This window comes from Arthrobacter sp. P2b (assembly GCF_900168295.1).
In the GTDB taxonomy this organism is placed as follows: domain Bacteria; phylum Actinomycetota; class Actinomycetes; order Actinomycetales; family Micrococcaceae; genus Arthrobacter.
In genome coordinates this window covers 922,357-1,029,285 of sequence record NZ_FVZL01000001.1, presented here as the reverse complement: position 1 = coordinate 1,029,285, position 106,929 = coordinate 922,357, and the positions used below count along the sequence as shown (strand labels likewise).

Below are 106,929 nucleotides of genomic sequence, written 5' to 3'. Positions count from 1 at the left end.
CCACACCCGGCTGCCCGAAAACAGAAAACAACCGCAGAGCAACCCGGCGCCACACACCAGCGCCCCTCACCGGCCATCATGAAAAATCGAGGCTAGCCCTCGCGGTCGATCTGCAGGTAGCTGAGTCCGCTGAGGTCGAGCCAGAACTGGGTGGGAGTCTCCACCAAGCGCAACAGGACGCCCTCACAGGAACAGGAACTGCAGCGCACCACGATGCCCGGGGCGTCAGCGTAGACCTTTGCCTCCGCGAAGGCCCGGACCGCGCCGCAGTGCTTGCACTGTCCGATCGCCGCGACGATGTCGAAGCGGAACACTTCCCACAGGGGTCCTGCCGCCGCGTTTCCATCGAGATGAGGGATCGGGTTGTGCTCACTACCGGTGATGTCCCGGTCCTCAGGGCCCGGGTTCTCAGCTCCGTTGGAAGCATGTTTGCCGGTCACCGGGTTCCTCCCGTCCCGCCGAAGCGTTCGGTCTTGATCGAGGCGGCGGGATAGCCTCCTGGACCAGCCATTCTGCGACCGTTTCGACGAAGACCGTCTGGCCACAAATGAAGGTGTCGGGTGTAGGGTCCGCCGGCAGGATACTCGCAAGGAGCACCTCCGCCGTGAGCCGTTGAGGAGCGGCCGGCCAGCCCGGTGGCGCTTCGCGGGTGTAGACATAGCCGACGGTCAATTTCGGGGATTCCCGGCCTAAGGTGAGCAGTTCCTCGCGGTAGAAGCCCGCCTTGGGTGACTTGAGCGAATACAACAGCCGGAACTGGGACGCGTTTTCCGAGGCCTCATGCGCCCGGATCATGGACATCAGCGGCACGATGCCGGATCCGCCGGCGATCAGCTGCACCGGGTTTGTGTCCGTCGGACGCCAAACGAACCAGCCGCCGACAGGGCCACGGATCTCCAGCTGGTCGCCAATGGCAACATCCCTGACCAGATAGGGGGAGACCTGCTCAACCACCGGAGGCTTCGGCAGGCTCAACCACCGGGGGGTTCGACAGGCTCAACCACCGGGGGGTTCGATAAGCTTACCCATCGAGTTCGAGCGTGAACACCCACAGCATCACGCCCTCACCCGGGACGAACCAGTCCCGCTCCGGCGCCCGACGGAAGCCCAGCGACTCGTACAAACTGTGGGCGCGTTCCATGAATGTAGCGCTGGTGATGCTGATCGCCGCTATGCCAGGCAGCTGGCGGGCGTGCTCCACAATCTCCCGCACTACGGCGCGGCCTACGCCGCCGCCTTGGTGCGCCGGGTCCACCGCCAGCATCCGGAATTCCAGCTCCCCGTCCCGGGCGATTTCGCTGTAGGGCTGGCCGGCGAACGTCAGCGTCACCGCCGCCACCACCTTTCTTGCGGCCTCGGCCACCCAGACCTGCGCATGCTCGGCACGGTGCTCCACGTCCTCCAGCACTCCCATGTACGGATGGTCCGCGGCGAAGTGCCCTGCGCGCAGGTAGGCCTCGCACGTGATGCGTCGAACCTCCGGAAAGTCCGCCGATACCGCACGGCGGAACGTGACGTTCACCGGGCAGCCGCGGTCACGGCGGTCCGCTCGACGTAGTGGCCCAGCTGTGCCAAATCCGGCTGCGAGGACGAATCGCCCACGGCGTCTCCACCCACCTCGTTCGCCACCGCCAGAGCATGGGCATAGTCCAGCCCCTGCCGCAGCGCCAGGACCAGGGCAGCGCAAAACGCGTCCCCGGCACCCACGGTGTTCGCCACGGAAACTGCAATCGACGGCGCCTCGGCTACCTTCCGGGCTTGGTCGAACATCGCCGAGCCGTCCTTGCCGTACGTCACCGCCACCAGCTTCGCCTCCGCCAGCGCGGGAATCAGGGCGTACTCGCTCTCGTTGACGATCACCAGGTCGCACCGCTCCAGCAGCTCCGCCGGCAGGTCCATGGCCGGCGCCGCGTTCAGCACAAAGTACCCGGTGTGCAGCCGTGCTGCCTCCAGCACCACGGGCAAGCCGACCTCCAGCTGGCACAGCACAGTCTCGTCCCGGTCAAACTCCACCCCGTCCAGCGACAGGTTCGAATTGGCGCCCGGGCACACCACGATCTGGTTCTCGCCGTCACGGTCCACCACGATCAGGGCCGTCCCGGTCGGCTCCGGAAGGACGGCCACGTCAGCAGTGTCCACGCCGGCAACGGCCAGCGCGTCCAGCATCCGCTGCCCGTTCGCGTCGCTGCCCACGGCGCCGACCATCCGGGTGCTGCCGCCCAGGCGTGCAGCGGCCGCGGCCTGGTTGGCGCCCTTGCCGCCGGGCTGCTCGGACAGCACGGCGCCGCCGATGGTCTCGCCCGCGGTGGGAAGCCGCTCGGCGGTGGCGATCAGGTCCAGGTTGATGCTGCCGACGACGGTGACGGCAGGAAATCGAGTGCTCATGGGAAGTCCTAACGGGGGAGGGGCCGGAAGCGGCCGGATTGAGAAATAGTGTAGACCATGGTTGTACTTGTCCGTCATACATGGTTGTATAACAACTCACATCCCAAGCGCAGGACCAGCCTGCAGAACAAAGGAGTTTGATGTGAACACCCCAACCCCGGCGGCCGCCGCGCCTACCGCGGACGCCGCAGCCGCCGTCGTACTTCCCGACGAAACGAAACTCACCGGCCGCCGCGCCGCCCTGCTGATCTCCACCCTGCTGCTCGGAGTGCTGTCCTTCCAGCTCAACGCCAGCATGGTCACCCCTGCACTGCCGCAGATCGCCGCCGAGTTCGGCCAGGGTGCCGACAGCGCCGCCCCCGTCCAGTCCATGTTCTTCCTGGCCGGCGCCATCGCCGGGCCGGTGATCGGCCGGTGGAGCGACTTCATCGGCCGCCGCGCCGCCCTGCTCCTGGTCCTGGCGATCATGGGCGCCGGCACCATCCTCTGCATCACCGCGCCCACCCTGCCGCTGCTGGTCACCGGCCGGTTCCTGCAGGGCGTCTCCAGCGCCGTCTTCGCCCTCGCCTACATCGTGCTCAGCGAAAACCTGCACGCCAAGGTCTTCGGCACCTCCGTGGGCATCATCGCCGCCATCAACGGGGGAGTGGGCGGCGTGGACGGCTACGTGGGCGGACTCATGGCCGAGACCCTCGGCTTCCGGTCCATCTTCGTCGTCGTGCTGGTCCTCACCGCCATCGCCGCCGCCTGCATCATCAAAATCGTCCCCGCAGGACGACCGCAGGGCGTGCGCGGCGCCATGGACTGGTGGGGCGCCGGATCCCTGTCCGTGTTCCTAGTCTTCATCACCTACTTCGTCTCCGGCGGCTCGGCCGCCGGCTGGACCGCGCCCAGCACCCTGACCCTGCTGGCCGGCACTGTCGCGTCCTTCGCCGCCTTCTGGACGATCGAGAAACGCCGCAGCCACCCGCTGATCGCCGTCCACCACCTGCGCTCCCGCCAAGTCTGGCCGGTCATCGCCACCACCGTCCTCACCCTGGCCGGCATTTTCGCCATCATCAACTTCACCGTGGTGCTGCTCAGCCAGGACCCCGACGGCGGCTTCGGGCTCACCGCCTCCATCTCGGCGCTGCTGTTCCTCACCCCCGCCGCGCTGATTGGCGTGTTTGCCGCGCCTATGGCCGGCTGGCTGGCCGACCACCGCGGCTGGATCAAGACCCTCCGGTTCGGCACGGGGCTCAGCCTGGCCTGCGCCATCGCCGCCGCCACCTTCTCGGACAACCAGGCGGCGGTGCTGATCGCCGTCGCGGCCTTGGGCATCTTCTACAACGGCTTCTTCCTCACCGCCATCAACGGGCTCTCGGTGCTCCTCTCACCCAAGGAAGCCCCGGCCGCCCTGCCCGGCATCAACGGTGCCTCGTTCGGCATCGGGGCGAGCCTCGGCGTCGTCCTCGTGGCGCCTTTCGCCGCCCAGGCCACTGCCGCCGGGTACGCCACCGCCCTCTGGATCTCGGTGGCCATCACCACCGCCGCATTCATCGTCAGCCTCTTCGTCGCCGCCCCCAAGGGCGAGACCGTCTAACCCCTTTTACAGTAGGAGAACCACCATGACCACGCCCTCCCCGTTCTACCTGGACTGCGACACCGGCATTGACGACGCCCTTGCCCTGGCCTACCTGCTGGCCTCTCCTTTTGCTGACGTGGTTGGCATCGGGACCGTCAGCGGCAACGTCAGCGCCGCCGCCGGCGCCCGCAACACCCTGGACCTGCTGGCGCTCGCCGGCTCCGATCACGTGCCGGTGGCTCTTGGTGCGCACGACCCCCTCTTTGGCTCATTTGGGGGCGGGGCGCCGTGGGTGCACGGCGAAAACGGGATCGGAGGGGTAACGCTGACGACGGCGGCTGCTTCCGTTGTGTCCGAGAGCGCGGCTGAGATGCTGGTGCGGCTCGCTCGTACGTACCCTGGTTCTTTGAAGGTGCTCGCCATTGGGCCGCTGACGAACATCGCCGAGGCGCTCCGGCTGGAGCCTTCCCTGCCGTCTTTGGTTCATTCGGTGACGGTGATGGGCGGGGCGGCGCTGGCTCCGGGCAACATCACTCCGGTGGCTGAGGCCAACATCTTCAACGACCCCGAGGCCGCGGCCCTGGTGCTTGCCGCCGACTGGGACGTGACCCTGGTGCCGCTGGACGTGACCATGAACTCTGTCCTGGAGGAGACGCACCGGCAGCAGTTGCTGGCATCTTCTTCGCCGGTGCCGCAGGCGCTGGGGGAGATGCTGGGCTACTACTTCCGGTTCTACGAGGACATTTACGGCCGGCCGTGCTCCGCCATGCACGACCCCCTGGCGGCGGCGCTCGCTGTTGGCGCTGTTAAAGCCGCTGTGGCACCCGTGGTGCGTGCCGCCGTCGACACCTCTGACGGGCCCGGCCGCGGCCAGACCATCTGCGACCTCCGGGGGCTGTACGCAGGCTACCCTTCGGTGGCGGGCGCGCGGTGCCGCGTGGTGCTCTCGCTCAAGGAGGACTTCGCCCCGCACCTGGTGGAGACGCTGCTGACCTCGGCGACTGTAGCCGCCGACTAAGGAGGGGCCGGATTATTCTACTAGCGGAGGGCACTTCACCTTTGACCGGAACAGTGCATCGTTCCCTATTCGGTTCCGCTTAACCTTGCGGGGGCTGAGTCATCTAGTGAGGAGGGGCCCCACGCTTCACCCTCAGGCAGTGTCTCGTCGATCTCGTGCCACCGCTCCCATGCAGCCTGGCGTGTGATCCCAAGACAGGTTGCGATCTCCGTCCAGGACAGGCCCGCTTTGCGTGCGTACTTTACGGTCACGAGCTCCGTGTTGTCGCAGGTCTGTCGCACTTGCTGTATTGCCTTCAAGGTGGCGGCTATCTCCGCCTTCCAACTTTGTCGGCTCGACGTAGATGCACCAGTTGATCGAGGGCCCGTCATGGCCCGATGAATGGTCGGACCGCCACTATATCTCGCCATGGCACCAGCATGTCCGCGGCGTAGCTTCCCGTCAAGGTATCTTGACAGGAAGCTACGTAGCTTCCCGCCCTGGCAGTGGAGCCCTTAGCGCTTTACAAAGGTCCGTACCCCGAGACTCCAACCAGGAACGTCGGGCACGGCTCGCTGTAGAAGTCCACTTGAAAGGTCACGCTCTGTCCAGGTTCCAGGTCCGCGTCGGGCGAGGCGTACCCTACTTGACTGCCCAGCAGCGAGCCGTCCGCATTAAAGCAAGTGACGTGAACTCCGTAAGGTCCGTTCAGCTTGTTCGTGGACGCATTGGTTGCCTTCCCCGTGATCGCCGTCCCCATTGCGTTGGCTTGGTCGACCTTCAGGTCCTGAAAGTAGGGGTCACCTTTCAGCGGCGCTGACGCAACTGTGAATTCGAGCTTTGCCGTGACCGGCAGTTCTGCGTCAAAGAAGACGTAACCGAGGGAAACAGCACCGGCTGGCACGACCGCTGGGGAGAAGCCCTGGCTGCGGCCAGAGGCCAGGATTTTGCCGGTTTCATCCACGGCAGCGCCGGTGACCTCGACACTCGTGATTGTCTCATTGGTGCCATTGCGCACGGCCACGGGCAGGGTCACGAGCCCGGCGGCGTTTACCTTTATGGGGGCGGAGGCCACGACGTCGACCTTGCCTGCTCCCCCCGCCGGGAAGTCGGGGTTGGCATTTCCGGCGAGCCAGCCGGCCGCAATAGCGTCTGCCGTTGTTCCCATTTTCACTTCGGCCGCGGCCGACATTGTTGCCGGTGCTCCCGGTTCTGTGCTGCTGCCCGACGCGCTACCCCCGCCGGTTTGAGTGGGTGATGCGCCACATCCGCTGACCGCCAATGCCAGGAGTGCTGCCCCTACCGCAACTAACCGCTTATTCAATTTGTCCCCCTAAAGTGCTCGCTGCCGCTGTCTTCATCGACGGCGCACAGGATGTTCTGTACGGGTAATTAGTACACGAGGTGGACGCAAAGCGCGGCATCTGACTGTTCCATGACGAACCGCGAGCATCTGAGGCGGAATCACTTGAGCCTAACGCGTTCAACAACGTTTCGCTGCGCTTCTGCTTCCCGGCCACATGCCCGCGGATCCGCGCTTCATGCAGTCTCCTGCGGAGAGCCGCGCACGTCCCTACCGCTCGCGCCTCTATCATCGGATGTATGCGTAAACATCTAGTCGCCCTTGGGGTGGCGGCAACTATCCTGGTCGGCTGCTCGGCCCCTTCAACCCAGCCAGCAGCAAGCACGGCGGCGCCAGAAACCACTGCAGCATCGGCTGCACCCACGCCTACTCCGGTTCCCACTCAAGCCACTGACGCAACCGCAGTCGCTACGGAGCTCAAGGCCAAAATCTCGAGCATCACCGGGATCACCACAGTCACCGAGGAGCTCGACAGCAACAAGCTCCTCGGTAGGCCCAATCAGTACACCTCTGCAGCGTGGATAGCAGACGCTGGTGCAACCCCGGGTGAGACCGGCATCGACAGCGGCGCGGTGGTCGAGATGTTCGCCAACGAGGCCGACGCAACGGCGCGCTCCGAGTACATCCAAGGGATTTTGCAGAAGGCCGGACCTGCGTTCGGCACCGAGTGGCACCACCAGAAGGGCAACGTCCTCCTGCGGGTCAGTGGGGTCCTGAGTCCAAGCGTCAACGACCTGTACAAAGCTGGATTCGGTTCGTAACGACCTGCTGTCCAGATTCAGCTAAAAAGCCCTGCACGGTAAGCCGTGCAGGGCTTTTTAGCTCGTGCTGTTAGCGGAACTCAAGGTTTTGTCGGATTGAGGGTGTCGGCGGATGACCGTGTTGGGCGGGCCGCGCTGGCACCGTGGAACATCACGCTCCTGGCTGAGGCGAACATCTTCAACGACCCCGAGGCCGCCGCCCTGGTGCTGGCCGCCGACTGGGACGTGACCCTGGTGCCGCTGCGCCATGCACGATCCCCTCGCGGCGGCGCTCGCTGTTGGTGCTGTTAAGGCTGCCGTTGCACCCGTGGTGCGTGCCGCCGTCGACACCTCTGACGGGCCGGGCCGCGGCCAGACCATCTGCGACCTCCGCGGGCTGTATGCAGGCTACCCGCCGGTGACGGGCGCGCGGTGCTCTCGCTCGAGGAGGACTTCGCCCCGCACATGGTGGAGACGCTGCTGTCGGTGGTTGAGCCTGTCGAAACCGAGCCCGTCGAAACCACGACCGCGGCACTCGCGTCGTTTGCTGGGTTCATTGCCGCTAGCGGCGCTGGGCGACCAGCACGAAGGCGCACGATGCCAGCACGCCGGTAAGGGCGAAAATGAGCATCCCGGTGAAGGATCCTCCGCCTGACTGGATCAGTGCCCCGCTGACAATCGGGCCGATGGAGAAGCCGGTGCCGATCATCAGGTTGGTGGTGTTCATCAAGTGCCCGCCGCTGGAGAGGGAGGACAGCGTGGACAGCAGGTACGGCAGGATGAAGGTCCAGGCGAACTTGAAGATCACGGCGGCGATGGCGAAGCGGATCAGGGCCGGTGCGCCGAAGAGCAGCGCGATGCTGAGCGCCATGCCTGCGTAGCCCGCCACCAGGTAAAGCTTCCGGCGGGGTGTCTCACCGAGGGCAGTTGCAACGAGGGCCGACACGATCCCGGCAACAGTTGCCAGGGAAAGGACGAGGCTGGTGGCGGAAAGGTCGATCCCGGAGCCTGCCGGAATCTGGGCGATGAATGACCAGACTCCGCTGAGCGCGACGTAGAAGAGTAGTACAGCGGCCAGGCCTGCGGCTGCCCTGAGGACCGGAACGCGTTCAGGTGCCCCTGCCCGGGCGGAAACGGGGAGCGCGGCCCGCAGGGCTTCCCCGTCGATGCGTTTGACCACCAGGAGGCACAGCACGGCGAGCCCGGCAAGGGTCCAGTAGATCGCTGCAACTCCGGCTGACGCGAACAGTGCGGGGAAGACCGCCAGGATCAGGGCACCCATGGCCAACTGGAAGACGACGAATATCCCGAACGCGCGGCTGGGGTTGGAGGTCTTGCCGCTCAACGTCAGGATGATGACGGTGATGGAACCGGCCGCCAGGCTGGTCACCACCCGGGCGATCATCAGGAGGCCGAAGTCGTCCAGGAATCCCGAAACAAGGTTGCCGGCAATGACCACGGCTGTGAAGAGGTAGCTCGCAGTTCTCAGGTTCATGCGGCGGAGCCACAGGTAGGCCGGGACCGTTGCCAGGCTGAAGGCCCCCAACTCCAATGAGAAGAGCGTTCCCACCTGGACCGGGGTCAGGGCGAACTGCTCGATGAGTTTGCCCGCGATGACAGGGGCGATCAGCAGGACGGTATAGAGGACGGCACTGAAGACAGCGATGTACGTGTAGGTGCCCTTGTCCGAGGCGATGCTTGCCGGGGCGGCTTGTGCTGTGGATGTCATGGTCATGTCTTTCGGGCAGGACGAAGCGGCTGAGGCCGCCGTCGGCGGAAAAATAAAGGTGATGGTGCGTGCGGGCCTTGGATGTCCCGCGTGAATCGGCGCCTGTCAGGCGCGGAGCGTGGCGCTTCCCCTCGGACCGCTGGCCGCTCGTGCTGAGGCCTCGGCGTCGAAGACCTTGCGTCCGGCGAACCAGGTCTGGCGGGTTGTGATGTGCGGGATTTTTTCCAGGTCGATCTCATGAGGGTTGTCGCTCAGGACGATGAAATCTGCGGATTTTCCCGGTGCCAGCGAGCCGGTGACATCGTCCAGGCCTATGGCCTGGGCAGAGTTGGTGGTGTAGATGCTGATGGCTTCTGCCAGGGTGATGGCCTGTTCGGGCCAGAGGGTGCCGGGGAATTGTCCCGTTGGGTCCCTTCGGGTGACGAGGCCGTAGATTCCTTCCCAGGCATTGGGTGAAACGCTGACCGGCCAGTCCGAGCCGCCTGCGATGCGGGCGCCCGCGTCCAGCAGGGAGCGGTTGGGCTGCATTTTTGATGCCCTTTCCGCTGGGAGGACTGTGGCGATTGCGTCCGGGATGACGCCGGGGAACCACAGCGAGGGTGAGATGTCGGCGGTGACGTCCAGTTCGGCGAACCGGGGGATGTCCTGTTCATGGACGAACTGGCCGTGGGCGATGTGGTACTTCGGCTGGTGGTATCCGGCTGCACGGACCTTGGCGACGGTGTCGAGCACGAGCCGGACCGAAGCGTCACCGGTGCAGTGGATTTTCGCGGAGATTCCACGTTCAGCCGTGCTCATGAGCCAGTGCTCAAGTTCCGCAGCAGGCATGGTGGTGCCCCCGCAGTGGCACTCCGGGAAGCCGACGCCGGACAGGTACGGTTCGATAAACGCCGCAGTTCCGGCCGGCGGCACGCCGTCGAGGAAGATCTTGATGAAGTCCGGCCGGTGGTGTTCGGACCGCGACTCGTCGCGGTGGGCGATGATGCCCTCGCCCAGTGGAGTGGTGCCGAAGATGAAGTCATTCGCCTGCATGGAGGTGACCACCCACGCGAACAGTCCGCCGGAGTCGTCGAGCGCCTTCAGTGCCTGCAGCAGCTGGAGGGAGGCCGCGGCGTCCTGGAATCCCGTGATGCCGTAGGAGTGGAGGATTTCGATTCCCCGCGCTGCGGCCCGGGCCAGGTCCTGTGTGGAAAGGGGCTGAAGCCGCGCCAGGGTCTGCTCCACCAGGACGCCTCCGGCCTCGATAAGGACACCGGTGGCGCGCCCCGAGGCGTCCCGCATGATCTGGCCGCCCTCAGGATCGGGCGTGCCGTCGTCGATGCCGGCCAGTTCCAGGGCCCGGGAGTTTGCCCACCTGTTGTGTTTGCTGTCGTCCTTGAGGAGGGCGGGCCGTCCGCCGGTTGCGGCATCGAACCGGGCCAGGGCCTCCGCGGAATTGAGTTCGGAGAGCAGCCCCGAACCCCAGCTGCCCCCGACAATCCACCGGTCCGGGGCCAGCCGTTCGGCATACTCACTGACGGCGCTGAGGAGCTCATCCAGCGACTTGGTTGGGGCTTCGTTCAGCTCAAACAGGTCCATCTGCCCGGCGAGCATGTGGTGGTTGTGGACATCCAGCAGTCCCGGCATGACATAGGCGCCGTCGAGGTCGATGACGGTAGTGTCCGGGCCGGCTGCAGCCTCGGCATGCAGACCGAATGAATGCACCTTCCCGGCTTTGACGGCGAGCGACGTGACGTGCGGATGCTCCTTGTGCAGGGTGTCGATGACACCGTTGATCAGAAGCAGGTCAACTTGGTTGTTCATATCCTCGGCCCCTAACGGTGTGGTGGATCACAACATTAGGGCGCAGGCCATTTGATGTATTGATTTTCCGTGCACTGCTCTTGGAAATCCCGGCAGGGAGCGGCCTGCGTGCAACGACTCCGCCTCCTGTCCTGCGCTGGCCCTGCCGAAGCCGGCCCGCTTCAAGCTGCGGCAGGTTCTTCTGCCCGTGCCCAATGCCGCCGGAGCTCCTCGGCCAGGCGCTCAGGCTCCACCCGGTGCGGCGGATCCAAGTGGTGGCGCCGCGGGAACACCTCCAGGTGGAAATCGGGAAAGAAGACCCTGGCCAGCCGGGCCGCAATGTCTCCGTAGGCATCCGGGTGGCTCAGGCCGCCCAGGGCGAAGAACACCGGCTGGCTGAAGGCGGCCAGCCGCGACCTGTCCAGGTCATAGGTCTGGAATGCCTCCAAGAACGCGCGGATCCCCGCCGGCCGTTTGGCCATCCACGAGGGCTGGGGTCCCGGCGGTGGAGGAGGAAGGACGACGCCGGGCCTCACCTGCAGCTGCATGAAGGCCGGCATGAGCTGCTCGGCAGGAAGCGCACGCAGCTGCTCATATTCTTTTTGGTGTTGCCGGTATCCCGGGCTCCAGTCCCAGGTGCCGGCCCACGCAGGCTCCAGCAAAGCCAGGCTCTGCAGCCGCTCCGGATATTTGGTGGTGAACGCGAGTGCAGCGGCGCCACCACCGGAATAGCCAATCAGGTGGAACGTGTCCCAGTGGCGGGAGTCGGCCTCCCGCAGGACACCGTCCACTTCCGTGTCCAGGTTCCAGCCTGGAGGTGGATTGTCCTCGGCGTACAGCTCCAAGTCCTTGGCGACGGCGTCCACGCTGGACCCTAGAACCTCCAGCAGCTTGCCGTATGCGGCGTCAGCAGGCAGGACACCGCCCGGCAGCAGGATGACTCGAAATGGCGCCATAGAAGATACGTTTCCTTGTTGTAGCCCTGCGCGCAGTGAGTGAATACTAGCGATCGCGTATGGCTCCGTCTACCAGTTATGCCTTGCGGTGCGAATTACAGAGTCTCGGGAATCGGGCGTCCCGGGAAGAGTGTCGAGTACTGCTTCCGGTACATCCTGCGCCCGATGAGACGGTAGGCAAGCCGGACCGGCGCGGGGATCTCCTTGAACAGTTCCTTCCGGTCCGCCGGCGGGTTTGTGGCCAGCACCATCCCGAGGTAGCCCACCAGGAACTTGTTGCTGACCTGGCTGCTCCCGTGTTCCGCGGCTGCCTTCAGTTCCTCTTGGGTCATCACGCGGTCGACGGCGGGCATCACCTCGGTGACCTCACGCCGCAGGTGCACGTTGAGGACGGAGGACAGCTCCTCGTAGCGCTCGGCAAGTTCATTGCCGCTTTCCGCGTCCGCCGTTGCCATCCACCGCAGGCGGATGGGCTCGATGTCCTCCAACCGCTGGGTGACTTGACGGTGCTGCTCAAGCATCTGCCCCACATGCAAGGCGCACGCCGGTGCCCTTTCCTTCAGCTGCGGGTACATGAGCTCGTCCTCGCCCTCATGATGGATGTGGAGCAGTTTGTCGAAATTCCCCAGCACTTCGCCCACGTAGGATGCGCGGGCAGTATCGCCAGGGGCGGCGGAACGAACCAGGCCAGGCGCCTCGTCGTATGCCCACAGGAAGACGCGGTGGATACGCCTCATGGACGCCGACCCTGTGCACAGGACCGGCCCCGGTGGCACGGGGGCGGCGGCCTCGCCGGGCTGCATGGTGAAGAAGTCGGTCATGGGTAGCCCCTTACGGTCGTCATCCGAGACCGGGACCTCTCCCCGCCAGCATCGTAACGACTGCCCATATGCCGCACAATGCAATGCCCTCCCTCCGATGGGATTAGGTAGGGGAGTTTGCCGGTTTCCCCTACCCAGCCGGGCGCCGGTTGGAGCAAGATGACCCTCATGAAAAAGATCTTTGGTGCCGGTTTCGCGGCGGCAGTGCTGGCGTTTGGGGCAATTAACTCGGCAGTCGCGGGGCACGCTGCGCCTGATCCGTCCCATGTCCAAGGGCAAATCATGGTCAAGTTCCGTGACAAGGCTGGTGCCGCCGGTGCACTGCGCCAGCATGGCCTCAACGAGGGTCCTGCTATCGGGGACACCGGCGCACACCTCATCAAAGTGCCGGCCGGGAAGGAGCTTCAGCTCATCGAGGCGCTGAGCCGGAACCCGGTAGTGGAGTATGCAGAACCGGACCATGCGGTTACTGCCGCCACGGCTGATGAATATTTCCCGCGCCAGTATGCGCTGCAAAACACGGGCCAGCCCTATACCAACACCAAAGGCGATCTGAAGATAGCGGGGGGCAAAGCGGATGCTGATGTGGACGCCGTCGAAGCGTGGGGCGTCACCACCGGCCTCACCACCGGCGGCGGCATCAAGGTTGCCGTGCTTGATTCCGGCGTGGCCAACGACAACCCGGACATCCATCCGAAAGTTGTTGCGCACGCTAACTTCACCAACGGGGAAACCGGCGACGACAACTACGGCCACGGTACCCATGTCTCCGGCATTGTTGCCGCCACCAAAGACAACACCATCGGCGTGGCCGGCACGTGCCCTGGGTGCACCATCCTGGACGGCAAGGTGCTGAACGACAGCGGGGTGGGATCGTCGTCAAGCCTTGCCAGCGGGATCGACTGGGCCATGAACAACGGTGCCAAGGTCATCAACATGAGCCTGGGCGTGCGATCCTCGCGCACCCTGGAAGCGGCCATTAACAACGCCTGGAACAAGGGGGCCGTGCTGGTGGCCGCAGCAGGCAACGGCGGTAACCAGACCAAGATTTATCCAGGCGCATACCCCAATGTCATTGCCGTTGCCGCAACGGACAATGCCGATGTTAAAGCCTCTCTCTCAACCTACGGGGCCAGTTGGGTGGATATCGCGGCGCCCGGAGTCAACGTTTACTCCACCTTCCCGAACCACACCTTCGTCTTGGGGACGCAGAACAGCCGCTCACTGGGGTATGACGTGGGGAACGGCACGTCCATGTCATCCGCCATCGTCGCCGGCGTTGCCGCAATGGTTTGGAGTTCGCATCCTGAGGTCGACCAAAAAGCTATCCGGACCTACGTTGAATCAACTGCCGACACGATCGCCGGCACCGGCACTTACTGGGCAAATGGCAGAGTCAATGCTTGCAAAGCTGTCGGCGGCAAGTGCTCATAGCACCACTGCCATGCTTACTACTTAAGTAGTAAATTGGGTTCATGCACGGCACAAGCCCAGGCCTGCCGCACCTCGACCACGTAACCCATCGCTGGGTCGACGTGAAGGGCTTGCACATGCATATCGCGGAGGCCGGAAGCGGGGACCCGCTGCTCCTGCTTCACGGCTTCCCGCAGCACTGGTGGCAGTGGCGCGGCCTCATTCCCCGCCTGGCCGAGCACTACCGCGTCATTGCCGTGGACCAGCGCGGTTTCGGCTGGACCGACGCTCCCGCGCATGGCTACACCGCCAGCAAGCTTGTAGAGGATGTCGTCCAGCTCATGGCTACGCTGGACATCTCGCGGGCGCGGTTCCTGACGCACGACTGGGGCGCCATCGTCGGCCAGCTCATTGCCATGGAACGGCCGGACCTGGTGGAGGCACTTGTTGTCACGGGTGCCCCCGACGTCCACATCAGGCCAACTGCCCGGATCGTGGGGCTGGTCCCAAAGCTCTGGCACGCGTTCGTGTTGGCGATCCCGGTCGTCGGTCCGCGCCTGCAGCGGAACAGGAGGTTCATGCGCCACCTTTTCAAAGCCTTCGAGCCGGAAGGCGGAGTGTCCGAGGAGGACATCAGGCTCTACCAGGCCCGGATGGAACAGCCCGAGCGAACTAGGGCAGGATCATCCCTTTATCGGGGCACCATCCTGCCGGCGTTCCTTGCAATCATTTTCGGGGCGTACGCCAAGCGAAGCTTCACAGTACCCACGCTGGTTCTCATCGGCGCCATGGAGCCGTCCCGGGACTTGCAGGAGATGGGACACAGGCCGGGGCGCGGGGGCAACGTCACCGCTGAGATCATTCCGGGGGAGGGCCACTTCCTCATCGATCACCAGCCGGATCTGATCGCCGACAGAGCTCTCAGGTTCTTTGCGCAGAACTGAACTGCACGGACGAAACTTCTGCGGCCTCAGGACTGCAGCGACTGCATCACGGACAGGTGCCCCGCCCGGGCGGCGATGAGGCACTTGGCCAGGTAGAAGGGCTGGTTGCCGTACCGAACGTACTGGGTGAGGACCAGCACCGGATCGGACGGGCGCAGGTCCAGCAGCTTCGCGCGGCTGGGTCCCACCTGGCTGAGGCTGATCTGGCACTCGCCCGGCCCGGGCAACCGGCCCAGCTGGTTGTTGAGCGCGGCAAGCAAGGTGGCGCCGCCGTCGTCCTTTATGTCCAGGGTGGCGGCGGCGTCCTTGCCGAGGCTGACGGGCTGGGCGGAAATGTTTTCCTGCAGGTGGGCGATCGCCTCGCCGTCGCGGATCAGGACCGATTCCCACAGCCAGCAGTCGGTGCCGGGCTCGACGCCGACGCCGGGGGCGGCGAACTCGGACGCTGGTTGGCGCACCACCTGGATGCGCTTGACCTCGAGCTGCTGGCCGGGGCTGCCGAGGACTTCCTCGAAGGGGCGGATGCGTTCGATGCCGATGCGGGGGAGCGTGTCCGAGACGAAGCGCCCGACGCCGCGCCTCGCCCTGATGAGGCCGTCCTCCTCGAGCAGCATGAGGGCTTCGCGGACCACCGTGCGGCTGACTTTCATGTCCGTTCCGAGTTCGGTTTCGGTCGGGATCATGGAGCCGGGCGTGAGGAGGCCGTTGCGGATGGCCTCGGCGATCCGGGAATACACCGCGACGCGGAGGGGTGAGCCGGGCTGGGCGGCCACCGGCTGGGACAGGAACCGGGCGGCGTCCTGGTGCACGTTATGCCTCGCTTTGTGGGTCTTGGGATTTCCAGCCTACCGGTGTGACGGGTTTGTTAGACAACAGTCAGGCGGCTGCGGCGGGGCTACGCCTATGCCTGACGTACCAGAGGATCCAGATGACGAGGAAGGCGATAACCAGAGCGTAGCCGCCGCCTTCTGTGATGATCCCCGTACCTGCCTCAAGGACGTCTGCCCACCCTGAAGCGCCAGCAATGACAGACGTCAGCTGAAAGGATCCGACGGCGAAGGCGGCACCCACCGCGATTGCCGTTACCACCGTGTTGTAGCGGTTCCTTCCGGCCGGCCGCCACGATGCCGAACTGTAGGCGGCGCTCATGAAGCAGCCGTTGAGGGAGTCGAGCAGGACCATGCCGGCAGCGAAAAGAACCGGCAGCAACATGGCGGCGTAGGGGTTCGCCATCAGCAGGCCTCCCGCCGCAATCACCAGGAAGGCGACCTCAAGGGTGGTGTCCAGGCCCAAGCCAAAGAGCGCGCCCACAACAAACATTCCGCGGGGCCTCTCCACAAGCCGCGATGTTCTCGCCAGCACGAGGCTAATGGGTGTTCTGATTGCTGGTGCTGCTGCTCTGTCCTGGCCGGCACCGCCCTGCGTCAGGCCGCGCTTCCTGAAGGCAACAATCAGCACATTGAGGTTGGCGAAGCCGATGGCGTAGAGGAAAAGCCCTGCCACAAGGGCGCCGGTCGGCCCAAACACCTGAAGGACCGCCGATTCCCCGCCTGGTGCCGCGACGAAGCTGTGTAATCCCAGCATCATCAGCGCGGACAACACAAAAACCAATGAGCAGTGGCCGAGCGAGAACCAGAAACCGACGGATGCCGAGGGGCGGCCCTGTGCAACGAGTTTTCGCGTCACCCCGTCGATCGCCGCGATGTGGTCCACATCGAAGGCGTGGCGCAGTCCGAGCAGGTAGGCCGTGAGTCCGAGCCCTGCCAAGGTAAGTCCTTCACCTGGCACACCGGGCAGTGGGGAGGGAGCGAACAGGATGATGCCGCCCCATCCAACCACGTGCAGGAAGACAATGAAAGCCGCTTTTCCGGACTGGCAGTGCGGCACATGTAGCTGTTGAGACAGCCCAAGCCGATGACTCAGCGCCGCCTGCACCAGCATCGCCCGGCTCCTCTACCGGGGCGGGGTGAGGTTGTAGCGGGAAATGATGTCGGGTAGCCAGGGGGCCTCGGCGAATTGGAGGCCGAAGTCGGCGGCCAGCTTTTCGATGAGTTCGGCATCTGGGGGACCGGCTTCGAGGTGGTCGGCGAGGCCCCAGAAAAAGTGTTCAAAACCGGCGGGGCTGATGATCTCGATCATGCGGGCCGCTACTTTGCCGGCATTCCACATGGTGTGCAGCTCATTACGGGGTTTGGTGATGTAGCCGCCTGCGCCCAAAACGGCCTGCCGCTCACCGGACCGGAATCCAATTTCGCCTTCGAGGACTATGGAGTACTCATCCTCGCGTGTGTGGATGTGGGGAGGCACCAAAGCCCCCACGGGGAAGGGGTGCTCCACAATGGAAAGCTGTTCGTGCGTGTCTGCACCGAAGAGTTTAAATACAACGCCGATGGTTCCCAGCGGTGCTTCGCGTCCCTGCCCGGGCTCCACGACAGTCAGCCGTGGAGCCTCATCTTGTTCCATGACCGTTTCCTTCCATAGTTGACAGGTCCAGTTTCGATATACACTGGTGTATATCGAATTATCCGCAGGGCAAAGGACAGAGTCAATACTTTGAGTGAACACGAGCGTTCAGCCAAAGGCCGGCAGTATCAGATGCGCAAACGCGCGGAACAGATGGACGGCACGCGCCAGCGCATTGTCGAGGCGACCTCCCACCTCCACGCCACCGTCGGCCCTGCGCGGACCACCATTGCCGGGATTGCTGAGAAGGCGGGAGTGACCCGGCTGACCGTTTACAAGCACTTCCCGGATGAGGTTGACCTCTACAACGCCTGCTCGACCCATTGGCGGTCCAACCAACAGCTTCCGGACCCGGCGGCATGGTCGAAGGTCAGCGATCCCTACGAACGCCTGCGCCTCGGCCTGTCGGATACCTATCGTTTCTATCGGGAGGGCGCAGACATGCTCGAGCGGCTCTACCGGGACAAGGACGTCCTGCCGGAAGGCCTGCAGCAGAGTCTCCAGGAACGCGACGGCTACTTCAGGGACGTGCTTCTAGAGCCGTTTTCCGACCGCCGGGACGACGCGACCCTGCGGGCCCTTATCGGCCACGCTGTCTCTTTCTGGACCTGGCACTCTCTATGCAGCCAAAACGGCCTTGCGGAGGATGCGGCAGTGGAAGCGATGGTAGCGCTCGCAGGGGCGGCTCCCGTGGGATAGCGGCAACCGCTGTTGTACGCGGCAAGGTGGCGCCGCCGTCGTACGGATCTTAGGTACCCCCAATATCTGCGCAGGGTGTAGACCGCTGCCCGGCCGTGGCGTACGTTACCGACACCTCGGATGCTCCGCTGCTCGCTGGGGGTTAGTCGGATCCTTCGCCTGACGGCCTGCGACGGGACTCGTGAGGCTATACGTTCGGAACGATCGAGAGGAAATGATCAATAAAACGAACATTTCATGCAATCCAACGAATGTTCGATTAAAACGAACATCAAGATCGAGCTGCAACGATGAACGGCCCAGAGAGGGCTTCCTCGTCCTGCACCGGCAGTTTCAGCACAAGAGGCGTGGCGACATAGACGATCAACGGTCGCCGCGGAGGTCGTCCAGGATGTCGGCGGTGCTGCATTCCGTGACGATGCGCGGCAACGTCCGGAAGTCAACAGGGCCGGCTGCAGATGGCCGCACCTGACCGGCCTGGAGCAGACGTTCGAACGGCGAAGCCGAGGGCGGAATCAAAGTAGCCGCGATTTCCCCGTTGTTGGTGACGTGGATGGTTTCCCCGTTTTTTACGCGCTCAAGAACCTTGCTGCTCTGGTTGCGCAGTTTGCGATGCGGGATTGTCGTCACGGTTGCCTCCGTAGCAAGTTTAGCGAGCAGGCCGGAGCAGGAAGTAGCGTGCGCCCTGAAAGCCATCGACAGCCGTACCTCACGTCCCTTCAGGCAGGAGGTTGGCCATGAGCGTCCTGGCGACGAACCGGCCGAACCGGTCATTGCTCCAGCCGCGCTTGAGCACAAGGTTCTCAAACAACTCGGCGGAGGTGCAGGTGAACATTACGTCGGCCACCTCCGCTTCTGTTACGTCTGTCCGCAGGAAGCCCCTGCCGAGGACCTGCCGCGCATTGTGCAGCATCCGGCGGTACCGCGCGTCATCCACGTCGCGCAGGAGTGCTGTCATGTCCTGGTCCCCGCTCGCGGCGGCGTCCCGGATCAACAGGAAAACCGGGGCCGCCAGCGGGCTGACCTCGGCTGCGAGCTGGCCCAGCTGGTCCATGAGTTCCCCGGCGTGCAGGACCGACAACTGCGCGCGGTCTGACCGTTCCTCAGCGGCGGGACCGCCCGCACCCAGCAGGCTCTGTTCGTATATTGCCCGCACCAGTCCGGGCTTTCCGCCGAAGCCCTTGTAGACGGACTCCGGGGAGACGCCGGCGGCCCGGGCGATGGAGGCAATGGTGGTCCGGCCGTATCCGCCCGCCAGGAAGAGCTGGCGGGACTGCGCGAGCACCTCTTTCCTGGACGCCTCGGCGGCCTCGCGGCGGCGCCGGGCATCATAGGGGCGGCGGCGCGGAGCCCGGCGGTGCAATTCATTGACCTCAGGTTCCACCGGGCATAAGCTCCTTACATCGGTTCATTCCAGTGAACTGTATCGAATTTAGCGTACCAGCCTCTCCGCCTTCCACGACGGATAAAACAAGGAGCAGATCATGGACGCAGCAGGAGCCGGAATCCTTCCCGAGGGCCCAGTGAGGCGCGTTGTAGCCGCCGCCAACCGTCACGACCTGGACGGTGTCGTGGCGCAGTTCGCGGCGGACTACGAGAACACAACCCCCGTTCACCCCGCCCGGAGCTTCAAGGGCTCGGCCCAGGTACGAAGGAACTGGGCCGCACTATTCGCCGGGCTGCCTGACCTGCGCCTCACGGTCCACGACACTGCTGTAGGCACCGACGGCAAAGTGTGGATGGAGTGGAGCAACCGCGGGACGCGGCCTGATGGAACGGTGTCCGCCTCTGCGGGGGTCGCCATCTTTACCGTCCGCAACGACGTCATCACCGCAGCGCACTTCTACCTTGAGCCGGTCGAGCATGAGTCCGGGGACGTCAATGCCGCGGTCCGAATGGCCGTCCATGGGGCAGCAGCGGGGGAGACGGAGGGGTCATGATTCTTGTTGCCGGCGGCACAGGCCGCCTCGGCCGCGCACTGATACCCATGCTCACGGGCGCCGGCCACCGCGTCCGCATCATGGCACGCGGCGTTTCCTCGTCGTTCCCGCAGTTAGCGGGCGACGGCGTCGAGCACCTGCGCGGGGACCTCGCCTCTGAGGCGGACTGCCGGAAAGCAGTGGCAGGCTGCACCGCGGCCGTGTTTGCGGCGTCGGGATTCGGCCTCAAGGACTCCGACCCCCGCGCGGTGGACCGCGACGGCGCCATCAGGCTTATCCACGCGGCGGCCGCTGCCGGAGTCCAGCACATGGTCATGATGTCCATGCACGGTGCCGCCCCCGATGGGCCCATCGAATTTCTGCGCTGCAAGGCTGCGGCGGAGGACTCCCTGCGCAGCTCCGGTATGGAATGGACCGTCATCCGGATCGGCCTGCTACTGGAACAGCGCCTTGCAAACGTCACTGCCCCGCTGGAATCCAAAGGCAAGGTGCTGGTGTTCGGCTCGGGGTCTGCCCCGGTTACTTTTACAACTGTCCAGGACGCCGCAGCCCTCGCCCTCCGTGCCCTGTCCGACCCGGCGCTGCGGAACCGGGTCATCGAATGGGGCTCGGAGACGACTACGGGCATGGAGTTGGCTGAGGCTGTCCTGGAACGGGCCGGCCATGGATCTGTCCAGCGGATCCCGCTCGCGGCCGAGCGGTTTCTGTCCGTCGCGGCCAGGCCGTTCTCACCGTTTCTTGCACGCGTTGCCGGGGCCGGGATCTGGGAGGAAACCGGAGCTGCCGCCTTCGACCCGGAGCCGACGCGCGCAGAGTTCCCGGACATTCCCGTCACCGGCCTGAGGCACGCCCTCTCGGCGATGCCGGTTCCGGGAGAGAAGTAGCAGATTCGGGAGAGAAACCACTCATTGCCCACCACCTTTTGCCGACCGGGCCCAGGCCCGGGAACGCCGACAGGTTTTTAGGCATTTGTTGCGGTGGGAAGGCCCCGTCGGCAGCCTGCGCTGTCGACGGGGCGCCGGGCTACTCCACCGCGAGCTCCCCAAGTTTTGACCATCCGTCCACCTTGACGTTGACGATGTCCGGAGTCCGGGCCAGGTACGCCGGCAGTTCAGCCGTCGCCCTTTTGAAATGCTCCGACTGCACGTGCTCGCCTCCGGCCTCGTCATCGCGGAACGCCTCGATCAGGAGGTACGTGTTGGGGTCGGCTAGGGAGCGGGCCCACTCGAAGAAGAGGCAGCCCTCTTCGGCGTTCGTTTTGTCAGTAAAGTCCCGGGAAATCTCCGGCCACGCGTCGACGTGCTCCGGCTTCACCGGGAATTTGGCGGTAATAAAGATCATCAGTTTTCCTCTATCTAAAAGCTTCGTCCGGGCTGGGCACAGCGGGCATCAGGGAACCAGGATGGCGCGGCCGCGGACGTTGCCGGCGTCGAGGTCGCTGATGGCCTGCTGGAAATCGTCCAGCTTGTACTTCTGGGTGTGCAGCGTTACCTCGCCGCGGGCCGCGAGCGCCATGAGGTCCTGCAGGTCGTTGTAGGAACCGACGAGGTTGCCGATGATGTTGATCTCGGAGGAAATGACGTCGATGGTTGGCACGCAGATGTCCTCGCCGTAGCCCACCACGAAGTAGTCGCCGGCCTCCCGCAGCATCGCAATGCCCTCGGACGTCGCGCCGCCTTCGCCCACGAAATCGATCAGCACCTCCGCGCCGTTGCCGCCGGTGAGGGCACGCACCTGTTCCACTTGCGCGCCGTCCGCAAGGACTCCTACATCGGCCCCGATCGACTTCGCCAGCTCCAGTGCAGCCGGGTTGCGGTCCACCACGATGATCCGGCTCGCGGTGAGGGCCTTTAGCACCTGGATCCCGATGTGGCCCAGCCCCCCGGCGCCTATCACCACGCAGTTGTCCCGCGGAGTCAGCCTCTTGGCCGCCTTCGCTGCGGCGTGGTAGGCCGTCAGGCCCGCGTCCGCCAGGGCTGCCACGTCCGCAGGTTCCAATGAGTCGTCGATCTTCACCACCGATCGGGCGGAGGTGAGGAGGTACTCGGCGTACCCGCCTTGGGTGTCGATGCCTGGAAACCTGCTGCTCTCGCAGTGCACGTCATCACCGGAGCGGCAGGCGCGGCACAGGCCACAGGTGATCAGCGGGTGCAGGATCACCTTGTCGCCCACCTTGACGTTGGTGACGGCGCTGCCGACGTCGTGCACCCACCCCGCGTTTTCATGCCCGATCGTGTAGGGCAGGTCCACCTGGGACTTTTCCGCCCACTGGCCCTCGAGTATATGCAGGTCCGTCCGGCACACGCCGGCTCCACCGATCTTGACCACGACGTCCCAAGCCCCGGCCACTTCGGGAACGGGCGCCTCGGTCATCTTCAGGCCTTCGTGGTAGCCGACTACCTGTACGGCTCGCATGGTGTTCATGGGTGGATCTCCTTGACTGTGAACGGAAGCACGTGGTGATGGTCGGCAGGCTCGGCTCCTTCGGGCCTGTCTGTCTGGTCGGCGCCCGAACCGGCGTAGCGTGTACGCAGCAGGCCCCGGCAGAAGTGGGCATTGCCGTCAATGGAAATGCGGGTGGAGCGTGCCCGCCGCAGCGCCATCGGCACTTCATCTGGCGGATAGGGGCGGCCGTCATGGTCAACCAGGACGACGGCGGCAGGTTCCGTCGGCAGCCCAAGCGCCATCCGCCGTCGTACTAAAGCGGCTTTGGTCCGGCCAGCCGGCAGGTCGCCAAGACGCACCGTCCCGACGTTTTCTTCTGGCAGCGTGGGATCGGCCCGCAGCAGTTCGGTAAGGCAGCGCTCCATCGCGGCCGTGTGCGCTTTGCGGCGGAACGTCCACCGCAGTTCCTCCAGGCTGTCGTCGGCTTCGTGGCGGAAGGTGCCCCGGTACCCGGCGTCGGCCGCGAGGCCGGCGTTGATCAGCGGGGAGTCGTGGTGGTCATCGAGCTCCACTACCACCTTCGCCACCCCGGGCAGCGCCGAGATCACGTCCTTGCTGTCGGAAGCCATCAGGTAGGCGAAGTTCGGCGAGCAAAATGAGGTGGGCAGGCGCAGGTGCACGGTCGCCACCGCACCGGCCAAGGAGCCGCTGATCTCGACGGAACGGACGAAGCCCAGATCGGTGATCGGCTCGTCCAGCTCCGGATCCAGCACGGCCCCCAGCGCCCGTCGGACCTCCTCTGCTGTCACCGCCACGTCCCGGACGGTGCGGTCCGTTAATGCCGCGGTCATGCTGCGCCTGCCAGGTCCGCCCGTTCCGGCTGGCGGGGACCGGTCGCCGTTTCGTCCGCGCCGGGGAGTTGGAGCTCTGCGGGCACCGGGATGTCGTACATTTTGGCGGCGTTCAGTCCCAGGATCTTTTTCTTCTGGTTCACGGTGAGAGGGGCGTATTCGGTCATGTCTTCGGGGATCTGGAAGTCAACGAACCGCTCGATCAGCCACCGGGGTGACCAGATGGCGTAGTCGCTGGAGAACTGGATGCGGTCCTCGCCAATCCAGTAGATGAGCTCCCCGATGATCTGGGCGAAGTACCGCGGCCGGGTGTGCATGAAGGGGACCGCGACGGCGAGGCCGCCGTGGACGTTGGGTTCCTGGGTGGCGATCCAGCAGAAGTCTTCCAGCCGGGGCAGGCCGACGTGCTCGACCACAAAGTTCAGGTCGTTGAAGTCGGAGGCGGCGTGGTCGACGTCGGCGACGTCGAAAGCGTCCCGGTCCAGGGGGCGGACGGTAGGACCTTTGTGGATGTGGATGTTCTTGATGCCGAGCTTGCGGCACTCCTCGAAATACCGGTAGGACCATGGATCGGAGAGCTTGTACCCGCGGGAATCGCCGTGCCATTCGGCGGTGTAGAGCTTCACCCCCTTGAACTTCATCTTCTCGTGGTCGGCGCGCAGCCGGTCCAGGCCGGCCTCGCCTTGGCGCGGGTCATAACAGTGGTTGTAGGTGAGCTTGTCCGGATTCGCCGCGGCAAGGCCGTACGCCTCCTCCACCTGCGCGAATCCGTTCTTGTAGAACGCGCCGAGGTAGGCCGGCTGAAAGATCGCGTGGTCCACGTAGCCGTCGACGAACAGATCCTTCATGAGGCGTTCGCCGCCCTGGTAAAGGAATTCCTCGTAGGACCAGTGTTCCTCGTCCGGACCGAGGTTGCGGTGGTAGTCGTAGAAGCAATCAATGAACTGCTTACCCTGGATGTTCCGCTGGTTCTCCGGCCGGGCGTCCCACAGTGCGACGTGCGCGTCGACGATGAAGTAGTTCTCGCCGTCTTTGCTGTACATATCGTTCTCCTCCCCGCGACTGCCATAGTCGCGACAGAGACGACGTTAGGGCCGATAGGTACCTGTCAACCTGTGACCGGTGTCTCATTTTGAGACGCCGTGGCATCGCCTTTTGAAACACCGCCCCGTAATCTCGAATGACCAGGACAAGGAGGGCGGCGATGATGCCGGATCAGAACGTTCCCGTCCCGCGGCCACAGCGCGGCGGGCAGGAAGGCATGCTGACTACTGCCTCAAGACGCCTTCTTGCCTCATGGCAGCGCAGTGAAGAGTATGGCGTCTCTGCCGAAATCATCGACCCCATGTGGGCCGGGTCGGTGGCCGGTGATTCACTGTTTTACCAGTGCGGGCAGGAGGTGCTCACGGGCCTGCACCAAACACTGGCCAACGAGCCACTAAGCCTGATGCTCACCGACGCCGACGGGCTGGTCCTCAACCGCTTCAGCGGCGACACTTCACTGCTGCGGGCACTCGATAAGGTTCATCTGGCCCCCGGCTTTGCATTTTCCGAGCGGGAAGCGGGAACCAACGGGTTGGGTATGGCGCTGGCCGACCGGACGCCGAGCCTGGTCCGTGCCGAGGAGCACTACAGCGCAAGCCTCCGGACGTACACCTGTGCTGCCGTCCCGGTGGTCGATCCCCTCAGCGGACGCCTTGAGGGCAGCGTGAACATCACCACCTGGTCCAAGTCTTCACCGGAGTTGCTGTTGGCTCTGGCCCAGTCGGCCGCCAGCAACACGGCTACCCTTATGCTCGCCAAGTCGGGCGGCCACAGGGCGAAAGCAGGACCCAAGGGTGGTGTCTTCCGAGTGCGGCGGGGCCGGCTTGAACCGGGAGCGGGAACGCTGCACGCGATGTCCCTGGGCTGGACAGAGGCCCTTGACCGCGCGGCTCTGGCGCTTGCCGCGAACCGGGTGGTGGCCGCCGTTGGAGAACCAGGTACCGGGCGCGCCACGCTGGTGGGGCAGGCCATCCGCAAGGCCCGCCCCGGGAGCCGCATTCTATGTGCAGCGGCTCCCGCGCCGGAGGACGTGGAGGCGTGGTTGTCGCTCTGGACCCCTGAGTTGTCTAAGCCCGATACCGCTGTGATCGTGGAAAATGTTGACCTCCTGCCGGCCTGGGCGGCACAGGAGTTGAGCGCCCGGGCTGCCGCCGCGGTTCAATCGCTGCCCGCACCGGGCGGCAGCCCTCCCACCATTACCTGGGCTATGACGGCGGAGGAGCTGGCCGCCATCCCGCAGCCACTGGCGGCCATGGTCGAAACCGTGGTGCCGGTGCCCGCCTTGCGTGAACGCGCCGCTGATGTGATGCCCCTGGCCAGGTACGCCGCGCGCCAGACCCGTATGCGTGAAGTGGATTTCACGGCTGCCGCCGAACACGCGCTGACCGGCTACGGGTGGCCAGGCAATGTGGACGAACTTTTCACCCTGGTCCACGACGCGGCCTTGCGCACGGAAACCATCGATGTGCGGCATCTGCCCTCCCTGCTGGTTGGACGTGCCGGGCCACATCTCACCAGGATCGAGGCCATAGAGAGGGACGAGATCATCCGCTGCCTTTCCCGGCCGGGCATTACTGTGGCCGCGGCCGCCACTGAATTGGGAATAAGCAGGGCCACGATTTACCGCCGAATGGCCCGCCTGGGAATTACCGCGGCGAAGTAGGTTTCCTTCCGGCAACTTTGCCAGGGGCCGTGGGGGCAATCGACCTTGTGAGGCGGACTGTTTGCTGTGCGAGCGGCTGCCGTTCGCCGACACTGACGGGGGACGACGGCGGAACGTAGTCCCGCCGTCGTCGTTCCAAACGTTGCTGCTGGGCCGGTGACGGAATCCTGGCACGCTTGGCGCGGTTGCACCGGGCGCACGCAGCGACGAAGTTCTGCAGGCTCGTGGAGCCGCCCTTTGACCACGGATATAAGTGGTCACCATGCTCGGCCGGGCGACCGCAGCGGCGACCGAATCCGCTTTCCATCTCACACTGGCCACCGGCCCGGGCCATCCCCTCGCGGCGCTGCTGGCGGGTAAAGCGGCGTATCGGGTCCCGGCGCCTGACGTCGCGGGCGTTGATGACGGCGCCGACAATGCCCAGCACCACGACGGCTACGCCTGGGAGAGCGACCGCGGCGACGACGCTGTCCACCATTCCGCGCAGAATCTCGGCGGCCGAGGACGGTGCCGTTCCGGCGACAGATGTTCCCTTCGGCATGAGCGCCGTCATCACGGCGACGGCAAGCCACACCATCAAGGCTGAGTAAGACAGGCGAAGGCCCTGTCGTGTCCAATAGATGCGGCCCAGTTCCTGCATCGATTCCCCCGTTTTTGTTCGCCGGAAGCCCCGTGGGTCCCGGATGTCCAGGAAATCGTATAGGCCGATCGGAGGCCGATGTCCCAGGTTTAGCTCAGTTTTTGCAGAGTTTCCCTGCCCAATTGGAGGCCGGGTCAAGCGCTGTGGCGGCCCAGGGTAGTGGGAACAGCTGTGCAACAATGACGCCATGACCCACGAGCAGCCTCAGTCCGCCGAGCTGGAACTGGACAGCACCGACCTCTCCGCATTCGAAGCCGCCTATCAGGCCGCACAGAAGAGCTTGGCCGAGGGCGGCATCCCCATCGGGGCTGCGCTCGCACGGGATGGCGTAGTGATCGCGGGCGGGCACAACGAACGCGTCCAAAACGCCGATCCAATCGCGCACGGGGAGATGTCCGCGCTCCGCACAGCCGGCCGGCAGAAGAGCTACCGCGACGCCACGCTATACACGACGCTCGCCCCGTGCGCCATGTGCGCCGGAACCATCATCCAGTTCAAGATCCCCCGCGTGGTGGTGGGGGAAGCGCGCACTTTCGACGGCGAGCTGGAGCTTCTGCGGTCACGCGGCGTTGACGTGGTGGTTCTGGATGATCCGCGCTGCGTGGACATGATGGGCAGGTTCCAGGACGCCCACCCGGAGCTGTGGGCGGAGGACATCGCCGAGTAGTCTCGGTCCTGCTGCGACGCGGTGGGGTTAGTGGGATGCGTCCCGGAATTTTGCACTGGGGCGGGGCCCCGTCGTTCGTCATCAAAGTCCACGACAGAACCAGCCGCGCGCAGCGGGGAGTGTCTTCCGGCGGACACCGTCCTGATACATTCGGTTCAACCACCCGTACATGCCCTGCGAGGGCGATGCAGTGCGGGACCACCGACACCCAATGGGAGCTCTGCACGTGACAACAACGCCGAGGCTTCCGGGCTCGAAACAAGCCAGGTGCAGGCGTGCCGGACGATAGCCTGCAGGGCACTGGCCCGCTGGAGACTGCCCTCCGCGACGCCACCGCGCTCGCCTTCGCGGTGCGCACTGGTGAAGCCTCAGCCGAGAGCGTCCTGGCGGAGGCGCGGTCGCGGGCCGATGCAGCACCCGCTCTTTGTGCTTTCATCCAGGAGGACTGGGACGGGGCTGCTCTTGCTGCGCGGGAGGTGGACCGGCGCCGGGACCGCGGGAAGGATGTGGGGCCGCTGGCCGGTGTTCCACTCAGCGTCAAGGATGTCATCGCTGTGGCAGGTCTGCAGGTGACCGGCGGCAGTGCCGCATACGCCGGAAACATCGCCTCATTCACTGCCACTGCTGTGCGGCGCCTGCAGGAGGCGGGGGCCGTGGTGATTGGCAAAACCAATTGCCCCGAGTTTGCGTTCGGCGCCGTCACCGAGAGCGCCGTCGGTGGCCGGACGCTCAACCCCCGGTTTCCTGGTGCGACGGCGGGTGGCTCGAGCGGGGGAGAGGCTGCCGCCGTCGCTGCCGGCATTTCAGCGCTCGGCCTGGGCACCGACTACGGCGGATCACTGCGGTGGCCAGCGCAATGCGTGGGTATCACCGCCCTGCGGCCCACCCCGCGTTCAGTTCCTGACCTGGGAATCGTTCCGGGAGCGGGCGGCTGGTACGGGGGCGGCAAACCCTCCCCGCCCGGCGCCCGCCTTCAGGCCGCCACTCAGGTCATTGGGCCGCTCGCACGATCAGTGCGGGACCTGCGGACGGCGCTCGCAGTGTTTACGGATCGACGCCCCGGGGTTCGGACTTCACTCGCCGGGATCGTCCCCGGCAACGTTGCGGTGGCGTGGAGTGATGGTTCCGCATTGGGGCCGGTACGCCGTGAAGTGTCGGAGAAGATCGCCTTATTGGCGGTGCAGATCGCGCCGGAGGTCCGGACACTCACGCACGTACCGGATCTGTTTGCGGGATCGCTGACAGCCTATAACCGGCTCCGCCCTGTTGATCCGATGATTGATCATGCCGCGGCTGTCGCCGGCCACGAGCACCTGATTCTCCCTGCGAACCTCGACGTAATCCAGCGCTCCATGCAAACCGACGCGGGGGAACTCGAAGCGGCTGTTGCCGAATCCGAACAGGCAAGAAGACGGGAGTTGGCGGTGTTCGATACCGCTGACATCGTCCTCCTGCCGGTGGCCGGCGGACCTGCCTGCGACGTGTCCGGAAAGCTGGACATTGATGGGCAGTCCATTTTTGGCTGGGACATCATGGGGCAATGCAGGGCTGTGACCATGGTTGGCGCCCCTGTTGTTTCGCTGCCCGTCGCGTTCTCGTCCGAGGGCCTGCCGCTGTCTGTCCAGGTTGTTGCACGGCCGGGGGCAGATGCGCTGGCATTGGACTTTGCCGAATGGCTGGAGGGCTTCACACGGCTTAATCTGCCGGTTTCACGTCAGTAGGTGGTCTGGGCCACCGACGGACGACGACGGCGGGAGGCAAGTCCCGCCGTCGTCGTTCCTGCTGCCCCGGTGGACCTACCTAATGTCCTTCAGGGGTGCCGTTGCCCTGTCTGGGCTCAGCAGACGGTGCCAGACTTTAAAGTCCAGGCGTGGGCAAAGAAGGTCGGCGATGACGACGGACAAACACCGGGGGCGCGGGTGGGCGGCCCGGCACGAAATCGTGCTTTACCTCGTCCTGGCCTACGCGGTCTCTTGGTGTATCTGGCCGTTGGTCCTGCTGAACCCGGGCAGTAGTCCACTGGTGCCGTTCGGGCCCGGGCTGGCCGCCGTCCTGGTGGCATTCTTGGCAGGTGGCCGCCGGGAGTTGATCAATCTCCTCCGCCAGCTTTGGCGATGGCGGGTCAACTTTGGCTGGTACGCCATGGCATTGAGTGTGCCGTTCGCCGTTCCGGGTCTTGCCCGTCTTGCAGCGGTGATGGCCGGAGCTCCGGCCCTGAGCTGGGAGCCATCTGACGCGTTGCAGGTTGCCAGTTCGATTGCGGTCACGATCGTCATCGTGGGCATCTTTGAGGAGCTGGGTTGGAGGGGTTTTCTTCTTCCACGGCTGCAGGTCACGCGGAACGCACTGGCGTCTGCATTGATGGTGGCGTTGGTGTGGTTGCCCTGGCACCTTCCGGAACTGGTGTCCGATCCGGGCCAGCGCCCCTTGGTGCCGTTCGCAGTCTACATAGGGGCGCTGTCTGTAATCCTTGCCTGGCTCTATAACTGCACGCGGGGCAGCCTGCCGGTGGTGATCTTGTTCCATGCCGCCTTCAACAGCTTCACGCAGTTCTTCCTCGCCGAACTGCAGGGCGGGGACCAGTATCTGGTGGCGTGGTGGACCCTTGCCGGCTTGGGCGCCCTCCTGGCCGTGGCCATCACGGTCTATCCCGGTCACCACAGCCTGGTCACGGTGGATGAGCGGGGCGGCGTGACCGGCTCTACAGCCGGCCAGCCGCCGTCGTAATACGTTTACAAACCGCGCAGGAATGCCAGGCCGCTGGCGGCCAGCTCGTCCTGGCTCGGGGCGAGCGGCCGCCAGATTGAGGCCGCGACGGCAATAGCGGCATTGTCCGCGGTGAAGCTTTCAATGTTCAGCGGTCCGCTGTAGCCCACCTCGTCCAGGGCCTGCAGGAAGCCTTCCCAGTCGGTCTGGTCCCCGCCGGGCGCGCCGCGGTCGTTCCCGCACACCTGCACATGGACCACGTGTTCGCCGGCCGCCCGGACCGCGGCGGCCAGCGAGCGCTCCTCGATGTGCAGGTGGTAGCTGTCCAGGGCAATGCCGACGCCGTTGCCCAGCAACGGCCCCAGCGCCTCGAGCGCCTGGTCCACGGTGTTGATCAGCGACGTTTCATACCGGTTCAGCGGTTCAATGCCCAGCACCACGCCCGCTTCCCGGGCCCGGGCGGCTACCGGCTCCAGGTTCCGGCGCAGCTCGGCGTAGGCCTCCCTCCGCTGCCCTGGCGACATCCGCCAGACCCGGCCGGTCTGGGCGTAGAACGGGCCGCACACAGTGGGCGAACCGATACGTGCGGCCATGCTGATGCAGTCCAAAAGGTAGGCCTGCGTCCCGTCCACGGACGCCGGGGCCGCGGACACGAGGTCCCGCCCCGGCGCCATGGCACCGACTAGGAACGGAGTCAGCCCCGTGGACTCCAGGGCTTCGCGCGCCGCGAGGGCGGTGAAGTCGCCGGCGTTTTCCAGCGGGAGTTCGACGGCGTCAAACCCCAGCGCGGCGATCCTCGCCAGGTGCCCGCCCAGGTTGGCATCGGTCAGGGGAGATTCCCAGACCCATGTGCTGATCCCGATGGGACGCTTCACGCCGCTCCCTCCAACGCCGCCCTCAGCGCAGGGTTAGGGGATCTGCCGCTGCTGCCAGACCTGCGGGTAGCCGGGAAGGTCTTCTCCGCCGAACTTGGCGTAGTGGCCGCCGGGCATCCCCTGGTTGCGCTCCAGCCAGGAATCCAGCTCGTCCGCGAGGATGGGCTTCTGCGGGAGGATCCATTCGGCCGGGACTTGCTCACCCTTGAAGATCTTTTCCACGGCCAGCAGCGGGGTCCGCCACTGGAAGTTGGAGTAGACAGGGGCCATGGCATCGATGCCGGTTTCCTTCCACTTGGTCAGGAAGCTCATCTCATCCTCGCCGGTCATCACCGGAAGGTCCTTGCCGGCATCCTCGAAGGCTTCGAGGGCAGCCACCGCACCGTCGCCGGCGTCCATCCACACACCCTTGACGTCGCCCGTGGCCAGTTCATCGGAGATGATTTTCTTGATCTCGGTGGGGTCAGCCCCGGTGAAGTAGTCCTTGGCCTCGATGCCCTTCTCCTCAAAAATCTTCTTTGCTGCCGCCCAGCGGTGTTCCAGCACGTCCACGCCGGGAAGGATGCGGAGGGCCACCACCTTGTCGCCGGACTGCAGCTTGTCGGTCAGGAACGTGGCGGTGTCAATGCCCCAGGCGAAGCCGCCGATCGGGTGGATGAACGTGGTGGCGCAGTCAGTTTCCACGCCGCGGTCAAACACCACCACCGGCTTGCCGGTCTCGCAGGCGCGTTCCACGGCCTGCGTCAGGGCCGCCGTCGAGTTGGGCGAAATGACGAACGCATCGCAGTTTCCCTCGTCGATGAAGTAGTCAATGTCCGCGATCTGAGTGTTGTCGTTGTCCTTGGCATCCCGGGTTTCCATCTCGGAAATGGCCCCCGAGTCCTGCAGGACCTTGAGCTGCTGGTTCATGGTGATCCAGCCGGTCTGGCGCCACGGGTTCGAGATGGAGGCATTGGCAAAGCAGACCTTCTTCGCCCCGGAGGAAGCGAACTTCGCGGTGTCCGTCATGTCGCCGGCAATGTACTGCAGGTACGGCTGCTCCGCGTTGCCTTCAAAGGTCGCTGAGCGTTGCTCAAACTGGTCGTCGTACAGCTTCTGGTCAAACCAGTCCTGGCTGGCCGGAGTGGTTGCCGCCGGTGAGCCGGTACCCGGTGCGGTTGTTTCGGTAACCGATGGATCCGTGGTGGTACAGGCAGTCAGCACCACCAGCGGCAACGCCGCCCCAAGCGCGACAGCGCGGATAGAGTGTTTGCGCATCAGACTCGATCTCCTCCTTGTTCGGTGCCCTCGCGGGGCATGGGTGCTGCGCTTAGCTGGTGCCGTTCGTCATGGGCAGCGGATGTGGCTCCCTTGCGTTTTCGCTGCCATGACTTGGACGCTGCTGCCACAGCGATAATGATGATGACCCCCTGGACGGTGTCCCGCCACGTGGCCTGGACCCCCATGAAGTTCAGGAGGGTGAATAACGCCTCGAGGGCGAACGCGCCGGCCGCCGCGGACAGCACCCAGCCGCGTCCGCCTCCCAGCACCACGCCACCGAGCACGACGGCGGTAATCGCCGTGAACTCATAGCCCCGCCCCACGGACGGGTGGACTCCGGCATAGCCCACGAGCAGGATGCCGGCCACGGTGGCCGACAGTGACGAGATGATGAACGCCCGCGTCCGCACCCACCAGACGCGGGAACCGGACAGTTCAGCAGCCCTCGGGTTGTCTCCCACGGCGATGAGCATGCGGCCATAGGGGCGGCGCATCAGGACGACCGCCAGGATGGCCACCGCCGCCAGGATGATGACCGGGTACGGAATGATGTCCAGGACCGGGACGTCCTGGATCCCGCCGCGCCCGATCTGGCGGAAGCTGTCCGCCGGGTTTCCCTGGGCCGCGCCGCCGGTCCAGTAGAGGACCAGCCCGAGCAGGGCCAGCATCATGCCCAGCGTCACGATGAAGCTGGGCACCTTCAGGAGCGTTGTGATCAGTCCGTTCACCAGTCCGATGAAGGCACCGAGCACAAACATGAGGATCAGGACCGGGATCACCCTGGAGTCGTCCTGCCGGATGAGGTTGCCGGCAACGATGACCTGCATGGTCACCACTGATCCCATGGACAAGTCGAACTCGCCGCCCACAATGACGAAGTACTGGCCGATGGCGGCGATGGCGATCGGCGCTGTCCTGCCGATGAACCGGATGAAGGAGCCCGGCTCCCCGAAGGAGGGGTTCAGCGCGATGATGGCAGCCAGGAGCCCGATCAACAGGATGAAAACGGCGCCGCCGGGGGTGCGCAAAGCCCGCAGGAGCCGCTGGGACCGGCTGGCGCGGTTTTGCCGGAGGACCGCACTGCGGTCGGAGGGCAGTACGGTGCTCATGGCGCCTCCGCGCGTGCAGCCTGTGCGGCAGGCGCTTCCGCCGGGCCCTTCGAACTGAACCGCTCCGGTCTGTTGACGATCCTGCGGCGGGCGTACACGGCGACGGCGACGACGATCACCACGCCCCTGACCACGTCCTTCAGGAAGGGGTTGATCTGCATGACGGACATGATGTTGTCCAGCATGGCGAAGATGAGGACGCCGCCCAGGGTGCCGGTGATGGTCCCTTTGCCGCCGGCCAGCAGGGTGCCGCCGAGGACCACAGCGGCGATGGAAAGCAGGTCGTAACCGCCCTGGGAACCCACCGTCGGGCTCCCCACGCCCAGCCGGCTGGCGAGGAGCAGCCCCGCCATTCCTGCCAGCAGCGAGCAGATCACATGGGCCGTGATGACCGGCAGGTCGATGCGTATCCCAGAGGTCCGGGCCACGGAAATGTCACCGCCGACGGCGTAGAGGTGGTGGCCCATGCGGGTGCGGTGGAGCAGCAGCATCGCCAGGCCCGCGCAGGCCAGCATAATGATGGTCGAGATGGGCACAGGCCCCAGGCCGGTCGCCCCGATCAGCCGGAACGAGAGCGGGGTCTGTCCGAAGCTGCCCTTGAAATTGGTCGCAAGGTAGCCGCTGATGATCAGGCCCATGCCCAGCGTGGCGATGAACCCGTGCACGTTGAGCCGGGCCACGATGAGGCCGTTCGCCAGGCCGATGATGGCCGCGGCACCCAGAGTGAGCAGGACCCCGGGCAGGACGTTGCCCGGGTTGTTGGCCATCACCCCCGCGGCAATCAGGCTGGCCAGGCTGGCAACATAGGGGACCGAGAGGTCCAGGCTGCCTGCCAGGATGACCAGCGTCTGTCCGATCGCGATGAAACCGAGGACGCTGGTTCCGGTCAGGATGCTGGAGATGTTGCCCTGGCTGAAGAAATTCCGACCCACCGTGCTGACGAGAACGGCGCCCACGATCAGGGTCAGCAGCGCCACGAGGTAGACGATCTGCGTGGAGGACAGGCGGTCGAAAAAGCTGCCCCGTTGTTTCATGTTCCTCCTCCAGGTGCTGTCCTGGCGCCCGTTCCCAGCTGCAGGACGGCTTCCTCGGACGTTCCGGCCGGAAGCTCGCCCGCCAGGCGCCCGTCGCGCATGACCAGGATCCGGTCCGACATCCCGATGACCTCAGGCAACTCGCTGGAGACCATCAGGATGGCTTTGCCTTCGGCTGCCAGCTTGCGCATCAGCCGGTACACCGCCACTTTGGCTCCCACGTCGATGCCGCGGGTCGGTTCGTCCAGCAGGACCAGGCGGGGGCGGATGGCCAGCCATTTGGCAAGGACCACTTTCTGCTGGTTCCCGCCGGACAGGTACTGCACCTCCTGGTCCAGGTCCCGGGCCACAACTTCCAGGGAGGAAAACACGCCGGGGATCTCGGTTCGGGCCGTCCCGGTGCGGCGCGGGAAAACCGATCTGATGACGGTCAGCGCGTTGTTCAGGATGGACTGGTTCAGGCTCAGGCCCTCAGCCTTGCGGTCTTCCGTGATAAGGGCCATCCGTGCCCGGACCCCCTCCCGCGGCGATTTGGGTGCAACGTCACGGCCTTCCACCTTCATGGTGCCGCGGGTAAAGGGGGCGGCACCGAAAATGGCGTGCAGCAGCTCAGTCCGGCCCGATCCCTGGAGGCCGGCCAGCCCCACAATCTCACCCGGCTGGACGCTGAAGCTGATCCCGTCCAGCTGGCCGTTTCCGGCATCGTGCAGTTCGAGGATCGGCTGTGCGGGGACGTCGGCGCCGCTGTCCGCAGGGGGCAGCTTATCCGGGAAGAAGGCTGAAATGGGCCGGCCCACCATCAACCGGACCAGCCGTGTGTCGTCGAGTTCGGAGGCGGGGCCGGTGCTGACCACGCGGCCGTCCTTTAGGACGGTGATGACGTCGCACAGGTCAAAGAGCTCCCGAAGCCGGTGGGAGACATAGAGGATGGCCGTTCCACGTTCCCGGAGGCGGGACACGATCTGGTAGAGCAGCTCAACTTCGGCGCCGGCCAGTGCGGCGGTGGGCTCGTCCATGGAAACGATCCGGGCGTCGTAGCTGACAGCCTTCGCAATCTCCACTACCTGCTGCTCAGCAACGGTCAGGGTCCGCACCTGCGCGGTGGGCCGGATGGCGGTGATCCCGAGCGACTCCAGCAGTTCCGCCGTTTTCGCGTTCATCAGCGCCTTGTTCACCAGGACTCCGCGGCGGGGCTCCCGGCCCAGGTAGATGTTCTCGGCCACCGTCCGGTCGGGGAGCAGATTGAACTCCTGGAATACCGACGAGAGCCCGGCTTCGTGGGCCTTCGTAGGGTGGCTGAAACTGACTTCCCGGCCGTCCAGAAGCACCGTTCCCGCGTCCGGCTGGTAGACGCCCGCGAGCACTTTCATCAGGGTGGATTTCCCGGCGCCGTTTTCACCCACGAGCCCGTGGACCTGGCCCCGGTGAAGGGTAAGGTGGGCGTCTTCCAGAACGGGAATCCCGAAGAAACTCTTGGTCAGTCCACGGACTTCCAGGAGTGGCGGGGGATCAGCTGAACCTTGAGGGCGCCCGCCGGGGATTGACGCCTCGCCCGTCCGTCCGGGGTTCTCCATCGATCCGCCCACGCCTAACTGTTACAGGGCGGGTTCAGTTCCGTCAAGGGATAAGCGATGGCTTACTACCAGGCCTCCTTGGCTGCGTTTTGCGGGTATCTCGGCACGTCAGACACGGGTAGGGCGGCCAGCGAGGATCGCTGACCGCCCCACAGCCTTCCGGTCGCGCCGCTACTGCAGTCCGGGCACCCCGTCCTGGATCCTGAACGAGGCCTTCGTGGAAACCGGAGCGCCCGGCGTCGTGACGTACTCCAGGGTCCGGAAGTCAGCCGTCATCGCGTCCTTGGTGATCTTCGTGTTCACGTAGCCGCGGTTGTCGTTGTAGAACTTCAGGTGCGGGTTCCACGCCATCACCGGGTCCGTCGTGGAACCGGTGCCGTTGCCCGTGGAGGTGATGGAGGTGCACACCAGCTCCGAGCCGACCACCGGGGAGGCGGGATCCTTGTAGTCCACCTTGAGGTCGTTGGCCCAGTTGCGGTGCACGTCGCCGGTGAGGACGACGGCGTTGCGCACCTTGGCGTCCAGCCAGCCCTGGGTGATGCGGCGGCGGGAGGCGGCGTAGCCGTCCCAGCCGTCCATCGAGACGTCGTCGATCTCGAGGGCCTGGGCGCGGTCACGCTCGGCGAAGAACACCTGCTGGCCCAGGATGTCCCAGCGCTGCGTGGAGTTCCTGAACCCGTCCAGCAGCCACTTCTCCTGTTCGGCGCCGGTGATGGTGCGGTCCTCGGCCAGCCGTTCGGCCACGTTCTTCTTCCAGCCGTCCCCGGCCAGCTGGTCGTCACGGTACTGCCGGGTATCCATCATGTGGAAGTTGGCCAGCTGGCCCCACTGGATGGTGCGGTAGATCTTCATGTCGAACCCGGCCGGCACGGACGAGGCGCGCAGCGGCATGTTCTCGTAGTACGCCTGGAACGCGGCGGAGCGGCGCTGCCGGAACCGCTCGGTGGTGTCGTTCAGCTGCCCGGCGTCGGTGTTCTCGGGGACCTCGTCCGCCCAGTTGTTGTCCACCTCGTGGTCATCCCAGACCACCAGCCATGGTGCGATCGCGTGCGCGGCCTGCAGGTCGGCGTCGGACTTGTACTGCGCGTGCCGCTGCCGGTAGCCCTGCAGGGTGCTGGTCTCGGGGCCCTGGTGGTCGCGCGGGTTGCCGCCGCCGATCACGTAGCTGTCCTTTTTGTACTCGTACAGGTAGTCGCCCAGGTGCAGCACCAGGTCCGGGTGGTCCTCGGCCAGGCGGGTGTAGGCGGTGAAGTAGCCGTGCTCGTACTGCGAGCAGCTGGCGAAGGCCATGGCCAGCGCGGCGGGCGTCTCGTGCAGTGCCGGGCTGGTGAGGGTGCGGCCCACGGCGCTGACGTGGCGGCCGGTGCGGAACCGGTAGAAGTACTCGCGGCCGGGCTTGAGGCCGCGGAGCTCCACGTGGACGGAGTGGGCGGTTTCGATCCGGGCGTGCTCGACGCCGCGGGCTACTACGGTGCGCATGCCGGCGTCCTCCGCCACTTCCCAAGCCACCGCGACGTTGCGGGAGGGCATGCCGCCCAGGCCGTCGTCAGCCAGCGGGTCCAGTGCCAGCCGGGTCCAGATCACGAAGCCGTCCGGCCACGGCTCGCCGGAGGCGATGCCGAGCAGGAAGGGATCGGTGCGGAGTCCGGCGTCGTCGGCTGTTGAAACAGCGACGGCGGCACTTGGCAGGGCGGCGACGAGGCCGGCCCCGAGGCCGGCGGAGATGAGGGATCTGCGTGAGATGTTGTCCATGGCTCCGACCGTAGGAAGGCCGGTTGGACAGGGCCTGAGGAGGATATGAATGAACGGTTAACGGCGTGACAAGGGCTGTTGATGTGCGCTTCTGGGGGCTTAGCCACCGCAGGAGGCCAGGAACGCCAGGTACCGCGGATCGCCGCGTCCCACCAGTTGTCCGAGCGCCTCAACAGCGGCAAAATCGCTCGCACCCATGTCAGTGGACAGCCAGCGGACCAGGAGCCCGGCGTCACCGCTGGACCGCACGGCCGACCCCACCGCGAGATCCAGCTGGTCGCGGAGCAGCTGCACCGACAGAACACCGGAGCGGCTGAGCAGGGGAGCGCGGTAGGCCTGCAGCGCGTCGGAGACCCGCCCTTCACGCAGCAGCCGAAGCACCCGCCCCGAGTCCGAGCTGCCGGCCAGGCCGGCAGCCAGCCGGTAGGGATTCGACTCCACGGCCTCACCCAGCAGGGAGCGGACCCGGAACATCTCCGTGCGGATCGCCACCGGCGTGCCCGCGTCGCCGTGAAGCTCGTAGGCAAGTTCCTCCGCGCTCCAGCCCTGGTGCCGGGAATCAAGCAACGCCAGGATCTCCGCGCGGCGCAGCGTCAGCGGCACGCGGCTGCCGTCCCGGAAAACGGCGGCAGGCCGGTCGCCCAGCAGCTCCAGCGACTCGACGGCGGCGGCTGGCCGCCCGGATTGCCGGCGCGGGGACTGCCGGGACGCGCGGACCGGAGAAGGGGCACCTGCCGGCTTCCCGCCGTCGGGCGCCACCAGCAGCGACTCGGCAACCCGGACCGCGCACCGCACCATCCGCAGCGTGTCCGCGGTGAGGGTGTCCAGCGGCCCGGAAACGTCAAGCACGCCGAGCAGCCGGCCGGTGGCCGGGTCCGTGATGGGCGCCGCCGTGCAGGCCCACTCATGGTGGGTCCGGACCAGGTGCTCGGCGGAGAACAACTGCACGGGCCGCCCGGTCACCAGGGCCTCGCTGATCGCGTTAGTGCCGATGCCCGCTTCCGACCAGTCCGCCCCTTCGAAGAACTCGAGCCGGTCCGCCCGCCGCAGCACCGCCGGGCTGCCAACACGCCACAGGATCTCGCCGCTGGCATCGGTCAGCACCAGCAGATGCCTGCCGGAACTCGAGGAATCCGCCAGTAGCTCGTCGAGGGCCGGCATGACCTGCTGCAGCCGGTGCTCCCGGCGGAGCTCAAGCACTTCGGCTGCGTCATGCAGGTGCCGCGGACTGTGCTGGTCCGGGCTGATGCCCAGGGCCATGGAACGGCGCCACGAATCGGCCAGGACGTCCGGGATTTCCGGGCGCGGGACGCCGGAGATCACCAGCTCGTGGGCACGGCGCAGCGCACGTGCATACTTTGCCGGATCCGAAAACCTCAGGCCGTAGTCCACAGCTTCCTCCTGCCAGCGCCGTTGCCTGCAGTGTGTAACGCGGTTGAAACCCCCGCGGAGTTCCAATGGTGATGCAGCTCACGCCCGGTCCAGCATATCGCAGGGGATTCCACGGGCGGAGCTACACGGACCAACACAAAGGAGTGGACATGACCGAAACACCCACGGCAGCCGCGCAGGCCTGGCTGGCGGGTTTGGACGCCGCGCTGCAGCGGCGCGACGTGGACGCCGCGCTGGAGCTCTTCGATGACGAATGCTTCTGGCGGGACTTCGTGGCGTTCACCTGGAACCTCAAAACGCTGGAAGGCAAGGCGGACATCCGGCGGATGCTCGAGGCCACGCTGGACCATGTGCAGCCTTCTGGTTGGGCCCTGTCTGAGGACGCAACCGGCAGCGACGGCGCTAACGGCACTGTGGAAGCCTGGATCACGTTCGAAACCGGTGCTGCCCGCGGCTACGGCCACCTCCGAATCCGGAACGGCAAATGCTGGACCCTGCTCACCACCATGCAGGAGCTGAAAGGCTTCGAAGAGAAAAAGGGGCCGCGCCGCGACCAGGGTGTGGCGCACGAAATCATCAAAGGCCGCCGTTCCTGGCTTGAGCTCAAGGAGGAACGGGAAGCCCGGCTCGGCTACGACGAACAGCCGTACTGCGTGATTGTGGGCGGCGGGCAGGGCGGCATCGGCCTCGCCGCGAGGCTGCGGCGCCTCGGCGTCCCCACCCTGGTCATCGAGAAAAACGAGAAGCCGGGCGACTCCTGGCGCAACCGCTACAAGTCCCTGCACCTGCACGACCCCGTCTGGTACGACCACCTGCCCTACCTGAAGTTCCCCGACGACTGGCCGGTGTTCGCCGCCAAGGACAAGATCGGCGACTGGCTGGAGCACTACACCCGGATCATGGAGCTGAACTACTGGGGCGGCACTGAGTGCGTGGGCGCAGAGTACGACGACGGCACGCAGGAATGGGTGGTCAACGTCCTCCGCAACGGGGAGCCTGTGACGCTGCGGCCCAAGCAGCTGGTCTTCGCCCTGGGCGTGTCCGGCTACCCGAACATCCCAGCCTTCGACGGCGCGCAGTCCTTCCTGGGGGAGCAGCGGCATTCCTCGCAGCACCCGGGCGGTGGGGACTGGACCGGCAAGAAGGCCGTGGTGATCGGGTCCAACAATTCCGCGCACGATATCTGTGCCGACCTGTGGGAGCACGGTGCCGACGTCACCATGGTGCAGCGGTCCTCCACCCACATCGCCCGGAGCGAGTCACTGATGGACCTGGCACTCGGCGACCTGTATTCGGAGAAGGCGCTGGCTGCCGGAGTGACCACGGAGAAGGCAGACCTGCTGTTTGCGTCGCTGCCCATGCGGATCCTGCCCGAGGCGCAAGTGCCCGTGTACCAGGCGATGGCCGAACGGGACGCCGAGTTCTACTCCCAGCTGGAAGCCGCCGGGTTCGACCTGGACTTCGGGGTGGACGGGTCCGGATTGTTCGTGAAGTACCTGCGGCGCGGCTCCGGCTACTACATCGACGTCGGCGCCTCGCAGCTGATCATCGATGGACGGGTGAAGCTGAAGTCCGGGCAGGTCTCCAAGATCACCGGCAACGCCGTGGTCATGGACGACGGCACCGAGCTCGAAGCCGACCTGATCGTCTACGCCACCGGCTACGGCTCCATGAACGGCTGGCTGGCGGACCTTGTCTCTCCCGAGGTGGCGGACCGGGTGGGCAAGTGCTGGGGCTACGGCTCGGATACTCCCAGGGACCCGGGCCCCTGGGAAGGCGAGCTGCGCAACATGTGGAAGCCCACCAACGTGCCCAACCTCTGGATCCATGGCGGCAACCTGCACCAGAGCCGGCACTACTCCTCTTACCTGGCTCTGCAGCTCAAGGCGCGGATGGAAGGACTGGACACCCCGGTCTACGAACTGCAGCCCAGCCACCACACCCGCTGAAAGGAAGAGCGCATCATGAAGGCAGCCCGTTTCCACGGCCGTGAGGACGTCCGGATCGAGGACATTCCGGAACCGGAACTCCGCGCCGGGGCGGTGAAGATCGACGTCGCGTGGTGCGGCATTTGCGGTAGCGACCTCCACGAATACCTGGAGGGGCCCATTTTCGTCCCCGCCCCGGGACACCCGCACCCGCTCTCCCACGAGGACGCGCCGGTAACCATGGGGCACGAATTTTCGGGGACCGTGTCTGAAGTCGGCGAAGGTGTGGAGGGGCTCGCGGTGGGGGACAACGTCGTCGTCGAGCCTTATTTCGTGGATGACGAATGCGACATGTGCCAGGCGGGAAGCTACCACCTGTGCCGGCAAATGGGGTTCATCGGCCTCTCCGGCGGCGGCGGGGGCCTGAGCGAGAAGATTGTGGTGGACAAGAGGTGGGTGCATCCCATCGGCGACATTCCCCTCGACGAGGCAGCCCTGATCGAGCCGCTGTCCGTGGCGCACCATGCGGTGGAGCGCAGCGGCGTGAAGGCGGGTGATGTTGCTTTGGTGGGCGGGTCCGGGCCGATCGGGCTGCTGACCGCGGCAGTGCTGAAGGGCATGGGCGTGACCACGATCGTCAGCGAGTTGTCCCAGGCCCGGAAGGAGAAGGCCACGTCCAGCGGGGTGGCGGACCATGTGCTGGACCCCAGTCGCGAGGACGTTCCGGCGCGGGTGCTCGAGCTGACCGGCGGCACCGGGGCCGACGTCGCGTTCGAATGCGCCGGCGTCAACGCTGTTCTGGACACCATGCTCGACGCCACGCGGCCCGGGGGAGTGGTGGTCAACGTGGCCATCTGGGGCGCGCCGGCCACCGTGGACATGCAGAAGCTGGTCCTCAAGGAGATCGACCTGCGCGGCACCATCGCCTACGTCCGGGACCACCCCGCCGTGATCAGGATGGTGCAGGAAGGCAAGGTGGACCTCAAGCCGTTCATCACGGGCCGGATTGCGCTGGAGAACCTGGTGGAGCAGGGCTTCGACACCCTCATCAACCACAAGGACACGGCGGTGAAGGTGCTGGTGCACCCGTAGCGGGCGCCAAACCGGGCCCTGCTACAGTCGGGCTCCATGACCGAACTACGCTCCGATGCTGCCGGCACGGTTGGCTTCCTCCACACGGCGGACGTTCATGTGGTGACGTTCGAAGGCCTGGCCCGGGAACACCTGCCCAGCGCCGCCACGGTCCACCGCGTGGATCCCGACGCTTTGGAGCTCGCGCGGCGGGAGGGGACGGCGGGGAGCGTTAGGGCTGTCGTCGCCGCCCATCTCGAGGAACTCCGCGCGGCTGGCTGCGCGGTGGTCCTGTGCACCTGCTCCACGCTCGGCGAGGTGGCGGAGGAACTGTCGGGCGACGGGATGACGGTGATCCGTATTGATCGGCCGATGCTTCGCGGGGCCGTGGGTCTGGGCCCACGGGTCGGTGTCCTTGCGGCGCTGACGAGCACCGTCGAGCCAACAACCCGCGTCCTCGCCGAGGAAGCCGCAGACGAAGGATCGGATATCTCCGTTGACGTCAGTATCGTCGAGGGTGCGTGGGACGCCTTCCTGGCCGGCGATGCGGACGTTTACCACTCGCGCATCGCCCGGGCGGCGCGTGCGCTCGCAGGCCGCTGCGACGTCGTCGTTCTCGCTCAGGCAAGCATGGAACCCGCTGCCGCCCTGGTCACCGGACTCACGGTCCCTGTCCTCACAAGCCCGCGCTCCGCCGTCGAAGCGGTCGCGGCCGCAATGCCGACAGGGACCGAAACGCCCGACTTACGTTAGTCCCGGCGCGGCGGGCACTCAGCTCGGCAGGGTCAGTCGGGGGTTCGACAGGCTCAACCACCGGGGCTCGGCTGGCTCAACCGCCGAAGCTGGACTCAACCACCGGAGCTCGTCTTGGCGGCTTTGGCCTTTGGTGCCTTCGGCTCCTTGGGCGGGAGGGTGGCAATGTATTCATAGGCCTTGGTGACCCATGCCTTTGCCCGGGCGTCGTCGCCGTCGCCCTCTTCATTCCACATCTCAGGCAGGCCGGAGTAGCCGGCCATGGGACGCTCGGCAGGGCCGAACGGCAGGGTCCTCTCGGAGGACTCCAGCAGCACCCGGTCCTCCTCGGACAGCTTGACGCCCACGGTGGATCCGAAGAGGCCGGCGAACATGTTGCCGTTGACGAACGCGCCCAGGTTGCCGAACATCGGCTTCACCACCACGTCCGGATGGCCGGGGACAATCGAGCGGAAGCGTTCTTTGTCGGCGTCGGACGCCTTGGGCATCTCCATGGTTCTTCTCCCGTCAGCTGGGCAGTCTGGTTTGCAGGATATGCCCGCACCGCCGCCGGGGTACAGGGGCATGGGCCTCCTGCCGCAGGTCAGGCTGACACGACGGCGTCGTACGCCAGGACTGCCGACGCTGCGGTGCCGGCCCCGGCAGGGCTGATCGAATCAAAACGCAGGGTCCCGGCGCCGGGCAGGGCCACGGACTGGCCTTCGCGGAACGCCTGCTTGCGTTCCTGCTCCGCGGTCCGGATCCAGACCTGGATGGCCGGGGCGCCGTCGGCCACGCCGATCTTCACGATCCCCACCAGGACATCGCCGAACCTGGGCTGCATGCCCTGTTTCACTGTGACGAGCTGTTCCACGGCCATCCTTACTTCGTGTCCACGGAGTACACGGAGTCGAAGTTTTCCTTGTACTCATCCTCGGTCAGTTCCAACGTCCCGGACTTGTGGTCCTCGTCGCCGCCCATGTAGCCGCCGGAGGGGCCCCACGGGTTGGCCAGGACGATGACCTTCTCGCCGTCGTCGTTGGTTTTCACGTCGACCACGACGTAGGCGTGGTTGGGGACAACGTCGGTCCGGTTGACCTCATCGGACTCCCAGGCCCAGTCGAAGTCGTCATCCTTGGTGTCCTCGGTCCCCACGGACACGGCCTGGCCATCACCAAGCCTGTCCTCAATCTCATCCAGGTCCAGCTCGCCGTCCCTGTCCGCGGACCTTCCAATCATGAGCTCCATTGCCTCGTGACTGAAACCGCCGTCGATGTCGTCATAGGAACCGCCCCGGTGCTCCGCTGCTGCGCGTTCGTAAATGGACAGCCAGTTCGGCTGCCCGTCCGCACCCCGGACGCCGCCCTCGGTGGATTTGGCCTCGACGGTGACCTCCACGGGCTCGCCGTCCTCGTACAGGGTCACCACCCAGTGCGTGGGCGGATCTCCGACAGGCTTCAGGTGTTCGGCGAGGAACTCATCAAGTTTGCCTTCCCGCTCCAGCATCTGGGCAACCGAGCCGATTCCTGCCAGGAGCCAGCAGTCGCCGATCTGGCCCTGCTGGATATCTTCAGGGTCGCCGGCGTCAGGGTCTTCACGGACATCGCCGGGGACATTCACATCCGGGCGGTCCGGATCCAGCGGCCCCGGATCTCCGGGCGGGTTCGAGTCCGGTGTTCCCGAGGTGCCGGATCCCGTTGCCCCGGTACTCGCTTGGTCCTGCTGGTCCGCGTTCCTGTTCAGGTCCTCCGCCTGGCTCTGGAGATCCGCGGCAACGCGCTTCAACAGCGGCCGGTGCTCCGATTCCCAGGCGGCCTGGAAGGCGGTGGCATCACGGCCTTCCCATCGAGTCCGGGCCAGGAGTTGGCCCAGTTCCATGGACAACGCCGTCATCTTCTCGGAATGCTGCGACATTGTTTTGGCCAGTGCCCGCAGCTGTTCAGTATCGGCGCCGTAGAATCCAGGCATCCGTGAGTCCCCCTTTGATGAGCTTCAAGCCACAGTCATGCTATTCGTGCAGCGGTGCATGCCGCGATGGGGAGAACTTCCCCGTCAGCCCGCGGGAATTTCGTTTGGATCGCAGGCCGGGGAGTCCACCGGGACGCTGATCCGAAGGTAGGCAGGGCTCTTGGATTCAATGGTCAGGGTGGCGCCGGCCGCATCGGTGCTGCGGGCCACCACCCAGCCGCCGGCTACCGTGTCTGTTCCGTCGAAAGCGGGAAAGCCGTGCTGCGCCAGAACGGGGTCGCCCGCGGAGAAGATGTCGGCGAACTGGTTCGACGGCTGCACAACGTCCACGTTGCTTTTCATGGTTTGCGGGTACAGCATGCACCGGCCGTCTTTCACCCGGGCCAGAGTGGCGGGTTCGTCCACGGTCCAGCTGATATCCGGCATCTTCTCTTCCAGGGCGGCCACCATCCCCGCGCGCACCGCGTCATATTTAGGGAAGCTTTCGGCCACGGGAGCGGCGGACGCGGTGACAGGAGGGGCGCTGCTTGGCTCCGTTGCGGGCCCCTCCGGCGCGGTGCAGCCAGCCATGGCAGCCATCCCCAGCACCAGGAGGGTCGCCGGAAAGTGCTGCCACAGCCGGTTCATTCGGCGGTTCATCATGCCCCCAATTCTGATGACGGGCCTCCTGAACGGCCCACAGGAATGCTTTCACAGCTGCCGCGGATATGGCGATGGGGACAACAACCCTGATGACCGGGAGGGCGCCCTGTGACGCAGTTGGCTCGACGCCGGCGGAATCTCCTGTAGTGTGGTTCCTGTTGTTGTGTTTATGCAGTTGGTAGTTCAGGCAGTACGCGCGGTCGAAAGTCCGCGTTCTTCTGAAGTAGCGGTTTTTGAACACCCCACGCCGGAGGGCCCGAAAGTCGGGATTTTCCCTCCACCTTCACGAAGGACAAAAATAATGGCTACTGGTACCGTCAAATGGTTTAACGCTGAAAAGGGCTTCGGCTTCATTTCCCCCGATGACTCCTCACAGGACGTTTTCGCACACTACTCTGCGATCAACTCCAACGGTTTCCGCTCCCTCGAAGAGAACCAGAAGGTTTCCTTCGACACCGAGCAGGGCCCCAAGGGTCCCCAGGCAACCAACATCCAGGCTCTCTAATTTCCTAGAGTTCCGGGACCGTTAGGTTTCTTCAAGCAGGGTCTGCCTCCGGGCAGGCCCTGCTTTTGTTAACCCGGGTGTGCCGAAGGCAAATGGTATCAGCGGCCCCAAACCGCACAAGCGGCGCTGGGCAGCACCGTTCATGCGGTTCAGCGCCGTTCGTGGTTTCAACAGGCTCAGCCACAGTTCAGCCGGGCTAACCCAGCCCCATGGCGTTCCGGACCTCGTCCAGGATGTGGTGCATGGCCCGTTCGGCCACCACCGTATCGCCGCGGGCCACTGCCGCAGCCACATCCTCATGCGCCTGCAGTGCTTCGTTCCGCGGCTTGAACGGCATCAGCCCCTGCTGGGTGCGGCTGGTGAGCACCTCGGCCACCATGCCCTCCAGCGCCCGGAACATCTCGTTGCCGCAGCTCCGGAGCAGTAGCTGGTGGAACTCGATGTCCGCCGCCAGGAAGGCCTGAAGATCACCGGCCTCGCCCAGCCGTCGGAGCTCTGCTCCCAGGGCCACCAGTTGTGCGCGTTCGGCGGCGCTGGCCCTACGCGCCGCCCCGGCCGCGGCGATGGGTTCGACGGCGATGCGCAGCTCCGTCAGGCTGCTGTACTGGATCTCGCGCCGGTCCGACGCCAGGCGCCAGCGCACCAGCTTGGGATCGAAGACGTTCCATTGCTCGGGCTCCTGCACCACGATGCCCACCCGCCGGCGCGAATAGACCAGGTTCATCGATTCCAGGACCTTCATGGTGTCCCGTGCCACGGTGCGGGAAATTCCGTACTCCTGCTGCAGCCCCTCGAGGGTCAGCCTGCTTCCTGGCGGGAGGCTTCCGGACGCGACGGCGATGCCAACCGCCTCCAGAATGCGTTCATGCATCGCGGGGGAGGCCCCGCCGTCGTACGCGTTGTCCGCGTCCCCTGCTGTCGCCGTCGACATTGTTTTCGCCGCCTCTCTCCGCGCCGCAGCGCCCTTATAGGATAGCGAAAATTAGAAAAGGTATGACTTGTGACACCGAAAGATAGTATCTTTGGTGTCGAAAGGTGATACCTTATGGCGTAGCCCACTTCACCACGGGCACGCAGCGAGCTTCTTCGAAAGCCAAAGACGTCTTCTCCGGAGGTATGAACATGCAGTATCCACCCACGCATCTTGTGGTCATGGGCGTTGCCGGGTCCGGCAAATCCACCCTGGCGGCGGCCCTGTCCAAGCAGCTGGGCTGGACCTGCGCCGAGGCTGACGAATTCCACCCGGATAGCAACATCGCCAAGATGTCCCAAGGCATTCCCCTGCAGGATGAGGACCGCTGGCCCTGGCTCCGGGAAATCCGCGACTGGATGACCGCCCAGGCCCAGGCCGGCTGCAGTACCGTTCTCACCTGCTCCGCGCTCAAGAAGAGCTACCGCCAGCTCCTGTCCGAAGCCGAAGGCCGTGTCCTCTTCCTCCACCTCGACGGCGGCGCTGACCTGATCAGCCAGCGCATGCAGGGCCGCGAAGGCCACTTCATGCCGCCCACGCTGCTGCCCAGCCAGCTGGCCACGCTCGAAGCGCTCAGCCAGGAAGAGCTCGACGCCGGCAGCCTCCGCCTGGACATCTCGCGCTCACCGGAGGAGCTGGTCGCCGCCGTCGTGGAGGCTTTGAAGCTTCCCACCGGCCAGGCCCCCTGCACCCCCTAAACCTCCCTCAATTCCCCCACCAACAGTTCTGTTTCAAAGGAGAACCATGACCATCGAAGGATGGACCCAGACGCTGGGAGCAGGCCCCCTGCTGCTCATCGCCGCAGCCGCGATCGTCGTCCTGCTGTTCCTCATCATCAAGCTGCGCGTGCACGCCCTGCTCGCCCTGATCCTGGTCAGCCTGGCCACCGCCTTCGCCACCGGCATCCCCGCCAACCAGGTGGTCCCGGTGCTGATCAACGGCTTCGGTACCACTCTCGGCACCGTGGCACTCCTGGTGGGCCTGGGCGCGATGCTCGGCCGGATCGTGGAAACCAGCGGCGGCGCCAAGGTGCTGGCCGACTACCTCATCGGCGTCTTCGGTGAAAAGCGCGCCCCGTTCGCGCTGGGCCTCGCTTCGCTGATCTTCGGCTTCCCCATCTTCTTCGACGCCGGTTTGGTGGTTATGCTGCCCGTCGTCTTCGCCGTCGCCCACCGCCTGGGCGGGGGAGTGCTCCGCTACGGCCTGCCCGCTGCCGGCGCGTTCTCCGTGATGCACATCTTCCTGCCGCCGCACCCGGGCCCGGTCTCCGCTTCCGCATTCTTCGAAGCCAACGTCGGCCTGGTCATGATCGCCGGCCTCCTCGTGGCCATCCCCACCTGGTACGTCACCGCCTACCTCTACGGCCTCTACACCGGCAAGAAGCTGGTCCTGCCCGTGCCCGAAATCCTGGGCCACGCCACCGCAGAAGCCGAAGCCCACCCGCCGCGTTTCCGCACTATCGTTGGCCTGCTGCTCCTGCCGCTGGTCCTGATCTTCCTCAACACCGGTCTGAACACCCTGGCCTCCTCCGGCGTGCTGGCGGAAGGCACCAAGGACCAGCAGTGGTTCCAGGTCCTGCGCACCATCGGTGAGACCCCGGTGGCCCTGCTGATCGCCGTGCTGGTGGCCATGTTCGTCCTGGGTGCCAAGCGCGGCAAGGACGCCGGAGCACTGGAGAAGCTGCTCGAGTCCTCGCTGGGCCCGGTCTGCTCCGTCATCCTGATCACCGGCGCCGGCGGCATGTTCGGTGGTGTGCTCCGCACCTCCGGTATCGGCGCGGCCCTGGCCGACGTTCTGGGCAACCTGGGCATCCCGCTCATCCTGGCCGGCTTCCTGGTCTCCTCCATCCTCCGGATCGCCCAGGGTTCTGCAACCGTGGCACTGACCACCACCGCCGGCCTGATCGCCCCGGCTGTCGCTGCAGCCGGGCTGAACGGAATGCAGGTTGCCGCCATGGTCATCGCCGTTGCAGCCGGTTCCGTGGTGGTCTCCCACGTCAACGACTCCGGCTTCTGGCTGGTGGGCCGCTTCTTCGGCATGGACGTCAAGACCACGCTGAAGACCTGGACCGTGATGGAAACGCTGATCGGCGTGATGGGCTTCGCCATCGCCGCAGTGATCTTCCTGGTGGCCGGGGTCGCAGGCTAGCTTCCCTTCCCCCAACCAGGTAGCGCCAAGTGCCGTTTTGCCCCCCCCCAAAACGGCACTTGGCGCTACTTGCATGTGGGGCGGGGAACGCCGGCCGGCCCGGCGTCGTTGTGCCAGAGTCACCCCTAGCGGGATTGAACCGACCAAAGGACACCCCTTGACCCAACGCACCATCGTGATCACCGGCGCCAGCGACGGCATCGGCGCAGCAGCCGCGCGGACGCTGAGCGAGGCGGGGGAGCAGGTGGTCGTCGTTGGCCGTTCCGACGAGAAGACCCGCGCCGTTGCCAAGGACATCAACGCGGACTACTTCGTGGCCGACTTCGCCGAACTGGACCAGGTCCGCACCCTCGCCGCGCAGCTGACGTCCGACTATCCGCGCATCGATGTCCTCGCCAACAACGCCGGCGGCATCATGGGCAAGCGCCGACTCACGGTGGACGGCAACGAGTCCACGTTCCAGATCAACCACCTGGCGCCGTTCCTGCTCACCACGCTGCTGATGGACACCCTCACCGCCAGCAACGCCAAGGTCATCAACACCGCCAGCGGCGCCAACGGCATCGGCAAGCTGGACCTGTTCGACCTCAACTCCGAGCACAGCTACTCCACCAACCGCGCCTACGGCACGGGCAAGCTGGCCAACATCCTCTTCACGTCCGAGCTGCACCGCCGCTTCAGCGAGCAGGGAATTACGACGGCGGCCTTCCACCCGGGCGTGGTCCGCACCAACTTCGCGGCAGAGTCCACGAGCCCGTTCCGGTACGCGTACAAGACGCTGCTGAACCGCTTTATGCTGACCCCGGACCAGGGCGCCGACACCATGCTCTGGCTGATCAACGGCACCCCCGGCACCGACTGGATCTCCGGCGCCTACTACGCCAAACGCGCCCTGGCCAAGGCCAACCCGCAGGCCTACGACGCCGAGCTGGCCCGCGGCCTGTGGGAGAAGAGCGAAGAGCTGGTCACGCCTGCTGCCTAAATGCAGCTGTCACTCGCAGCCAATGCCGTCGTTGTCCTTGCCGTCCAGCTCATAGATATCGTCGCCGATAACGCGCACGGGTCCCTGAACGTAGGCGGGTCCGTTGCCGCTTCCGCCGGCGCAGTCCACATCGGAAGCGATAGGAACGCAGCCTGAGTAGTTCGGATCACATCCTGAAGGAGCGGGTGGAGCCGCGGGAGCAATGTATTGCGGCGCTGGCGGTGCTGCCTTCACAGCGGCTTCTTGGGCAGCCTTGGCTTCTGCTGCCCTGGCTGCTTCAGTAGCGGCGGCATCTGCAGCTGCTTTCTCAGCGGCAGCCTTTTCTGCTGCAGCCCTCTCTTCCTCTGCCCTGGCTGCTTCGGCAGCGGCGGCATCTGCGGCTGCTTTCTCCGCCGCGGCCTTATCGGCGGCTGCCTTTTCTGCGGCCTCCGTCTCCGCTGCTGCCTTTGCTGCAGCGGCCTCCGCAAGCTTGGCCGTAAAGCGCTCTGACTCGGAGGCTTCAAGCCAGATCAACGCTCCCGCTGCGTCGGCGGTGCAAACAAATGTGAGCCCGGCTAGTTCTTCTTGACTCTGAGGCGAAGCGCAAGCAGTCCCAGCTATAGGTGTGGGAGTGGGCGTCGCAGTTGCCGCGTTGGTAGTGGTTTCTTCTCGGACAGCCCTGCTCGTGTTTGGAGGGTTGCTGCATGAGGTCAGCAGGACGGCGGCGGCGGTCACGGCCGCAAACACGGCGCTTCTTGGCCATCTCCGCTGGGTGATCGGCTTAGGTGATGATCCTGCCTCCCAGGAATGGAGCTGCCGGTATTTATCGTGACTCGTATCCATTGGTGCCCCACGTATTGCCGCAATGCTGCGACTGCATGGCGAGCGTAGCACCGGTCTCTCTGTGGAGGAAGAGTCAAACTTTTGCAAACTTCCCAAAGGCTAGCGGCTGCCGTTCCGAGCTAAAGCCTCCCCGATAATCCGTGCACCTTCGGGGTACGCGCCGGGGTTGGGGCCGGAGTAGTTGAGCCGGACGAACGGGCCGGCGGGCTCGGCCGGGAACCATTCGGTGCCCGCGGCAATCATCACGCCGGCGTCCTCACAGTCCCGCGTCAGCCGCGGCAGGTCCGTCCCGTCCGGCATCCGCAGCCACAGGTTCAGCCCGCCCTTCGGCAACAGCTCAATATGCGCCTGCGGGACGTGCTCCCGCACACTGGTGACCAACAGATCCCGCCGCGACTGCAGCTGCTGCCGCAGGCTTCGCAGGTGCGTCTGCCACCCGGGCTGCGTCACCACGTCCAGCGCGGCGGCCTGTAGCAGCCCGCTCACATACATCGACTCCGCTGCCCGGTGGGCAAGGATGCGCTCGCGGGCGGGACCGCGCGCTATCACCGCCGCGACGCGGATGGCCGTGGAGACGCTCTTCGTCAGGGAACGGACGTAGATGACATGCCCGGAGTCGTCCCGTGTGGCCACCGGCACCGGGTTGGAGGTGATCCCAAAATCATGCGCCCAGTCGTCCTCCACCAGGAACGCCCCGTGCCGGCGGACCACCTCCAGGACCTCCTCGCCCCGCCCGGGCGCCCACTGGGCTCCCGTGGGATTGGCATAGTTGGGCTGCGCGTAAAAAGCCCGGGCGCCGGTTTCCTCAAAGGCGCGGTCCAAAGCCACAGGATCAGGACCATCAGGGCCGCTGGGCACCGGAACGACCCTGACTCCCGTCTGCGCTGCCGCCAGAATCGCACCCCAGTATGTGGGCGACTCCATCAGCAGCGGCTGGCCCGTACCCACCAGAGCCCGGAAAATCGAGCTGAGCCCACTCTGGCTTCCTGGCAGCACAATCACATCGCTCGGCGTCGGGGGAGAGACCCCGGCCGGCGTGGCGGACCCCAGCTCCTGCGCAAACCACTGCTGCAGCTCCGGCATGCCGGCCGCCGGCGGCCGCGACAGGGCAGCATCACCCCGGGCTGCGCGGGTCAGGGCCGCCCGGACAAGGCGCTCCGGCAACAGTTCCCGGTCCGGGTAGCCGGAGTGGAACGGCATGACGCTGTTGGGAACGTCCCGCATGGTGCCGGACTGGGAGGGAAGGGCCGACGGCGGTGCGCCCAGTGCCGCAGTCTGCCAGCCGTAATCGGCCGGCCGCGCAGTCCGGACGGCCCGCACGAACGTCCCAACTCCAGGCCGGCTCTCGACCAGTCCCTGAGCCGTCAACGTCTGCAGCGCCTTCTGCACCGTCACGGGGCTCGCCTGGTACTCGGCCACCAATGACCGCGTGGACGGCAGCTTCGCCCCAGGGGCAGCTGCAGAAATCCACTTCCTTAGTGCCAGAACGATGCGGGAACTGCTATCGTTGTTCATGAGAGAACATAGTAGCGCTACTGTTGCCGAACGGCCAGTGATACTGCCAAGCACCCCGACCGGGATCTGGTGGGGGCTCCTGGGCGTGGTGGCCTTTTCATTCACGGTACCCTTCACCCGTGTGGCGGTAGCCGGCCTGTCTCCGCTGTTCATCGGCTCCGGCCGGGCCGTCATCGCGGCGACCCTCGCCGCCGCAGCCCTCCTGCTGGCCAAGCAGCGACTCCCCTCCGCCCGCACCTGGGCGAGGCTGTCCCTCGTGGCCGGTGGCGTCGTCGTCGGCTTTCCGCTACTCACTTCGTATGCCCTCACCGCTGTTCCCGCCGGGCATGGCGCCGTGGTCATCGCCCTCCTGCCCGCCGCGACGGCGACGGCCGCTGTGCTCCGCACCCGTGAACGTCCGCCCGCAGCCTTCTGGGCAGTCATGGTGCTTGGCTCACTGGCCGCCATCAGCTTCGCTTTCCTGCAGTCCGGCGGGTTCGGGCATCTGCACTGGGCCGACCTGTTGCTGCTGGGTGCTGTCATTTGCGCCGCCGTCGGGTACGCCGAGGGCGGCCTGCTGGCGAGGGAAGTCGGGTCGTGGCAGACCATTGCCTGGGCGCTCGTCCTCGCCCTGCCGCTGATGCTGGTCCTCGCCGTTATCTCGTTTGCAGCCCAGCCGCCGTCAGCCACTCCGGCCGAATGGGCCGCCTTCGCCTACCTCGCCGTGGTCAGCATGTTCCTCGGCTTCTTCGCCTGGTACCGCGGACTCGCCATCGGACCCATCGCGCAGGTCAGCCAGATCCAGCTCCTCCAGCCCGTGCTCAGCATCTGCTGGGCCGCGCTCCTGCTGGGCGAGGCGCTGACCTGGACCACGATCATCGGCGGCCTGGCCGTGATCGCGTGCGCCGGCGCCGCGGTCCGTGTCCGGCTCAGCCGGCCCGCCCCCATCGCGTAACCCGAAAGGACCACACCATGTACATTCCCGCCCACTTCGCAGCAGACGCCGACGCCGTCCGCCATCTCCTCACAAGTCCCGGCGCCGCCAACCTGGTCACCATGACGGACCAGGGCCTGCTGGCCACCCTGCTCCCCTTCGTCTACGAGCCCACAGTGGGGGAGCGTGGGGCACTGCACGCCCACGCCGCACGGAACAACCCACAGTTTTCCGCCCTGCCCCACCGTGAAGCGCTCGCCATCATCGAGGGTCCGGACGCCTACATCTCGCCGTCCTGGTACCCTTCCAAAGCCGAGCACGGGCGCGTGGTGCCCACCTGGAACTACTCAACCGCGCACGTCTACGGCGAATTGATCATCCATGACGACGCCGACTGGCTGGGACGGCACGTCCGCCGCCTGACGGGGATGCACGAGGGCGGCCGGGAGCAGCCCTGGGCCGTTGACGACGCCCCCGAGCGGTTCATCACCGGGCAACTGCGCGCCATTGTGGGCGTCGAGCTGCTGATCACACGGATCGAGGCCAAGGAAAAGCTCAGCCAGAACCGCTCCGCCGCGGACGCCGCAGGGGTGGTCCAGGGACTTCGGGCCAGCGGGCAGGAAGCCAGCGCCGCTGCCGTGGAGCGCGTTCGCGGCTGAGCTGCCGGGAGGGACGCACGACGGCGTCGCCCGCCTCCACCCGATGGGCAGGTGGCGCCGTCGTACTTCAGCATGTGTGGGTCACCGAACGTCATAGCGTGCAACATAAGCATGCCTTTATGTCTTTAGTGACTGAAAATTCGGCAGGCATGCTACTTTCAGCACTGTCGACGTGCACTTCTTCGTTTCCCGGGGGCGGAACCAAAGGACTGCGCGCGCCCCATCGCACCGACCCCCACCTTGGAGAAGCCCGTGGAACCCTCAGCACCGCTCACGCTGGATGAGCAGTCCGCCGGATCACAACCGGCAACGCAACAACAGGCAGAATCAGGGCTCCGCCGGTCCATGGGGCCGCGCCACCTGGTCATGATTGCCATGGGCGGCGTCATCGGCTCCGGGTTGTTCCTCAGCTCCGGCTACACCATCTCCCAGGCCGGCCCGCTCGGCGCCGTGATCGCCTACCTGGTGGGCGCCTTCGTGGTGTACCTGGTGATGGCCTGCCTGGGTGAACTCGCCATCGCCTACCCGGTGTCCGGCGCGTTCCACATCTACGCCGCGCGCTCCATCGGCCCCGCCACCGGCTTCGCCACCGCCTGGCTGTACTGGCTCTGCTGGGCGGTGGCCATCGGTTCCGAATTCACCGCCTCCGGCCTGCTCATGCAGCGCTGGTTCCCGGACGTGGAGGTCTGGGTCTGGTGCCTCATTTTTGCTGCATTGCTCTTCGGCTTCAACGCCGTGTCCTCCAAGTTCTTCGGCGAGTCCGAGTTCTGGTTCGCCATCGTGAAGGTCGCCGCGATCATCGGGCTCATCGTCCTGGGCGGCGCGGCGCTGTTCGGCTTCCGCCCGCTCAGCGGCGGCGAAAGCCACCCGTTCCTGTTCGAAAACTTCGCCACCGAGGCCGGCCTGTTCCCCAACGGCTTCACAGGCGTCCTGGTCACCGTCCTCGCCGTCTTCTACGCCTTCTCCGGCTCCGAACTCATCGGCGTCGCGGCAGGCGAGACCAAGGACCCGGCCACCAGCATCCCCAAGGCCATGCGCACCACCGTGATCCGGCTGCTCATCTTCTTCGTCGGCGCCATCGCGGTCATCGCCGCCACCATCCCGTACAGCGAGGTGGGCCTGGACGAGAGCCCGTTCGTGACGGTCTTCTCCGCCATCGGCCTCCCGTTCGCCGCCGACATCATGAACTTCGTCATCATCACCGCCCTCCTCTCCGCCGGCAACAGCGGCCTCTTCTCCTGCGCCCGCATGCTCTACTCGCTCGCCGATGAAGGCCATGCACCCCGCGCCTTCAAAAAGCTGACCCGCCGCGGCATCCCGCTGATCGCGCTCTCGGTGAGCATGGTGGGCGGCCTCGCCTCCCTGATCAGCAGCGTGGTTGTCCCGGAAACGGTGTACCTGGTCCTGGTTTCCGTGGCCGGCTTCGCCGTGGTGGGCGTGTGGATGTCCATCACCGCATCGCATTTCTTCCACCGCCGCGCCTTCGCCCGTAACGGCGGCGACGTCTCCGCCCTGGCCTACAAGGCCCCGCTGTTCCCGCTGGTGCCCATCCTGGCGTTCTCGCTCTGCGTCGTCTCCCTGATTGGCATCGCCCTGGACCCCACCCAGGCCGCCGCGCTCTACTTCGGCATCCCCTTTGTGGCCGCCTGCTACATCTGGTTCCACTTCCGGCACGGCCGCAAGGCGCTGCCCGCCAACTAACTGCCTGCGAAGTAGCGGAAGCGGACGACGGCGGCTGCCGGGTAGGTGCGTTGCGCACCTTACCGGACGGTCGCCGTCGTACTTTCCCACGCCTTTTCCGCCTCGCCGTTTGAGAAGGGGTGGCGTGGAAGAATGGGCGGAGGTTTCCAGCCGGGAGGGACAGATAAGCGTGGATTCGTCCGCTGAGGCGTCGTCGATGGCGCAGGGGCTCCGCATTGTGCGGCTGGTGGTGGACCGGGAGAAACGGGGCCGCCAACTGCTGGGCGTTTCGCAGCTGGCCGTAGAGCTGGACATGGAACAAAGCCGCGTCTCCCGGCTGACCCAGGAACTGTGCGATCTCGGGCTGCTGGAGCGCGTGGACCGCGGCCCCTTCCGGACCGGGCAGCGCTTTTTCAGCCTCGCCGCGTCATTGAACACGGGCTGGGTCCGGGAAGCAAAGACAGAACTTGAGGCGCTGGTGGCCGCCCTGGGTCTCCGCGCACGGCTCTCCGTCCGCGACGGATACCGCGTTATCCTGGTGCGCAGTTCCAGCAACGACGCCGTTCCCGGAAGCTTTGTGAAGCCGGGCATGGTGACCCCGGCCTGGTGCACGGGTGCCGGGCGGGCGCTGCTGTGGGACTTTGACCGTCCAGCCCTCGAGTCCCTGCTGGCCGACGTGAACTACATCGGCATCGGCGGGCCGGGCGCTGCCCACTCCACCAGCGAAGTCTGGGACCTGATGGTCCGGGACCGTGCCGGCGGGTTCATTGCGGCCGCCGAAGAATTTGAGCACGAGGTAGTGGAACTCGCCGTGCCCGTCAGGGACGCCGACGGCGCCATCCTGGCCTCGCTCAGCGTGCTGGGAAGCCGGGCCGAGATCGGGCGCGGCGAAGCTGCCGCGGCAGCTGTTCACCAGGCTGCGGACAGGCTCGGAGCCTATCGGGCTTAATCCTGCGGCTGGTATCCGAGCCTTTGTTCCAACCACTCACCCTGCGCCACCAGCGCGGCCGCGCATTCCTCCCGGCGCGGCTCCAGCCGGTCCTTGATGCCCACGATCTGCAGGGCCGCCACCACATCGCCCTTGAAGTCCCGGACGGGGACGGCCAGCGAGTAGAGGCCCGGTTCGGCCTCTTCATCCACGATTGAGTAACCCCGCTCGCGGGCTGCCTCGCGCCGCGCCAGGAAGTCGTCCACGTCGACGGGCGTGTTCGGGCCGTGCTGCACGAAGGCGACATCCGCGAAGACGGTGCGCACCTCTGCCTCCGCCGCCTCCCACAGGACCGCCTGCCCGGCGTCGCTGCAGTAGGCGGGGTAGGGCCTGCCCAACCAGGAGCCCACCAGGTTGCTGCTGGTCGGGACGCTTTCACCGATGGTCACGGTGCTGTCTGCGTGGAGCACCCCGAGGAAGCAGGCCTCATCGGTTTGGCGCGCAAGCGTGTCCAGGGCCATGCCGCCGTCGGACTGTAAACGGCGCTCGGTGAGCAGTTGCGCATCGGTGAGGACGGACCAGTCCAGGCTGTACGTGCGCTGGTTGATGCGGGTGAGAAACCCTTCCTGCTCCGCGCCCCGCAGATAACGCGACACCTGGCTGCGGTCCTTGCCCAGGCCGGCGGCGATGTCGGCCACCGTTCCGCCGGCATGTCCGGCCCCATGGCGGGAACCAACAGCCAGCACAGCCATGATTCCGCGGCCCATGCTGGAGGTTTTTGACATGGAGTTGAGTCTAGTGGAGCGACTTTCCGGGTCCAGCCATCCGCTGGATCACCGGAATCGCCGGAATGCCGCCAGGTCGCCGGAACATTCCGGCGACCTCGATCTGTTCCGGCGACTTCGGCGCGATGACGTGGACCAGCGGCGCTAGGCGCGGTGACGCGGCTTCGGCGGAGCGGAAACGGGAAGGCCGGCAACCGGGTTTCAGCAGATGGCAAACACCCGCGCCGGAAAGCCGCTGCCAGCCTGCGGCTTGGGCCAGCTGGCGACGACGGCCGCGCCCGCTTCCGGCAGCCCGTCCAGGTTGGCCAGCAGTTCAATCTGCCAGCGGTCCTGTTCCAGGACGTAGGTTTCCAGGCTGAAGTCCTGGCGGGAGGTGGCGAGGCCCGGGTCCGTGTCGGTCTGCTCGTGGCCTACCGCCGCAACGGACCGCTTGTTGATCAGGAAGGACAGCACCTCAAGGGACCAGCCGGGGGTGTGGCTCAACCCGTCCTTATCCCGGTTCGCCATGGCGTCGGCGTCCGGCCAGCGGTGGCTCCAGCCGGTGCGCAACGCCACGAAGCTGCCCTCCGGGATGGCCCCGTTCCGGCTTTCCCAGTCCCGCACGTCCTCCAAGGTAGGGGTGGCATCCGGGTCGCCCGCCACCTTGGAGGTGATGTCCAGGACCACCAGCGGAAGGATCATCTCATTCACCGGGATCTCGTCGAGCGTCCGGCCGCCGCGGATGAAATGGGACGGCGGGTCCACGTGGGTTCCCCACTGGCCCACAATCGAATAGCGGTGGGCGGTGAACCCGTCGCCCCGCTCCATGTCGAAGAGGGCTTCCCGTTCTTCATCGGGGAAGGCGGCGAAATGCGGCTGGCCCGGGTGGAAAGCATGCGTCAGGTCGATGAACTGCCTGCCCTCGAGGACGGACTGCAGGCCTTCCCACAGTGAGGTGGTGAGGGTGGAATCCGTCATGATGCTGCACTTCCTTCCGTGGCCGGTGCCAGTGCCGTGCTGGAGACGCTGATGGGTCCGGTCAGTTCAATCACCGGTACCTCCCACGGGTGGATATCAACGATCTGCCGCATAAAGCGCTCGACGGCGGAGTCCTCCAGGGATGCGTCGAAGTACGTGGTGAAAACGAAGGTGGGCGACAAAGTCTGCTCGCCGACGCGCCCCAGGGTGGGGTTGGCGCCCTCCGCTGTGGTGAAGCCCTCGAAGCCAAGGCCCGACTCAAACACGTGCTTGTAGTTGCCGAAATCGCCCAGCTCCCGGAACTGCGTCAGGGCCTGGAGCAGATGGGCGATGCCCGGATCATCGCGGAAGGCACTCGCTTTCCCCTTGGCCAGCTGCGCAAAGGTGGTGCCGCTGATGGGCCAGTGCACGCGCAGCTTGCGTACGGGATGCAGTTGAACGTCCAAGAACCTGTCCTCTTTCCTCCCGCCGGGCTGACGGTTGCCTGCCATCGTGACAGAAAGAAATAATCATTACAAGCATATGAAAATGCGTATTATGACTACTATGCTTTCAACCGCGCCGCTGTCGTCCTTGCTGCACTCCGGGGAGCACGTTCCCGCCGATGGCGCCTTGGCGACCGAACTTGAGTCTCGCGGCTGCAATTTGGACGATCCCCTGTGGTCAGCGAAGGTCCTGCTCGAACAGCCCCACCTGATCCAGGACGTCCACCGCGACTACTTCGCGGCCGGCGCCAGGATTGCCACCACCGCCAGCTACCAGGCCACGCCCCAAGGGTTTGCCCAGCGGGGGATGGGAGAGCAGGAGTCACTGGAGCTCGTGGCGTTGTCCGTACGGCTGGCCAATGAGGCCCGTCGCGAACACCTGTCGGCCAACCCTGATGCCGGACCCTTGCTGGTGGCCGGATCTGTTGGCCCCTACGGCGCGTACCTGGCGGACGGCTCCGAGTACCGCGGCGACTACGTCCTGACGCCGGACGAGTTCAGAAAATTCCACCGCCCCCGGATCGCGGCGCTCGTGGAAGCCGGTGCGGACTTCCTCGCCTGTGAAACGCTCCCCTCCTATGCCGAGGCCAAGGCGCTGCTGGCACTCACGCAGGAATACGACGTCGAATCCTGGTTCTCCTTCTCGCTGCGGGATGGCGCACACATCAGCGACGGAACGCCCCTGGCGGCCGTGGCTGAACTTTTGGACGGGCAGCCGCAGGTTGCGGCGGTCGGCGTGAACTGCGTGCCGCTCCACCTGGTCACCCCCGCGCTCACAGCGCTGCGCGGGGCAACCGACAAACCCCTGGTCGCCTACCCGAACTCCGGCGAAACCTACGATGCCGGTACCAAGACCTGGAGCCCCGCCACACCATCCCGGAGCACCGCCGGGGAGGGGAACCCGGCCGACCTTTCTGAAGGAACCAAAATCTGGCAGGCCTTTGGTGCCCGCATCATCGGCGGCTGCTGCCGGACAACGCCCGGTGATATCGCCGCCGTCGAACGCGTTCTTTCCCCGGCCCGGTAGGCGGGTCGAAGAGCCCCTGCCACGGGCGGCACCTCCACATCCCGGTTAGCTGTTTGGCGAAGGAGGGCAGGGGTACCTGTGCTTCTGTCACCGCTCCCGGAACAAACTGGAGGAACCATGGCCGGATCCCGTGGACAAGTGCTGCTGGCGGCTGCCGCTCGAGGTGCCATGTGTGGCCTCGCCGGTGTGGCCGTGATGACAGCGGGGGAGAAAGTTGAACAGGTCCTGACCAAGCGGCCCAACTCGTACATCCCGGCACGCACGCTCCTCACGCTCCTTGGGCAGCGCCCGGACGATGCGCAGAAGCCCCTGGTCTGGAACCACGTGATGCACTGGGGGACCGGCGCATTGCTCGGTTCCGTGCGGGGGATCTGGGCAGTGACCGGCATCCGCGGGCCGCTGGCGAACACCAAGCACACCGTTGTCCGGCTCGCGTTCGACCAGACGCTTGAAAATGCGACCGGCGCCGGCGCCCCGCCCTCCACCTGGCCGCGGAAGGAACAGGTGGTGGACGTGACGCACAAGGCGCTGTACTCGCTGGCGACTGGACTGGCGGCTGACCGCTGGATCCGGCCGGTCCTGGAATCACGCCGCGGTACCACCAGCCACTGACGGTCTGCAGGACGCTTTCCGCTCCTAACCCTCGAGCCGACTGTAGGTGCTGATGACGTTGCCCTTGCTGGTGCTCCGCTGATCCTGAAGCACCAGCCGGGTGGTCGGGTCGCCGTCCTCGAACAGGCGGCGCCCGTTTCCGGCCACCACGGGGTGGGTCATCAGGGTGAGTTCGTCCAGGAGCCCGGCGAACAGCAGCTGCCGGGTCACGGAGATGCTGCCGCACACGGCGATCTCGCCGCCGTCGCGCTCCTTCAGCTTCGCCACGAACTCCTCCAGCGGGGCGTCCATCAGGCGCGAGTTCTGCCAGTCCAGCGGCTCGGCGAGCGTCCGGGAGGCCACATACTTTTCCACGGGGTTGATGAAGGCCGCGAAGTCTTCGTCCACGGACGCGTTCGGCCAGTAGCCTGCCCACTCCTGGTAGCTCACGCGCCCCAGCACCACGGTGTCCACTGTTTCCATCATCTTGGTGAGGCCTTCGCCCAGTTCGTCGTCGAAGCTGTCGAACTGGAACTTGTAGGGGTCGGACACCACGCCGTCAACGGAATGGAACAGGCCTGCGGTCACTTTGCGCATTCAAAAACCTCCAGAAATCGAGTGGACAAAACCAACCGTAACGGGGCGTCCGGACGGGCGGAAGACGCGCCGAAAAATGTACGACGGCGGCGCGTTCAGTTAGCTTCATCACTCACGGTGGCGTCTTGCGGAGTTTTCGTGATAACCGGCTTCATACTGGTGTTGATGCGGCCACTTTCGGCAGCCGCCGGTGTTCGGCCATTTTGCGCCAGGCAGGAGGAAGTGCATGGAAACCCTGAAAAAGATCGTGAGCAACCAGTATTTTCCCGCCGGCGCCGTCCTGACGGCGGTGATCCTTTTTTGGGCCGTGGGAATGCTGGGCGGGCTGTCCCTCCTCCACAACAACCAGCCGCCGCTGACCACCCTCACCTGGATGTTGTTCGTTTATATGGCCGCCGTCCTCACCCCGATCGCGGGCCTGATGGCCGCCGTCGACCTTTACCGACGCTGGCGCCGCAACCGCGCCGCCGCCGAAAGTGCTGTGGCCGAAAACGCCGCGGCCGAAACAAGTCCGGCAGCTTCAACCGCCAGCACGGAGGCCATCCTGGTCGGCAGCCAGCGGGCGGAAGCGCATGTTCCGGCCGAGGCGGCCGGGACGCGATCCCAGCAGCAGCCCGTTGCAGAGCCGCCCCTTTCTGAGCAGCCCGCGCAGCAGCAGCCCGCACAGCAGAAGCCGGCCCCGAAGAAGCCCATCCAGAAAAAGCAAGGCAAAAAGGCCGCCTGACCCGCCGCCACCCCGGCCTGCGTGCCTGCGGCTACCCGGCCACCTCAACCCGGTTCCGGCCGGCCGCCTTCGCCGCATACAGGGCGGCGTCTGCCTCACCCAGCAGTGTGTCGGCGTCGGCGGGGTGCTGTGCCGAGAAAGTGGAGATTCCCGCGCTAAGCCGCAGCTGGCCGGACGGGTCGCCCACATGCGGGATTCCCAGCTCCCGCACGGCTGCCAGCGTCCGTTCCATCAAAGCCTTCGCCCCGGGAAGGCCTTGTTTGGGCAGCACCAGCAGGAATTCCTCGCCCCCGTACCGGTAAACGCCGTCGCTCGTCCGTGCGTGGCGTGCCAGCGCCGCGGCCACGGCCCGCAACGCAAGGTCCCCCGCCTGATGGCCGTAAATGTCGTTATAGGCCTTGAAGTTGTCCACATCGCACATGGCAAGGCTGTACTCCTCGCCGTAGCGGGCGCTGCGGGCGTGCAGCTGCTCCAAGTCCTCGGCGAGTTTCAGCCGGTTGTGCAGCCCGGTCAGGGGATCAGTCCGCGCCTGCTGCGAGAGTACCTTCCGGTAGTGGGCCAGATCCGCGTGCAGGGTGGTGATCCGCAGGGCCACCAAGAGCCGGGCCCGCAGCACGAACGGGTCAAGCGGCTTGGTCACGTAGTCGTCCGCGCCGGCCTCCAGGCCCGCCAGCACATCGTCCCGGGACCCCTGCGAGGTCAGCAGCACGATGTAGGTGTAAAGGTCCGTCTCCCGCGCCCGGATGGACCGGCACAGCGCCAGCCCGTCCATACCGGGCATCATCCAGTCGGTGACCACCACGTCCGGCTGGTGTTCGCGGAACAGTGCCCACGCCTCGTCACCGTCCGCGGCCGCCAGGCAGTCGTGCCCGGAGCGTTCGACGGCGGCCCTGGCCACCAGCAGTGAGCCCGGATCGTCGTCGGCCACCAGCACTTTCACTTCGGCACCTCCAGCATGGTCTCCAGTTCGGTGTCCACTTGCAGCAGTTCCGATTCCAAGCGGGCGAGAAGATCCGCGGCGCCGCCGCTTGTTCCGCTGCGGCCCACGCCTTCCAGCTCCGCACAGGTAGCGGCGACGGCGCTGGCGCCGATGTTGGCTGCGGATCCTTTCAGGGCGTGGGCGGCCTGCACCAGTGCCGGCCCGCCGCCGCCGTCAATCGCTGTGCGGATCGCCGCGATGCGTCCCGGGGCGTCCTTGCGGAAAGCCTCCGCCGCCGCACGCAGCAGCCCATCACCGGTGCCAAGCTCCCGCAGCATGGCGAGCCGGTCCTGGTCCAGCGCCGGGCGGCTGCTCCCCGCGGTTGCCGGGCGCCCGCCCGTTACGGCCAGCGGCTGGGGGACCTGTTCCGGAACCCAACGCGTCAGTGCCGCCTGCAAGGCCGCGGCATCCACCGGTTTGGCCAGGTAATCGTCCATGCCTGCTGCCAGGCAGCGCTCCCTGTCCCCGTCCAGTGCGCCGGCGGTCATAGCGATGATCGGCAGCCGGTAACCCAGCTCCCGGCCCCGGATCACCCGGGTGGCCTCAAAGCCGTCCATCACGGGCATGTGGCAGTCCATCAGGACGGCGGCATAACGGCAGGCATCGGTGGCGGCAACGGCTTCGGCGCCGTTGGCCACCACGTCCACCGCATACCCGAACTTGCTGACCGTTGCTTTGGCCACCAACTGGTTCACTTCGTTGTCCTCCACCACCAGGATGCGTCCACGGGTAGGTGCGTCCATCGGGTCGGCGGCCCGGGCGAGGTGGCTGGCCCCGCCTGCCGGGAGCGCAGGGTCCCGGGTGGACATCAGGCGGACCAGGCGGTTGTAGAACTCGGAACTGCGGACCGGCTTCATCAGCCACTCGCGCACTCCTGCGCCTGCTATTTCCGCCGGGTCCACCTGCATGGTGGAGGTCAGCATGATGAGCTCGATCCCCGCCAGCCCGCCGTCGGCCTTCATCTGCCGGGCCAGCTCCAGGCCGTCGGTGTCCGGCATGCAGAAGTCCAGCACGGCCAGGTGGAACGGTTCTCCGGCCGCGTTCGCCTCCCGCGCCCTTGCCAGCGCCGAGCCGGCATCCGGCACGGCTTCGGGCTGCATCCGCCAGCCCCGCAGCTGCGATTCGAGCACCAGCCGGTTGGTGGCGTTATCGTCCACCACCAGCACCCGCAGGCCGTTGAGGAAACCCGCGGCCGGCACGGGGTCCGTGGACGGCGGAGCCACCGGAAGCGGCAGCCGGAACCAGAACGTGCTGCCCTCTCCCGGCACGCTCTGCAGGCCCACCTCGCCGTCCATCGCTTCCGTCAGCCGGCGCGAGATAGCCAAGCCCAGGCCGGTCCCGCCGTAGCGGCGCGTGGTGGAGGCATCCGCCTGGGAGAAGGACTGAAAAAGCTTCGGGTGGTGGGCGGGGTCGATGCCGATGCCCGTATCCCGCACCTCGAAGTACACGGCGGCGGTGCTTCCGGGACCCGCGCCGGGGTTCTCCGTCGTCACCCGGATGGCAACCTCGCCGGATGCGGTGAACTTCACCGCGTTGGAGGCAAGGTTCAGCAGGATCTGGCGGATCCGGCCGGAGTCGCCCTCCAGCCGCGCCGGGACCTCCGGCTCGCAGTAGGCGATCAGCTCCAGGTTCTTTGCCAGCGCCGGTTCCGCAAGCAGGCCCGCCACTTCCTCCACCAGGACGCGCGGATCAAAGGGGCGGATATCCAGGTCCACCTTGCCGGCCTCCAGCTTGGAGAAGTCCAGGATGTCGTTGATGAGTGCCAGCAGCGCCTCGCCGGCACCCTTGACGCCCTCGGCGTACTGCTTCTGGGTGTCATCCAGCGGTGTTTCCAGCAGCAGGGCCGTCAAGCCCACCACGCCGTTCATGGGCGTGCGGATCTCGTGGCTCATGGTGGCCAGGAATTCGGACTTGAGCCGGCTTGCTTCCAGGGCCGCTTCACGGGCGGCCTCCAACTCCCGGGTGCGGACCGCCACTTCCTCCTCGAGGCCGCTGGTGAGCCGGATGTTCTCGAAGACGATCAGTACCTGCCGGACCAGCACGCACACCAGCACCGCGACCCCCACCACCAGCAGGAACGGTTCCAGCTCGTAAAGATGCGGCCCGGCGAACATGATCACCGCAACCAGCAGCGGCGCGTAGGGCAGCAGCTCCAGCGCCAGCGTGTAACCCTGCCGGTCCGGCCCGGCGCTCTCCACGGACGGTGCCAGGGGCGACAAGGCGATGAGGAGGAAGGCGATGATCCAACCGAGGGCGAGCGGCGAACCCGTGGCGCCCGTGACACCGTCGAACGTCATCCTCACGTAGATGCTGTCCGTGACGGCGAGGACCAGCAGGCCGCCGCCGAAACACAGCCACGGAAGACGCTCACCCGGCTGGCGCCGCATGGCAAGGACCAGGACCAGGGACGTGATGATCGCGTCCACCACCGGGTAGGCCATCCCGGTGAGGCGCGCCAGCGGGTCACCCACCGAACTGGACGCGGGCCCCAGCGCGGTGTACCAGCTAACCACCAGCACCGCGCCGGCGATGACCGCTGCGTCCATCACCGCCCGGTACAGCGCCACCGGGCTTCCGGCGCGCCTCTTGAAGGAAAACAGCGCGGCGACGGCGGGCACCGAGTACGCGATGAACCCGGCGTCCGCGAGCGACGGGAAGGGATAGACATGGCTGTAGGCGAGGCCATAGTAGGTATAAAGGGCCATGCCCGCGGCCCACACGAAGGCAGCCACGGACATGAACATCCAGGCCCTGGCGTTGACTCCGCCACGCGCGGCAGCACGGGCGCAACTCGTCCCGGCCAGCAGGGAAGCCGCGAGGATGAGGACATCCCCCGTCACCAATGCCGGGGGCGTGCCGCTGTTGGCTGCGAAAAACAGGGCAAGCGCGGCCAGCGCCACGGCAATCAGCAAAGCCGGCAACCCCAGCCGGACCCTCCCGTTACCGATGGCAGGCCGGTGCTCCAAAAGACCGGTGCGAGACACGAAGGTCCCCTTCCCTCCAGCTGCGCCCGGAACCCCAAAAACCTGAGACCGGAGCCCGCCCGAGACCTGGGCGGAGACGCACCCCCATGATATCCCTCACACCCCTCGGCGGGGTGGCCGGCAGGCGCACGTTTGCCCCGCTACCGCGCCTTGAGGGCGTTCAGGGCTTCCTCGGCATGGTGCAGGGCGTGGTCCAGCCTTTCGCCCGGCTCCGGAAGGGAGAAAAGGTATCCCTGCAGGGAATCGCAATCCAGCGCCGTGAGGTAGTCCGCCTGGGCGGCCGTTTCGATGCCTTCGGCGATGACGGCAAGGCCCAGGCTCTGCGCCATGTTGATCATGGAGCTGAGGATGGGCAGCATCTCGTTGCCGGTACGCACCATGGAGACGAAGGTTTTGTCGATCTTTACGGTATCGACGGGCAGGTCCTGCAGCCGACCCAGCGAGGAATAGCCGGTGCCGAAGTCATCCAGGGCCACCCGGGCGCCGGCCTCCCGCAGGGTGCTGAGCTGCTTGATCAGGCTGCAGTCGGCGTCGAAAAATACGCTCTCGGTGACTTCCAGGACCAGCTGGAAGGGTGCCACGCCGGCCGCTTCCGCCAGGCGCAGGACAGTGTCTGCGAAGTCCCGCTCCTGGAGCTGCACACCGGAGACGTTCACGGCGAGGGACCGCGACGGGTCCTCGCTCAGCCAGCCTGCAAGCTGGACCATGCCAGCCGCCATGACTTCCGACCCGATTTCGCTGATCAGGCCGGTCCGCTCAGCGAGCGGGATGAAGACCGACGGCGGCACCCGCTCGCCGCCGCGGTCCCACCGCGCCAGCGCCTCGAACATGACCACCTGGCCCATGCGGTGCGAAACGATGGGCTGATAGTCCACGGTGATCTCGCCATTCGCCACAGCCTGCTGCAGCCCGCTTTCCATATCGGTCCTTTTCACCAAAGCTGTCATCATGTCGGGGTGGAACCGGAGGAAGCGGTTCTTGCCCGCCGCCTTTGCCGCATACATGGCGATGTCCGCCTGGCGAAGGAGTTCGGACGGGCCCACGCTGTCCTGGCCTAGCGACGCGAGCCCCAGGCTGAGGCTGGGCCGCAGCACGGTGCCGTTGATGGTCACGGGTACGTGGAGGCAGCGGACAATGCAGGCGGCGATTTCGTCGGCGTCGGGGCATGCCGTCAGCAGGACCACAAATTCGTCACCGCCCAGCCTGGCCACAACATCTGCGGTGGGGACGCAGCCGCGCAGCCGGCGGGCCACCTCGATCAGCATGTCGTCGCCCGCTTGGTGGCCAAGGATGTCATTGACTTCCTTGAAGTCGTCCAGGTCCAGCAGCAGCACGTCCACCGCCTTCAGCCGCGGCTCCTGCAGGGCCTCGGCCAGCCCGTCATTAAACACGGCCCTGTTGGCCAGGCCGGTCAGCGGATCCTGGAACGCCATGGCGCGGAGCTTCTCTGCCTGGGCAGCCAGGTCAAGCATTGCCTGGTGGGCCTGCTCCTGGGCTTTCCGGCGCGGAGTCACGTCCCGGAAGCTCCAGACCCGGCCCACGATGTTGTCTCCCACCCGCTGCGGCCGCGAGTAGCGTTCGAAGGTGCGGCCGTCCTTGAATTCCAGGACGTCGTGGCTCTCTGCCGCAGGATCGTCCTCCACTTCGGTAAGCCGGGCTATGAACGCCACGGGGTCCGCCACCTGGGCAATGATGAGCCGCATTACGGGATCTTCGCTGTCGCCCTCCAATAATTCCGGCGGGATGTTCCACATGGTGAGGAACTGGTCGTTGAAACCGGCAACGTGTCCGTCTGTGCTCATCACCAGGATGCCGTCCGCCGTGGATTCCAGCGTGGCCGTCAGCAGGGACATTGCCTCCCGCAGGTCGGCGTCCGCAGCCTGGCGGTGTGAAGTACCCCGGACGGACAGGAGCATCCGCGTGCCGGCCGGAACGCCGTCGTACTGCCGTGTCTGTCCTCCCGTCGATTGCGGCGGGACTGAGCCATGCATTGCTTCCTGCGGCCCCTCTGTCGGGAGGAGCGAGCCTGCCACTTCAGCAGAAAATTCGGTGCCGTCGCTGTTTAGGCCGCTAATCTCCCGGGGCGGCGGAAATTCGCCGGGGCTGGCCATGAGCTGCCGGAAGAGTTGGTCCACTTCATCCTTAAAGCCAGCAGCCAGGAGCGTCCGATAGTTGCGGCCTGCCAGCCCTTCCTGCGGTAACCCAAAGAGCCTGGCTGCCGCGGCGTTGGCCACCGTGATGGTGCCGTCCGCTGTCACGGCCAGGAGGGCATCAGGGTTGGCGTCCAGGACCGCCCCGAATGTTCGGACCGCCACCTTATTGCCGTGGCTGGAATCAGCCATAACACCACCCCCCTCGGACATCATAAACGCGAACGCGGAAATTTAGCGGTGCGGGGAGGAATCGGTTTCCAAGGAATTGCCCGGGACGGTGCCCGGCCGTTGCCAGCGGTACGCAGAAACGCCGCCCTCCGGATGGGAGGACGGCGTTTGAGGTTGATGAAATATGAGGTGCTGTTACACCCTGCGGTGGCTGCGGTTGGTGATTGCGCCGTAGACCAGCAGTACGACGATGGAGCCGAGAATGGCCAGCAGCCACGTACGGATATCGAAGAATTCCGCCAGTCCGCCGCCAAAGATCAGCGAACCGATCCAGCCGCCCAGAATGGCGCCGACAACGCCAAGGACCATGGTTACCACCCAGCCTCCGCCCTGACGACCCGGCAGGATTGCCTTCGCGATGGCTCCGGCGATCAGGCCCAAAATGAGAAATCCGAGAATGCCCATGTTGTCACTCCTTAATCAGTAAGTTGTGCCGGGCCCCCATTTCCGGTGTCCTAATTCAATCAGCGTGCTTACTTCTCTGCAAGGCTTTGTTTATTACAGGATGACTGTCACTTCGTCTCAAGGAATGCCGGTCATTTATCGTGCGAACCCGCACAAATGTGCGCCTTCGATAGGATTGGGTGTCCCCGCAGCAGACCAAGGAGCCCGGCATGTCCAGCCAGCAAACCGTCCGGCCACGTGCCATCTTCCTCGACATCGACGGCACGTACGCGGACCACGGGCTGGCACCTGCAGCGCACGTTGAGGCTGTCCGGACAGCACGCGCGCTCGGCCACCTGGTTTTTGTCTGCACCGGGCGGCCGTTGTCCATGGTTCCCGGCCACATCCTCGAAACGGGATTCGACGGCGTCATCACCGGGGCCGGTGCCCGCGTGGAGCTCAACGGCGAGATCCTGAAGGACACCCGCTTTGAGCCGAACCTGGCTGCGCGCCTCGTGGAAACGCTGGATGCCCATAAGGCCGCCTACATACTGGAAGCACCGGAGGCGCTGCATGGCCGCACAGGGGTTGATCAGCGGCTGAGGCAGGTGCTGGGTCCTGTGTTCGCCGGCCGGCCACGGCACGACGGAGTCCTCAGCACTGACGTGGATCCGCTTGAGGACATCCTGGGGCCCATGCAGTACAGCGACGACCTGCGCTCCGCCTCGTTCGCCAAAATTTCCTGCTTCGACTCGCCGGTGCCGCTGGCAGAACTCCTGGACACCTTCGGCCCGGAGGTGGGCCTGATCCCCAGTTCCCTCTCGGCGCTGGGCGACCGCGCCGGCGAGATCTACATGGCCGGCACCCACAAAGCGCTGGGCATCCAGGTGGTGGAAGCCCGTCTCGGGCTGGACCGGGCGGACATCGTGGCCATCGGCGACAGCGCCAATGACATTGAAATGCTGGAGTACGCGGGAATCGGGATTGCCGTTGAAGGCGGACACCCGGACGTGCTGGCTGTCGCTGACAGGTTCACTCCCGGCCCGGCCGGCAATGGTGTGGCACTGGCGTTTGCCGAACTGGGACTCCTGGGCTGACGCGCCAAGGTCAGCGGGAGGCGGCCTCCGCCGGTTGGACCATCGGTGCGCCAGCCGATGTGCCCAGGCCGCGCACCAGCCAGCCTTCAGCCTGCCAGGCAGCGGCGTCCAGCGCGTTGCGCGCATCCAGCACCACCCGCCGTCGGACCAGCGAAGCGGCCGCTGCCGGGGAGAGGCGGCGGTAGTCCTCCCACTCGGTGAGCAGCAGCACCAGTTCGGCCCCCTCGAGGGCGCGCTCGGTGGAGGCTTCGAAGCGCAGCCGCGGGTAGCGCCGCCAGGCATGGTTCACGGCTTTCGGATCCGTCACCGTCACATGCGCGCCGGCGGCAGCCAGCCGGTCTGCCACATCGAGGGCGGGCGAGTCACGGATATCGTCCGTGTCCGGCTTGAACGAGGCGCCGAGGACCGTGACGGAGCGGCCGGCGAGGCTGCCGCCGCAGAGCTCTGCGGCCAGTCCAACCGTCCGGGTGCGCTGTCCCAGGTTCACCGAATCCACCAGCCGCATCCAGTCCTCCACCGCTGTAACGCCATGGTCTGCGGCCTGGCTCCGGAAACTGCGGATGTCCTTGGGCAGGCAGCCGCCGCCGAAGCCCAGCCCGGCGTGCAGGTACCGGCTCCCGATCCGCGGGTCCAGTCCCATCGCCTCGCTGAGTTCCGCAACGTCCGCACCGGAGGCGTCACACAACTCGGCCACGGCATTGATGAAGCTGACCTTGGTGGCCAGGTACGCATTCGCCGCCGACTTGATGAGCTCCGCGGTGGCAAAGTTGCAGACAAGCCGCGGGATCCCTGCCCGGAGCAGGGGCTCGTACACGGCGTCCAGCGCGGCGGTGACCCCAAGCGGCGCTCCCGACGACGGGCCGAAGGCAGCGGCGCGGCCGCCCTCCACGCCATAAACCAGGCGGTCGGGAACCAGTGAGTCCTTCACGGCTGTACCCTGCCGGAGGAACTCCGGGTTCCATCCCAGCCGCACGTCCGGGCGCGTGGACAGCACACCGCGGAGCATCGCCACGGTGCCGACGGGCACCGTGGATTTGCCGACGACGACGGCGCCCGCGGCCAGGTGCGGCAGCAGGGCTTCCGTGGCGGAGACCAGGAAGGTGAGGTCGGCGGCGTCGGACGTTTTGTCCTGCGGGGTGCCCACGCAGAGGAAGTGGACCTGCGCGCCCTTGGCGTCCGCCATGTCGGTGGAGAACCGCAGCCTTCCGCTGGCCCGCCCGTCCTGGAGGAGTTCGTCCAGGCCGGGTTCGTGGAACGGGGCCACACCGCCGCCCAACTGGCTGACCTTGGCCGGATCGACGTCGACGCCCACCACGCTGTGGCCCATGGATGCCAGGGTGGCGGCGTGGACGGCGCCCAGGTAGCCGCAGCCGATGACGGAAATTTTCATTGGATTGCCCCTGCCCGTGAACCCGATCCCTGTGCTGCCGGCCTGTCCGCCATCACGTCCGTATAGTGCCCCACCAACTCGGCGCACAGCGCCGGCCAGGTCCTGTTTTGAACAGATGCATGGGCAGCGGCCGCGAAGGCCCGGCGCTTGGCGTCATCGCCCATGAGGTCCAGCACGCGGGCACGCATTCCTGCAAGGTCGCCGGGTTCGTAGAGCCAGCCCGTCCGCGAGTTTTCGACCAGGTCCAGGGGTCCGCCGCGGCCGGTGGCCACCACGGGGACGCCCGATGCCATGGCTTCCTGGATGGTCTGGCAGAACGTTTCGAACTCGCCCGGGTGGACGAAAAGGTCGAAGGAGGCAACGGTGCGTGCCAGCTCGTCACCGCCCAGGAAACCGGTGAAAACGGCGTCCGGCAGCGCATCTTCCAACGCTGCACGCTGCGGCCCGTCTCCCACGATCACCAGCCTGGCGTCCGGCACTCCGGCCAGGGCGGCCAGGTCCTCAACCTGCTTTTCCACGGCAAGCCTGCCTACATAGCCCATGATCCGCTGACCGCCGGGCGCCACCGCAGCCCGCCACCCGTCGTCGCGCTTTTCCGGTGAGAACCGGGCGGTGTCCACGCCGCGGCGCCACATCTTCACCCGGGGAATGCCGCGGCCGCGCAACTGGTTCAGCGCGAACGTTGAGGGCACCAGGGTGCGGGAGGCAAGCAGATGGATGTTTTCCACCCGGTTCCAGGCCCAGTTCTCCAGGAACGGGACCCCGTACCGGGCGGCATAGCTGGGGACCTCTGTCTGGTAGATGGCCACCGTGGGGATACCCAGCTGGTGGGCCGCCTGGGCCGCCCGCCAGCCGAGGACGAACGGCGACGCCAGATGGACCACGTCCGGTGCGTAGTCGGCAAGGATTCGCTTGACCCGGTACACACCGCCCATCGCCACGCGAACGTTCGTGTATCCCGCCAGCGGGACGGCGGGAAGCCGGTGGATGTGTGCGCCCTTGACCTGGTCCGGCGCCTCCCCGTCCTGCGTGGACGGTGCAATGACCAGGACGTCGTCGCCCCGTTCCTGCAGGTGGTCAAGCACCCGCAGGATGGAATGCGTCACCCCGTTCATCAGTGGCAGGAATGATTCAGCAACAATTGCGATCCTCACCCCTCCACGCTGGGCGCCGGGCCTGACACGGCGGGGGAGAAGGCGTTACCCCGAGGGAAAGGTTGGGTGAACAGGAAGGGCGCCGCCTGGGCGTGCCAGGCCGGCCAAGGGCCCGGGCGGAACTGCCGCGGATGCCGCCCCAGCACAGATCGGTTACGAATGCCTGCACCGGCCCCTGATTCTATTGACGGCGCTGGTGGGCGGTCTTATGATTCAAACCACATAGGAGTTCTGAAACGATTCATTCCAAGCTCGTAAACCTCGAAGGCGCGGTTACTCTATGCAGCAAACTCCGAATGCACATGCGGTTCCCGGATCTGGGGAACGGCCGCAGGAGACAGTGCTTTCGCTGACCCACGCCGCCAAGACATTCGGCCCGGTGGTCGCACTGGCGGACGGCACCATTGAAATCCAGGCCGGGGAAATCCACGCCCTAGTGGGGGAAAACGGTGCCGGCAAATCCACGCTGGTGAAGATCCTCGCCGGCCTCCACCACCCGGACTCCGGGGACTTCCGGCTCAGCGGGGAGCCTGTCCATTTCCGGAACGTGGCCGAGAGCAAGGCAGCCGGAATATCGGTCATCTACCAGGAGCCCACGCTGTTCCCGGACCTGACGGTCGCGGAAAACATCTTCATCGGCCGGCAGCCGAAAGGGCGCTCGCGGCTCATCAGCCGCAGCGAGATGAGGCGCCAGGCCGCGGAACTGTTCAGGCGGCTGGGGGTCCCCATCGATCCGTCCCGGGTGGCAGAGGGACTCTCCATCGCGGACCAGCAGATCATCGAAATCGCAAAAGCCATTTCCCTCGATGCGAAAGTCCTAGTGATGGATGAGCCCACCGCCGCGCTCAGTGGGGTGGAAGTGGACAGGCTCTTCGCCGTGGCCCGCGCCCTGCGGGACAAGGGGACCGGAATCCTGTTCATCTCGCACCGCTTCGACGAGGTATTTGACCTCTGCGACCGGATCACCGTCATGCGGGATGGCCGGTACATCGCCACCCACCGCACCGCCGACGTCACGGTTGAACGGATTGTCCGCGAGATGGTGGGCCGCGACATCGCCACGCTGTTTCCCAAGGCGGAGGCGGAGATCGGCCACACGGTGCTTAAGGTCGAGGGGCTCAGCAGTGCCGGGGTTTTCCGCGACATCAGCTTCGAGGTCCGCGCCGGCGAAATTGTCGCCCTGGCCGGACTGGTGGGGGCAGGCCGCACCGAAGTTGCCCGCGCCGTGTTCGGGATCGACCCCTACGATTCGGGGCGGATCGAAGTGGAGGGCAAACCCTTGAAGGCGCGCGATCCGCAGGCTGCCATCGCGGCCGGCCTCGGGTTTGTCCCGGAGGACCGCCGCAAGCAGGGGCTGGTGATGAACCTGTCGGTGGCCCGCAACGTCACCCTGACGCTTCGGGAAAAATTCCTGACGGCGGGACTCATCAACGGTGCCAAAGAGCGCCGCGCTGCCCAGGAGTGGAGCAAGCGCCTGCAGGTCAAGGCCGGTTCCCAGGAGCACGCCGTCTCCACCCTCTCCGGCGGGAACCAGCAAAAGGTGGTGCTCGCCAAGTGGCTGGCGACGGACCCCCGGCTGCTGATCATCGACGAACCCACGCGTGGCATCGACGTCGGCACCAAGAGCGAAGTCCACCGGCTCATCTCAGACCTGGCGGTGCGGGGGATCGCCATCCTGATGATCTCGTCCGAACTGCCCGAGGTCCTGGGCATGGCGGACCGGGTCCTCGTCATGCGCGAGGGCCGCATCACAGCCCACCTGGACCGTGCTGCCGCCGATCCCGAATCCGTTATGCATGCCGCAACATCATCCACGGGAGTGACGGAATGAGCTCCACCATCGACCACCGGGAACCGGACACGACGGCGGTGCGCGCCGGCGGAGGCGCGCTTGGCTCCGTGCTGCGGCTGCGTGAGCTTCCCGTCCTGATTGCGCTGGCCCTGCTGGTGCTGATCACGTACCTGAATAACCCGCTGTTCCTGTCGCCGCAGGGGGTCAAGGACCTCCTGTTGAACGCGACCATCATCATGATCCTCGCGGCCGGACAAACCCTGCTCATCATCACGCGGAACATCGACCTCTCGGTGGGCTCCATGCTGGGGCTCGTCGCGTTCGGCACGGGGTCCATTTTTGCGGCGATGCCGGACCTGCCCATCTTCGCCGTCCTCGTCGTCGGGATGGCCTTCGGTGCGTTGCTCGGATCCATCAACGGGCTGCTGGTGACCGTGGCCAAGGTACCGGCGCTGGTCATCACCCTCGGCACGCTCTACGTGTTCCGGGGCCTCAACAACGCCTGGGCCGGGGGCAAACAGTACTTCGCCGGAGACCGGCCGGAAGCCTTCGGTGCCCTGTCCGTGGACACCGTGCTCGGATTCCCCATCATCACCCTGCTGGCCATCGCGGTGGTGGTAGCGGTGGCGGTCTACATGGCCGGGACGCGCCCCGGCAGGGACCTGTACGCCATCGGCTCGGACCCCGACGCTGCCACGGTCTTCGGCATCAAGGTATCCAAGCGGGTGTTCCTGGCGTTCCTTGCCAACGGCGCGCTCGCCGGCCTGGCCGGAGTGCTCTACGCCAGCCGCTTCAACTCAGTGGGGGCAACCACCGGAACCGGCATGGAACTGGACGTCGTTGCGGCGGCGGTGGTGGGCGGCGTCGCCATCTTCGGCGGCAGCGGAACCGTTGCCGGAGCCGCCCTGGGTGCACTGCTCCTGACCACCATCACCAGCTCCCTCACCGCCTTGCGGGTCGACAAGTTCTGGCAGCAGGCGATTGTGGGCATCCTCATCCTCACCGCCATCATCATCGACCGCCTGGCCAGCCTTCGGACAGCGAAGAAACTGCGGATAAGCGAGGCACGCAATGTCTGAAACCACCACCCCCAGGAGCAAACCGGCGCCGGCCGCGGCGGTCGCAGACAGCACCAAACCGCTTGCGGACGAGCCGAAGGGCAGGACAGGGGCAGCCCGGATCCTGGCCAGCCGCGACGCCATCACCATCTACGCCCTCCTGGCATTCCTGGTCTACGCAGCCATCACCATCCCACGGTTCGCCTCCCCGGTCACCACCGGCTTCCTGCTCCTGGATGTCATACCTGTGCTGCTCATCGCGATGCCCATGACGCTGATCATCATCACGGGTGAGATCGACCTTTCGGTGGCCAGTACCGCCGGGCTGACCAGCGCCCTGATGGGTGTCCTGTGGGCGGGCGGGATGGACATCTGGCTGGTGCTCGCCATCTGCCTGCTCGCAGGAACGGCAGCAGGCATGTTCAACGGATTCCTGATCGCCGTCCTGGGCCTGCCGTCACTGGCAGTCACCATCGGAACCCTGGCCCTGTTCCGTGGACTCGCCCTCGTGGTGATCGGCGACAACGCCGTGGCCAACTTCCCAAAGGAACTGACCGCCTTCTTCACCTCCAAGCTGGGCGGGACGGGCATCCCGACGGTGATGATCGGCGTCGTCCTTGTCATGCTGTTTTTCGGCATCCTGCTGCACTTCACGCCCTTCGGACGCGGTCTCTACGCGATGGGTTACAGCAAGGAAGCCGCCACGTTCGTGGGCATCAAGGTGGCACGCAGCAAGTTCTGGCTGTACGTGGCATCGGGCGTGGTTGCATCCCTGGCCGGAATCTATTGGACGCTGCGGTACACGAGCGCACGCAGCGACAACGCCTCCGGCCTGGAACTCGCCGTGATCGCCGCCGTCCTCCTGGGCGGCGTGTCCATCTTCGGCGGCAAGGGGACCATTCCCGGTGTCATCGCCGGCGTCCTGCTGATCGGCACCCTCAACTACGCCCTGCGCCTGGGACGCGTGTCCGACGTCGTCCTGATCACCGTGACCGGACTGCTGCTCATCGCTTCCGTGGTGGCTCCCAGTATTGGGTCGGGCATCAAGGAGTGGCGGCACACCCGGCGGGTCCGCCGCAGCTTTTCCCGGGACACCGGCGGAGGCAGCACAGCCCCTCACCGCGTCCAAAAAACCGACCGCACCAAGGAGAAGGAAAACAATGATGTTTAACCGCAAAAACACCGGACTCGGCGGGCGCATGGTCCCGCTGGTCACCCTGACCGCTGCGGCAGCGCTGGCCCTGACAGGGTGCGCCGGCGGTGGGGGGACCCAGGGGGAGACCTCCGCCCCCGTCGAGGAGCAGAAGATCACGTTCATCCCCAAGCAGTTGAACAACCCGTATACGGACGTTGTCCTCGGCGGCGGCAAGAAGGGATCGGAGGAAGCAGGATTTGCGTCCTCGCAGGTGGTGGGCCCGCTTGAAGCGTCTGCCTCCAGCCAGGTGTCCTTCATCAACGCCGAAACCCAGGCGGGGACGAACGTCATCGTCATCGCCGCCAATGATCCCGACGCCGTGTGCACCGCCCTCGGCGAGGCACGGTCCGCGGGTGCCAAGATTGTGGCGTTCGACTCCGACGCGAACCCCGATTGCCGCGACGTCTTCATCAGCCAGGTCGTGGCCAAGGAGGTGGCGCTCATCCAGACCAAGCTGATCGCGGAGCAGATCGGCGGATCCGGCGAAATCGCCATCCTGTCCGCCACCGCTAACGCCACCAACCAGAACGAGTGGATCAAGTTCATGGAGGAGGACCTCAACACCAACCCGGCCTACAAGGACATCAAGCTGGTGGCCAAGGTCTACGGCGATGACGACGACACCAAGTCCTTCCAGGAAGCCCAGGGCCTGCTGCAGGCCCACCCGAACCTGAAGGGCATCATCTCGCCCACCACCGTGGGCATTGCCGCCACGGCCCGCTACCTCTCCACGTCGGCCTACAAGGGCAAGGTGGCACTGACGGGCCTGGGCCTGCCCAATGAAATGCGGCCGTTCGTCAAGGACGGAACCGTGACGGAATTCGCACTGTGGGATCCGGCCCAGCTCGGCTACGTGGCTGCCTTTGCCGGCAAGGCACTGGTGGAAGGAAAGATCACCGGAGCCGCAGGGGACACCTTCACGGCAGGCGAACTGGGAGACCGCACGGTTGAGGAAGGCGGACTGGTCATCGTGGGCCCGCCGACCGTTTTCAACAAGGACAACATCGACCAGTACGACTTCTAGCGCCGAACGGGGTCCATTCCGGGCCGGTTGGCCCGGTGTGGACCCCTGCGGTTGCATCGACTGTTTTTCCGCTGAACATTCCGAGCCGGAAGGCCGTGCACGTTGGCAGCTACGAACCGCTCAGCAGAGTTATTGACGCCCCACCGGCGCCGGCCCACCCGGATCGGTCTGGTCTCAGGGGGACTGGGAGCCTACTGGCCGCAGTTCCCCGGGCTCCTGCCGCAACTGCAGGAATCGGCCCGCTACGTCACCGGCAGGCTGAGGGAACTGGACGCCGACGTGGTCGACGCCGGCTTTATCTCCGACGCGCCCGAAGCCGCCAGGGCAGGGGAAAAGCTGAGGGTGGCCGACTGCGACCTGATTGTCATCTTCCTGGCCACCTACCTCACCTCCTCCATGGTCCTTCCCATCGCCCAGCGCGCAGGCACCCCGGTGCTGGTCATCGATCTCCAGCCGACGGAGGCAATGGACCACGCGAATTTCGGCACCGGACAATGGCTTGCCTATTGCGGACAGTGCCCGGTGCCCGAGGTCGCCAACGTGTTCCGCCGCGCCGGGATCGAGTTCCGCTCCGTCTCGGGGCACCTGAAACAGGAAGCAGCCTGGGACCGGATCAACCAGTGGGTGCACGCCGCCGGTGTCCGTGCGCGGCTCCGGAATGCCCGGCACGGCCTGATGGGGCACCTCTACCCGGGCATGCTTGACGTCTCCACGGACCTGACGGGCGTTTTAACCACGTTCGGTTCACACGTGGAAGTCCTGGAATTTGATGACCTGCGCGAACGGGTGAACGCGGTGACCGCCGCGGAAGTCTCGGAGCGCCTTGACCTGGCCCGGAGCCTGTTTGTGCTTGATGAGTCCGTCAACGACGACGATTTCGCCTGGGGTGCCAGGGTTTCTGTTGGGCTGGACCGGCTGGTGGAGGACTTTGACCTGGACTCCGTGGCCTACTACCACCGTGGGCTGGCCGGGGAGCAGCACGAGCGGCTGGGGGCGGGCATGATCCTGGGCTCCTCCATCCTCACGGCCCGCGGAATCCCGATGGCGGGGGAGTACGAGCTGCGGACCTCGATCGCCATGCTGGCAGCGCAAGCCATCGGAGCCGGCGGTTCGTTCACCGAGATCCAGGCGCTCAACTTCTTTGACGGGGTGGTGGAGATGGGGCACGACGGCCCGGCACACCTGGCCGTCTCCGCCAGGGAGCCTCTCCTGCGCGGGCTGGGCACCTACCACGGCAAGCGCGGCTGGGGCGTTTCGGTCGAATTCGACGTCCGGCAGGGCCCGGTCACCACCTTTGGCCTCGGCCAGGACCCGGACGGCACCTACGTCTTCGTCACCTCGGAAGGCGAAGTAGTCCCGGGACCGCTCCTGGAAATCGGAAACACCACCTCCCGGGTACATTTCGGCGGCGACCCGGGACTCTGGGTTGACCGGTGGAGCCAGACCGGTATAGGCCATCACTGGGCCCTCTGCCTGGGCCACCGGGCCGCTGATTTCGGCGCCGCTGCCTCGCTTCTCGGCATTGAGCACAGGCATGTTTCCCTGCAATCGGAGAAAATTTACTAAGTAGGCTTTCCTTTTGATGCTAAGCATGCTTAGGGTGTAGGGGCAGCGAACATAAAGCCTCAAGCAGCCGGGGCAGAGGCCGTGTGCCGGGGACTCCCCGGCGCCGGTCAACTCCATTGCTGCCGACCCAGTGCACCGACACATCCAAGGAGACGTCATGCTCAACAGGGAAAACATTGAAGACCTGCTCAACAGGAACGGCAACGTCGTCGGCTCAGATGGCGAGAAGATCGGCTCCATCGGTCAGCTCTACGCGGACGACGACACCGGTGAGCCCACATGGGTCACCGTCAAGACGGGGCTTTTCGGCACTTCCCAGTCCTTCGTTCCCGTCGAAGGCGCGCACAGCCAGGGCGATGACCTGGTGGTGCCTTACACCAAGGAACACGTCAAGGACGCACCGCGGGTAGACGTGGACGGCCACCTCACCCCTGAGGAAGAGGACCGCCTCTACACCTACTACGACCGCGGAGCCCGTACCTACTCGGATGCCCGGGAAGATGTGGATCTGCAGGGCGACGCCGACCTCAACGCCGGCACCCCCACCACGGGTATTGACCGCGATCGTGACCTCGATCGTGACACGACCTCCCGCGGCACCGTCGGCCACGACACGTCCGGGCCCAACACTGACGACGCGATGACCCGTTCCGAGGAACGGCTGCACGTCGGCACCGAACGCGAGGCCACCGGCCGGGTCCGGCTGCGCAAGTACGTCACCACGGAGAACGTCACCAAGACGGTGCCCGTGCAGCGCGAAGAGGTCCGCCTGGAGCGCGAACCCATTACCGACGCCAACCGCGGCGCAGCGATGTCCGGACCGGACATCAGCGAAGAGGAGCACGAGGTGACCCTCCACGAGGAGCGCCCCGTGGTGCAGAAGGAAGCCGTTCCGGTGGAGCGGGTCCGCCTCGACAAGGACGTGGTCCAGGACGACGTCACGGTCAACGAGGAAGTCCGCAAGGAACGCATTGAAGCGGACGGCATCGACGACGACCGGCGGCGCGGCATCGACGATGACCGCCGGATCTGACCCAGTACTGAATGGTGTCCTGATGCGCTGACAGCGGAAGCCGCAGACGGACCGGTGGCCAGCCGCCGCCCAGAGCAGACAACGCCGGGAGCTACTTGGAGGCTCCCGGCGTTGCTGTGCGTGCAGACATTAAAAACGCTGGTGCAGCCGTGCCGAAGCGGCGACTGCACCAGCCAGTAGGACGAATATCTTCAGAACTTATTGTTCATCTCTCATTCGCGGCTCCTGTTTCCCGGCTTACGGATTCCGGGCCCCTTGCCGGCCCTGCTCTCCGCTGAGGGGCCAGCCACAATCCCGATGCACCCATTGCAGGTGCCGGCGCTTACAGTAAGTCCAATTTTACGGCGGACCTTTCAAAAAAGCTCCGTGACAGTTGGCCTTAAGTGAGTTTCGAGACGGGCGCGGAGCCTGTCGCTTCCGGGCAGGCAGGTCCGGGCGTGACACCATGGAACACGATGAAACTGCGCGCTGATCAGACCGGAGACCGTGGCCTTCCCATGCCCCTATGGCTGCAGGGTGCCCTCGAAACGGCCCAGGCAGCGTTCATTTCCGCCCTGGTGGTGATGGTTCCGATCATTGCCGTCTGGGCCACCGCGGGCTTCCAGAACGCGCAGTTCGACGTCCTCGCGCGGCTGGCCGGCCAGTCCTGGCTGCTGGTTCACGGGGTACCGCTTGAGCTCACCGCCGCAGGATCCGGCACAGCCGCCCAGGCGGACGGTAAATTCCTGACGCTCATACCGCTGGGCCTGACACTTATACCGTTCCTCCTGGCCTGGCGCGCCGGACGGCGTCTGGCGCGCGCCTCGTATACTGATCAGCTCTGGCAAGCCCTGCTGGGATCGTGGGTGGTGTATGCAGCCTTTGGTGCGGCCACCGGTTTCATCTGCCGCACCGCCGACGTCGCGATCAACCTGGGATACGCCCTGCTGGTTCCCCTGGTTCCCTACGCCCTGGGAATGGTGGTCGGTGCCCGCCGCGAGGCCGGGTCCTGGAGCCGGCTCATCGGCGTCGACGCCGTGGACTGGATTTCGCGGACCAGCCAGCACTCACGCTGGGCGGGCTCCTACCTTGCGTCGGCGGCGAAGGCAGGTTTTGTGGCCATCGTGTCTGCCCTTGCGCTTGCCTCGGCGCTGCTGGCGGTGGACCTGTTCATCCACTGGAACCTTGTGGTTGCCGTCTATGAAGCGCTCGACGCCGGCGCTGTCGGAGGTGCCGCCCTCACCGTTGCACAGCTCGGCTACCTGCCCAACCTGGTGGTTTTCGCCCTCGCCTGGATATCGGGCTCAGGCTTTGCCGTGGGCGTCGGTTCCCAGGTGAGTCCGCTGGGCACCGCCGTCGGGCCGCTGCCCTCCATTCCCGTGCTGGCGGCGATCCCCAGCGGGCCGCTGGACTACGCCTTCGTTGCCCTGGTGGTCCCCGTGCTGGCCGGTGTTTTGGCCGGCTGGTGGTTCCTGCGCGAAGGCGAGAATCATTTCGACGAATGGCTGTCCATCAAAATCCGGGCACGCTGGTTCACGGCAACGGCATCCACATTGGTGCTGGGGGCGCTGACAGGACTGGCCGCGGGACTGCTGACCGTAGCGCTCGCGTGGCTGGCCGGGGGCTCGGCCGGGATTGGACGCCTGACGGCCATTGGTCCTGACCCCTTCTGGACGGGAGTCTGGGTGGCGGCGGAGGTGGGTGCCGGCGTCGTTATCGGTTACGCGGCCGGCCCATGGCTGGAGCGCGAGCGGGCTGTCAACGTAGAGGACGCGGCGGACCTGGTCCGCTAAATTGCTGCGCCGTTTCCCCTGCTGTCCTACGGGAGCTGGGTGGGCAGTGAACGTTCCAGCTGCACCCGGCATGCGGACTGGGCCTGGTCCGTGAGGGCCCGGCCAACGCATTCCTGGTAGGTGCGCACTTCGTCGAAGAACACCGCCGTCACCACAATCAGCAGCACCAGGATCGCGGAGACCACCAGGCCCGAGATGGTGCCGATGAGGACCAGCCTGGACTCCCTCAAGCGTGCCGAGCGGACCAGCAGGAGTACGCCCAAGACCAGGCTGGCGACGGTGAGGATGGTTGTCAGCCAGAGGTAGTTGACGTCGAGCTGGTAGACGAAGAACGCGCCAAGAACCGAAACGACGAACATCCGGAACAGGGTGTGGGTCCGGGCGAGCGAGGCTTTCGCTGCTTCGCTGAGCGGAGGTTTGGTCCGCTGCTGCTGCGCCGGTTCCGGGGTGCTGTTCATGTTTTCCAGCCTACGCGAGCGTGCCCATAAGCTAGACCAATGCGCATCGTAGTCCTCGTTTCCGGAACCGGGTCCAACCTCCAGGCAGTCATCGACGCGGTCAAGGCAGGGGAGCTCGACGTCGAGATCGCTGCCGTGGGCGCGGACCGCGAGGGGACGTACGGCGTCGAGCGTTCCTCCGAAGCCGGGCTGGAGACGTTCGTGGTCAACTTCAACTCGTTCCCCACCCGGGACGAATGGGATGCCGCGCTTACCGCGCGGGTGGCCTCCTACGCCCCGGACGTTGTGGTCTCCTCGGGCTTTATGCGGATCGTCAGCGCAGAATTTATCGACACCTTCCATGGCCGGTACCTCAACACCCACCCGGCGTTGCTCCCCGCCTTCCCGGGAGCCCACGGCGTGCGGGATGCCATGGCGTATGGGGTGAAGGTCACAGGCTGCACGGTGCACTGGGCCGACGCCGGTGTGGACACCGGTCCCATCATCGCCCAGGAAGCCGTCACCATCGAGGACGGCGACACCGAGGAAACCCTCCACGAGCGCATCAAGGTGGTGGAACGCCGGCTGCTGGTATCCACCCTGGCAAGCCTCGCCGCCAGCCCTGCCTCCTAGCCTCCCAACTAGGTAGCGCTAACTGCCGTTTTGACCCCTCAAAACGGCAGTTAGCGCTACCTAGTTGAGCAGACCGGGGCCTACCTGTGGATAACCGCCGTAGCGTTGGCTCTCGGCTGTAACGATGGGTTCATGAAGGTTCCAGCCCCTCTTCCCGAACCCTTGGCTTCGCTTCCATTCACTCTGCAGGAAGCGGCCGACGCCGGCATCAGCCAGCGGAGGCTCCGTCACCAAGGGCTGCAGCGGCCCAGCCGCGGAGTCCGGGTGCCCGAGGCGACCGATACCTCCGACCTTGGGCCACAAATCCGCCCGTACACCCTGGTGACGGATCTTGCTGCCGCCTCCCACGCCTCCGCATTCCTGTTGTGGCAGTTTCCTGGATACATGCCGGGAACAGACGTCCCGCTGCTCCACGTCTCCCGCCCTGACTCCGTGGCGATCATGCGCCGGCCCGGCGTGAAGGGGCATCGAGGCCAGTTCTTTGCCGATGAAATCACTACACTGCATGGGCTGCTGATCACAACCCGGGCCAGGACATGGCTCGACTGCTCCCGGTTGATGAGCATCAATGAGCTGACAGTTGTGGCTGACCACCTCCTGCGTATCCCGCGGCCGGACTTGGAGGGCCGCTCGGACCCCTTCGCAACCCTTGAGGTTCTGGAGGACATGCTGGACCGGCACAAAGGCACGCCGGGCATCAGGAAAGCCCGGCTCGCTCTGGAGCAGGCAAAAGTCGGCTCGGACTCTGCGCCCGAAACGCGTCTGCGGCTTGCCATAAGGGACAGCGGACTGCCCGAACCGGAACTGAACGTACCTACCGCCTTGAGGCCCGGCGTCGTACGCCAACCTGACATGAGCTACCCGCAACAGAAGGTGGCTGTGGAGTACGACGGTGAGGTGCACTCGGACCCCGGCCGAATCGTGCGGGACATAACCCGCGAGGAGGACTACTGCCGCGCTGGCTGGTTGCTGGTCCGCATCTCAAAGCTGCATATGGAAAACGATGCGCGGACGGCCGTGGGCAAGGTGCGGCAGGCCCTACTTTCCCGGGGCTGGTTCCCAACTAGGTAGCGCGAAGTGTCGTAATGGGGCTCCAAAACGACAGTTGGCGCTACCTAGTTGGGAAGGGGCGGGGGCTACTCGAGGCGGCGCTGTTTGGTTTCGGGGGAGAAGAACGCCATCCACAGGACCGCCAGCAGGACCAGTCCGCCGGCCAGGGCGAAGGACGTGGCCAGGCCCAGTTCCGGCCAGAAGTAGTCCGCGAAGATGAGCGGGCCGAATCCTGCACCCAGCCGCGAGAAGGTGGACGCCCAGCCGAAGCCGGTGCCCCGCAGCTCGGTGGGGTAGAGCTCGGACACATAGGCGTAGAGCACCGGGATGGCCACCTGGACCACGAAGCCGAACACCAGCAGCCAGAACACCGCTGCCGTGGGGATGTCCACCACGAAGGCGACGATCACCAGGGTCAGCGCGGACAGGGGACCGGTGATGGCCAGGATCCATTTGCGGCCCACCCGCTCCACCAGGAGGGCGGCCACGATCACACCGAGCAGTCCGACGGCGGCCATGGACGCGGTGGTGACGAATGCCTTGTACTCGGCGAACCCGGCGCCGATCAGGATGCGCGGCATCCACGTCAGTGACAGGTAGTAGACCAGCAGGATGCTGAAGAACAGGGCCCAGGCCGCGGCCGTGATCTTCCAGTTGAACTGCCACACGGAACGCAACTGGGTCCAGGCGCTGCCGGCCGAAAGGCGGGGCACGTCCTGGGCGTCCGGCAGGCTGTACGCGCGGGCTTCCGCTCCGGTGGCGGCCACCAGGCCGTCAATCACCTTGGCCGCTTCCTCGCGCCGGCCCTTGCGGATCAGGAACAGTGGAGACTCCGGCACGCTCCGCCGGACCCAGAACACCAGCAGTGCGGGCAGCACCATCACCAGCATGGTCAGCCGCCAGTCGCCGTACAGGGCAACCAGGCCGGCGGAGACGAAACCTGCCAGCGCCGCGCCAATGGGCCACCAGCCGTCCATGGCAGTGAGAACCTTGCCGCGTTGCTTCCGGGGCGTGAATTCACCCACCAGCGCATAGTCCACCGGAATGCATCCGCCCAGGCCGAAGCCGGCCATGAACCGGAACACGCAGAACCACATGAAGTCGGGGGAGAAGGCCCCGAAGACGGTGAAGAGGGAAAATATCAGCAACGTGGCGGTGAACGCCTTTTTGCGTCCGATGGTGTCGGCGATGGTTCCCCAGACGAAGGCGCCGAGGGCCATCCCGATGAGGTTGGACGTGCCCACCCACGCCACCTCGCCCGGAGTCAACGCCCAGTGGGTGGAGAGCAGCGGGATGAGGATGCCGTTCAGCGTTACATCCCAGGCATCGAACATAAAGCCCAGGCCGCCGATCAGAAAGATCCGGCCCTGGACTTTCCATCGCCATGGCAGTTCCTGGACCACCTGTTCGCCGCTCGGCACAGTGGTGTAAGTATTCATCGCAGCCTCCTGTGAAAAACTCTAGCCCCGCCCACCGGCGTTCACACTCCGGCTGACACGCGGGGCAACCTGCGCTTCGCGATAAACTGGGCCTATCCCCACCAACCGCGGCACTGTTCCGCGATATAAGACGGAGACATTTGTGAGCTTCACGCAGCATGAGCGCGTATCCATTGACCGTGTTCCCATCCGCCGGGCGCTGATCTCGGTTTACGACAAGACCGGTCTGGAGGAGCTCGCCCAGGGCCTGCACTCAGCTGGGGTCAAGCTGGTGTCCACCGGCTCCACGGCCAAGAAGATCGCCGCCGCCGGCATCCCCGTCCAGGAGGTCGAGGAAGTCACCGGTTCGCCGGAGATGCTGGACGGGCGCGTCAAGACCCTGCACCCGCGGGTCCACGGCGGCATCCTGGCCGACCGCCGCGTGGCGGCGCACATGGAAACGCTCACCAGCATGGAGATTGAACCCTTCGACCTGGTGGTGGTGAACCTCTACCCATTCGTTGAGACGGTCAAGTCCGGCGCGGCGCAGGACGACGTGGTGGAGCAGATCGACATCGGAGGCCCCGCCATGGTGCGGTCCGCCGCGAAGAACCACGCCGCCGTCGCCATCGTGGTTGACCCCTCCTTTTACGCCCAGGTGGTGGAGGCGGCCGCAGCGGGCGGCTTCGACCTGAAGACCCGCCGCCGCCTGGCGGCAAAAGCCTTCGCGCACACGGCGTCCTATGACAATGCCGTGGCCACCTGGACGGCCAGCCAGTTCCTTGATGAGGACGGCGACGGCGTCATCGACTGGCCTGCCTACGCCGGCGTTTCGCTGGAGCGCTCAGAGGTCCTGCGCTACGGCGAGAACCCGCACCAGCAGGCCGCGCTGTACGTGGACAAGGCTGCACCGGTGGGCATCGCCCAGGCTGACCAGCTGCACGGCAAGGCCATGAGCTACAACAACTTCGTGGACGCCGACGCCGCACTCCGGGCCGCCTACGATTTCGATGAACCCGCAGTGGCCATCATCAAGCACGCCAACCCGTGCGGCGTAGCGGTAGGGTCCGCGGACGCCGCCGACCCCATCGCCGACGCACACGCCAAGGCGCACGCGTGCGATCCTGTCTCTGCCTTCGGCGGTGTCATCGCAGCCAACCGCACCGTGACCGCCGGGATGGCGAACACCGTCAAGGACATCTTCACCGAGGTGGTCATCGCGCCCGGCTTCGAGCCGGAAGCCGTGGAGATCCTCTCGAAGAAGAAGAACATCCGCCTGCTCGCGCTCCCCGAGGGCTACGGCCGCTACCCGGCCGAAATGCGCCAGGTCTCCGGCGGCATGCTGGTCCAGGTCAGCGACAAGGTGGACGCCGACGGCGACAACCCCGCCAACTGGATCCTCGCCGCAGGTGACCCCGCTGACGAAAAGACCCTCGCGGACCTGGCCTTCGCCTGGACAGCCTGCCGCGCAGCAAAGTCCAACGCCATCCTCCTCGCCGCTGACGGTGCCGCCGTCGGCATCGGCATGGGCCAGGTCAACCGCCTGGATTCCTGCCGCCTTGCCGTGGAGCGGGCCAACACGCTTGGCGTGAAGGTGGAGTCCGACGTCGAAGGGGCAGGCGGTGCCTCCAACACCGATGCGAGCGGTGCGCCGCAGCGGGCCCGCGGCGCCGTTGCTGCCTCCGACGCCTTCTTCCCGTTCGCTGACGGCCTGCAGATCCTCATCGACGCCGGTGTCCGCGCCGTGGTGCAGCCCGGCGGTTCCGTGCGGGACGAGGAAGTGATCGCGGCAGCGAACGCCGCCGGCGTGACGATGTACTTCACCGGCTCCCGCCACTTCTTCCACTAATCCCCACCGATCTGGCCCCACCGATTGCTCCGTAACGGTCGTTTTCGCTTCCGGAAAGGGCCGGTACGGAGCAGTCGATTGGAACATACGACGACGGCGCCTGTCCCCGCGAAGGGGACAGGCGCCGTCGTTGTTGTGCAGGGTTAGCCTTGGCCGGATGCGTGCCTAGGGTTCAGCCTCCGGCGGCAGACGGATCTCCCGGGGCTTAGCTTCCGCCATCCGCTGCTCCGTCCAGTACTCGAGGATCTCCTCGTGAGTCTGGGGAACATCGATACGGCTGACCGGCTCCGGATCCGGTTGGTCGTTGCTAGGAGAATTGCGCAAGGTTGTAGGTCGCCTCGATTTCGGGGCCCCAGTAGGGGCCGTACATGACCTTGGAGCCGCTATAGCCGTAGCTGTTGACGGAGTTCTGCACCTGCTCAGTGCCGCTGACGGTCAGCCACGGGCCGCCGGACGCGCCGCCGTTCATGTTGCAGGGAATGCCCTGCGTATTGAAGTTATTGGTGGTGTCTGCGGTGGCTGTGCCCGCGCAGCTCTCGAGCGTCAGGCCGTTGAACTGCTTATCAGCGGGGTAGCCGTAGGACGTGTAGAAAAGGCCCCGGGGCTGGTTGAACGCAACCTCGGAACCGCCTACTACGTCGGTGAGGAATCTGCCGGTTTCGTCCGTGTTCATCACCGCAAATGCCGTGTCGAAGGAGATGTTGCCGCTGGTGCTCCACTCAATGGGTGTGTAGAGGTTACGGGCCGTCCACGTGCCATAAGGAGTCGCGCCGTTGTCGTAGGCAGGGACAAAGGCGAAGTTCTCGGCCTCCTGGCCCGGCCCGCCAACGGCGCAGTGGCCAGCGGTCGCGACTGTACTCCGGTTGATGGACTGGACGGCATTGCCGGAGCAGACGTAATCGGAGGTTCCCATGGTGAAGAAGATCTTGCCTACGTGGCTCACTATCTGTGGTTCACCCTTGCCGCTGCCCTTAGTGGCGGCGGGTTTTCCCTTCTCCATCGTTGGGGCCTTTGAGTGGTTGCCGCGTTCCAGCGCTTTGCCAGCCAGGACGTCACCGGGGATGGCACTCTTCATTTTGTCGGCGGTCCAATAGTCGGCTGCCCCGCGGCCTTCGACGGCGATGCTGGCGACCGACGGATCCTTCTTGTCTTCGGAAGCGGCCGGTGCGGCGGTGGCTCCGCCGGCTGAGCCAAGTACCAGAGCGGCCGCTGTTGAAAGGCTCAAAAGGCCGGTGGCCAAGGACCTGGTGCGTGTCATTGTTGTCCTGTCTTGAACGGGGTGTCGGCCCCGGAGTGGGCCGGAATATGCCGTAGCGAATTTATCGTCATTTGACAAGTATGTAAATAGTAGTGACGTATCATGTAGGGCCTCCTGCGAGTGTCCCTCGGCTCTTGACCAGGAACGCGCGACGGCGGCGGCGCAGCCGGGTGCGTGCCGCCGTCGTCCGTTCTCCAGCGCTGTAATCCTGCTCACCGGCAGGGTAATCCAAGGGCGCCGGTAGGGTTCAACGCGGCGTCCTCGGGTAAGTTGTAGATGGTGAAATAGACCGGATTTCATAACCAAGCCGACCTTCAGGGAGACGCCCGCGCATGTCCAAGATTATCTACACCCACACCGACGAAGCGCCGATGCTGGCTACCTATTCGTTCCTGCCCATCATCGAGGCGTTCGCTTCGACTGCAGGTGTGGAGGTGGAGACCCGCGACATCTCGCTCGCCGGCCGCATCATCGCCGTGTTCGGTGACTACCTCACCCCGGAGCAGCAGATCGGTGACGCCCTTGCTGAATTGGGTGAACTGGCGAAGACGCCGGAAGCCAACATCATCAAGCTGCCCAACATCAGCGCCTCCATCCCGCAGCTGAAGGCCGCCATTGCAGAGCTGCAGGGCCAGGGCTACGCGCTGCCGGACTACCCGGACAACCCCTCCTCGGACGAGGAAACGGCCATCCGCTCCCGCTACGACAAGATCAAGGGCTCCGCCGTGAACCCGGTCCTGCGCGAGGGCAACTCGGACCGCCGCGCACCCCTGTCCGTCAAGAACTACGCACGCCAGAACCCGCACTCCATGGGTGCCTGGACCGCGGACTCCAAGACCAACGTGGCCACCATGGGCAAGGACGACTTCCGCTCCAACGAGAAGTCCGTGGTCATTGAGTCCGAGGGCACCATCGCCATCCAGCTGGTCCGCGAGGACGGCTCCGTGAAGGTCCTGAAGAAGGCGTTCCCCGTCCTGGCCGGCGAGGTCATCGACGGCACCGTCATGCGCGCCGCCGCCCTGGACGAGTTCCTGCAGGCACAGGTGGCCCGTGCCAAGGAAGAGGGCGTCCTGTTCTCCGCACACCTCAAGGCCACCATGATGAAGGTTTCGGACCCCATCATCTTCGGCCACGTGGTCAAGGCCTACTTCTCCGAGCTCTTCGAGACCTACGGCAAGCAGCTCACCGCCGCCGGCATCAGCCCCAACAACGGCCTGGCCGCCATCCTCAGCAGCCTGGAGGACCTTCCCGAGGACGTCCGCGACGGCGTGCAGAACCTCATCAAGAAGGGCCTCGAAGAAGGCCCCGCCCTGGCCATGGTGGACTCGGACAAGGGCATCACCACCCTGAACGTCCCCTCCGACGTCATCGTGGACGCCTCCATGCCCGCAATGATCCGCAGCTCCGGCCACATGTGGGGCCCGGACGGCAAGGAAGCAGACACCCTGGCGGTTCTGCCGGACAGCTCCTACGCCGGCATCTACCAGGTGGTCATCGATGACTGCCGCGCCAACGGCGCCTACGACCCCACCACCATGGGCACTGTCCCGAACGTTGGCCTGATGGCCCAGGCCGCCGAAGAGTACGGCAGCCACGACAAGACCTTCGAGATCCAGGAAGCCGGCACGGTGCAGATCGTGGACGGCGAAGGCAACGTGCTGATCGAACACCAGGTATCCGTCGGTGACATCTGGCGCGCCTGCCAGACCAAGGACCTCCCCATCCGCGACTGGGTCAAGCTGGCCGTCACCCGCGCCCGCGCCTCCCAGACCCCCGCCGTGTTCTGGCTGGACGAGGAGCGCGCCCACGACGCCAACCTCATCGCGAAGGTCAACGAATACCTCAAAGAGCATGACACCGAGGGCCTGGACATCCAGATCATGTCCCCGGTGAAGGCCATCGCGTTCACCCTCGAGCGGATCCGCAAGGGCGAGGACACCATCTCCGTGTCCGGCAACGTCCTCCGCGACTACCTCACGGACCTGTTCCCCATCCTGGAACTGGGCACCAGCGCCAAGATGCTTTCCGTTGTTCCGCTGATGAACGGCGGCGGACTCTTCGAAACCGGCGCCGGCGGTTCCGCCCCGAAGCACGTCCAGCAGCTGCTCAAGGAGAACCACCTGCGCTGGGACAGCCTGGGCGAGTTCCTGGCACTGGCCGTCAGCTTCGAGCACCTGGCCACCACCGCAGGCAATGCCCGCGCCCAGGTCCTGGCCGACACCCTGGACCGCGCCACCGGCACGTTCCTGCTGGAGAACAAGTCCCCGAGCCGCCGTGCCGGCGAGCTGGACAACCGCGGCAGCCACTACTTCCTGGCCCGCTACTGGGCAGAGGAACTGGCCAAGCAGACGGACGACGCCGACCTGGCCGCCGCGTTCAGCTCCGTCGCCGACGAGCTTTCCTCGAAGGAGGAAACCATCGTGGGCGAGCTGGCTGAGGTCCAGGGCTCCCCGGTGGACATCGGAGGCTACTACCACCCGGACGACGCCAAGGCTTCGGCCGTGATGCGCCCGTCCGCCACGTTGAACAAGGTCATTGCGACCCTCAGCTAGGTGATCCGCTGCTGCGGCAGTTGAGCATTAAAAGAGGCGGTGCCCCGGTTTACCCGGGGCACCGCCTCTTTTGGGTTTCTAGGGAATAGCTTGTTGTGGGAACGTCTGTTGGCAGGTCCGTCTTGTTTTGTTGGCGCATCCGTCCTGTTGTCAGGAACGGACGGCAGGCGCCTCCGCCGCCTGCGGGCCGCCGTCGGGCTGACCTGCGGGAGCCGTCGCCCGCTCCCGGCCGGCCTGAAGCGTCACCCCAATGCCTGCCGCCACAACCAATACGATGCCCAGGACGGCGCTGAGGCCGGGAACCTGCCCCAGGACGGCGAACCCGATCACCACTGCGATGGCCGGTTCCAGGCTCATCAGCGTCCCGAAAGCCGAAGCCTTCAGGCGGCGCAGGGCCAGCAGCTCGAGGCTGAAGGGGATCACCGGCATCAGCAGGGCCAGGCCTGCTCCGGCGAGCAGCAGCTGCCAGTCGAGGTGTGCGAAGACCGCCGGTCCCGCCACCACCGTTGTGGCAGCCGCGGCAACAGGTATGGACACTGCCAGCGCCTGCAGGCCGTTCACCTCGTCACCGGCACGCTGCGTCAGCAGGATGTAGGCCGCCCAGCAGGCCGCCGCCCCCAATGCCAGGAGAACCCCGACAGGATCGATGCGGCCATGCCATGGCTCTGTCAAAGCTGCCAATCCGGCTGCTGCCACCAGGGCCCACCACCGTCCTGCACGGCGCCCCCGGATGACGGCGACCGACAGGGGGCCCAGGAACTCCAACGCTGCTGCCGTGCCCAGCGGAATACGCATCGCAGCGGCCATGAACATCAGGGTCATGGCCGCGGTGGCGAGGCCCAGGAGGATGCATGTCGCCAGGCCGGTCCGGCTGATCCGCGACCGCCAGGGACGGGTGAAAGCGACCAGAATGACGGCGGCCCAGGCAAGGCGCAGCCAGGAGACTCCTTCGGGACCAAGTTTGTCCGTCAGGCCCACTGAGGCGGCAAGGCCAAGCTGGACGCAGCACATGGCAGCCCCCGCCATTGCTGTCCCGCTCCGTATGCGGTTGCCGTGGTGTTGAGAAAATTCCATGCGTTCAGTAGACCGTCCCCGCACTGTCCTCGTCCACGTGATATTCGTTCACAAATTGTTCACGAATTATGGACAATGGACGGATGGAAACCCGCCGCCTGGAAGTCCTGCTGGAACTCGCCCGCCAAGGCTCGATGCGGAACGTCGCAGATGCCCTCCAGACCACCACGTCCACCGTGTCGCAGCAGATCGCGGCCCTTGCCCGGGAGACCGGCACGCCCCTCCTGGAACCGGTTGGACGCGGAGTCCGCCTGACACCGGCTGGCCGGCGCCTGGCTGATCATGCGGTGACCATCCTCGCCGCCGTGGACGCCGCCACGGCGGAGCTGGATCCTGAAGCCGAGCCCGCGGGCACGGTCCGGGTGGCCGGTTTCGCCACCGCAATCCGGTTGGTCCTCATGCCCGTTGTGCGGGAGCTTGCGGTGAGCCATCCGGAGGTGAAAATCGAAGTCCGGGAACACGAGCCTGCCGAAGCTCTTGCCCTGCTTGGCTCCGACGCCGTGGACCTCGCCCTGACATACGACTACAACCTGGCACCGGACGGCAGCGGTAAATTCTTTGACTCCCTCTCGTTGTGGAGCACGCCGTGGAGCCTCGGTGTTCCTGAAGGCGCGCCACTGCAAGGTGGCAGTGCAACTGACATTTTCCTCGGATTTCGGGACTGGGACTGGATCGGCAACTCACGCAACCAGGCGGATGAGCAGGTCCTGCGGCTCATCTCATCGATGGCCGGTTTTGAACCCCGGATGCGGCATCAGGCGGACAGCCTGGACCTCGTTGAGGACCTGATCCTCGCGGGAATGGGAATCGGCCTACTGCCGGCGGGCTGGAAGCCACGCAGCGGCGTCACCCTCGTACGGTTGGCCGAACCCGACGTGGTGGTGCGCGCCTATGCCCGTACCCGGCGGGGCAATAACAGATGGCCGGCCCTCGCCGCTGTCCTTAACCACATTGAACGGAAGGCGGGGAACCTGCCCGGGTGAAGCGTGCCGCGGAAGGCGGGGCCGCCGTCGTCCGTTCTGTTTCCGCGGGCTTAGTCGCTGCCCTTGCCCTTGCCGCCCTTTTTGTCGTCATCCCTGTCCGGCTCCGGTGCTGGCTCAGGTTCCGGTTCGGGTGACGGGGCCGGTGTTTCAACAGGAGCTGCGGCGGCTGCGGCGGCCGCCGCAGCCTGATCGGCCACTGCTTTGTCAGCCACTGCTTTGTCAGCCACTGCTTTGTCAGCCGCGGCCTTGTCAGCCGCTGCCTGCGCGGCGGCAACCGCATCGTCCAAGTCCGCACGCACGGCCGTGGCAATGGTGGTGATGTTGCGGCGCCGGTCTTCGGAAATCTGGCCCTTCGCCTGGGCAGCCTGAAGCTCCGCCTCAAGTCCCTCAAGGGCTTTCAACGCGCCGCCGGGATCATTTTGCGAGGACGCCTGGGTCACCTCGAGGACGCGAGCCTGGAGCTGCCTGGCGGCGTCACGCTGGAGGCCTGAGTCATTGGTGCCGCAGCCGCTCAGCAGTCCTGCTGCCAGCAAGGTGACCGACCATCCGAGGACCAAACGGCCGGCGCCTCCTTGCTTCAGCCTCACGGCTCCACACTTTTCTGGAGTTCCTCCAGATGTTCGCCCAAGACCCCGGTCACCGTTGGGTAAGGCACGACGTCGGCGGGAGACTGCGCGGATATTGTCATCATCACCGCTGCCACCGCCGCCGCAACCGCCACGAGGCCGAGGACCACAGCAAGCCAAAAGCGTTTGGTCCGGGTCTGCGGGTGTGCCTGTGCGGCAGCCGGAGTCGGCGCAGCCTCCTGCACGTTCTCTGCCGGGGCCGGGTCACTTGAGGATGCCGCTGCCTCGCGCAGCTCGTCCACCGATTCCTCCGCCGTGATGGAGGGAGGGTGGAACGGCATAGCGGGAAGCACGCGGGTGGTCTCAGGGGCCAGTTCCCCGGGAGTCGACGCGGGCGACACCAGGGCCTGCCGCAGCGCGGTCTCTATGTCTGCGGCGGCAGGACGCTCCATGGGTTCGAGGGCAGTCATGGAGCGGAGCAGATCAGCCCATTCGGCGGGGACCTCATCCGGAATCTCGGGTGCGCGGTGCAGCCGGGCCACCGCGGACTCTACCGCGCCTCCGGGGTATTCAACAACGCCCTTGATGCACTCCAGGAGCACGAGCCCCAGTGAGTAGATGTCGGTTGCGGGGGAGAGGGGCTGGCCCATCGCCTGCTCGGGGCTGAGGTAGGCAGCGGTGCCCACCATGGTTCCCGTGGCCGTGAGCCGGGTTGCATCCACGATGCGGGCTATGCCGAAGTCTGTCAGCTTTGGGCGCAGCGGCTCTCCGGGACGGATCTGGACCAGCAGGATGTTGGCAGGCTTGATGTCACGGTGGATGATGCCCAGTCCGTGGACATAGGCCAGTGCATCGGCGATGCCGGCGCCGATGACAGCGAGCTCCTCAAGGGGAACAGTGCTGTGCCGGATCCGGGTCCGAAGGTCCTGCCCCTCCACCAGTTCCATGGTGAGAAATGGCCGTGGCTCGTCCGGGATGCGTGTATCGATGCCCGCGTCGAAAAGGGTAACCAGGCCCGGATGGTTCAGCGTGGCCAGAAGCTGGATTTCGGCTTCCTGGCGCTTCAATTCCTCCGCATCAGGGGCCTGCGGTGCGAAGAGTTTGAGGGCTACATCGCGGCCCAGGTTTTCGTCCCTGGCGCAGTAGACCGAGGACATCCCGCCGCGCCCAATGACCTCACCCAGCCGGTAACGTCCGCCAACAACTTCATTCGTGATGGAGCTCGGCGATTCCGCCACCATGACCCGTTCCTCCCGGTGCGCTGCGGCACTGTCGTACTCAAATTATACGGGCGGGGAGGCACTACTCGCGATTGGCGGCGCTGGATGGGGGGATGGCACGCCAGCGGTCCGGCGGCGAGTTTGAATCATTTCGCCACCGGACCACCGGTCACAAGGACATGTGTGCTGAGGACATGTTTTGCGTGTAATATCGCGTTTCTTCGGGCGGACCTCCTTCCCCTCAGCCTGCAGGGTGCAGCCGCTTCAGGCGCATGGTGCAGGCGCGGGCAGATGCCTTTCAGATGTGGCTAGGACACCTTGCGCTTGCGCAGCATCAGGAGTCCGGCCACCAGGATCAGCAGGGCGAGCGGGATCAGCGAGGTGTCCACACCCGTGTTGGCCAGCGCCGTGGCGCCCTGGGCCGGAGTGCTGCGGGGGGCAGCGTCGGCAGCAATGGCGCCACCAACTGCGGTGGACCCGGCAGGTGCTACCGAGATGCTGCCGGTACCCGCGGTGCCGGTGCCCGTGGTGCCGGTACCGTTTCCGGTGCCGTTCCCGTTCTCGGTGTCGTTGGTGTCGGTCCCGTTTCCGGTACCGGTACCCGGGGTGCTGGTGCCGGGATCAACGGTGCCCACGCCTCCGGTGTTGCCGTCGACCGGATCGGTACCCGGGGTTTCAGTGCCGGGGTTGTCGGTTCCCGGGGTTTCCGTCCCGGTGCCGTTGTCGCCGCCGATCGTGCCGAGGCCAAGGTCAATGCCCAGGTCCACACCGAGATCGAGACCGCCGTTGCCGCCGGTGCTGCCAGTGGTGCCGTTGGTTGTGGTGCCGCCGAGGTTGAGGTCGAGGGCTGCGTCTACGGCGGTGTCGAGTCCGCTGGTGGTGCCGTCGGTGGTGGTGCCGCCGAGGTTGAGGTCGAGGGCTGCGTCTACGGCGGTGTCGAGTCCGCTGGTGGTGCCGTCGGTGGTGGTGCCGCCGAGGTTGAGATCAACTGCTGCATCTACGGCGGTGTCGAGTCCGTCCGTGGTGGTGCCACCGAGATTGAGGTCAACCGCGGCGTCTATAGCAGCCCCAAGTCCATCGCTAGCTCCTTCGGCTCCTGTAACAGAGCCGAGGTCCACGACGGCGTCTGCTGCGACGGTGAGGTCGGTTGCGGGTGCTTCCGTTGTGGGGGTGCCGGTGTTGCCGAGTCCGAGGTCGACGGCGGCTGCTGCAGCGAGGTCGGGGCTGGTGGCTTGGTTGGTGCCGAGGTCCACGACGGCGTCTGCTGCGACGGTGAGGTCGGTTGCGGGTGCTTCCGACGTGGTGGTCCCAGCGTTGCCGAGGCCGTTGCCGAGTCCGAGGTCGACGGTGGCTGCTGCAGCGAGGTCGGGGCTGGTGGCTTGGTTGGTGCCGAGGTCCACGACGGCGTCTGCTGCGACGGTGAGGTCGGTTGCGGGTGCTTCCGGCGTGGTGGTCCCAGCGTTGCCGAGGCCGTTGCCGAGTCCGAGGTCGACGGTGGCTGCTGCAGCGAGGTCGGGGCTGGTGGCTTGGTTGGTGCCGAGGTCCACGACGGCGTCTGCTGCGACGGTGAGGTCGGTTGCGGGTGCTTCCGGCGTGGTGGTCGCAGCGTTGCCGAGGCCAAGGTCGACGGCGGCTACGGCGGCGACGCCCGTGGAATCGGACGGCGTTGGGTCACCCAGCAGGCCCAACGACGCCGTATCCGCGGACGCCGCCGCCGAGATCAGGGCAGATGCGGAAAGATCCGATCCGCTGGTGGTATCCGCGGCATTTGCCGCGGTGCAGCCGAAGGCCAAAAGCCCGCCGGCAAAGAGGGTGCCAAGCAGCCCCCTGTGAAGGTTGGAACTCATGATGATGTCTCCTGAAAAGTTGAAGTCGGGCGCTTGTCAGCTGCCCATAGGGCCACGTTCTGCCAACAGAAGGGCAGACGGGACTCAACTAGTCAGGGGAGGAACCGGGGTCGTACGACACCGGTGAGGGAGCATGCTCAGTGGCTTCGCCGGCCAGGACAAGGCCGTTGGAGGGAAGGTCAAAGCTAAAGGGGGTCAGCCACGCCGCTGAACTAGAGGACGTCGAAGAGGACGCGCTGCTGCCCGAGCCGGAGCCGGGAACAGCCGGGTTCTGTGCGGGCACGGGCGAATGGTCGGCAGTGCCCGGCTGCTCTGCAGCCTGGCCAGCTCCGGTCAGCCCAGTCCATGGAAGTACGGAAGTGCCGGCGAGGGAAGCCACGCCAACAGCTGTGGCCGGAGCGCTGGGAACACCGGATGCATCCGTGGACGAGCTCCCTGCAGGAGCTGGTTCTTCCACTGATTCACTGACGGTTGCCGTGACCGAACCACGTACAGGGGTATCAGCTGCAACCTTGGACGGCTCTTCGCCAATGGCCGTCCCGGGGAGATCAGGAACCCGAACGGGCAGGGGTGACGTGCCTGTCACAAGATCGGCAACTGGGTCCAGAACCGGCTCCAGGACCGGAACGGCCTCTGCAACCGGGGGAACCACCACTTCAACCACTGCTGTGGTGGCTCCATCAGCAACTTCAGCGATGGGAGCAGAAACAGCAGAAACCGTTCCGGCCGGAACGATATGGCTCACTACCGGAACGGAGGACACGAGATTGTCGGCGAGCTTCGCGACGGGGGCCACCACAGGTTGAAGCAGCCCGGCCTTCGGCGCGGGTGCGGGAAGCGGCGCGGAGACTGCCGAAGCAGGAGCCGGAGCGGGCAACGCGGGCACCGGGGTGATCACCTTATCCGCCACGGAAGAGACTGAACTGGTCACACCGCCCAAAAGGGACGTTGTATCCGAAAGGGCGTCAGCAGAGGCAGCCGTGGACGAAAGTGTCAGCCAGCTGACTGCGGCCGCCCCGGCAAGGAGTACTGGCCTCAGGACACGCCACGGGGAGCGAGCTTCACCCATGCGTACCACCCCCAGTACTGGTCTATTCGACGACGTCTACAGCGTAAGACCGGATGTTGCAGGAAGTCTAGAGCGAACTAAAACAATTCGACAAAAACGGTAATGGCAGAAGCCATCCACCACCATTACCGGTTCCGGATGTCATGTTATTGACCCCGGTGCCACGGAAAACGCCCTGCTCAACTATCTTCCGTGGCTGTCGTTAGGGTAAGTCACCCCGAGTTGCGCACGGACGCCGTCAAAGAGACGCATGGTGTTCAGCGAATCTTCCAGGGGCATAACAGGACTCTCGGTCAGGCCCTGCTGAATGCACCGCGTGACCTCGCGAAGTTCGTACGTGTACCCCTTGCCCACCACGTCGAATGCTTCCGTCCGGCGTTCGTCCCACCCCTTTGCGACGGTAAGTTCGCGCGGGTTGTTGATGGATCCCACGCTCTGCAGGAAGCCGAGGCTTCCTGCAACAGTGGCGATGCGCGGGCCGTGGGACAGCAGCGACGAGGTGAGCTGGACCTGGGCTCCGTGGTTGTAACCCAGGGTCATGGCGTTCTGGGCGTCGACGCCGTCGTCGTTCAGGAACCCGGTGGCGCTGACGGTCTGTGGGAAGCCAAGGGTTCCGAGCGCCCACAGCAGCGGGTAGACGGCGATATCGAGCAGGGCTCCGCCGCCGTCCTGCCTGGCCCAGAGCCTGGAGGTGGGGGAGTACGGTGCAGGGAAGCCGAGGTCGGCGCTCACCCAATGGATGTCGCCGAGTTCGCCGGAAGCGGCAATGTCGAACGCCCGCTGCATGCTGGGCAGGAAACGGCTCCAGACCGCCTCCATCAGGAAGAGCTTCCGGCTGCGGGCGACGTCGATGAGTTCGCCGGCCTCGCGCGCGTTGATGGTGAAGGCCTTCTCGCAGAGAACGTGCTTGCCGGCGTTCAGTGCGGCGAGGACTATTTCATGGTGCTGCGCATGGGGAGTCGCCACATAGACAATGTCCACCGCCTCATCGGCGAGCAGCCGCTGGTAGCCGCGCAGGCCGCCGTCGTCCCCGTACGCCTTGGAAAAGTCGTAGGCAACGGCAAAAGCGTCCGCGGTATCCTGCGCTCGGGAACTGACGGCGTACAGCTCTGCGTCGGCCAGCAATGCGAGGTCCTGGGCGACGGAACGGGCGATGCCGCCGGTGGCGATGACACCCCACCGCAATGTCTTGCCGGTGGCGGAACGTGGATCCGTGTCGGACTGGCTGGACAGCCACGGTTTGGCAATGGGCGCACTCATGATGCCCATCCTCTCACCGTCGGTGGGCGGGCGTTGGCGATTAGGCCGTGGCGGCCATGGCAGTACGGTCGCGTACCGGCTCCTCGGTCAGCTTGCCCTGCTGCAGCCTGAAGCGGCGGTCCGTCTTGTTGGCCAGAGCCCTGTCGTGGGTGACCACCAGAATGGTGGTGTTGTGGTCGCGGCAGAGGGAGCTGAGCAGCTCGATGATGTGGTCGCCGGTCTGCTCGTCCAGGTTGCCGGTGGGTTCATCGGCCAGGATCAGCTTGGGTGCGTTGGCGAGGGCACGGGCGATCGCCACACGCTGCTGTTCGCCGCCGGAGAGCCTGTTGATGCGCCGGTCGTGCTTCTCGGCAACCAGCTGGACCTGTTCCAGCAGCTCCTTTGCACGGTGCAGCCTGGCCGGCTTCCGCATCCCGGCGAACTCCATCGGCAGCATCACGTTGTCCAGGGCGGACAGGTTGGGGATTAGGTTGAACTGCTGGAACACGAATCCGATGTCCCGGCGCCGGTATTCGGTCAGCTTCCCGTCGGGCATGCCCGCAAGGCTTACGCCGTTGACGACGACGTCTCCAGAGGTGGGCTTGTCCAGCGCGCCCAGGAGGGACAACAGCGTGCTCTTTCCGCTGCCGCTTTTGCCCACGATGGAGGCGAGGGTGCCCTGCTCCAAATTGAAGCTGACATCGTTGACGGGCTTGATGGTGCGGTCACCCGAGTTGAAGGTGCGGACAAGGTTCTTGACTTCAATCATGGTTATTCTCCTCGCAGGACTTCGATGGGACGGATGCGCGCGGTCAGCAGCGCCGGGACGAGAGCTCCAACAATGGCGACGCCGAACACGGCTGCAATGCCGGCAGCGATGACTTCTGGGGAGGCGCTGGCCGTGACGGAGGTCAGCAGCTGGGAGGCGTCGCCGAAGGGTCCCCCTTGGCCGCCAGGGAAACCTGCCCCGCCCCCTGCGACCCCGCCGGCGCCGCCGGGCATGCCGCGGCCGGCAGTGGCAGCCGCCGTCGTGGTGGTGCTGTTGGTGCTGATCAGCGCGGATGCGATGCCGCTGCTGGCGAAGGCCGCGATCACGGCGCCGGCCGCGCTGCCCAGTGCCGCCAGGACGAGGGCTTCGAGGACGAACTGCAGGCCGATGGTGCGGTTGGGTGCGCCAATCGCTTTGAGCACGCCGATTTCCCTGCGGCGCTCGCGGACCAGCATCACCATGATGAGCAGGATGATCAGGCCGGCCGTTCCCAAAGCTGCCACGAAGGCGATGAAGGAGATGTCCTTCACGCTGCTCAATGAGCTGACGGCGGTCTCGAGGTTCTGGCCCTGCGTGACGTCGGCCTTGTCGGTGCCGAGGGCAGACTGCAGGGCAGTCTTGGCGGCTTCGACGTTTTCGAGCGAATCCACGGTGACGATCATGCTGGACAGTTCGCCGGGGAGTCCGGCGAGGGTCTGGGCTGACGGGAGCGTGAGATAAACGGCGTTGTTGCCGAACGTGGTGCCGGCATCGAACAGCCCGGCCACGGTGTAGGTCTGGTCGTTGATGGTGAAGGTGGATCCCACCGTGAGGCTGTTCTTGTCGGCCAGCGCGGTGCCCAGCAGGGCATATGTGGATTCGGCCGTGTAATCACCCAGGCCCGTGCCCTGGGTGATGGTCAGTGCCTTGCCTGTCGTGTCCACTTCAGCGCCGATGCCCGTGGCAGTAATGGGCAGCAAACGGACCGGCTGGGTGGTGCCGGTGGTACCCGTTGTGCCGTTGGCTGCCTGGTTGCGGCCGCCCAGCGTACCGGCGTCCACCGCGGCCGTGAGGCTGGTGGTCAACGTGGCCGCCGCCTGGCCTCCTGGACCGCCCTGTCCGCCGCCTGGGCCGGCTTGGGCGCCTGAAGCACTTTGCGCCGCAGCTTCCGCGGCGTTTCTCAGCCTAAGGGATGAGGTCCCGACGACGGCACTGACGTTGGGAACGGCGGCGGCGGTTGCTGCCTGGTCACTGGTCAGCGGCTCGCCGCCGCCTTCGAAGCCCTGGCCGCCGGCCGGGTTGACGGTCAGAACGGTGCCCACCGAGGCGTTGAGTTCCTGGACCTTGGCTCCAACCGCCTGGTTCGCCACCAGCATGGCCAGGGCAAGGCCGATGGCAACCGCCAGCACTGCGACGACGGCGGCGGTGCGGACCTTGTTTCTGAAGGCATTGCCTACACTGCGGGCAAGGACGCTCACGTTACTCCTATGATTCCGGTGCCAACCCGGGAGGCCGGCTTCAGGTCCACAGTTGTGCTTCACCCTGTGCAGGGAACCGGTCCAAGCTGTGTTTGAGCTGTGAAGAACTCTTGACAGCCCAGTCACACGGCGCGTAAGTATTAAGTGACTTCTAGAAACCGCTTTCTCGAAGGAAAGGTCTTCCCCCTTTATCCGAACCAACCGAGGCATGTGAGCTGTTTGGCATGCCGGAAAAAAGGCCAATGACGTCCCAAATTCCTACTACCGCACGCCCTATTACTTTCGGCAGACTGCGCCGAACCGCAGGCATCGCCGCTTCAGCATCTGTTCTGGCACTCGCCGCGGGCCTGGCCTCCACCTCTCCCGCAACTGCCAGCCCTGCCCCTACCGGCGGAGGCATCATTCGCCCGGACGATGCTGCACCCACCGGCTGGGCCGCCGTCGGACGCGCCACGAACGGCGGGGCAGGTGCACCGGCCGAAAATCGATACGAGGTCAGCACGCTGGCGGGCCTTAAGGCCGCATTGGCCAACCACGGCGACCCAACGGCAGCCAAAATCATCTATATCAACGGAACTATTGACGGGAACCAGACACCGGACGGCCGCATCCTCGGCGAGCAGGACTACGCCGCTGGATACGACATCCACAAGTACATGTCCTGCTTCGGCCCGGAGGGCAAGGTATGGAGCGACCAGACCTTTGACTACTGCAAAAAGCAGCGCCAGCTGCGCCAGACCGGCAGCAACAACATGAAGCGGCAGATCGAAGTTAGCCTGCCCAGCAACACGACGCTGATCGGCGTGGGCGCTGATTCCGGATTTGTCGGGGCCAACATCGTCATCCTGAGTGCCACCAACGTGGTGATGCGCAACCTGAGCGTGGAGGCGCCCGTGGACTTCTTCAGCACCTGGTCGCCGGATGACGGGGACGGCGCCTGGAACGCCCGCTTCGACGCCGTCTCCTCCGTGACCTCCGACCATCTCTGGATCGACCACGTCCGGCTCAGCGACGGCCGGTACCCGGACAGTGAGGCCCCGCTGGGACCGAACGGCAAGCCCGCCAACCGGCATGACGGCCTGCTGGACCTGAAGGACGGCACCGACTTTGTGACCATCTCCAACAGCAAGCTGGCCAACCACGACAAAACCATGCTGTTGGGATCCGGTGACGAACACGTGGACAAGGACGGCGGCAAGCTGCGCGTCAGCTACATTGGGAACCACTTCGAGAACATCCAGCAGCGCGGGCCTCGCGTGCGCTTCGGCCAGGTCCACGTCCTTAACAACTACTTCGTGGGCAGCACGGACCACCCTCAATACCCCATGGTCAGTGAAGGTCAGGGCGGGAACAGCTACTTCCTTGGCGCGGGATACGAGTCCCGGATCTTCTCTGAGGGCAATGCGTTCGATTACTCCGGACCCGGTGCCGATCCCACCGTCATGGTGAGCAGCTACAACGGGCATCGCTTCAGCGACACCGGCTCCTGGTTCAACGGAGCCGATGCGGACCTGAACTCGGTGGCCCGGGCGTCCTTCGAGCAAAACCGGGCAGAGGCTCTGGCGGAAGCAGAACTTTCCGGCACGTCCGCCCCCGACTGGACCGGCTGGGACTTCACCACCGACGTCGGCTGGAACCCCGCGGACGCCTACAGCTACAAAGCCTTCACCACGCCGCAGTCAGTCCGGAACCACGCGCTGCAGTTCACTGGCCCCGGTGTGCTGACGGTCAAGCGGTAATTCCGCCCACGTTCCAACAGACGCAGGGAAGCCCGGTCCCTTACTGATGTGCTCAGAAAGGGACCGGGCTTCTCGCGTGGAGTTGGCTACTTGGTGATCGGGCCGAGTACCGGATCGTCGGTGTAGGCAGTCTTCACGTTCGCGGAGGTAACGATGACCGGCTCCAGCAGGTAGGCCGGGACTGTCTTGACGCCGTTGTTGTAGGAGTTCGGATCGTTGATCTCCAGTTCCTTGCCGGCCTGGAGGTCCTTCGCCATGGTGATGGCGTGCTCAACGAGCTTCCGGGTGTCCTTGTTGATGGTGGAGTACTGCTCGCCAGCCAGGATCGACTTGACCGACTCTACTTCGGAGTCCTGGCCGGTGATCACCGGGATCGGCTTGCCGGCGGCCTTGACGGACGTCAGGACTGCGCGGGCCAGGGTGTCGTTTGGCGAGAGGACGCCGTCCAGGGGCTCGCTGGTGTAGTTGCCGGTGAGCAACGTGTCAGCGCGGCGCTGTGCGTTCTCGCTCTTCCAGGCCTGGGTGACAGCCTGCTCAAAGTTGGTCTGTCCGGAAAGGACCTTCAGGGTGCCGTCGTCGATCTTCGGCTTCAGGACGCTCATGGCACCGTCGAAGAAGACCTTTGCGTTGGCATCGTCAGGCGAACCGGCGAACAGTTCGATGTTGTACGGGCCGTTCGGCTTCTTGGCCTGCAGGCCTTCCAGCAGCGCCTGGCCCTGGAGTTCGCCGACCTTGAAGTTGTCGTAGGCCACGTAGTAGTCCACGTTCTCGGTGTTCAGCAGCAGGCGGTCGTACGCGATGATGGTGGCGCCGGCATCCTTGGCCTGCTTCAGCTGCGTGCCGAGCTGGGTGCCGTCGACAGCGCCCACGATGAGGACCTTGGGGTTCTTCGTGATCATGGCGCTGATCTGGTTCTGCTGCTCGGAAACGCCGGCGTTGGCGAACTGGACGTCAGGCTTGAACCCGGCATCGCTGAGGCCGTCATTGAACAACTTTTCGGCGAGGACCCAGTTTTCACTGGTCTTCTGGGGAAGTGCGACGGCGATGGCGGCGTCCTGTTCGAACCCGCCGGCGCCTTCGGTCCCGCCACCCGTGGTGGGCTCGGAGCGGCCGCAGCCCGTCAGCGCCAGTGCTGCGATGGCAGCTACCGCTGCTGCCTTTCCTGCTTTACCAGACATTCTCATTGTTGGTTCTCTTTCTCTGTAGTGGTGTAACGCTGTTCAGGCTGCACGGCTCAGGCTTCCCTGGCGATGGCTTCCTTGGTGGAGGTGGTCTCGTCGGGCTGAAGCGGGTTGCTGGGTCCGCCGCCGGCACGGCCGCCGCCGATGTTCTTCATCAGCATGCCGATGAGCGACTTTTTGCCTTGGCTCTTGTTGTAGACGTCGAAGGCAACGGCGATCAGGAGCACGAGGCCCTTGATGATCTGGGTGAGGTCGGCGCCGATGCCGAGGAGCTGCAGGCCGTTGTTCAGCACAGCCATCACCAGGCCACCGATGATGGACCCCACTACGGTGCCCACGCCGCCGGTGACGGCGGCGCCGCCGATGAAGACTGCGGCGATGGCGTCCAGTTCCCAGCCGACGCCGTCGAACGGGCCAGAGGCGGTGGAGCGGCCGACGAAGATCATGCCGGCCAGGCCGGCCAGGATGGACATGTTCATCATGACCAGGAAGTTGACCTTTTTGGACTGGACGCCGGAAAGTTCGGCCGCGTGGCGGTTGCCACCCACGGCATACACATGCCGGCCGAGGATGGTGCGGGAGGAGATAAAGCCGTAGACCAGGACCAGGACCGCGAGGATCAGGCCGGGGATGGGGAAGGAGGTGCCCGGGCGGCCGGTGGCGAACAGGTATGTGGCGTAGAGGATGGCGCCGCCGATCAGGACCAGCTTGAGGGCAGTCACCCACATTTCGGGGACTTCGGCACCGAGAGCCTTGGCACGTGCCCGGGAGCGGAGTTCGCCGACGACGACAAATGCGGTGGCGGCGATGCCCAGCAGGAGCGTGAGGTTGTTGAATCCGCTGTCGGGTCCCACCTCGGGGAGGTAACCGGCGCCCAGGTACTGGAAGTCGTTGGGGACCGGGATGGTGTTGGACTTGCCCACGAACTGGTTGAAGCCGCGGAACAGGAGCATGCCGGCCAGCGTCACGATGAAGGCCGGGATTCCCACGTACGCCGTCCACCAGCCTTGCCAGGCTCCGATCAGCGCACCAAGCAACAGCCCCAGCAGGACGCCCGCGTACCAGGGGATGCCCCAGTCGCGGATGGCCAGGGCAACGGTGACCCCCACGAACGCGGCCACGGAACCCACGGAAAGGTCGATGTGCCCGGCGATAATCACCAGGACCATGCCGATGGCCAGGATCAGGATGTAGGAGTTGCCGTTGAAGAGGTTGATGACGTTGCCGGGGGTGAGGGTGCGGCCGTCGGTGGCGATCTGGAAGAAGATGATCAGTGCAACCAGGGCGAAGATCATGCCGAATTGGCGGGTGTTGCCGCCAAACAGCTTTTTGAGGGCGTTCATGGTGTCAGTCCTTGTGTCCGGAAGGTTCTGGAGTGATCCAGAGGGTCAGGCGGCTTCGGCTTTGCGGGCAGAGGTCATCAGTTTCATCAGGCTTTCCTGGCTGGCCTCTTCTTTGGTCAGGACACCGGTAACGGCGCCTTCGAAGATCGTGTAGATGCGGTCCGAGAGGCCCAGGAGTTCGGGGAGCTCCGAGGAGATGACGATCACTCCCTTGCCCTGGTTGGCGAGCTGCTGGATGATGCCGTAGATCTCGTACTTGGCCCCGACGTCGATGCCGCGGGTCGGCTCGTCCAGGATCAGCAGGTCGGGGTCCGTGAACATCCATTTGGCGAGGACCACCTTCTGCTGGTTGCCGCCGGAGAGCTTGGCCACGCCTTCCTCAACCGAGGGGGTCTTGGTCCGGAGCGACTTGCGGTACTGCTCCGCCACGGTGAATTCCTGGTTCGGGTCCACCACGGAGTTGCGGCTGATCTTGCGCAGATTGGCCGCCACGGTGGTGGTCTTGATGTCATCCAGAAGGTTCAGTCCCAGGGACTTGCGGTCCTCGGTAACGTAACCGAGGCCGGCGTCGATGGCCTGGCGGACCGACTTGAGAGTGATCTCCTTGCCGTCCTTGTAGATATGGCCGTTGATGAAACGGCCGTAGGACCGGCCGAAGACTGACCGGGCCAGTTCGGTGCGACCAGCGCCCATGAGTCCTGCAAAGCCGACGATTTCACCACGGCGGACGAAGAAGCTGGAGTTTTTGCAGACCAGTCGGTCCTGGACGTTGGGGTGGGCCACGGTCCAGTCCTTGACCTCGAAGAAGACTTCGCCGATCTTGGGCGTGTGGTCCGGGAAGCGTGATTCCAGTGTGCGGCCCACCATGCCCTTGATGATCCGGTCCTCGTCCACCCCGTCAGCCTTCACGTTCAGCGTCTCGATGGACTTGCCGTCCCGGATGATGGTGATGGAGTCGGCGATCTGCTCGATCTCGTTGAGCTTGTGCGAAATGATGATGGACGTAATGCCCTTGGCCTTCAGGCCGAGCATCAGGTCCAGCAGGTGCTGGGAATCGGATTCGTTCAGCGCGGCGGTGGGCTCGTCCAGGATGAGGATTTTCACGGACTTGTTCAAGGCCTTGGCGATTTCGACCAGCTGCTGCTTGCCGACGCCGATTTCCTTGATGGGGGTGTCCGGGTCCTCACGGAGGCCCACGCGGGCCAGCAGGTCAAGGGACCGCAGGCGGGCTTCGGCCCAGTTGATGACACCCCGCTTGGTGGGTTCGTTGCCCAGGAAGATGTTCTCCATGATGGAGAGTTCCGGGATCAACGCCAGTTCCTGGTGGATGATCACGATGCCGGCGTGTTCGCTGGCCCTGATATCCCGGAACTGCTGCACCTGGTTCTGGTAGACGATGTCGCCGTCGTAGCTTCCGTACGGGTACACGCCGGAAAGAACCTTCATCAGGGTGGACTTGCCGGCACCGTTCTCGCCGCAGATAGCGTGGATCTCGCCAGCCTTTACCCGCAGGCTCACGTTGTCCAACGCTTTGACGCCGGGGAATTCCTTGGTGATGGACCGCATCTCCAGGATGATCGGTTCCGTGTGCGTGGTCTGGGACGCCATATGCCCTAACCCTCCAATGCAATGACTTCTTTGTCCGGCCGGCAAAGCGCAGGGCCGTCTGATCCAAAAGTAAACTGGATCACAGCAGTTGTCGTCAAGTCTTTAACGCAATTGCTGGATAACGAAACGGTCTAGGTCTTCCGGATCCCAGCGTGCTGGAAGACCAGGGCCGCAGCGCCCAGGGCCTCCGCACGGTCTCCCAGGGAGGACATGGTGAGTGTTGTGGTCTCCCCGATGACGGGGACGGCATGCCTGACCAGGCCGCGGCGGATGGGCTCCAGCAGGAGGTCGCCGAGTCCGGCCAGCGGTCCTCCCACCACGATCACTTCAGGGTTGATGAGGTTGGCCACGTTGCCCAGGGCGCGGCCAACGGACAGGCCAGCATCGTCCACGACGCGGAGCGTGGCGGGGTCGCGGTTGAGGGCTTTCCTGACGATGTCCGCGGGCGTGA

98 protein-coding genes and 1 pseudogene (1 of these 99 only partly in view) are annotated in these 106,929 nt (G+C 65.7%); 41 read left to right on the top strand and 58 right to left on the bottom strand.

From position 1 onward, the window contains the following. Positions 1–92: 92 nt before the first annotated feature. The 4 genes from B5520_RS04580 to B5520_RS04565 form a co-directional block, all read right to left on the bottom strand. A complete protein-coding gene (locus B5520_RS04580; protein ID WP_254865460.1) occupies positions 93–440 on the bottom strand; it encodes a DUF6510 family protein in 348 nt (115 codons plus the stop codon). Beyond that, the gene (locus B5520_RS04575; RefSeq protein WP_254865459.1) at positions 409–954 is read right to left on the bottom strand and encodes a hypothetical protein; all 546 of its coding nucleotides are present in this window, start codon (positions 952–954) and stop codon (positions 409–411) included. The genes B5520_RS04580 and B5520_RS04575 overlap by 32 nt, the downstream gene beginning before the upstream one ends. A gap of 67 nt (positions 955–1,021) precedes the next feature. After that, positions 1,022–1,522, bottom strand: coding sequence for a GNAT family N-acetyltransferase (locus B5520_RS04570; RefSeq protein ID WP_079595829.1), 501 nt, complete (start codon positions 1,520–1,522; stop codon positions 1,022–1,024). Continuing rightward, the gene (locus B5520_RS04565) at positions 1,519–2,385 is read right to left on the bottom strand and encodes a ribokinase (protein WP_079595828.1); all 867 of its coding nucleotides are present in this window, start codon (positions 2,383–2,385) and stop codon (positions 1,519–1,521) included. The genes B5520_RS04570 and B5520_RS04565 overlap by 4 nt, the downstream gene beginning before the upstream one ends. Before the next feature lie 142 nt (positions 2,386–2,527). Here B5520_RS04565 and B5520_RS04560 point away from each other — a divergent pair, with 142 nt between their 5' ends. Further along, positions 2,528–3,967, top strand: coding sequence for an MFS transporter (locus B5520_RS04560; protein WP_079595827.1), 1,440 nt, complete (start codon positions 2,528–2,530; stop codon positions 3,965–3,967). 25 nt (positions 3,968–3,992) lie between these two features. Beyond that, positions 3,993–4,967, top strand: coding sequence for a nucleoside hydrolase (locus tag B5520_RS04555; protein ID WP_079595826.1), 975 nt, complete (start codon positions 3,993–3,995; stop codon positions 4,965–4,967). Between the two features lie 502 nt (positions 4,968–5,469). Here B5520_RS04555 and B5520_RS04545 read toward each other — a convergent pair. Beyond that, on the bottom strand, positions 5,470–6,138 hold the full coding sequence (locus B5520_RS04545) for an FxLYD domain-containing protein (RefSeq protein WP_079595825.1): 669 nt from the start codon (positions 6,136–6,138) through the stop codon (positions 5,470–5,472). 410 nt (positions 6,139–6,548) lie between these two features. Here B5520_RS04545 and B5520_RS04540 point away from each other — a divergent pair, with 410 nt between their 5' ends. Next, positions 6,549–7,070 carry a PGRS-family protein gene (locus tag B5520_RS04540; protein WP_139386201.1) on the top strand — a complete coding sequence of 174 codons (522 nt, stop codon included), beginning with the start codon at positions 6,549–6,551 and terminating at the stop codon, positions 7,068–7,070. Between the two features lie 120 nt (positions 7,071–7,190). After that, positions 7,191–7,664, top strand: a pseudogene (locus B5520_RS04535) (hypothetical protein); the annotation flags it as partial. Here the strand turns inward: B5520_RS04535 and B5520_RS04530 are convergent. From B5520_RS04530 to B5520_RS04515, 4 genes are all read right to left on the bottom strand, one after another. Then, positions 7,612–8,778, bottom strand: coding sequence for an MFS transporter (locus B5520_RS04530; protein ID WP_079595911.1), 1,167 nt, complete (start codon positions 8,776–8,778; stop codon positions 7,612–7,614). The pseudogene B5520_RS04535 and the gene B5520_RS04530 sit on opposite strands and share 53 nt — an antisense overlap. A gap of 105 nt (positions 8,779–8,883) precedes the next feature. Then, positions 8,884–10,581 (bottom strand): amidohydrolase, encoded by a 1,698-nt coding sequence (locus B5520_RS04525; protein ID WP_079595823.1) that lies wholly within the window; start codon positions 10,579–10,581, stop codon positions 8,884–8,886. A 161-nt stretch (positions 10,582–10,742) separates the two neighbouring features. Then, a complete protein-coding gene (locus tag B5520_RS04520) occupies positions 10,743–11,516 on the bottom strand; it encodes an alpha/beta fold hydrolase (protein WP_176156769.1) in 774 nt (257 codons plus the stop codon). Positions 11,517–11,611: 95 nt separating this feature from the next. Continuing rightward, on the bottom strand, positions 11,612–12,337 hold the full coding sequence (locus tag B5520_RS04515) for a hemerythrin domain-containing protein (protein WP_079595822.1): 726 nt from the start codon (positions 12,335–12,337) through the stop codon (positions 11,612–11,614). A 168-nt stretch (positions 12,338–12,505) separates the two neighbouring features. Between B5520_RS04515 and B5520_RS04510 the strand changes: the two genes are divergently transcribed. Together B5520_RS04510 and B5520_RS04505 are read left to right on the top strand one after the other, a co-directional pair. After that, a complete protein-coding gene (locus B5520_RS04510; RefSeq protein WP_079595909.1) occupies positions 12,506–13,771 on the top strand; it encodes a S8 family peptidase in 1,266 nt (421 codons plus the stop codon). Positions 13,772–13,812: 41 nt separating this feature from the next. Next, a complete protein-coding gene (locus B5520_RS04505) occupies positions 13,813–14,694 on the top strand; it encodes an alpha/beta fold hydrolase (RefSeq protein WP_079595821.1) in 882 nt (293 codons plus the stop codon). A gap of 26 nt (positions 14,695–14,720) precedes the next feature. Here the strand turns inward: B5520_RS04505 and B5520_RS04500 are convergent, their stop codons facing one another. The 3 genes from B5520_RS04500 to B5520_RS04490 all read right to left on the bottom strand — a co-directional run bounded on the left by B5520_RS04500 (position 14,721) and on the right by B5520_RS04490 (position 17,157). Then, positions 14,721–15,503, bottom strand: a complete 783-nt coding sequence (locus B5520_RS04500; protein WP_079595820.1) for a GntR family transcriptional regulator — start codon at positions 15,501–15,503, stop codon at positions 14,721–14,723. A 67-nt stretch (positions 15,504–15,570) separates the two neighbouring features. Then, positions 15,571–16,461, bottom strand: coding sequence for a HoxN/HupN/NixA family nickel/cobalt transporter (locus B5520_RS04495; protein ID WP_176156767.1), 891 nt, complete (start codon positions 16,459–16,461; stop codon positions 15,571–15,573). Positions 16,462–16,647: 186 nt separating this feature from the next. After that, on the bottom strand, positions 16,648–17,157 hold the full coding sequence (locus B5520_RS04490) for a cupin domain-containing protein (RefSeq protein WP_079595818.1): 510 nt from the start codon (positions 17,155–17,157) through the stop codon (positions 16,648–16,650). 90 nt (positions 17,158–17,247) lie between these two features. Here B5520_RS04490 and B5520_RS04485 point away from each other — a divergent pair, with 90 nt between their 5' ends. Next, positions 17,248–17,856 carry a TetR/AcrR family transcriptional regulator gene (locus tag B5520_RS04485; RefSeq protein ID WP_217700300.1) on the top strand — a complete coding sequence of 203 codons (609 nt, stop codon included), beginning with the start codon at positions 17,248–17,250 and terminating at the stop codon, positions 17,854–17,856. 363 nt (positions 17,857–18,219) lie between these two features. Here the strand turns inward: B5520_RS04485 and B5520_RS04480 are convergent, their stop codons facing one another. Together B5520_RS04480 and B5520_RS04475 are read right to left on the bottom strand one after the other, a co-directional pair. Further along, the gene (locus B5520_RS04480; RefSeq protein WP_079595817.1) at positions 18,220–18,486 is read right to left on the bottom strand and encodes a type II toxin-antitoxin system Phd/YefM family antitoxin; all 267 of its coding nucleotides are present in this window, start codon (positions 18,484–18,486) and stop codon (positions 18,220–18,222) included. Between the two features lie 79 nt (positions 18,487–18,565). Next, on the bottom strand, positions 18,566–19,240 hold the full coding sequence (locus B5520_RS04475; RefSeq protein WP_079595816.1) for a TetR/AcrR family transcriptional regulator: 675 nt from the start codon (positions 19,238–19,240) through the stop codon (positions 18,566–18,568). 100 nt (positions 19,241–19,340) lie between these two features. On the opposite strand from B5520_RS04475, the gene B5520_RS04470 reads away from it, so the two are divergent. Continuing rightward, on the top strand, positions 19,341–19,796 hold the full coding sequence (locus B5520_RS04470; RefSeq protein WP_079595815.1) for a nuclear transport factor 2 family protein: 456 nt from the start codon (positions 19,341–19,343) through the stop codon (positions 19,794–19,796). Beyond that, positions 19,793–20,680 (top strand): SDR family oxidoreductase, encoded by an 888-nt coding sequence (locus B5520_RS04465; RefSeq protein WP_079595814.1) that lies wholly within the window; start codon positions 19,793–19,795, stop codon positions 20,678–20,680. The genes B5520_RS04470 and B5520_RS04465 overlap by 4 nt, the downstream gene beginning before the upstream one ends. Before the next feature lie 139 nt (positions 20,681–20,819). On the opposite strand, the gene B5520_RS04460 is transcribed toward B5520_RS04465, so the two are convergent. From B5520_RS04460 to B5520_RS04445, 4 genes are read right to left on the bottom strand one after another with little or no spacing between them, the layout of a single operon-like run. Continuing rightward, positions 20,820–21,137: a putative quinol monooxygenase gene (locus B5520_RS04460; RefSeq protein WP_079595813.1), complete on the bottom strand. Its 318-nt coding sequence runs from the start codon at positions 21,135–21,137 to the stop codon at positions 20,820–20,822. Between the two features lie 48 nt (positions 21,138–21,185). Continuing rightward, entirely contained in the window at positions 21,186–22,220 is a 1,035-nt protein-coding gene (locus tag B5520_RS04455) for an NAD(P)-dependent alcohol dehydrogenase (protein WP_217700299.1), read from the bottom strand. Then, complete coding sequence (locus B5520_RS04450; protein ID WP_079595812.1) at positions 22,217–23,032, bottom strand: iron-sulfur cluster assembly protein; 816 nt, start codon at positions 23,030–23,032, stop codon at positions 22,217–22,219. Before B5520_RS04450 ends, B5520_RS04455 begins: the two co-directional genes overlap by 4 nt. Further along, complete coding sequence (locus B5520_RS04445) at positions 23,029–24,075, bottom strand: amidohydrolase family protein (RefSeq protein ID WP_079595811.1); 1,047 nt, start codon at positions 24,073–24,075, stop codon at positions 23,029–23,031. The genes B5520_RS04450 and B5520_RS04445 overlap by 4 nt, the downstream gene beginning before the upstream one ends. 161 nt (positions 24,076–24,236) lie before the next feature. Here B5520_RS04445 and B5520_RS04440 point away from each other — a divergent pair, with 161 nt between their 5' ends. Next, positions 24,237–25,739, top strand: coding sequence for a GAF domain-containing protein (locus B5520_RS04440; RefSeq protein WP_176156765.1), 1,503 nt, complete (start codon positions 24,237–24,239; stop codon positions 25,737–25,739). Here the strand turns inward: B5520_RS04440 and B5520_RS04435 are convergent. Continuing rightward, a complete protein-coding gene (locus B5520_RS04435) occupies positions 25,723–26,316 on the bottom strand; it encodes an HNH endonuclease (RefSeq protein ID WP_254865458.1) in 594 nt (197 codons plus the stop codon). The genes B5520_RS04440 and B5520_RS04435 overlap by 17 nt on opposite strands. A 250-nt stretch (positions 26,317–26,566) precedes the next feature. On the opposite strand from B5520_RS04435, the gene B5520_RS04430 reads away from it, so the two are divergent. From B5520_RS04430 to B5520_RS04420, 3 genes are all read left to right on the top strand, one after another. Then, positions 26,567–27,046, top strand: coding sequence for a nucleoside deaminase (locus B5520_RS04430; RefSeq protein WP_079595809.1), 480 nt, complete (start codon positions 26,567–26,569; stop codon positions 27,044–27,046). Positions 27,047–27,321: 275 nt separating this feature from the next. Beyond that, positions 27,322–28,767, top strand: coding sequence for an amidase (locus B5520_RS04425; RefSeq protein ID WP_254865457.1), 1,446 nt, complete (start codon positions 27,322–27,324; stop codon positions 28,765–28,767). A gap of 169 nt (positions 28,768–28,936) precedes the next feature. After that, positions 28,937–29,773, top strand: a complete 837-nt coding sequence (locus B5520_RS04420; RefSeq protein WP_176156763.1) for a CPBP family intramembrane glutamic endopeptidase — start codon at positions 28,937–28,939, stop codon at positions 29,771–29,773. A 5-nt stretch (positions 29,774–29,778) separates the two neighbouring features. On the opposite strand, the gene B5520_RS04415 is transcribed toward B5520_RS04420, so the two are convergent. The 7 genes from B5520_RS04415 to B5520_RS04385 all read right to left on the bottom strand — a co-directional run bounded on the left by B5520_RS04415 (position 29,779) and on the right by B5520_RS04385 (position 38,748). Then, positions 29,779–30,627: a sugar phosphate isomerase/epimerase family protein gene (locus B5520_RS04415; protein WP_079595807.1), complete on the bottom strand. Its 849-nt coding sequence runs from the start codon at positions 30,625–30,627 to the stop codon at positions 29,779–29,781. A gap of 33 nt (positions 30,628–30,660) precedes the next feature. Beyond that, the gene (locus tag B5520_RS04410) at positions 30,661–31,884 is read right to left on the bottom strand and encodes a substrate-binding domain-containing protein (RefSeq protein ID WP_079595806.1); all 1,224 of its coding nucleotides are present in this window, start codon (positions 31,882–31,884) and stop codon (positions 30,661–30,663) included. Next, positions 31,884–32,996: an ABC transporter permease gene (locus B5520_RS04405; protein WP_079595805.1), complete on the bottom strand. Its 1,113-nt coding sequence runs from the start codon at positions 32,994–32,996 to the stop codon at positions 31,884–31,886. Before B5520_RS04405 ends, B5520_RS04410 begins: the two co-directional genes overlap by 1 nt. Then, positions 32,993–34,030 carry an ABC transporter permease gene (locus B5520_RS04400; RefSeq protein WP_079595804.1) on the bottom strand — a complete coding sequence of 346 codons (1,038 nt, stop codon included), beginning with the start codon at positions 34,028–34,030 and terminating at the stop codon, positions 32,993–32,995. The genes B5520_RS04405 and B5520_RS04400 overlap by 4 nt, the downstream gene beginning before the upstream one ends. After that, complete coding sequence (locus tag B5520_RS04395) at positions 34,027–35,604, bottom strand: sugar ABC transporter ATP-binding protein (RefSeq protein ID WP_079595904.1); 1,578 nt, start codon at positions 35,602–35,604, stop codon at positions 34,027–34,029. Before B5520_RS04395 ends, B5520_RS04400 begins: the two co-directional genes overlap by 4 nt. Before the next feature lie 171 nt (positions 35,605–35,775). Next, on the bottom strand, positions 35,776–37,356 hold the full coding sequence (locus tag B5520_RS04390) for an alkaline phosphatase D family protein (RefSeq protein ID WP_079595803.1): 1,581 nt from the start codon (positions 37,354–37,356) through the stop codon (positions 35,776–35,778). A 99-nt stretch (positions 37,357–37,455) separates the two neighbouring features. Then, on the bottom strand, positions 37,456–38,748 hold the full coding sequence (locus B5520_RS04385; RefSeq protein WP_079595802.1) for a GAF domain-containing protein: 1,293 nt from the start codon (positions 38,746–38,748) through the stop codon (positions 37,456–37,458). 149 nt (positions 38,749–38,897) lie between these two features. Here B5520_RS04385 and B5520_RS04380 point away from each other — a divergent pair, with 149 nt between their 5' ends. The 3 genes from B5520_RS04380 to B5520_RS04370 are packed head-to-tail and all read left to right on the top strand — an operon-like array spanning position 38,898 to position 42,500. Next, positions 38,898–40,697, top strand: a complete 1,800-nt coding sequence (locus B5520_RS04380) for an NAD(P)/FAD-dependent oxidoreductase (RefSeq protein ID WP_079595801.1) — start codon at positions 38,898–38,900, stop codon at positions 40,695–40,697. 15 nt (positions 40,698–40,712) lie between these two features. Then, complete coding sequence (locus tag B5520_RS04375; protein WP_079595800.1) at positions 40,713–41,768, top strand: 2,3-butanediol dehydrogenase; 1,056 nt, start codon at positions 40,713–40,715, stop codon at positions 41,766–41,768. Between the two features lie 36 nt (positions 41,769–41,804). Further along, on the top strand, positions 41,805–42,500 hold the full coding sequence (locus tag B5520_RS04370) for an aspartate/glutamate racemase family protein (protein ID WP_079595799.1): 696 nt from the start codon (positions 41,805–41,807) through the stop codon (positions 42,498–42,500). Between the two features lie 95 nt (positions 42,501–42,595). Here the strand turns inward: B5520_RS04370 and B5520_RS04365 are convergent, their stop codons facing one another. The 4 genes from B5520_RS04365 to B5520_RS04350 form a co-directional block, all read right to left on the bottom strand. After that, the gene (locus B5520_RS04365; RefSeq protein WP_079595798.1) at positions 42,596–42,994 is read right to left on the bottom strand and encodes a TfoX/Sxy family protein; all 399 of its coding nucleotides are present in this window, start codon (positions 42,992–42,994) and stop codon (positions 42,596–42,598) included. Positions 42,995–43,083: 89 nt separating this feature from the next. Next, positions 43,084–43,353, bottom strand: coding sequence for a hypothetical protein (locus tag B5520_RS04360; protein ID WP_139386200.1), 270 nt, complete (start codon positions 43,351–43,353; stop codon positions 43,084–43,086). A gap of 8 nt (positions 43,354–43,361) precedes the next feature. Continuing rightward, on the bottom strand, positions 43,362–44,447 hold the full coding sequence (locus B5520_RS04355) for a C2 family cysteine protease (protein ID WP_079595796.1): 1,086 nt from the start codon (positions 44,445–44,447) through the stop codon (positions 43,362–43,364). Between the two features lie 84 nt (positions 44,448–44,531). Beyond that, a complete protein-coding gene (locus tag B5520_RS04350) occupies positions 44,532–45,089 on the bottom strand; it encodes a hypothetical protein (RefSeq protein WP_104443420.1) in 558 nt (185 codons plus the stop codon). 301 nt (positions 45,090–45,390) lie between these two features. Here B5520_RS04350 and B5520_RS04345 point away from each other — a divergent pair, with 301 nt between their 5' ends. Next, positions 45,391–45,594, top strand: coding sequence for a cold-shock protein (locus tag B5520_RS04345; protein WP_009372930.1), 204 nt, complete (start codon positions 45,391–45,393; stop codon positions 45,592–45,594). 196 nt (positions 45,595–45,790) lie between these two features. Here B5520_RS04345 and B5520_RS04340 read toward each other — a convergent pair whose 3' ends face one another. Next, the gene (locus B5520_RS04340) at positions 45,791–46,525 is read right to left on the bottom strand and encodes a FadR/GntR family transcriptional regulator (RefSeq protein ID WP_079595795.1); all 735 of its coding nucleotides are present in this window, start codon (positions 46,523–46,525) and stop codon (positions 45,791–45,793) included. Between the two features lie 191 nt (positions 46,526–46,716). On the opposite strand from B5520_RS04340, the gene B5520_RS04335 reads away from it, so the two are divergent. The 3 genes from B5520_RS04335 (at position 46,717) to B5520_RS04325 (ending at position 49,694) form a co-directional block, all read left to right on the top strand. Further along, positions 46,717–47,262, top strand: a complete 546-nt coding sequence (locus B5520_RS04335) for a gluconokinase (RefSeq protein ID WP_079595902.1) — start codon at positions 46,717–46,719, stop codon at positions 47,260–47,262. Positions 47,263–47,308: 46 nt separating this feature from the next. Further along, complete coding sequence (locus B5520_RS04330) at positions 47,309–48,712, top strand: GntP family permease (RefSeq protein WP_079595794.1); 1,404 nt, start codon at positions 47,309–47,311, stop codon at positions 48,710–48,712. Between the two features lie 157 nt (positions 48,713–48,869). Continuing rightward, positions 48,870–49,694: an SDR family NAD(P)-dependent oxidoreductase gene (locus B5520_RS04325; RefSeq protein ID WP_079595793.1), complete on the top strand. Its 825-nt coding sequence runs from the start codon at positions 48,870–48,872 to the stop codon at positions 49,692–49,694. Positions 49,695–49,703: 9 nt separating this feature from the next. Here the strand turns inward: B5520_RS04325 and B5520_RS23215 are convergent, their stop codons facing one another. Together B5520_RS23215 and B5520_RS04315 are read right to left on the bottom strand one after the other, a co-directional pair. Then, positions 49,704–50,207 carry a hypothetical protein gene (locus B5520_RS23215; protein WP_368483715.1) on the bottom strand — a complete coding sequence of 168 codons (504 nt, stop codon included), beginning with the start codon at positions 50,205–50,207 and terminating at the stop codon, positions 49,704–49,706. A gap of 408 nt (positions 50,208–50,615) precedes the next feature. Next, entirely contained in the window at positions 50,616–52,031 is a 1,416-nt protein-coding gene (locus B5520_RS04315) for an aminotransferase-like domain-containing protein (protein WP_079595792.1), read from the bottom strand. Here B5520_RS04315 and B5520_RS04310 point away from each other — a divergent pair. The 4 genes from B5520_RS04310 (at position 52,030) to B5520_RS04295 (ending at position 56,232) form a co-directional block, all read left to right on the top strand. Continuing rightward, positions 52,030–52,965 carry a DMT family transporter gene (locus B5520_RS04310; RefSeq protein WP_079595791.1) on the top strand — a complete coding sequence of 312 codons (936 nt, stop codon included), beginning with the start codon at positions 52,030–52,032 and terminating at the stop codon, positions 52,963–52,965. The two genes, B5520_RS04315 and B5520_RS04310, sit on opposite strands and share 2 nt — an antisense overlap. Positions 52,966–52,982: 17 nt before the next feature. After that, positions 52,983–53,603 (top strand): FMN-binding negative transcriptional regulator, encoded by a 621-nt coding sequence (locus B5520_RS04305; protein WP_079595790.1) that lies wholly within the window; start codon positions 52,983–52,985, stop codon positions 53,601–53,603. A 252-nt stretch (positions 53,604–53,855) separates the two neighbouring features. Further along, positions 53,856–55,304 (top strand): amino acid permease, encoded by a 1,449-nt coding sequence (locus tag B5520_RS04300; protein WP_079595789.1) that lies wholly within the window; start codon positions 53,856–53,858, stop codon positions 55,302–55,304. A gap of 169 nt (positions 55,305–55,473) precedes the next feature. Continuing rightward, complete coding sequence (locus tag B5520_RS04295; protein WP_079595900.1) at positions 55,474–56,232, top strand: IclR family transcriptional regulator; 759 nt, start codon at positions 55,474–55,476, stop codon at positions 56,230–56,232. On the opposite strand, the gene B5520_RS04290 is transcribed toward B5520_RS04295, so the two are convergent. The 3 genes from B5520_RS04290 to B5520_RS04280 form a co-directional block, all read right to left on the bottom strand. Continuing rightward, positions 56,229–56,996, bottom strand: a complete 768-nt coding sequence (locus B5520_RS04290; RefSeq protein ID WP_079595788.1) for an IclR family transcriptional regulator — start codon at positions 56,994–56,996, stop codon at positions 56,229–56,231. The two genes, B5520_RS04295 and B5520_RS04290, sit on opposite strands and share 4 nt — an antisense overlap. Before the next feature lie 201 nt (positions 56,997–57,197). Beyond that, positions 57,198–57,953: a cyclase family protein gene (locus tag B5520_RS04285; RefSeq protein ID WP_079595787.1), complete on the bottom strand. Its 756-nt coding sequence runs from the start codon at positions 57,951–57,953 to the stop codon at positions 57,198–57,200. After that, entirely contained in the window at positions 57,950–58,444 is a 495-nt protein-coding gene (locus B5520_RS04280; protein WP_079595786.1) for a hypothetical protein, read from the bottom strand. Before B5520_RS04280 ends, B5520_RS04285 begins: the two co-directional genes overlap by 4 nt. A 37-nt stretch (positions 58,445–58,481) precedes the next feature. Here B5520_RS04280 and mmuM point away from each other — a divergent pair, with 37 nt between their 5' ends. Together mmuM and B5520_RS04270 are read left to right on the top strand one after the other, a co-directional pair. Further along, positions 58,482–59,465, top strand: coding sequence for a homocysteine S-methyltransferase (gene mmuM, locus B5520_RS04275; RefSeq protein ID WP_104443433.1), 984 nt, complete (start codon positions 58,482–58,484; stop codon positions 59,463–59,465). Between the two features lie 117 nt (positions 59,466–59,582). Next, a complete protein-coding gene (locus tag B5520_RS04270) occupies positions 59,583–60,077 on the top strand; it encodes a hypothetical protein (RefSeq protein WP_079595784.1) in 495 nt (164 codons plus the stop codon). A gap of 24 nt (positions 60,078–60,101) precedes the next feature. Here the strand turns inward: B5520_RS04270 and B5520_RS04265 are convergent, their stop codons facing one another. Beyond that, on the bottom strand, positions 60,102–60,653 hold the full coding sequence (locus B5520_RS04265) for a dihydrofolate reductase family protein (protein WP_079595783.1): 552 nt from the start codon (positions 60,651–60,653) through the stop codon (positions 60,102–60,104). A gap of 226 nt (positions 60,654–60,879) precedes the next feature. On the opposite strand from B5520_RS04265, the gene B5520_RS04260 reads away from it, so the two are divergent. Then, complete coding sequence (locus B5520_RS04260; RefSeq protein ID WP_079595782.1) at positions 60,880–61,377, top strand: hypothetical protein; 498 nt, start codon at positions 60,880–60,882, stop codon at positions 61,375–61,377. A gap of 31 nt (positions 61,378–61,408) precedes the next feature. Here the strand turns inward: B5520_RS04260 and B5520_RS04255 are convergent, their stop codons facing one another. The 4 genes from B5520_RS04255 to B5520_RS04240 form a co-directional block, all read right to left on the bottom strand. Next, positions 61,409–62,317 carry a GGDEF domain-containing response regulator gene (locus B5520_RS04255; RefSeq protein WP_079595781.1) on the bottom strand — a complete coding sequence of 303 codons (909 nt, stop codon included), beginning with the start codon at positions 62,315–62,317 and terminating at the stop codon, positions 61,409–61,411. Beyond that, positions 62,314–65,340 carry a hybrid sensor histidine kinase/response regulator gene (locus tag B5520_RS04250; protein WP_254865455.1) on the bottom strand — a complete coding sequence of 1,009 codons (3,027 nt, stop codon included), beginning with the start codon at positions 65,338–65,340 and terminating at the stop codon, positions 62,314–62,316. Before B5520_RS04250 ends, B5520_RS04255 begins: the two co-directional genes overlap by 4 nt. A 140-nt stretch (positions 65,341–65,480) precedes the next feature. Beyond that, on the bottom strand, positions 65,481–67,682 hold the full coding sequence (locus tag B5520_RS04245) for a sensor domain-containing protein (protein WP_079595780.1): 2,202 nt from the start codon (positions 67,680–67,682) through the stop codon (positions 65,481–65,483). A 174-nt stretch (positions 67,683–67,856) separates the two neighbouring features. Next, a complete protein-coding gene (locus B5520_RS04240) occupies positions 67,857–68,126 on the bottom strand; it encodes a GlsB/YeaQ/YmgE family stress response membrane protein (RefSeq protein ID WP_079595779.1) in 270 nt (89 codons plus the stop codon). 209 nt (positions 68,127–68,335) lie between these two features. On the opposite strand from B5520_RS04240, the gene B5520_RS04235 reads away from it, so the two are divergent. After that, complete coding sequence (locus tag B5520_RS04235; RefSeq protein ID WP_079595778.1) at positions 68,336–69,202, top strand: HAD hydrolase family protein; 867 nt, start codon at positions 68,336–68,338, stop codon at positions 69,200–69,202. Between the two features lie 10 nt (positions 69,203–69,212). Here B5520_RS04235 and B5520_RS04230 read toward each other — a convergent pair whose 3' ends face one another. Then, a complete protein-coding gene (locus B5520_RS04230; RefSeq protein ID WP_079595777.1) occupies positions 69,213–70,592 on the bottom strand; it encodes a UDP-glucose dehydrogenase family protein in 1,380 nt (459 codons plus the stop codon). Then, a complete protein-coding gene (locus B5520_RS04225; protein ID WP_176156761.1) occupies positions 70,589–71,746 on the bottom strand; it encodes a glycosyltransferase family 4 protein in 1,158 nt (385 codons plus the stop codon). Before B5520_RS04225 ends, B5520_RS04230 begins: the two co-directional genes overlap by 4 nt. A gap of 280 nt (positions 71,747–72,026) precedes the next feature. Here B5520_RS04225 and B5520_RS04220 point away from each other — a divergent pair, with 280 nt between their 5' ends. The 7 genes from B5520_RS04220 to B5520_RS04190 all read left to right on the top strand — a co-directional run bounded on the left by B5520_RS04220 (position 72,027) and on the right by B5520_RS04190 (position 81,186). Continuing rightward, positions 72,027–73,577 (top strand): sugar ABC transporter ATP-binding protein, encoded by a 1,551-nt coding sequence (locus tag B5520_RS04220; protein ID WP_079595776.1) that lies wholly within the window; start codon positions 72,027–72,029, stop codon positions 73,575–73,577. After that, positions 73,574–74,617, top strand: a complete 1,044-nt coding sequence (locus B5520_RS04215) for an ABC transporter permease (RefSeq protein ID WP_079595775.1) — start codon at positions 73,574–73,576, stop codon at positions 74,615–74,617. The genes B5520_RS04220 and B5520_RS04215 overlap by 4 nt, the downstream gene beginning before the upstream one ends. Then, complete coding sequence (locus tag B5520_RS04210) at positions 74,610–75,767, top strand: ABC transporter permease (RefSeq protein WP_254865454.1); 1,158 nt, start codon at positions 74,610–74,612, stop codon at positions 75,765–75,767. The genes B5520_RS04215 and B5520_RS04210 overlap by 8 nt, the downstream gene beginning before the upstream one ends. Beyond that, positions 75,757–76,815 (top strand): rhamnose ABC transporter substrate-binding protein, encoded by a 1,059-nt coding sequence (rhaS, locus tag B5520_RS04205; RefSeq protein ID WP_079595774.1) that lies wholly within the window; start codon positions 75,757–75,759, stop codon positions 76,813–76,815. Before B5520_RS04210 ends, rhaS begins: the two co-directional genes overlap by 11 nt. A 132-nt stretch (positions 76,816–76,947) precedes the next feature. Beyond that, entirely contained in the window at positions 76,948–78,381 is a 1,434-nt protein-coding gene (locus B5520_RS04200) for an L-fucose/L-arabinose isomerase family protein (RefSeq protein ID WP_254865453.1), read from the top strand. 157 nt (positions 78,382–78,538) lie between these two features. After that, entirely contained in the window at positions 78,539–79,414 is an 876-nt protein-coding gene (locus tag B5520_RS04195) for a PRC and DUF2382 domain-containing protein (protein ID WP_079595772.1), read from the top strand. Positions 79,415–79,869: 455 nt separating this feature from the next. Next, on the top strand, positions 79,870–81,186 hold the full coding sequence (locus tag B5520_RS04190; protein WP_079595771.1) for a cell division protein PerM: 1,317 nt from the start codon (positions 79,870–79,872) through the stop codon (positions 81,184–81,186). Between the two features lie 26 nt (positions 81,187–81,212). On the opposite strand, the gene B5520_RS04185 is transcribed toward B5520_RS04190, so the two are convergent. Next, positions 81,213–81,644 carry a hypothetical protein gene (locus B5520_RS04185; RefSeq protein WP_079595770.1) on the bottom strand — a complete coding sequence of 144 codons (432 nt, stop codon included), beginning with the start codon at positions 81,642–81,644 and terminating at the stop codon, positions 81,213–81,215. A 39-nt stretch (positions 81,645–81,683) separates the two neighbouring features. Between B5520_RS04185 and purN the strand changes: the two genes are divergently transcribed. Both purN and B5520_RS04175 read left to right on the top strand, forming a co-directional pair. Beyond that, the gene (gene purN / locus B5520_RS04180; protein WP_079595769.1) at positions 81,684–82,256 is read left to right on the top strand and encodes a phosphoribosylglycinamide formyltransferase; all 573 of its coding nucleotides are present in this window, start codon (positions 81,684–81,686) and stop codon (positions 82,254–82,256) included. A gap of 132 nt (positions 82,257–82,388) precedes the next feature. Further along, on the top strand, positions 82,389–83,327 hold the full coding sequence (locus B5520_RS04175) for a hypothetical protein (RefSeq protein WP_079595896.1): 939 nt from the start codon (positions 82,389–82,391) through the stop codon (positions 83,325–83,327). A gap of 65 nt (positions 83,328–83,392) precedes the next feature. Here B5520_RS04175 and B5520_RS04170 read toward each other — a convergent pair whose 3' ends face one another. Next, positions 83,393–84,745 (bottom strand): MFS transporter, encoded by a 1,353-nt coding sequence (locus B5520_RS04170; RefSeq protein ID WP_079595768.1) that lies wholly within the window; start codon positions 84,743–84,745, stop codon positions 83,393–83,395. 142 nt (positions 84,746–84,887) lie between these two features. Between B5520_RS04170 and purH the strand changes: the two genes are divergently transcribed. Further along, positions 84,888–86,573, top strand: coding sequence for a bifunctional phosphoribosylaminoimidazolecarboxamide formyltransferase/IMP cyclohydrolase (gene purH / locus B5520_RS04165; protein WP_079595767.1), 1,686 nt, complete (start codon positions 84,888–84,890; stop codon positions 86,571–86,573). Between the two features lie 307 nt (positions 86,574–86,880). Here the strand turns inward: purH and B5520_RS04160 are convergent, their stop codons facing one another. Then, positions 86,881–87,831, bottom strand: a complete 951-nt coding sequence (locus tag B5520_RS04160) for a trypsin-like serine peptidase (RefSeq protein WP_079595766.1) — start codon at positions 87,829–87,831, stop codon at positions 86,881–86,883. A gap of 332 nt (positions 87,832–88,163) precedes the next feature. Between B5520_RS04160 and B5520_RS04155 the strand changes: the two genes are divergently transcribed. Beyond that, complete coding sequence (locus B5520_RS04155; protein ID WP_079595765.1) at positions 88,164–90,383, top strand: NADP-dependent isocitrate dehydrogenase; 2,220 nt, start codon at positions 88,164–88,166, stop codon at positions 90,381–90,383. 150 nt (positions 90,384–90,533) lie between these two features. Here the strand turns inward: B5520_RS04155 and B5520_RS04150 are convergent, their stop codons facing one another. Then, entirely contained in the window at positions 90,534–91,457 is a 924-nt protein-coding gene (locus tag B5520_RS04150) for an EamA family transporter (RefSeq protein WP_079595764.1), read from the bottom strand. A gap of 83 nt (positions 91,458–91,540) precedes the next feature. On the opposite strand from B5520_RS04150, the gene B5520_RS04145 reads away from it, so the two are divergent. Then, positions 91,541–92,440, top strand: coding sequence for a LysR family transcriptional regulator (locus B5520_RS04145; RefSeq protein ID WP_079595763.1), 900 nt, complete (start codon positions 91,541–91,543; stop codon positions 92,438–92,440). A gap of 50 nt (positions 92,441–92,490) precedes the next feature. On the opposite strand, the gene B5520_RS04140 is transcribed toward B5520_RS04145, so the two are convergent. The 7 genes from B5520_RS04140 to B5520_RS04110 all read right to left on the bottom strand — a co-directional run bounded on the left by B5520_RS04140 (position 92,491) and on the right by B5520_RS04110 (position 100,607). After that, positions 92,491–93,027 carry a hypothetical protein gene (locus B5520_RS04140; RefSeq protein WP_079595762.1) on the bottom strand — a complete coding sequence of 179 codons (537 nt, stop codon included), beginning with the start codon at positions 93,025–93,027 and terminating at the stop codon, positions 92,491–92,493. Beyond that, on the bottom strand, positions 93,024–94,247 hold the full coding sequence (locus B5520_RS04135; protein ID WP_079595761.1) for a serine/threonine-protein kinase: 1,224 nt from the start codon (positions 94,245–94,247) through the stop codon (positions 93,024–93,026). The genes B5520_RS04140 and B5520_RS04135 overlap by 4 nt, the downstream gene beginning before the upstream one ends. Before the next feature lie 287 nt (positions 94,248–94,534). Next, positions 94,535–96,073: a hypothetical protein gene (locus B5520_RS04130; RefSeq protein ID WP_079595760.1), complete on the bottom strand. Its 1,539-nt coding sequence runs from the start codon at positions 96,071–96,073 to the stop codon at positions 94,535–94,537. Between the two features lie 88 nt (positions 96,074–96,161). Continuing rightward, positions 96,162–96,983, bottom strand: a complete 822-nt coding sequence (locus B5520_RS04125; RefSeq protein WP_254865452.1) for a hypothetical protein — start codon at positions 96,981–96,983, stop codon at positions 96,162–96,164. Between the two features lie 342 nt (positions 96,984–97,325). Further along, on the bottom strand, positions 97,326–98,402 hold the full coding sequence (locus B5520_RS04120; protein ID WP_079595758.1) for a Gfo/Idh/MocA family protein: 1,077 nt from the start codon (positions 98,400–98,402) through the stop codon (positions 97,326–97,328). 40 nt (positions 98,403–98,442) lie between these two features. Beyond that, positions 98,443–99,150, bottom strand: coding sequence for an ABC transporter ATP-binding protein (locus B5520_RS04115; RefSeq protein WP_079595757.1), 708 nt, complete (start codon positions 99,148–99,150; stop codon positions 98,443–98,445). Positions 99,151–99,152: 2 nt separating this feature from the next. Next, positions 99,153–100,607, bottom strand: a complete 1,455-nt coding sequence (locus tag B5520_RS04110; RefSeq protein WP_079595756.1) for an ABC transporter permease — start codon at positions 100,605–100,607, stop codon at positions 99,153–99,155. Between the two features lie 242 nt (positions 100,608–100,849). Between B5520_RS04110 and B5520_RS04105 the strand changes: the two genes are divergently transcribed. Then, the gene (locus tag B5520_RS04105; RefSeq protein WP_079595755.1) at positions 100,850–102,346 is read left to right on the top strand and encodes a pectate lyase family protein; all 1,497 of its coding nucleotides are present in this window, start codon (positions 100,850–100,852) and stop codon (positions 102,344–102,346) included. A gap of 86 nt (positions 102,347–102,432) precedes the next feature. Here B5520_RS04105 and B5520_RS04100 read toward each other — a convergent pair whose 3' ends face one another. The 4 genes from B5520_RS04100 to B5520_RS04085 all read right to left on the bottom strand — a co-directional run. After that, complete coding sequence (locus B5520_RS04100; protein WP_079595754.1) at positions 102,433–103,530, bottom strand: substrate-binding domain-containing protein; 1,098 nt, start codon at positions 103,528–103,530, stop codon at positions 102,433–102,435. Between the two features lie 50 nt (positions 103,531–103,580). Continuing rightward, positions 103,581–104,870, bottom strand: a complete 1,290-nt coding sequence (gene mmsB, locus B5520_RS04095; RefSeq protein ID WP_079595753.1) for a multiple monosaccharide ABC transporter permease — start codon at positions 104,868–104,870, stop codon at positions 103,581–103,583. Between the two features lie 45 nt (positions 104,871–104,915). Then, positions 104,916–106,478, bottom strand: a complete 1,563-nt coding sequence (gene mmsA / locus B5520_RS04090; protein ID WP_079595752.1) for a multiple monosaccharide ABC transporter ATP-binding protein — start codon at positions 106,476–106,478, stop codon at positions 104,916–104,918. A gap of 131 nt (positions 106,479–106,609) precedes the next feature. Then, positions 106,610–106,929, bottom strand: the end of a protein-coding gene (locus B5520_RS04085) for an ROK family transcriptional regulator (RefSeq protein WP_079595751.1). The gene runs 871 nt beyond the window's last position; only the last 320 of its 1,191 coding nucleotides appear in the window; the start codon falls outside the window, past its right edge; its stop codon occupies positions 106,610–106,612.

What these genes read in the sequence shown, in the direction of transcription:
- B5520_RS04565 (WP_079595828.1), bottom strand. Translation starts at nt 2,385, where the DNA reads ATGAGCACTCGATTTCCTGCCGTCACCGTCGTCGGCAGCATCAACCTG.
- B5520_RS04555 (WP_079595826.1), top strand. Translation starts at nt 3,993, where the DNA reads ATGACCACGCCCTCCCCGTTCTACCTGGACTGCGACACCGGCATTGAC.
- B5520_RS04545 (WP_079595825.1), bottom strand. Translation starts at nt 6,138, where the DNA reads ATGTCGGCCGCGGCCGAAGTGAAAATGGGAACAACGGCAGACGCTATT.
- B5520_RS04540 (WP_139386201.1), top strand. Translation starts at nt 6,549, where the DNA reads ATGCGTAAACATCTAGTCGCCCTTGGGGTGGCGGCAACTATCCTGGTC.
- B5520_RS04530 (WP_079595911.1), bottom strand. Translation starts at nt 8,778, where the DNA reads ATGACATCCACAGCACAAGCCGCCCCGGCAAGCATCGCCTCGGACAAG.
- B5520_RS04525 (WP_079595823.1), bottom strand. Translation starts at nt 10,581, where the DNA reads ATGAACAACCAAGTTGACCTGCTTCTGATCAACGGTGTCATCGACACC.
- B5520_RS04520 (WP_176156769.1), bottom strand. Translation starts at nt 11,516, where the DNA reads ATGGCGCCATTTCGAGTCATCCTGCTGCCGGGCGGTGTCCTGCCTGCT.
- B5520_RS04515 (WP_079595822.1), bottom strand. Translation starts at nt 12,337, where the DNA reads ATGACCGACTTCTTCACCATGCAGCCCGGCGAGGCCGCCGCCCCCGTG.
- B5520_RS04510 (WP_079595909.1), top strand. Translation starts at nt 12,506, where the DNA reads ATGAAAAAGATCTTTGGTGCCGGTTTCGCGGCGGCAGTGCTGGCGTTT.
- B5520_RS04505 (WP_079595821.1), top strand. Translation starts at nt 13,813, where the DNA reads ATGCACGGCACAAGCCCAGGCCTGCCGCACCTCGACCACGTAACCCAT.
- B5520_RS04490 (WP_079595818.1), bottom strand. Translation starts at nt 17,157, where the DNA reads ATGGAACAAGATGAGGCTCCACGGCTGACTGTCGTGGAGCCCGGGCAG.
- B5520_RS04470 (WP_079595815.1), top strand. Translation starts at nt 19,341, where the DNA reads ATGGACGCAGCAGGAGCCGGAATCCTTCCCGAGGGCCCAGTGAGGCGC.
- B5520_RS04465 (WP_079595814.1), top strand. Translation starts at nt 19,793, where the DNA reads ATGATTCTTGTTGCCGGCGGCACAGGCCGCCTCGGCCGCGCACTGATA.
- B5520_RS04460 (WP_079595813.1), bottom strand. Translation starts at nt 21,137, where the DNA reads ATGATCTTTATTACCGCCAAATTCCCGGTGAAGCCGGAGCACGTCGAC.
- B5520_RS04455 (WP_217700299.1), bottom strand. Translation starts at nt 22,220, where the DNA reads ATGAACACCATGCGAGCCGTACAGGTAGTCGGCTACCACGAAGGCCTG.
- B5520_RS04450 (WP_079595812.1), bottom strand. Translation starts at nt 23,032, where the DNA reads ATGACCGCGGCATTAACGGACCGCACCGTCCGGGACGTGGCGGTGACA.
- B5520_RS04445 (WP_079595811.1), bottom strand. Translation starts at nt 24,075, where the DNA reads ATGTACAGCAAAGACGGCGAGAACTACTTCATCGTCGACGCGCACGTC.
- B5520_RS04440 (WP_176156765.1), top strand. Translation starts at nt 24,237, where the DNA reads ATGATGCCGGATCAGAACGTTCCCGTCCCGCGGCCACAGCGCGGCGGG.
- B5520_RS04435 (WP_254865458.1), bottom strand. Translation starts at nt 26,316, where the DNA reads ATGGTGTGGCTTGCCGTCGCCGTGATGACGGCGCTCATGCCGAAGGGA.
- B5520_RS04430 (WP_079595809.1), top strand. Translation starts at nt 26,567, where the DNA reads ATGACCCACGAGCAGCCTCAGTCCGCCGAGCTGGAACTGGACAGCACC.
- B5520_RS04420 (WP_176156763.1), top strand. Translation starts at nt 28,937, where the DNA reads ATGACGACGGACAAACACCGGGGGCGCGGGTGGGCGGCCCGGCACGAA.
- B5520_RS04410 (WP_079595806.1), bottom strand. Translation starts at nt 31,884, where the DNA reads ATGCGCAAACACTCTATCCGCGCTGTCGCGCTTGGGGCGGCGTTGCCG.
- B5520_RS04405 (WP_079595805.1), bottom strand. Translation starts at nt 32,996, where the DNA reads ATGAGCACCGTACTGCCCTCCGACCGCAGTGCGGTCCTCCGGCAAAAC.
- B5520_RS04400 (WP_079595804.1), bottom strand. Translation starts at nt 34,030, where the DNA reads ATGAAACAACGGGGCAGCTTTTTCGACCGCCTGTCCTCCACGCAGATC.
- B5520_RS04395 (WP_079595904.1), bottom strand. Translation starts at nt 35,604, where the DNA reads ATGGAGAACCCCGGACGGACGGGCGAGGCGTCAATCCCCGGCGGGCGC.
- B5520_RS04390 (WP_079595803.1), bottom strand. Translation starts at nt 37,356, where the DNA reads ATGGACAACATCTCACGCAGATCCCTCATCTCCGCCGGCCTCGGGGCC.
- B5520_RS04380 (WP_079595801.1), top strand. Translation starts at nt 38,898, where the DNA reads ATGACCGAAACACCCACGGCAGCCGCGCAGGCCTGGCTGGCGGGTTTG.
- B5520_RS04375 (WP_079595800.1), top strand. Translation starts at nt 40,713, where the DNA reads ATGAAGGCAGCCCGTTTCCACGGCCGTGAGGACGTCCGGATCGAGGAC.
- B5520_RS04370 (WP_079595799.1), top strand. Translation starts at nt 41,805, where the DNA reads ATGACCGAACTACGCTCCGATGCTGCCGGCACGGTTGGCTTCCTCCAC.
- B5520_RS04365 (WP_079595798.1), bottom strand. Translation starts at nt 42,994, where the DNA reads ATGGAGATGCCCAAGGCGTCCGACGCCGACAAAGAACGCTTCCGCTCG.
- B5520_RS04355 (WP_079595796.1), bottom strand. Translation starts at nt 44,447, where the DNA reads ATGCCTGGATTCTACGGCGCCGATACTGAACAGCTGCGGGCACTGGCC.
- B5520_RS04350 (WP_104443420.1), bottom strand. Translation starts at nt 45,089, where the DNA reads ATGATGAACCGCCGAATGAACCGGCTGTGGCAGCACTTTCCGGCGACC.
- B5520_RS04345 (WP_009372930.1), top strand. Translation starts at nt 45,391, where the DNA reads ATGGCTACTGGTACCGTCAAATGGTTTAACGCTGAAAAGGGCTTCGGC.
- B5520_RS04340 (WP_079595795.1), bottom strand. Translation starts at nt 46,525, where the DNA reads ATGTCGACGGCGACAGCAGGGGACGCGGACAACGCGTACGACGGCGGG.
- B5520_RS04335 (WP_079595902.1), top strand. Translation starts at nt 46,717, where the DNA reads ATGCAGTATCCACCCACGCATCTTGTGGTCATGGGCGTTGCCGGGTCC.
- B5520_RS04330 (WP_079595794.1), top strand. Translation starts at nt 47,309, where the DNA reads ATGACCATCGAAGGATGGACCCAGACGCTGGGAGCAGGCCCCCTGCTG.
- B5520_RS04310 (WP_079595791.1), top strand. Translation starts at nt 52,030, where the DNA reads ATGAGAGAACATAGTAGCGCTACTGTTGCCGAACGGCCAGTGATACTG.
- B5520_RS04315 (WP_079595792.1), bottom strand. Translation starts at nt 52,031, where the DNA reads ATGAACAACGATAGCAGTTCCCGCATCGTTCTGGCACTAAGGAAGTGG.
- B5520_RS04305 (WP_079595790.1), top strand. Translation starts at nt 52,983, where the DNA reads ATGTACATTCCCGCCCACTTCGCAGCAGACGCCGACGCCGTCCGCCAT.
- B5520_RS04290 (WP_079595788.1), bottom strand. Translation starts at nt 56,996, where the DNA reads ATGTCAAAAACCTCCAGCATGGGCCGCGGAATCATGGCTGTGCTGGCT.
- B5520_RS04285 (WP_079595787.1), bottom strand. Translation starts at nt 57,953, where the DNA reads ATGACGGATTCCACCCTCACCACCTCACTGTGGGAAGGCCTGCAGTCC.
- B5520_RS04280 (WP_079595786.1), bottom strand. Translation starts at nt 58,444, where the DNA reads ATGGCAGGCAACCGTCAGCCCGGCGGGAGGAAAGAGGACAGGTTCTTG.
- mmuM (WP_104443433.1), top strand. Translation starts at nt 58,482, where the DNA reads ATGCGTATTATGACTACTATGCTTTCAACCGCGCCGCTGTCGTCCTTG.
- B5520_RS04270 (WP_079595784.1), top strand. Translation starts at nt 59,583, where the DNA reads ATGGCCGGATCCCGTGGACAAGTGCTGCTGGCGGCTGCCGCTCGAGGT.
- B5520_RS04265 (WP_079595783.1), bottom strand. Translation starts at nt 60,653, where the DNA reads ATGCGCAAAGTGACCGCAGGCCTGTTCCATTCCGTTGACGGCGTGGTG.
- B5520_RS04260 (WP_079595782.1), top strand. Translation starts at nt 60,880, where the DNA reads ATGGAAACCCTGAAAAAGATCGTGAGCAACCAGTATTTTCCCGCCGGC.
- B5520_RS04245 (WP_079595780.1), bottom strand. Translation starts at nt 67,682, where the DNA reads ATGGCTGATTCCAGCCACGGCAATAAGGTGGCGGTCCGAACATTCGGG.
- B5520_RS04240 (WP_079595779.1), bottom strand. Translation starts at nt 68,126, where the DNA reads ATGGGCATTCTCGGATTTCTCATTTTGGGCCTGATCGCCGGAGCCATC.
- B5520_RS04235 (WP_079595778.1), top strand. Translation starts at nt 68,336, where the DNA reads ATGTCCAGCCAGCAAACCGTCCGGCCACGTGCCATCTTCCTCGACATC.
- B5520_RS04230 (WP_079595777.1), bottom strand. Translation starts at nt 70,592, where the DNA reads ATGAAAATTTCCGTCATCGGCTGCGGCTACCTGGGCGCCGTCCACGCC.
- B5520_RS04220 (WP_079595776.1), top strand. Translation starts at nt 72,027, where the DNA reads ATGCAGCAAACTCCGAATGCACATGCGGTTCCCGGATCTGGGGAACGG.
- B5520_RS04215 (WP_079595775.1), top strand. Translation starts at nt 73,574, where the DNA reads ATGAGCTCCACCATCGACCACCGGGAACCGGACACGACGGCGGTGCGC.
- B5520_RS04210 (WP_254865454.1), top strand. Translation starts at nt 74,610, where the DNA reads ATGTCTGAAACCACCACCCCCAGGAGCAAACCGGCGCCGGCCGCGGCG.
- rhaS (WP_079595774.1), top strand. Translation starts at nt 75,757, where the DNA reads ATGATGTTTAACCGCAAAAACACCGGACTCGGCGGGCGCATGGTCCCG.
- B5520_RS04195 (WP_079595772.1), top strand. Translation starts at nt 78,539, where the DNA reads ATGCTCAACAGGGAAAACATTGAAGACCTGCTCAACAGGAACGGCAAC.
- B5520_RS04190 (WP_079595771.1), top strand. Translation starts at nt 79,870, where the DNA reads ATGAAACTGCGCGCTGATCAGACCGGAGACCGTGGCCTTCCCATGCCC.
- B5520_RS04185 (WP_079595770.1), bottom strand. Translation starts at nt 81,644, where the DNA reads ATGAACAGCACCCCGGAACCGGCGCAGCAGCAGCGGACCAAACCTCCG.
- purN (WP_079595769.1), top strand. Translation starts at nt 81,684, where the DNA reads ATGCGCATCGTAGTCCTCGTTTCCGGAACCGGGTCCAACCTCCAGGCA.
- B5520_RS04175 (WP_079595896.1), top strand. Translation starts at nt 82,389, where the DNA reads ATGAAGGTTCCAGCCCCTCTTCCCGAACCCTTGGCTTCGCTTCCATTC.
- B5520_RS04170 (WP_079595768.1), bottom strand. Translation starts at nt 84,745, where the DNA reads ATGAATACTTACACCACTGTGCCGAGCGGCGAACAGGTGGTCCAGGAA.
- B5520_RS04160 (WP_079595766.1), bottom strand. Translation starts at nt 87,831, where the DNA reads ATGACACGCACCAGGTCCTTGGCCACCGGCCTTTTGAGCCTTTCAACA.
- B5520_RS04155 (WP_079595765.1), top strand. Translation starts at nt 88,164, where the DNA reads ATGTCCAAGATTATCTACACCCACACCGACGAAGCGCCGATGCTGGCT.
- B5520_RS04150 (WP_079595764.1), bottom strand. Translation starts at nt 91,457, where the DNA reads ATGGAATTTTCTCAACACCACGGCAACCGCATACGGAGCGGGACAGCA.
- B5520_RS04145 (WP_079595763.1), top strand. Translation starts at nt 91,541, where the DNA reads ATGGAAACCCGCCGCCTGGAAGTCCTGCTGGAACTCGCCCGCCAAGGC.
- B5520_RS04135 (WP_079595761.1), bottom strand. Translation starts at nt 94,247, where the DNA reads ATGGTGGCGGAATCGCCGAGCTCCATCACGAATGAAGTTGTTGGCGGA.
- B5520_RS04130 (WP_079595760.1), bottom strand. Translation starts at nt 96,073, where the DNA reads ATGAGTTCCAACCTTCACAGGGGGCTGCTTGGCACCCTCTTTGCCGGC.
- B5520_RS04120 (WP_079595758.1), bottom strand. Translation starts at nt 98,402, where the DNA reads ATGAGTGCGCCCATTGCCAAACCGTGGCTGTCCAGCCAGTCCGACACG.
- B5520_RS04115 (WP_079595757.1), bottom strand. Translation starts at nt 99,150, where the DNA reads ATGATTGAAGTCAAGAACCTTGTCCGCACCTTCAACTCGGGTGACCGC.
- B5520_RS04105 (WP_079595755.1), top strand. Translation starts at nt 100,850, where the DNA reads ATGACGTCCCAAATTCCTACTACCGCACGCCCTATTACTTTCGGCAGA.
- B5520_RS04100 (WP_079595754.1), bottom strand. Translation starts at nt 103,530, where the DNA reads ATGAGAATGTCTGGTAAAGCAGGAAAGGCAGCAGCGGTAGCTGCCATC.
- mmsB (WP_079595753.1), bottom strand. Translation starts at nt 104,870, where the DNA reads ATGAACGCCCTCAAAAAGCTGTTTGGCGGCAACACCCGCCAATTCGGC.
- mmsA (WP_079595752.1), bottom strand. Translation starts at nt 106,478, where the DNA reads ATGGCGTCCCAGACCACGCACACGGAACCGATCATCCTGGAGATGCGG.